At 39.2% G+C, this 115,343-nt stretch carries 119 protein-coding genes, 5 tRNA genes and 1 riboswitch (2 of these 125 running past the window's edge); of the genes, 103 read left to right on the top strand and 21 right to left on the bottom strand.

Annotation, left to right across the window (positions count from 1 at the left end):
- Both ispG and MKX72_RS22840 read right to left on the bottom strand, forming a co-directional pair.
- Positions 1-228 carry the start of a flavodoxin-dependent (E)-4-hydroxy-3-methylbut-2-enyl-diphosphate synthase gene (ispG, locus tag MKX72_RS22845; RefSeq protein ID WP_201763664.1) on the bottom strand. Its footprint begins 876 nt before the window's first position, so only the first 228 of its 1,104 coding nucleotides appear in the window; it begins with the start codon at positions 226-228; its stop codon lies off the left edge, out of view.
- Positions 229-379: 151 nt separating this feature from the next.
- Positions 380-712: a hypothetical protein gene (locus tag MKX72_RS22840; protein ID WP_028411630.1), complete on the bottom strand. Its 333-nt coding sequence runs from the start codon at positions 710-712 to the stop codon at positions 380-382.
- Between the two features lie 76 nt (positions 713-788).
- On the opposite strand from MKX72_RS22840, the gene MKX72_RS22835 reads away from it, so the two are divergent.
- A complete protein-coding gene (locus MKX72_RS22835) occupies positions 789-2,000 on the top strand; it encodes an MFS transporter (RefSeq protein ID WP_028411629.1) in 1,212 nt (403 codons plus the stop codon).
- A 151-nt stretch (positions 2,001-2,151) separates the two neighbouring features.
- Here the strand turns inward: MKX72_RS22835 and MKX72_RS22830 are convergent, their stop codons facing one another.
- Positions 2,152-2,934 carry a DUF1189 domain-containing protein gene (locus MKX72_RS22830; protein WP_049166207.1) on the bottom strand — a complete coding sequence of 261 codons (783 nt, stop codon included), beginning with the start codon at positions 2,932-2,934 and terminating at the stop codon, positions 2,152-2,154.
- 343 nt (positions 2,935-3,277) lie between these two features.
- Here MKX72_RS22830 and MKX72_RS22825 point away from each other — a divergent pair, with 343 nt between their 5' ends.
- The 22 genes from MKX72_RS22825 to MKX72_RS22720 all read left to right on the top strand — a co-directional run bounded on the left by MKX72_RS22825 (position 3,278) and on the right by MKX72_RS22720 (position 22,474).
- Positions 3,278-3,763: a DUF456 domain-containing protein gene (locus MKX72_RS22825; protein WP_028411626.1), complete on the top strand. Its 486-nt coding sequence runs from the start codon at positions 3,278-3,280 to the stop codon at positions 3,761-3,763.
- 62 nt (positions 3,764-3,825) lie between these two features.
- A tRNA-Asn gene (locus MKX72_RS22820) sits at positions 3,826-3,900 on the top strand.
- Position 3,901: 1 nt separating this feature from the next.
- Positions 3,902-3,975 (top strand) — tRNA-Met (locus tag MKX72_RS22815).
- Between the two features lie 40 nt (positions 3,976-4,015).
- Positions 4,016-4,090 (top strand) — tRNA-Asn (locus MKX72_RS22810).
- Between the two features lie 3 nt (positions 4,091-4,093).
- A tRNA-Ile gene (locus MKX72_RS22805) sits at positions 4,094-4,170 on the top strand.
- A gap of 11 nt (positions 4,171-4,181) precedes the next feature.
- Positions 4,182-4,274 (top strand) — tRNA-Ser (locus MKX72_RS22800).
- Positions 4,275-4,471: 197 nt separating this feature from the next.
- A complete protein-coding gene (sodA, locus tag MKX72_RS22795) occupies positions 4,472-5,080 on the top strand; it encodes a superoxide dismutase SodA (RefSeq protein ID WP_155007641.1) in 609 nt (202 codons plus the stop codon).
- A gap of 129 nt (positions 5,081-5,209) precedes the next feature.
- Entirely contained in the window at positions 5,210-6,487 is a 1,278-nt protein-coding gene (locus tag MKX72_RS22790; protein ID WP_155007642.1) for an MFS transporter, read from the top strand.
- 161 nt (positions 6,488-6,648) lie between these two features.
- On the top strand, positions 6,649-8,826 hold the full coding sequence (locus tag MKX72_RS22785; protein ID WP_155007643.1) for a peptidoglycan D,D-transpeptidase FtsI family protein: 2,178 nt from the start codon (positions 6,649-6,651) through the stop codon (positions 8,824-8,826).
- A 646-nt stretch (positions 8,827-9,472) separates the two neighbouring features.
- Positions 9,473-10,270 (top strand): phosphate ABC transporter ATP-binding protein PstB, encoded by a 798-nt coding sequence (gene pstB / locus MKX72_RS22780; RefSeq protein WP_370506071.1) that lies wholly within the window; start codon positions 9,473-9,475, stop codon positions 10,268-10,270.
- A gap of 22 nt (positions 10,271-10,292) precedes the next feature.
- The gene (phoU, locus tag MKX72_RS22775) at positions 10,293-10,952 is read left to right on the top strand and encodes a phosphate signaling complex protein PhoU (RefSeq protein ID WP_013059193.1); all 660 of its coding nucleotides are present in this window, start codon (positions 10,293-10,295) and stop codon (positions 10,950-10,952) included.
- 393 nt (positions 10,953-11,345) lie between these two features.
- Positions 11,346-11,840 (top strand): DUF4912 domain-containing protein, encoded by a 495-nt coding sequence (locus MKX72_RS22770; protein WP_034271122.1) that lies wholly within the window; start codon positions 11,346-11,348, stop codon positions 11,838-11,840.
- Positions 11,833-14,151 carry a glycosyltransferase gene (locus tag MKX72_RS22765; protein ID WP_155007644.1) on the top strand — a complete coding sequence of 773 codons (2,319 nt, stop codon included), beginning with the start codon at positions 11,833-11,835 and terminating at the stop codon, positions 14,149-14,151. Before MKX72_RS22770 ends, MKX72_RS22765 begins: the two co-directional genes overlap by 8 nt.
- Positions 14,148-16,427: a sugar phosphate nucleotidyltransferase gene (locus MKX72_RS22760; protein WP_049166203.1), complete on the top strand. Its 2,280-nt coding sequence runs from the start codon at positions 14,148-14,150 to the stop codon at positions 16,425-16,427. Before MKX72_RS22765 ends, MKX72_RS22760 begins: the two co-directional genes overlap by 4 nt.
- Before the next feature lie 242 nt (positions 16,428-16,669).
- Positions 16,670-16,819, top strand: a complete 150-nt coding sequence (gene rpmG, locus MKX72_RS22755; protein WP_013059189.1) for a 50S ribosomal protein L33 — start codon at positions 16,670-16,672, stop codon at positions 16,817-16,819.
- Positions 16,820-16,867: 48 nt separating this feature from the next.
- A complete protein-coding gene (locus MKX72_RS22750) occupies positions 16,868-17,434 on the top strand; it encodes a 5-formyltetrahydrofolate cyclo-ligase (RefSeq protein ID WP_049166202.1) in 567 nt (188 codons plus the stop codon).
- On the top strand, positions 17,421-18,218 hold the full coding sequence (locus MKX72_RS22745) for a DUF92 domain-containing protein (protein ID WP_047749836.1): 798 nt from the start codon (positions 17,421-17,423) through the stop codon (positions 18,216-18,218). The genes MKX72_RS22750 and MKX72_RS22745 overlap by 14 nt, the downstream gene beginning before the upstream one ends.
- A 51-nt stretch (positions 18,219-18,269) precedes the next feature.
- The gene (locus MKX72_RS22740; RefSeq protein WP_013059186.1) at positions 18,270-18,446 is read left to right on the top strand and encodes a hypothetical protein; all 177 of its coding nucleotides are present in this window, start codon (positions 18,270-18,272) and stop codon (positions 18,444-18,446) included.
- 134 nt (positions 18,447-18,580) lie between these two features.
- The gene (locus MKX72_RS22735) at positions 18,581-20,101 is read left to right on the top strand and encodes a rhomboid family protein (RefSeq protein ID WP_155007645.1); all 1,521 of its coding nucleotides are present in this window, start codon (positions 18,581-18,583) and stop codon (positions 20,099-20,101) included.
- Between the two features lie 181 nt (positions 20,102-20,282).
- On the top strand, positions 20,283-20,489 hold the full coding sequence (locus MKX72_RS22730) for a YqgQ family protein (RefSeq protein ID WP_028411617.1): 207 nt from the start codon (positions 20,283-20,285) through the stop codon (positions 20,487-20,489).
- Between the two features lie 2 nt (positions 20,490-20,491).
- Positions 20,492-21,460: an ROK family glucokinase gene (locus tag MKX72_RS22725; protein ID WP_013059183.1), complete on the top strand. Its 969-nt coding sequence runs from the start codon at positions 20,492-20,494 to the stop codon at positions 21,458-21,460.
- A gap of 111 nt (positions 21,461-21,571) precedes the next feature.
- The gene (locus MKX72_RS22720) at positions 21,572-22,474 is read left to right on the top strand and encodes a M14 family metallopeptidase (RefSeq protein ID WP_028411615.1); all 903 of its coding nucleotides are present in this window, start codon (positions 21,572-21,574) and stop codon (positions 22,472-22,474) included.
- A gap of 35 nt (positions 22,475-22,509) precedes the next feature.
- Here the strand turns inward: MKX72_RS22720 and MKX72_RS22715 are convergent, their stop codons facing one another.
- Positions 22,510-22,686 (bottom strand): DUF2759 domain-containing protein, encoded by a 177-nt coding sequence (locus tag MKX72_RS22715; protein ID WP_028411614.1) that lies wholly within the window; start codon positions 22,684-22,686, stop codon positions 22,510-22,512.
- 209 nt (positions 22,687-22,895) lie between these two features.
- Between MKX72_RS22715 and MKX72_RS22710 the strand changes: the two genes are divergently transcribed.
- Entirely contained in the window at positions 22,896-23,528 is a 633-nt protein-coding gene (locus tag MKX72_RS22710; RefSeq protein WP_028411613.1) for an MBL fold metallo-hydrolase, read from the top strand.
- A 37-nt stretch (positions 23,529-23,565) separates the two neighbouring features.
- Here MKX72_RS22710 and MKX72_RS22705 read toward each other — a convergent pair whose 3' ends face one another.
- A complete protein-coding gene (locus MKX72_RS22705) occupies positions 23,566-23,802 on the bottom strand; it encodes a DUF2626 domain-containing protein (RefSeq protein ID WP_013059179.1) in 237 nt (78 codons plus the stop codon).
- Positions 23,803-24,063: 261 nt separating this feature from the next.
- On the opposite strand from MKX72_RS22705, the gene MKX72_RS22700 reads away from it, so the two are divergent.
- The 9 genes from MKX72_RS22700 to MKX72_RS22660 all read left to right on the top strand — a co-directional run bounded on the left by MKX72_RS22700 (position 24,064) and on the right by MKX72_RS22660 (position 28,904).
- Positions 24,064-24,447, top strand: a complete 384-nt coding sequence (locus MKX72_RS22700) for a Spx/MgsR family RNA polymerase-binding regulatory protein (protein ID WP_028411612.1) — start codon at positions 24,064-24,066, stop codon at positions 24,445-24,447.
- A gap of 268 nt (positions 24,448-24,715) precedes the next feature.
- Positions 24,716-25,768, top strand: a complete 1,053-nt coding sequence (comGA, locus tag MKX72_RS22695; RefSeq protein WP_028411611.1) for a competence type IV pilus ATPase ComGA — start codon at positions 24,716-24,718, stop codon at positions 25,766-25,768.
- A complete protein-coding gene (gene comGB, locus MKX72_RS22690) occupies positions 25,759-26,805 on the top strand; it encodes a competence type IV pilus assembly protein ComGB (RefSeq protein WP_033579696.1) in 1,047 nt (348 codons plus the stop codon). The genes comGA and comGB overlap by 10 nt, the downstream gene beginning before the upstream one ends.
- Before the next feature lie 14 nt (positions 26,806-26,819).
- Positions 26,820-27,131 (top strand): competence type IV pilus major pilin ComGC, encoded by a 312-nt coding sequence (gene comGC / locus MKX72_RS22685; protein ID WP_016765560.1) that lies wholly within the window; start codon positions 26,820-26,822, stop codon positions 27,129-27,131.
- Complete coding sequence (comGD, locus tag MKX72_RS22680; RefSeq protein WP_016765559.1) at positions 27,118-27,555, top strand: competence type IV pilus minor pilin ComGD; 438 nt, start codon at positions 27,118-27,120, stop codon at positions 27,553-27,555. The genes comGC and comGD overlap by 14 nt, the downstream gene beginning before the upstream one ends.
- A complete protein-coding gene (locus MKX72_RS22675) occupies positions 27,539-27,877 on the top strand; it encodes a type II secretion system protein (RefSeq protein ID WP_033579698.1) in 339 nt (112 codons plus the stop codon). Before comGD ends, MKX72_RS22675 begins: the two co-directional genes overlap by 17 nt.
- Entirely contained in the window at positions 27,874-28,311 is a 438-nt protein-coding gene (gene comGF / locus MKX72_RS22670; protein ID WP_033579699.1) for a competence type IV pilus minor pilin ComGF, read from the top strand. The genes MKX72_RS22675 and comGF overlap by 4 nt, the downstream gene beginning before the upstream one ends.
- Positions 28,301-28,675 carry a competence type IV pilus minor pilin ComGG gene (gene comGG / locus MKX72_RS22665; RefSeq protein ID WP_033579700.1) on the top strand — a complete coding sequence of 125 codons (375 nt, stop codon included), beginning with the start codon at positions 28,301-28,303 and terminating at the stop codon, positions 28,673-28,675. The genes comGF and comGG overlap by 11 nt, the downstream gene beginning before the upstream one ends.
- Before the next feature lie 43 nt (positions 28,676-28,718).
- Positions 28,719-28,904 (top strand): YqzE family protein, encoded by a 186-nt coding sequence (locus MKX72_RS22660; RefSeq protein WP_013059170.1) that lies wholly within the window; start codon positions 28,719-28,721, stop codon positions 28,902-28,904.
- A gap of 23 nt (positions 28,905-28,927) precedes the next feature.
- On the opposite strand, the gene MKX72_RS22655 is transcribed toward MKX72_RS22660, so the two are convergent.
- Together MKX72_RS22655 and MKX72_RS22650 are read right to left on the bottom strand one after the other, a co-directional pair.
- A complete protein-coding gene (locus MKX72_RS22655) occupies positions 28,928-29,752 on the bottom strand; it encodes a YqhG family protein (RefSeq protein WP_034271046.1) in 825 nt (274 codons plus the stop codon).
- Positions 29,739-31,412, bottom strand: a complete 1,674-nt coding sequence (locus tag MKX72_RS22650) for a DEAD/DEAH box helicase (RefSeq protein ID WP_034271042.1) — start codon at positions 31,410-31,412, stop codon at positions 29,739-29,741. The genes MKX72_RS22655 and MKX72_RS22650 overlap by 14 nt, the downstream gene beginning before the upstream one ends.
- Before the next feature lie 180 nt (positions 31,413-31,592).
- Positions 31,593-31,685, top strand: a riboswitch (glycine riboswitch).
- A gap of 212 nt (positions 31,686-31,897) precedes the next feature.
- Between MKX72_RS22650 and gcvT the strand changes: the two genes are divergently transcribed.
- From gcvT to gcvPB, 3 genes are read left to right on the top strand one after another with little or no spacing between them, the layout of a single operon-like run.
- Positions 31,898-32,998: a glycine cleavage system aminomethyltransferase GcvT gene (gcvT, locus tag MKX72_RS22645; protein WP_098626961.1), complete on the top strand. Its 1,101-nt coding sequence runs from the start codon at positions 31,898-31,900 to the stop codon at positions 32,996-32,998.
- A 20-nt stretch (positions 32,999-33,018) separates the two neighbouring features.
- Positions 33,019-34,365, top strand: coding sequence for an aminomethyl-transferring glycine dehydrogenase subunit GcvPA (gcvPA, locus tag MKX72_RS22640; protein WP_033579704.1), 1,347 nt, complete (start codon positions 33,019-33,021; stop codon positions 34,363-34,365).
- Complete coding sequence (gcvPB, locus tag MKX72_RS22635; protein ID WP_028411605.1) at positions 34,358-35,836, top strand: aminomethyl-transferring glycine dehydrogenase subunit GcvPB; 1,479 nt, start codon at positions 34,358-34,360, stop codon at positions 35,834-35,836. Before gcvPA ends, gcvPB begins: the two co-directional genes overlap by 8 nt.
- Before the next feature lie 44 nt (positions 35,837-35,880).
- Here gcvPB and MKX72_RS22630 read toward each other — a convergent pair whose 3' ends face one another.
- Entirely contained in the window at positions 35,881-36,264 is a 384-nt protein-coding gene (locus MKX72_RS22630; protein ID WP_014458235.1) for a rhodanese-like domain-containing protein, read from the bottom strand.
- A gap of 229 nt (positions 36,265-36,493) precedes the next feature.
- Here MKX72_RS22630 and MKX72_RS22625 point away from each other — a divergent pair, with 229 nt between their 5' ends.
- From MKX72_RS22625 to MKX72_RS22610, 4 genes are all read left to right on the top strand, one after another.
- Positions 36,494-37,327 (top strand): lipoate--protein ligase family protein, encoded by an 834-nt coding sequence (locus MKX72_RS22625; RefSeq protein WP_013085005.1) that lies wholly within the window; start codon positions 36,494-36,496, stop codon positions 37,325-37,327.
- Positions 37,328-37,639: 312 nt separating this feature from the next.
- Entirely contained in the window at positions 37,640-40,198 is a 2,559-nt protein-coding gene (locus tag MKX72_RS22620) for a vitamin B12-dependent ribonucleotide reductase (protein WP_034271024.1), read from the top strand.
- 285 nt (positions 40,199-40,483) lie between these two features.
- Positions 40,484-40,915, top strand: a complete 432-nt coding sequence (gene mntR, locus MKX72_RS22615; protein ID WP_013085004.1) for a transcriptional regulator MntR — start codon at positions 40,484-40,486, stop codon at positions 40,913-40,915.
- Positions 40,916-41,017: 102 nt separating this feature from the next.
- Positions 41,018-41,899 (top strand): patatin-like phospholipase family protein, encoded by an 882-nt coding sequence (locus MKX72_RS22610; RefSeq protein WP_028411603.1) that lies wholly within the window; start codon positions 41,018-41,020, stop codon positions 41,897-41,899.
- 30 nt (positions 41,900-41,929) lie between these two features.
- Here the strand turns inward: MKX72_RS22610 and MKX72_RS22605 are convergent, their stop codons facing one another.
- Both MKX72_RS22605 and MKX72_RS22600 read right to left on the bottom strand, forming a co-directional pair.
- The gene (locus MKX72_RS22605; protein WP_013059160.1) at positions 41,930-42,328 is read right to left on the bottom strand and encodes an SA1362 family protein; all 399 of its coding nucleotides are present in this window, start codon (positions 42,326-42,328) and stop codon (positions 41,930-41,932) included.
- A 48-nt stretch (positions 42,329-42,376) separates the two neighbouring features.
- Positions 42,377-43,333 (bottom strand): DUF1385 domain-containing protein, encoded by a 957-nt coding sequence (locus MKX72_RS22600; protein ID WP_028410652.1) that lies wholly within the window; start codon positions 43,331-43,333, stop codon positions 42,377-42,379.
- Positions 43,334-43,646: 313 nt separating this feature from the next.
- On the opposite strand from MKX72_RS22600, the gene MKX72_RS22595 reads away from it, so the two are divergent.
- The 26 genes from MKX72_RS22595 to spo0A all read left to right on the top strand — a co-directional run bounded on the left by MKX72_RS22595 (position 43,647) and on the right by spo0A (position 65,820).
- A complete protein-coding gene (locus MKX72_RS22595) occupies positions 43,647-44,183 on the top strand; it encodes a YqhR family membrane protein (RefSeq protein ID WP_033579707.1) in 537 nt (178 codons plus the stop codon).
- Between the two features lie 121 nt (positions 44,184-44,304).
- A complete protein-coding gene (gene aroQ / locus MKX72_RS22590) occupies positions 44,305-44,742 on the top strand; it encodes a type II 3-dehydroquinate dehydratase (RefSeq protein WP_013059157.1) in 438 nt (145 codons plus the stop codon).
- 1 nt (position 44,743) lies between these two features.
- Positions 44,744-45,802 carry a M24 family metallopeptidase gene (locus MKX72_RS22585; protein WP_033579709.1) on the top strand — a complete coding sequence of 353 codons (1,059 nt, stop codon included), beginning with the start codon at positions 44,744-44,746 and terminating at the stop codon, positions 45,800-45,802.
- 19 nt (positions 45,803-45,821) lie between these two features.
- Complete coding sequence (gene efp, locus MKX72_RS22580; protein ID WP_013059155.1) at positions 45,822-46,379, top strand: elongation factor P; 558 nt, start codon at positions 45,822-45,824, stop codon at positions 46,377-46,379.
- A gap of 138 nt (positions 46,380-46,517) precedes the next feature.
- Complete coding sequence (locus MKX72_RS22575; protein ID WP_028411599.1) at positions 46,518-46,799, top strand: YqhV family protein; 282 nt, start codon at positions 46,518-46,520, stop codon at positions 46,797-46,799.
- Between the two features lie 65 nt (positions 46,800-46,864).
- Entirely contained in the window at positions 46,865-47,812 is a 948-nt protein-coding gene (gene spoIIIAA, locus MKX72_RS22570; protein WP_047749845.1) for a stage III sporulation protein AA, read from the top strand.
- A 6-nt stretch (positions 47,813-47,818) separates the two neighbouring features.
- Positions 47,819-48,331 (top strand): stage III sporulation protein SpoIIIAB, encoded by a 513-nt coding sequence (gene spoIIIAB / locus MKX72_RS22565; RefSeq protein ID WP_028411597.1) that lies wholly within the window; start codon positions 47,819-47,821, stop codon positions 48,329-48,331.
- A 19-nt stretch (positions 48,332-48,350) separates the two neighbouring features.
- Positions 48,351-48,557, top strand: coding sequence for a stage III sporulation protein AC (spoIIIAC, locus tag MKX72_RS22560; RefSeq protein ID WP_013059151.1), 207 nt, complete (start codon positions 48,351-48,353; stop codon positions 48,555-48,557).
- A 20-nt stretch (positions 48,558-48,577) separates the two neighbouring features.
- Complete coding sequence (gene spoIIIAD, locus MKX72_RS22555) at positions 48,578-48,961, top strand: stage III sporulation protein AD (protein WP_013059150.1); 384 nt, start codon at positions 48,578-48,580, stop codon at positions 48,959-48,961.
- 24 nt (positions 48,962-48,985) lie between these two features.
- Positions 48,986-50,170, top strand: a complete 1,185-nt coding sequence (gene spoIIIAE / locus MKX72_RS22550) for a stage III sporulation protein AE (protein ID WP_013059149.1) — start codon at positions 48,986-48,988, stop codon at positions 50,168-50,170.
- Complete coding sequence (gene spoIIIAF, locus MKX72_RS22545) at positions 50,167-50,796, top strand: stage III sporulation protein AF (RefSeq protein WP_224980536.1); 630 nt, start codon at positions 50,167-50,169, stop codon at positions 50,794-50,796. Before spoIIIAE ends, spoIIIAF begins: the two co-directional genes overlap by 4 nt.
- Positions 50,793-51,455 carry a stage III sporulation protein AG gene (gene spoIIIAG, locus MKX72_RS22540; RefSeq protein ID WP_013084996.1) on the top strand — a complete coding sequence of 221 codons (663 nt, stop codon included), beginning with the start codon at positions 50,793-50,795 and terminating at the stop codon, positions 51,453-51,455. The genes spoIIIAF and spoIIIAG overlap by 4 nt, the downstream gene beginning before the upstream one ends.
- Before the next feature lie 7 nt (positions 51,456-51,462).
- Entirely contained in the window at positions 51,463-52,113 is a 651-nt protein-coding gene (locus MKX72_RS22535; RefSeq protein ID WP_223268967.1) for a SpoIIIAH-like family protein, read from the top strand.
- Between the two features lie 352 nt (positions 52,114-52,465).
- Entirely contained in the window at positions 52,466-52,972 is a 507-nt protein-coding gene (gene accB / locus MKX72_RS22530; protein ID WP_098112938.1) for an acetyl-CoA carboxylase biotin carboxyl carrier protein, read from the top strand.
- Between the two features lie 12 nt (positions 52,973-52,984).
- Positions 52,985-54,337 carry an acetyl-CoA carboxylase biotin carboxylase subunit gene (gene accC, locus MKX72_RS22525; protein ID WP_028411593.1) on the top strand — a complete coding sequence of 451 codons (1,353 nt, stop codon included), beginning with the start codon at positions 52,985-52,987 and terminating at the stop codon, positions 54,335-54,337.
- A 29-nt stretch (positions 54,338-54,366) separates the two neighbouring features.
- On the top strand, positions 54,367-54,768 hold the full coding sequence (locus MKX72_RS22520) for an Asp23/Gls24 family envelope stress response protein (protein ID WP_013059143.1): 402 nt from the start codon (positions 54,367-54,369) through the stop codon (positions 54,766-54,768).
- A gap of 221 nt (positions 54,769-54,989) precedes the next feature.
- Positions 54,990-55,382: a transcription antitermination factor NusB gene (gene nusB, locus MKX72_RS22515; protein ID WP_013059142.1), complete on the top strand. Its 393-nt coding sequence runs from the start codon at positions 54,990-54,992 to the stop codon at positions 55,380-55,382.
- Between the two features lie 84 nt (positions 55,383-55,466).
- On the top strand, positions 55,467-56,807 hold the full coding sequence (xseA, locus tag MKX72_RS22510; RefSeq protein WP_034271010.1) for an exodeoxyribonuclease VII large subunit: 1,341 nt from the start codon (positions 55,467-55,469) through the stop codon (positions 56,805-56,807).
- 3 nt (positions 56,808-56,810) lie between these two features.
- Entirely contained in the window at positions 56,811-57,044 is a 234-nt protein-coding gene (locus MKX72_RS22505; RefSeq protein ID WP_013059140.1) for an exodeoxyribonuclease VII small subunit, read from the top strand.
- The gene (locus tag MKX72_RS22500) at positions 57,044-57,940 is read left to right on the top strand and encodes a polyprenyl synthetase family protein (RefSeq protein ID WP_033579711.1); all 897 of its coding nucleotides are present in this window, start codon (positions 57,044-57,046) and stop codon (positions 57,938-57,940) included. Before MKX72_RS22505 ends, MKX72_RS22500 begins: the two co-directional genes overlap by 1 nt.
- A 320-nt stretch (positions 57,941-58,260) precedes the next feature.
- Positions 58,261-60,162: a 1-deoxy-D-xylulose-5-phosphate synthase gene (gene dxs / locus MKX72_RS22495; protein WP_033579712.1), complete on the top strand. Its 1,902-nt coding sequence runs from the start codon at positions 58,261-58,263 to the stop codon at positions 60,160-60,162.
- Complete coding sequence (locus MKX72_RS22490; RefSeq protein WP_028411589.1) at positions 60,159-60,986, top strand: TlyA family RNA methyltransferase; 828 nt, start codon at positions 60,159-60,161, stop codon at positions 60,984-60,986. The genes dxs and MKX72_RS22490 overlap by 4 nt, the downstream gene beginning before the upstream one ends.
- Before the next feature lie 161 nt (positions 60,987-61,147).
- Positions 61,148-61,597, top strand: a complete 450-nt coding sequence (gene ahrC, locus MKX72_RS22485; RefSeq protein ID WP_013059136.1) for a transcriptional regulator AhrC/ArgR — start codon at positions 61,148-61,150, stop codon at positions 61,595-61,597.
- A gap of 16 nt (positions 61,598-61,613) precedes the next feature.
- Complete coding sequence (gene recN, locus MKX72_RS22480; RefSeq protein ID WP_028411588.1) at positions 61,614-63,341, top strand: DNA repair protein RecN; 1,728 nt, start codon at positions 61,614-61,616, stop codon at positions 63,339-63,341.
- 182 nt (positions 63,342-63,523) lie between these two features.
- The gene (gene spoIVB, locus MKX72_RS22475; protein ID WP_028411587.1) at positions 63,524-64,804 is read left to right on the top strand and encodes a SpoIVB peptidase; all 1,281 of its coding nucleotides are present in this window, start codon (positions 63,524-63,526) and stop codon (positions 64,802-64,804) included.
- A 227-nt stretch (positions 64,805-65,031) separates the two neighbouring features.
- Complete coding sequence (gene spo0A / locus MKX72_RS22470; protein ID WP_013084985.1) at positions 65,032-65,820, top strand: sporulation transcription factor Spo0A; 789 nt, start codon at positions 65,032-65,034, stop codon at positions 65,818-65,820.
- A gap of 370 nt (positions 65,821-66,190) precedes the next feature.
- Here the strand turns inward: spo0A and MKX72_RS22465 are convergent, their stop codons facing one another.
- On the bottom strand, positions 66,191-67,522 hold the full coding sequence (locus tag MKX72_RS22465) for a peptide MFS transporter (RefSeq protein WP_033579713.1): 1,332 nt from the start codon (positions 67,520-67,522) through the stop codon (positions 66,191-66,193).
- Between the two features lie 313 nt (positions 67,523-67,835).
- The gene (locus tag MKX72_RS22460; RefSeq protein ID WP_064504589.1) at positions 67,836-67,988 is read right to left on the bottom strand and encodes a YycC family protein; all 153 of its coding nucleotides are present in this window, start codon (positions 67,986-67,988) and stop codon (positions 67,836-67,838) included.
- A 124-nt stretch (positions 67,989-68,112) separates the two neighbouring features.
- On the opposite strand from MKX72_RS22460, the gene MKX72_RS22455 reads away from it, so the two are divergent.
- Positions 68,113-68,841 (top strand): glycerophosphodiester phosphodiesterase, encoded by a 729-nt coding sequence (locus MKX72_RS22455; protein ID WP_155007646.1) that lies wholly within the window; start codon positions 68,113-68,115, stop codon positions 68,839-68,841.
- Positions 68,842-68,853: 12 nt separating this feature from the next.
- Here MKX72_RS22455 and MKX72_RS22450 read toward each other — a convergent pair whose 3' ends face one another.
- Positions 68,854-69,105 carry a DUF2627 domain-containing protein gene (locus MKX72_RS22450; protein WP_028411584.1) on the bottom strand — a complete coding sequence of 84 codons (252 nt, stop codon included), beginning with the start codon at positions 69,103-69,105 and terminating at the stop codon, positions 68,854-68,856.
- Between the two features lie 175 nt (positions 69,106-69,280).
- Between MKX72_RS22450 and MKX72_RS22445 the strand changes: the two genes are divergently transcribed.
- The 17 genes from MKX72_RS22445 (at position 69,281) to MKX72_RS22365 (ending at position 89,731) form a co-directional block, all read left to right on the top strand.
- A complete protein-coding gene (locus tag MKX72_RS22445; protein WP_034271001.1) occupies positions 69,281-71,350 on the top strand; it encodes a sigma-54 interaction domain-containing protein in 2,070 nt (689 codons plus the stop codon).
- Between the two features lie 238 nt (positions 71,351-71,588).
- Positions 71,589-72,500, top strand: a complete 912-nt coding sequence (gene yqiS / locus MKX72_RS22440; RefSeq protein WP_028411582.1) for a phosphate butyryltransferase — start codon at positions 71,589-71,591, stop codon at positions 72,498-72,500.
- A 12-nt stretch (positions 72,501-72,512) separates the two neighbouring features.
- Complete coding sequence (gene bcd, locus MKX72_RS22435; RefSeq protein ID WP_013059125.1) at positions 72,513-73,616, top strand: branched-chain amino acid dehydrogenase; 1,104 nt, start codon at positions 72,513-72,515, stop codon at positions 73,614-73,616.
- 96 nt (positions 73,617-73,712) lie between these two features.
- Positions 73,713-74,792: a butyrate kinase gene (gene buk / locus MKX72_RS22430; RefSeq protein ID WP_372492011.1), complete on the top strand. Its 1,080-nt coding sequence runs from the start codon at positions 73,713-73,715 to the stop codon at positions 74,790-74,792.
- A gap of 28 nt (positions 74,793-74,820) precedes the next feature.
- A complete protein-coding gene (lpdA, locus tag MKX72_RS22425; RefSeq protein ID WP_028411580.1) occupies positions 74,821-76,242 on the top strand; it encodes a dihydrolipoyl dehydrogenase in 1,422 nt (473 codons plus the stop codon).
- Between the two features lie 20 nt (positions 76,243-76,262).
- Positions 76,263-77,255 carry a thiamine pyrophosphate-dependent dehydrogenase E1 component subunit alpha gene (locus MKX72_RS22420; protein WP_013084976.1) on the top strand — a complete coding sequence of 331 codons (993 nt, stop codon included), beginning with the start codon at positions 76,263-76,265 and terminating at the stop codon, positions 77,253-77,255.
- A 12-nt stretch (positions 77,256-77,267) separates the two neighbouring features.
- Positions 77,268-78,251, top strand: a complete 984-nt coding sequence (locus MKX72_RS22415) for an alpha-ketoacid dehydrogenase subunit beta (protein ID WP_013084975.1) — start codon at positions 77,268-77,270, stop codon at positions 78,249-78,251.
- A 15-nt stretch (positions 78,252-78,266) separates the two neighbouring features.
- Complete coding sequence (locus MKX72_RS22410; RefSeq protein ID WP_033579716.1) at positions 78,267-79,526, top strand: dihydrolipoamide acetyltransferase family protein; 1,260 nt, start codon at positions 78,267-78,269, stop codon at positions 79,524-79,526.
- Between the two features lie 157 nt (positions 79,527-79,683).
- Complete coding sequence (locus tag MKX72_RS22405; RefSeq protein ID WP_155007647.1) at positions 79,684-81,720, top strand: methylmalonyl-CoA mutase family protein; 2,037 nt, start codon at positions 79,684-79,686, stop codon at positions 81,718-81,720.
- Positions 81,713-83,863 (top strand): methylmalonyl-CoA mutase, encoded by a 2,151-nt coding sequence (gene scpA / locus MKX72_RS22400; RefSeq protein ID WP_155007648.1) that lies wholly within the window; start codon positions 81,713-81,715, stop codon positions 83,861-83,863. Before MKX72_RS22405 ends, scpA begins: the two co-directional genes overlap by 8 nt.
- A 16-nt stretch (positions 83,864-83,879) precedes the next feature.
- The gene (meaB, locus tag MKX72_RS22395) at positions 83,880-84,875 is read left to right on the top strand and encodes a methylmalonyl Co-A mutase-associated GTPase MeaB (RefSeq protein ID WP_033579718.1); all 996 of its coding nucleotides are present in this window, start codon (positions 83,880-83,882) and stop codon (positions 84,873-84,875) included.
- A gap of 193 nt (positions 84,876-85,068) precedes the next feature.
- Entirely contained in the window at positions 85,069-85,506 is a 438-nt protein-coding gene (locus tag MKX72_RS22390) for a BrxA/BrxB family bacilliredoxin (protein WP_028411575.1), read from the top strand.
- A 281-nt stretch (positions 85,507-85,787) separates the two neighbouring features.
- Positions 85,788-86,591 carry a transporter substrate-binding domain-containing protein gene (locus MKX72_RS22385; protein WP_026106695.1) on the top strand — a complete coding sequence of 268 codons (804 nt, stop codon included), beginning with the start codon at positions 85,788-85,790 and terminating at the stop codon, positions 86,589-86,591.
- Positions 86,592-86,622: 31 nt separating this feature from the next.
- Complete coding sequence (locus MKX72_RS22380) at positions 86,623-87,282, top strand: amino acid ABC transporter permease (protein WP_013059114.1); 660 nt, start codon at positions 86,623-86,625, stop codon at positions 87,280-87,282.
- Positions 87,275-87,997, top strand: a complete 723-nt coding sequence (locus tag MKX72_RS22375; RefSeq protein ID WP_028411574.1) for an amino acid ABC transporter ATP-binding protein — start codon at positions 87,275-87,277, stop codon at positions 87,995-87,997. Before MKX72_RS22380 ends, MKX72_RS22375 begins: the two co-directional genes overlap by 8 nt.
- A gap of 160 nt (positions 87,998-88,157) precedes the next feature.
- Positions 88,158-89,108 (top strand): aromatic acid exporter family protein, encoded by a 951-nt coding sequence (locus MKX72_RS22370; RefSeq protein ID WP_013059112.1) that lies wholly within the window; start codon positions 88,158-88,160, stop codon positions 89,106-89,108.
- A gap of 98 nt (positions 89,109-89,206) precedes the next feature.
- The gene (locus MKX72_RS22365; protein WP_014458269.1) at positions 89,207-89,731 is read left to right on the top strand and encodes a L,D-transpeptidase; all 525 of its coding nucleotides are present in this window, start codon (positions 89,207-89,209) and stop codon (positions 89,729-89,731) included.
- Positions 89,732-89,806: 75 nt separating this feature from the next.
- Here MKX72_RS22365 and prli42 read toward each other — a convergent pair whose 3' ends face one another.
- Complete coding sequence (prli42, locus tag MKX72_RS22360) at positions 89,807-89,902, bottom strand: stressosome-associated protein Prli42 (protein WP_149917156.1); 96 nt, start codon at positions 89,900-89,902, stop codon at positions 89,807-89,809.
- Between the two features lie 149 nt (positions 89,903-90,051).
- Here prli42 and mce point away from each other — a divergent pair, with 149 nt between their 5' ends.
- From mce to rnz, 12 genes are all read left to right on the top strand, one after another.
- Positions 90,052-90,477, top strand: a complete 426-nt coding sequence (gene mce, locus MKX72_RS22355; protein WP_080754463.1) for a methylmalonyl-CoA epimerase — start codon at positions 90,052-90,054, stop codon at positions 90,475-90,477.
- Positions 90,470-92,020, top strand: coding sequence for an acyl-CoA carboxylase subunit beta (locus tag MKX72_RS22350; protein WP_033579719.1), 1,551 nt, complete (start codon positions 90,470-90,472; stop codon positions 92,018-92,020). The genes mce and MKX72_RS22350 overlap by 8 nt, the downstream gene beginning before the upstream one ends.
- Positions 92,021-92,045: 25 nt before the next feature.
- Positions 92,046-93,164, top strand: coding sequence for a tripeptidase T (locus MKX72_RS22345; RefSeq protein WP_013084962.1), 1,119 nt, complete (start codon positions 92,046-92,048; stop codon positions 93,162-93,164).
- A gap of 225 nt (positions 93,165-93,389) precedes the next feature.
- Complete coding sequence (locus MKX72_RS22340) at positions 93,390-94,751, top strand: NAD(P)-dependent oxidoreductase (protein WP_155007649.1); 1,362 nt, start codon at positions 93,390-93,392, stop codon at positions 94,749-94,751.
- 21 nt (positions 94,752-94,772) lie between these two features.
- Complete coding sequence (gene preA, locus MKX72_RS22335; RefSeq protein WP_028411570.1) at positions 94,773-96,053, top strand: NAD-dependent dihydropyrimidine dehydrogenase subunit PreA; 1,281 nt, start codon at positions 94,773-94,775, stop codon at positions 96,051-96,053.
- Positions 96,054-96,072: 19 nt separating this feature from the next.
- On the top strand, positions 96,073-97,491 hold the full coding sequence (hydA, locus tag MKX72_RS22330; protein WP_033579723.1) for a dihydropyrimidinase: 1,419 nt from the start codon (positions 96,073-96,075) through the stop codon (positions 97,489-97,491).
- A 33-nt stretch (positions 97,492-97,524) separates the two neighbouring features.
- Positions 97,525-97,737 carry a hypothetical protein gene (locus tag MKX72_RS22325; protein WP_049166188.1) on the top strand — a complete coding sequence of 71 codons (213 nt, stop codon included), beginning with the start codon at positions 97,525-97,527 and terminating at the stop codon, positions 97,735-97,737.
- A 395-nt stretch (positions 97,738-98,132) separates the two neighbouring features.
- Positions 98,133-98,324, top strand: a complete 192-nt coding sequence (locus MKX72_RS22320; protein ID WP_013059103.1) for a hypothetical protein — start codon at positions 98,133-98,135, stop codon at positions 98,322-98,324.
- A 139-nt stretch (positions 98,325-98,463) separates the two neighbouring features.
- Positions 98,464-100,095 carry a PucR family transcriptional regulator gene (locus tag MKX72_RS22315; protein WP_033579724.1) on the top strand — a complete coding sequence of 544 codons (1,632 nt, stop codon included), beginning with the start codon at positions 98,464-98,466 and terminating at the stop codon, positions 100,093-100,095.
- 207 nt (positions 100,096-100,302) lie between these two features.
- The gene (locus tag MKX72_RS22310; protein WP_028411566.1) at positions 100,303-101,772 is read left to right on the top strand and encodes a CoA-acylating methylmalonate-semialdehyde dehydrogenase; all 1,470 of its coding nucleotides are present in this window, start codon (positions 100,303-100,305) and stop codon (positions 101,770-101,772) included.
- Between the two features lie 93 nt (positions 101,773-101,865).
- Positions 101,866-103,224 (top strand): aspartate aminotransferase family protein, encoded by a 1,359-nt coding sequence (locus tag MKX72_RS22305; protein ID WP_028411565.1) that lies wholly within the window; start codon positions 101,866-101,868, stop codon positions 103,222-103,224.
- A 68-nt stretch (positions 103,225-103,292) separates the two neighbouring features.
- A complete protein-coding gene (gene rnz, locus MKX72_RS22300) occupies positions 103,293-104,222 on the top strand; it encodes a ribonuclease Z (protein WP_155007650.1) in 930 nt (309 codons plus the stop codon).
- Positions 104,223-104,250: 28 nt separating this feature from the next.
- Here rnz and namA read toward each other — a convergent pair whose 3' ends face one another.
- Together namA and proI are read right to left on the bottom strand one after the other, a co-directional pair.
- Positions 104,251-105,267 carry an NADPH dehydrogenase NamA gene (gene namA, locus MKX72_RS22295; RefSeq protein ID WP_028411563.1) on the bottom strand — a complete coding sequence of 339 codons (1,017 nt, stop codon included), beginning with the start codon at positions 105,265-105,267 and terminating at the stop codon, positions 104,251-104,253.
- 137 nt (positions 105,268-105,404) lie between these two features.
- Entirely contained in the window at positions 105,405-106,253 is an 849-nt protein-coding gene (proI, locus tag MKX72_RS22290; protein ID WP_155007651.1) for a pyrroline-5-carboxylate reductase ProI, read from the bottom strand.
- 268 nt (positions 106,254-106,521) lie between these two features.
- Here proI and MKX72_RS22285 point away from each other — a divergent pair, with 268 nt between their 5' ends.
- Positions 106,522-107,478, top strand: a complete 957-nt coding sequence (locus MKX72_RS22285) for an MBL fold metallo-hydrolase (RefSeq protein WP_028411561.1) — start codon at positions 106,522-106,524, stop codon at positions 107,476-107,478.
- 23 nt (positions 107,479-107,501) lie between these two features.
- Positions 107,502-108,296 carry an SDR family NAD(P)-dependent oxidoreductase gene (locus MKX72_RS22280; RefSeq protein ID WP_155007652.1) on the top strand — a complete coding sequence of 265 codons (795 nt, stop codon included), beginning with the start codon at positions 107,502-107,504 and terminating at the stop codon, positions 108,294-108,296.
- A 72-nt stretch (positions 108,297-108,368) separates the two neighbouring features.
- Here MKX72_RS22280 and MKX72_RS22275 read toward each other — a convergent pair whose 3' ends face one another.
- Positions 108,369-108,584, bottom strand: coding sequence for a CDGSH iron-sulfur domain-containing protein (locus tag MKX72_RS22275; RefSeq protein WP_028410691.1), 216 nt, complete (start codon positions 108,582-108,584; stop codon positions 108,369-108,371).
- A gap of 130 nt (positions 108,585-108,714) precedes the next feature.
- On the opposite strand from MKX72_RS22275, the gene MKX72_RS22270 reads away from it, so the two are divergent.
- Positions 108,715-109,053, top strand: a complete 339-nt coding sequence (locus MKX72_RS22270) for an iron-sulfur cluster biosynthesis family protein (RefSeq protein ID WP_028411559.1) — start codon at positions 108,715-108,717, stop codon at positions 109,051-109,053.
- Here MKX72_RS22270 and MKX72_RS22265 read toward each other — a convergent pair.
- Together MKX72_RS22265 and MKX72_RS22260 are read right to left on the bottom strand one after the other, a co-directional pair.
- The gene (locus MKX72_RS22265) at positions 109,050-109,961 is read right to left on the bottom strand and encodes an alpha/beta hydrolase (RefSeq protein ID WP_033579727.1); all 912 of its coding nucleotides are present in this window, start codon (positions 109,959-109,961) and stop codon (positions 109,050-109,052) included. The genes MKX72_RS22270 and MKX72_RS22265 overlap by 4 nt on opposite strands.
- Positions 109,962-110,029: 68 nt before the next feature.
- Positions 110,030-110,926 (bottom strand): hydroxymethylglutaryl-CoA lyase, encoded by an 897-nt coding sequence (locus MKX72_RS22260; protein WP_028411557.1) that lies wholly within the window; start codon positions 110,924-110,926, stop codon positions 110,030-110,032.
- Between the two features lie 177 nt (positions 110,927-111,103).
- On the opposite strand from MKX72_RS22260, the gene MKX72_RS22255 reads away from it, so the two are divergent.
- The 4 genes from MKX72_RS22255 to MKX72_RS22240 all read left to right on the top strand — a co-directional run bounded on the left by MKX72_RS22255 (position 111,104) and on the right by MKX72_RS22240 (position 114,221).
- On the top strand, positions 111,104-112,291 hold the full coding sequence (locus MKX72_RS22255) for an acetyl-CoA C-acetyltransferase (RefSeq protein ID WP_028411556.1): 1,188 nt from the start codon (positions 111,104-111,106) through the stop codon (positions 112,289-112,291).
- A 238-nt stretch (positions 112,292-112,529) separates the two neighbouring features.
- Positions 112,530-113,219 carry a CoA transferase subunit A gene (locus tag MKX72_RS22250; RefSeq protein WP_028411555.1) on the top strand — a complete coding sequence of 230 codons (690 nt, stop codon included), beginning with the start codon at positions 112,530-112,532 and terminating at the stop codon, positions 113,217-113,219.
- Between the two features lie 20 nt (positions 113,220-113,239).
- Positions 113,240-113,908 carry a CoA transferase subunit B gene (locus MKX72_RS22245; protein WP_028411554.1) on the top strand — a complete coding sequence of 223 codons (669 nt, stop codon included), beginning with the start codon at positions 113,240-113,242 and terminating at the stop codon, positions 113,906-113,908.
- A gap of 64 nt (positions 113,909-113,972) precedes the next feature.
- Positions 113,973-114,221, top strand: coding sequence for a YqkE family protein (locus MKX72_RS22240; protein WP_033579729.1), 249 nt, complete (start codon positions 113,973-113,975; stop codon positions 114,219-114,221).
- 27 nt (positions 114,222-114,248) lie between these two features.
- Here MKX72_RS22240 and MKX72_RS22235 read toward each other — a convergent pair whose 3' ends face one another.
- Positions 114,249-115,166 (bottom strand): aldo/keto reductase, encoded by a 918-nt coding sequence (locus tag MKX72_RS22235; RefSeq protein WP_028411552.1) that lies wholly within the window; start codon positions 115,164-115,166, stop codon positions 114,249-114,251.
- Positions 115,167-115,259: 93 nt separating this feature from the next.
- Positions 115,260-115,343, bottom strand: partial view of a Z-ring formation inhibitor MciZ gene (gene mciZ / locus MKX72_RS22230; RefSeq protein ID WP_033579730.1) — the end only. Its footprint extends 84 nt past the window's final position; 84 of the gene's 168 nt are visible here — the last part of the coding sequence; its start codon lies beyond the right edge, outside the window — the gene reads right to left on this strand; the stop codon is at positions 115,260-115,262.

Raw genomic sequence — 115,343 nt, 5'->3', positions numbered from 1 at the left:
AATGTTAATGCGTTTTTTAATTTCAGGGATTGCATCTGCTGCGCGCTCATCTGGACAAGCAACACGAACAACTTGGCATCCTGCTTCTTCTAAACGTTTAATTTCTGCAACCGTTGCTTCAACATCATGTGTTTTAGTGGTTGTCATACTTTGAATAACTAATTCGTTACTGCCCCCAATTGTTAAATCTCCAACTTTAACGGGGCGTGTTTTTGTACGATGTATAATTTCACTCACGTGATAATCTCTCCTTCAAAATGAAATCAAGAATTTGAATTCATTAATAGAATAACTCTTTATGAACAAAATAACTAGTAGAAAGTACTACCTTAGCTATTTTAACAATGACTATCCCATCTTGACAAGAAGAATGCTGTCATTACTTGTAAATAGGGAACTTATACGTTTTTCCAATTTGAATATCTTCAGGCGCTGTACCGTTATTTAACTTCTTAAAGTCTTTAATCATTTGGTTCATAGAAACCGGTATCGATTTTTTTGTAAGCTCTTCAATGACGGACAAAACTGTATCGCCTGGCTTAATTTTTATTTTTGTATAGGTGGAAGAAGAGCTGGCGGCTTTTGTTTCTGCAGGCTGCGCTTTGCTGACTTGAACTGCTTCAGTCGCAGTAGGAATGGTCCCGTATTTAATGTCGTAGTGACAAATATATCCGATAAAAGCGAAAGCGGCTAATGCACATAGCTTTTTCATTATGCTCCTCCTTCATTCTTTTGCTTATGTGTAAAGCCTATGCTTGTCTTACTTAAATATGATTGGAGAACGAAAATTGAAAGAAAAATTAATGATTGTTTCATTAGGCTTATTGCCTTTAATCATGGTGCTGGGAAATTCCATGCTCATTCCTCTGCTGCCAAGCATTCAAAAGTCACTTCACTTAAGTGGAGTCCAAACCAGTTTGATACTGAGTGTATTTTCGATTCCGGCTGCATTGTGTATTCCTGCGGTAGGAATTCTATCAGATCGATATGGACGTAAAAAATTAATTATGTATTCCCTCATCGTGATGATAATCGGTAGCCTTGTCGCTGCTAGTAGCGCTTTGGTCTCTTCTGGAAGCTTTGCTGTGTTGATGGCTGGAAGAGTGATTCAAGGGATTGGCGCTGCTGGTACTACAACGTTGGCAATGGCATTAACTGGAGATGTATTTACAGGGGAAAAAAGAGCAAAAGTCCTTGGGATTTTAGAAGTATATAATGGAGCTGGAAAAGTGGTTGCACCTATAATTGGAGCAACGGCGGCACTCGTTGTATGGTATGCCGCATTTTTTGTGTATCCTTTAGCTGCAGGTGCTGCTTTAGTAGGTATAGCCATGTATGTGAGAGAAGCGAAAACAGGTTCAGATTCAGTATCTGTTGGAGAGTATTTAAAGAGAGCCATTGGGATCGTCTATGATAAAAGAAAATCGCTTTTTCCTTTATTCTTTGTCGGGGGACTGGGGTTGTTTTTATTATTTGGCATTTTATATTACTTATCTTTTTTAATAGAGGAAACGTATCATATAGACGGTTTTTTCAAAGGAACCGCTTTTTTATTTCCTCTTGGCGCGATGACGCTCGTTTCTTATTGGACCGGTCAGCGAATCAAAACAGATGTAGTGCTCATGAAAAAATTGATGATAGTAGGAATGATTCTTTTATTCGTAATGTTTGGAGTATTAACGGTGATTTATACGCTTCCTGTGCTGATGTTTTGTTTGACAGTCGCCTTTGGCGGCTTAGGATTTGTTCTTCCTTGTATTAATATGATGATTACTTCAGCGGCTTCAGACGAAGAAAGAGGATTTATTGTATCCATTTATGGAACGGTGAGATTTTTAGGAGTAGCGTTGGGACCCGTTGTTTTTGAAGTGTGGATGCATACTGAAAGGCTGATGTTTATTTATAGCTTTAGTTTGCTCGCAGCAGGAGGTTTGTGGGTTTTGTATCAGTTGAAAATTTTTTCTTCTGCAATGGGGAGAAGAAAAGTTGTACAGAAATAAAGAGGCTGGGACAAAAGTATGTTAGTTGAAGAAGCTCCGAACAAATTTGATTCTTGATCAAGAATTAAATTCGTTCGGAGCTTTTCATTGGCAGGGTAAACATAGATTTTATGTATGTAGGTGCTTCTAGCCGTTGATTGGATTCATTTCGTTATGTTTCAATCGCTTTATTAGGTTTTACCTTTTTTCTCATAGGAACCCTTGTGACGAGCAATAAGTAAATGAAGAACGTTCCTATCCAGTAAAGAGAGCTATGTGTTGCTAGAGACAAAGAAAAAGCTTCAAAAAGCGTATAAAGCAGCGTGAAGGCTACCGTACTATAAGCGCTCAGTGCCCATAGCTGTTTGAAAGGAAGCTGCTTCTTAGTGATGAGTCCAATCAGTTTTCCAAGATAAGCAAGGCAGGTAATAGAAAGGAAGTTTAGTCCAGATGTTAATACGTACAGTAAAAGCATAGCGATAGGGACAAGTATGTATAAAGAAAATTTTTGTTCGTGCAGCAAGTTTAACAGTTCATTTTTATCTTTATGATGCCAGTTTAGCAACTCATATGAATACGTTTGTGTTTGTGAATTAGTCGTGATATAAATTCCATCCTTTAAAAAACCAATTGCATGAGCAGGGGAATGAAACCGTTCAATAGACTGTGAGGGGTCTAAGATAAAAGCGGTACCGTTTACTTTTTTTGTGAAAGGTTGGCTTGACGTAAGCTGTGAATTTGAAATAGAAAAAGAAGAAACAGATTTCGGGAGATCTGTAGTCGCGGTATGATAGCCGTTTACAATCGTCAAAGTCATAAAGAAAAATGTAGGCAGCAAAGAAATGAATGTTAAAAACAGCACAAAGCCAATTGTTTTATTCGTATGCTCAAAGCGAAGCGACCTTATTTTTTGAAAGGAAGTAAAACTCCATGCTATCTTTTTCAGCATGCTCATTGTAAAGCCTCCTATTATTGAAAATTCTGATTATACCTTATTTTATAGCGGAAATTTAAGGTTTACAATAGATTTTAGAAAACGTTACCAATTACAATGGTGCGATGGAGCGTTTTGTCAAAAGCATTTCTTTATATGTACAGATTTTGCTGTCATTGTTTTTGGGGGTTATTACGGGCAGTTTGAGGACTGTGCTGTTAATAGTGCAGTGGTACACTCGAAAATCGTTATCTGAAGATATATTCGAAAGTAAAATAAAGGAAGGTCTCGTGGTGCAAGGTCTTTCTTTATAGGAGTGGTTATTGTATGATAAATAGTAATAATAAAAAGGATAGGTGCGGGCATGGCTATTTTATGTTGGGCATTAGTTATCATTAGCTTTGTTGTATCGTTTGTTGGGTTGGTTTATCCCATCATCCCAAGCGTGCTATTTGTAGCGCTAGGATTTGTCATATACGGTTTATTTTATGATTTTAGCTCCTATAGCTGGTTATTTTGGGTGATACAAGGATTGTTAGTTGTCGCACTTTTTTTAGCAGACTATATCGCTAATATTATTGGTGTGAAAAAATTCGGAGGCACTAAAGCAGGCGTTTGGGGAAGTACAGTTGGATTGCTTGTGGGTCCGTTTGTTATTCCGGGATTTGGAATTATTTTAGGGCCGTTTATCGGAGCGATTGTAGGAGAACTGATTGTTCATCGGACCACAATTAGCAACGCAGTAAAAATTGGAGTAGGTTCGGTTATTGGCTTTTTTAGTGGCGCTATCTCGAAAGGATTTATTCAACTGTTGATGATTGCCTATTTTTTATACGCTGTTTTAAAATAATATATTGACTTTAGGCCAGAAACATGTTAAATTTTTAATGTCGCTAGTAAATGTTATATTGTTCCACAGTAGCTCAGTGGTAGAGCTATCGGCTGTTAACCGATCGGTCGTAGGTTCGAGTCCTACCTGTGGAGCCATGGCGGTGTAGCTCAGCTGGCTAGAGCGTACGGTTCATACCCGTGAGGTCGGGGGTTCGATCCCCTCCGCCGCTATTTTCCAATTTACGTTTGTGACATACATAATTCATATTGTTCCACAGTAGCTCAGTGGTAGAGCTATCGGCTGTTAACCGATCGGTCGTAGGTTCGAGTCCTACCTGTGGAGCCACGTGGACCCTTAGCTCAGCTGGTTAGAGCAGACGGCTCATAACCGTCCGGTCGCAGGTTCGAGTCCTGCAGGGTCCACCATTTATAGGGTTGGAGGAATACCCAAGTCCGGCTGAAGGGATCGGTCTTGAAAACCGACAGGGGTGTTAAAGCCCGCGGGGGTTCGAATCCCTCTTCCTCCGCCATACTATTGTCTATTCAAAGCTTCTTTTGAGAAAAAGAAGCTTTTTTTATGTTTAAAAGAATAGCGAATGGGAATTAGGTAAATATAAATCATGGATTAGGTACTTTTTATTTGAAAGAGTAGGGTAAATTTGCTAATCTAAACGTATATGGTGCTTTTGCGCCAAAATGCTTACATATTTTGAAGGAGGAATTATTCATGGCTTACAAATTACCAGAACTACCTTATGCATACGATGCACTGGAACCACATATCGACAAAGAAACAATGAATATTCACCACACAAAACATCACAACACATATGTTACAAACCTAAACGCTGCTGTTGAAGGCAAAGCGGATTTAGAAAGCAAAAGTATTGAAGAGTTAATTTCAAACTTAGATGCTGTTCCTGAAGATATCCGTACAGCAGTACGCAATAACGGTGGCGGTCATGCGAACCACTCATTATTTTGGACAATCCTTTGCCCTAACGGCGGCGGTGCTCCAACTGGTGAATTAGCAGACGCTATCGCTAGCAAATTCGGCAGCTTTGATCAATTCAAAGAAGAATTTGCAAATGCAGCTAAAACTCGCTTCGGTTCTGGCTGGGCTTGGTTAGTTGTAAACAACGGCAAATTAGAAGTAACAAGCACACCAAATCAAGATAGCCCATTAATGGAAGGCAAAACGCCAATTCTTGGTCTAGACGTTTGGGAGCACGCTTACTACTTAAATTATCAAAACCGCCGTCCAGATTACATTTCAGCATTCTTTAATGTTGTAAAATGGGACGAAGTTGCTAAGCGTTACGACGCTGCAAAATAAGCTGAAGACGTATTTAAGAGCCAGTAAAGTAATTATTACCTTTACTGGCTTTTTTGTTTTCCAATTCTTTTACATATCTCCTTTTCTTTTTCACACACTAGGTGTAGAAGAGAAAAGGAGTTTTTTGATATGCCTTTATTAAAAAAAGTAGTTGGAGATGTAGAAGTTAGTAAAGATTTACTTTTGCTTTTAATTATAGGCGGTCTTTATGCCTTGGCTATTTCAATTTCCAATTCGTTTGTTAACATTTATCTGTGGAAACAATCAGGCGAATTTTCGGATCTCGCTATTTATAATTTAGCGGTAGTGGTGCTTCAGCCCCTTACGTTTATTTTAGCAGGTAAATGGGCCAAACGAATTGACCGGGTTGTGGTTTTAAGGTTAGGCGTATCTTTTTTAGCTGTTTTTTATATCGCTGTATTGGTCAGTGGAGCTAACGCAGCCGAGTATTTAGTATTGCTTGGTGGACTGCTGGGTATAGGATATGGCTTTTATTGGCTAGCTTTTAATGTGCTAACTTTTGAAATTACAGAACCTGATACAAGAGACTTTTTTAACGGATTTTTAGGGATCTTAAACTCTTTTGCAGGGATGATTGGTCCTTTAGGAGCGGGCTTTGTTATTTCCGCTTTGTATGAATCACTTGGATATAAAATTGTGTTTGGTGTATCTCTGCTATTGTTTGTCGGTGCCGTTGTGCTTAGTTTTTTTATTACAAGACGCGCAGCTGAAGGAGTATACAAATTTAAAGAAGTGTGGGCTGAACGAAAAGTCAACAAAGACTGGAATCGAATATTACAGGCTCATTTCTTTCAAGGATTGCGTGAAGGTACGTTCATTTTTGTCGTATCCGTCATGGTATTTATTACGACGGGAAGTGAATTAGCTTTAGGAACTTATGGACTGGTGAATTCAGCGGTGGCGTTTGTAGGATACTATGTAGCCTCAAGATTTATTAAGCAAAAAAATCGCCTTCGATTTATTTTCACCGGGGGCCTCCTTCTCTATGGAGCAGTCTTTTTGCTTATCTTTAACTTATCGTATCCAAAGTTAATTATATATGCTGTTTGTATTGCCATTGCCTATCCTATTTTGTTGGTTCCATTCATTTCTCTAACGTACGATGTGATTGGACGAGCAAAGGACGTTGTTTCAAAAAGAATCGAATACATTGTTGTCAGAGAAGTATTTCTGAATATTGGGCGCGTTGTTTCCATATCTTTATTTTTAATAGCCGTACTATTTTTTGATGAAGCAAAAAGTATTCCCGTTTTATTAGCTATTGTTGGAGCAGGGCATACGATCATTTATTTTTGTGTAAGACATATCTCACAGCCTCTGCACAAAAAAGAAACGACTGTTGCTCCTCCAGTATTAAATGAAGGAGACGGAGAGTCTCCAGCTTAGAGTATTATCAGCTCCTTCATTTGTACTATGGAAAATGCCTCGCTTTTCTTTTAGAATAAATACGTTGTGTAAATAGGCACCTGCCAGGTGTCTATTTATTTGCTAAATGTCTGATTTTATGGTGTTATGGTATATATGTTTTATAAAGTGTAGGTGTTGGTATGAAAAAGAAAAAAAGAAGAAAAAGTCACGTGCCTTTTCGTGTGAACTTACTTTTCTTGACCGTATTTGCCCTATTTTCCGTATTAATTTTGCGGTTGGGACTTGTTCAAATTGTGTACGGTGAGAATTACGAACGAGAAGTCGAAAAAACACAGGACGTTACAGTCAGTACGCCTGTTCCTCGAGGGAAAATGTACGATCGGTATAACCGCGTAATTGTAGATAATACCTCTTTAAATACGATTACATATACTCGTTTTCAAGGAAATACAGCTGAAGAAAGGCTGCGCATCGCTAAAAAGTTAGCCACTATGATCGATGTTCCTTACACCACAAATGTGATTGATATTCCAGAAAATAGAAAGAATAAAGATGCTAAAAACGTGGTAAAAATTACAGAACGCGACATGAAGGATTATTGGATTATGCTTCACCCTAAAGAAGCGGAGCAGAAAATTACGAAAGCTGATCGTAAAAAAGTTCAAGATGGTGAAATGACTGATGACGAACTGTATCAACGTCAGTTAGACCGCATTTCTAAAAAAGATTTAGAAAGTTTAAAGAGTGATTTAGAAGTTCTAGCTATTAAGCGCCAAATGGAGGCAGGTTATTCTAACACCCCGCAAATTGTTAAAAGCGGTGTGACAAATGAAGAGTATGCCGTTGTAAGTGAGCATTTAGATGAACTTCCGGGTGTTGATACAACAACGTATTGGGATCGCTCATACCCAGAAAACAGCACTCTCCGTACTTTGCTTGGAAATGTATCCTCTGCCAACGAGGGTCTGCCCAAAGATAAAGTACAGTATTACTTATCAAGAGGCTATAGTCGAAATGACCAAGTTGGGACGAGCTATTTAGAGAAGCAATACGAAGCTCAGCTCAGCGGTCAAAAAGAAAAAGTCCAGTATGTAACAGATGATAAAGGAAATCTCCTTGATACAATTCAAGTGTCGAAAGGCGAACGCGGCAGTGATTTAGTTTTAACTATTGATATGGAGCTTCAAAAAGCGGTAGAAAAACAAATTACGGACCAGCTTTTAGCCAAAAAGAAAATGAAAGGAACGCAGTTTTTAGACCGTGCTTTTGTGATTATGATGGATCCTCACACAGGAGAAATCTTAACAATGGCAGGTAAAAAATACACCATTGATAAGAAGACTGGGGTACCTAAAATAGAAGATTTTGCATTAGGGAATATTTCAACATCTTATACAATGGGCTCTGTTGTAAAAGGGGCAACGGTTCTAGCTGGCTTAGATTCAGGAGCTATTAAGCCAAACACAGTGTTCGTTGATGAACCGTTAAAAATTAAAGGAACACCAATTAAGAAATCAGCTGAGGCTGAGGGGTTAGGACCCTTAACGTATTCATCCGCGTTAAAATATTCATCCAACGTATTTATGTTTAAAACGGTAATGGCGATGGCTGGATTAAAGTACCACAAGAACATGACTTTACCGATTAAACCTGACACATTCAGCGAACTGCGTTCGTACTACAGTCAGTTCGGCTTAGGCGTATCAACAGGCATAAACCTCGATAACGAATCAACAGGTGTACAAGGCGGAAGCAATGTTCCAGGTACAGCGCTTGATTTAGGAATTGGCCAGTATGATACGTACACGCCGCTGCAGCTTGTTCAATATACTTCTGCAATAGCTAATGGAGGGTATCGCATCAAGCCGCAGCTAGTAAAAGAAATCCGAAAGCCAACGATAAAAACCGATGAAATTGGCGGTACGCAGCATTCATTTGAACCTGATGTGTTAAATCGTATCACGATGAAAGAAGAATACATTAAAGATGTTCAAAATGGCTTTAAGCGGGTTACGCAGGAACAAGGCGGTACAGGGTACGCAGCTTTCCATACAGCGAACTATAATCCTGCTGGTAAATCTGGAACGGCACAAGCCTATGAGAAAAACCCAAGCGGAGGGGATCCAATTAAAGTTAATAATTCAAACTTTGTGGCCTTTGCTCCGGCAAATGATCCTGAAATTGCAGTAGCTGTCGTGGTACCATCGGCATTTGTGCCAAGTGCACCAAATACCATTACAAAAGAGCTTGCTCGTTCTGCGCTCGATACGTATTTTGATTTAAAGAAAAAAGGTGAACAAGAAGTAAAAGATCAAGAAGAGAATCAACAGGCTGTCATTGCAAACGACGCCAATTAAAGAGGCTGGGAAAAAGCATATTAGTTGAAGTAAGATCCGAACGACGTTGATTAAGAATTAACGCTGTTCGGATTTTTTTATTGAGAGGGTGAACGTAGATTTCATGTAAGTAGGTGCTTTAAGCGGTTGATTGGAGGGCAGGGCGAAGACTTCTGCCGGAAAAGCGGAAGAAGTGAGACCCCGCAGGAGCGGAAGCGACAACGAGGCTCACCGGCCGCCTGCTTGCACGGAAATCAACAGTGGTGTCAGAAGAAGTGATTCGTACTGGCTTATTTATCTAATTTACTTATCTTTATATCAAATTAATTTAGTTATGTCTCAACCTCTTCTTTTTTGTTAGAAATCTTTACATATATGGTTTTTTATTGAATTTAAGGGTCGTAAGAACTAGTTTTTTACCTAAAAAACACGCAGATAGGCCTTCATTTACAAAAGCTTTACATTGAGTTAAAACACAATTAATAGTCGGCTATTATTCTGTAAGTGTAAGGATTAATAGAAATGATCAAAATAAGGGGAAGCGTTCGGCTTCTCGTATGTATTTACACTAATAGTAAACAATAGATATTAAATAGACATAGAGAGACTTTTATTGTGCTCAAAACGGTTAAAGACGATGAAGGAGGATTATCCAATGGCAATAACAATGGAATTGACTAACAAAGAAAAAGTAAATACTCCGCAAACAAAAGAAATTGTATATAAAACAAAAGGTTTGAATTTATGGTATGGCAACACACATGCCTTAAAAAATATTGATTTAGACATTCATGCTAACGAAGTTACCGCGATCATCGGTCCATCGGGCTGCGGAAAATCAACATATATTAAAACGTTAAATCGTATGGTAGAAATGACGCCAATTGTCCGTACATCAGGTGAAATTGAGTATAGAGGAAAAAATATTTTTGATAAATCGTACCATGTGGAAGAGCTGCGCACGCAAGTAGGAATGGTTTTCCAAAAACCAAATCCGTTCCCAAAATCTATTTATGATAATATCGCGTACGGTCCAAGAATTCATGGCGTTCGCAACAAGAAAAAACTAGATGAAATTGTTGAAAAAAGTTTACGAGGAGCAGCTATTTGGGACGAAGTTAAAGATCGTTTGAATCAAAATGCGAATGGGTTGTCAGGTGGACAACAGCAGCGTATCTGTATTGCGCGCTGTTTGGCTATTGAACCCGACGTTATTTTAATGGATGAGCCTACTTCTGCACTCGATCCAATTTCGACATTAAAAGTAGAAGAGTTAGTACAAGAATTAAAGAAAGACTTCAGCATTATTATTGTTACACATAATATGCAGCAAGCGGCACGTATTTCAGATAAAACAGCATTTTTCTTAAATGGAGAAGTGGTAGAGTACGCAGAAACAGATAAAATCTTCTCAATGCCATCTGATAAACGCACAGAAGATTATATTACAGGTCGTTTCGGTTAAGACATACAAGGAGATGGGATGAGTGGTTGTACGCGAAAAGTTTCATGGTGATTTAAAGATATTACGTGAAAAATTATTAGAAATAGGGCGCTTAACGCATGAGGCGTTATCAAAATCAATTGAAGCGTTGCAAACAAGTAACGTTGAGCTGGCGCTAGAAATTATCGACGGTGATTCATACGTGGATGACTTAGAAGAAGAAATTAATGACCTAGCTATCCTACTGATTGCAAAGCAGCAGCCCGTGGCTATTGATTTAAGACGTATTATTGTGGCAATTAAAATTGCTTCGGATGTTGAGCGTATGGCAGATTTTGCCGTTAATGTAGCAAAATCAGCTATACGAATTGGAAACGAAGAATTAATTAAGCCGTTAGAACATGTAAAGAAAATGCACGATATTTCGATTGAAATGCTGAGCCTTTCGTTAAAAGCTTATCACGAAGAAGATCTTGTGTTGGCTAAAAAAGTAGCGGAAATGGACGATCAAGTGGATGAGCTTTACGGAATAACAATTAAAGAACTTTTAAGTCTTGCTAAAGAAAAGCAGGAGGCTATGAACCAAATTACACAGCTTTTATTTGTAGCCCGTTATTTAGAGCGTATGGCTGATCATACCACTAACGTAGCAGAAAGCGTATTTTACCTTGTAAAAGGCAAACGCTACGATTTAAATGAATAGTGGAAAAAGAGGCTGGGACAAAAGTGTTTTAGTTGAAGGAAGATCCGAACGATGAATCGTTCGGATTTTTTTCATTGTATCGAGAAACGTAGGTTTAATGTAGCTGCTTCTAGCTGTTAATGAGAGGGAAGGGCAAAGACTCCTGCAGGAAAAGCGGAAGCGACGAGGAGGCTCATCGCCGCCCTCGGAAAGCGACATTTTGCACGGAAATCAACAGCGGTGTAACAAACGATTCATACGGGCCCATGCATCCAATTTGCTGGCCTGGATTTTTTAACACAAATCGACAAATTGCGTTTATTGTGGCAACTTTTTCTGAATGGTAAGATGTTAATAAGTTTATACGGCATTTATATGTAGAAAAAACAATCTAAGAAACGAAGTGATAAAACAGTGGCTCCTAATCTTATTCAAAACTTAAATGTGTGTATAGCTACTCAGCTTGACTCATCTCGTATTTATGTTCACTGGTCGTTTTCAGAGCATATTCGAGAAATGGTAGAAAGTATGTTTTCGACACGATGGGAAGAATTGAATCTAGCTATGTGTACGTATGATATAACAGGCCTTCATTTTAACGGCCATGAATCAAACCGCTATTATATGAAGGGTCTTACTCCTAAGCAAGACTTCATATTTATGAATAGCTTGGAAAGTGAGCGCACGTATGTAATAGATATTGGTATTCAAGATAAAGAAGGAAGTTTTTTTTCCCTTCTTCGTTCGAATCCGGTTTATTTGATGAAAGAACAGCATGAACAAGTGAATGTAACGTCGTTGAGCTGGATGTACGAACCTGTAAAAGTTCACCAGGGTGTTCAAAATGAATTTAGCACATATTCCTTATATTCAAATGACTTGGAGCAGGTGAAGAAGCAATATGAATAGTGATGACTGTATTCTTTTAACTTATATGCATTATCCGTTGCTACATGTACTTCAAGCAGAGAGTGAGTATCCGCTGTTTGAACAAGTAACGAACGAATTCATCCCTTTTTTAGATCAAATTGAGTCTGAAAAATTGATAGGTGCAACAGCTGTGATGTCTTGTGTATTTTTGAACGTATTAAACGACGAGGAGTTTAATACTCGTTACGCTCAGTATTTACACCAGTTTTCAAGCCGGCAGCATCAGAGAGCACTCACTTTTTTAAAAAAGTGGGACGGGAGCTTGTTCTCAGCCTGCAAATATTTCTTTCAGCATGACATGCTGGAATGTATTCCTACTACCGTAACGAACGCGTTCGTTTCCATCCTTAAAACAGAACAAACATTAAATCTCCAAATTACAGAAGCAATACGTGTTTTTCAACAGTTTTTTGAAAAAAAGCCCGTCGGTTTTTTTATACAGCAAGGAGAGTATACTCATCAAGTAGATATGCTCCTGAAATCTCATGAAATGCGCTACACCTTTGTGAAGTCATCAACAGATGAACTAAAAAAGTCCCCTGCTGGTATTATCTTGTTTCCATATCCTAAGCAAGGAAAACAAGTTGAGGAAGGAACAATGAATAAAGCGAGCGCTGTTTTGGATTTGAAAGCGAAGGACACGCTTGGCTTTCAGCGAATGCAAGCAGCAAGCGGTACATTTCAATATCCTTTAGATTACGCGAGGGATATACAGTTTCATCAAAACGAAACTCTTGCACTCTACGGTGCAACAAAAAGCGCCGAATTTGTCAGTGAGAACAATCAATTGTTTATTTCAACCGTACAGAAGTCAGAGGCGATGCTAGGTGTGATCGATTTTAAACATCCTAGCGTGGTGAATGCCATCTACCGACAGTGGCTCCTTTTAAGTAGCAGCGATTGGCTTTATACTTTTGAAAAAGTCAGAGGTGAATACGAAAGGCAAATAAAGCTGTTTGATTTTCTCTGTCACGAAGAGAATCCAAGGATGGATAGTGAAAACAGTTTTCTTTCAGGAAGTTCTTTTTTATACCCTGTAAAAGAGATAGAGCCGTCGGCTTTATCAGTAAATCAATATAAAGGCGGTCTCTCCATTTTAATGCTTGCATGGGAATTCCCTCCTCTAGTTATCGGAGGACTTGCACGACATGTATTTGATTTATCCAGAGCGTTAGCTAGAGCGGGCCATCACGTTAGTGTATTAACGACCTATGTAGAGGGGCTGCCGGAATATGAACGTTTATACGGTGTTCACGTTTACAGAGTTAAAAGCCTGCAGCCTCATCATCCGGATTTTTTGACATGGGTAAACAGTTTGAACGTGGCTATGGCTCTTAGAGGACTGCAGTTAGGCTACAAGCTGTCTTTTGACGTTATTCATGCTCATGACTGGCTTGTTGCATCCGCAGCAAAATGTTTAGCAGATAAAACGGATAGGCCGCTAATTACGACCATTCATGCGACAGAACATGGGCGCAATAATGGTATTCATAATGACATGCAGCAGAAAATTCACTTGCAAGAAGAGGAGCTGATTCGACAATCAAACTCAATCATTGTCTGCAGCGACTATATGAAGAAAGAATTAATCACTTTATTTCACGTAGAACAGGATAAAATTGCTATATTTCCAAATGGAATTGACAAGCAGCTGGTAGTCGACGCAGTAAATGAGCGGTTAAAAGAAAGTTTACAAAAGAAATATAATTTTAGAAAGGCCCCTATTATTTTTTCAATTGGACGAATTGTATATGAAAAAGGATTTCAGCTATTTATTGAAGCAGCGGAACTATTTAAGAAAAAACAAATAGATGTTCAATTTGTTGTGGCGGGAAAAGGGCCTTTACTTCATGAGTTTCGAACACAGGTAAGTGAAAAGCAATTAGACAAATACGTGTATTTTATTGGATACATTACCGATAACGAACGAAATCAGCTTCTTCAAGCTTGTAAAATGGTTGTTTTTCCAAGTCTATATGAACCTTTTGGAATTGTGGCTTTAGAGGGGATGGTAGCCAAGAAGCCAACCATCGTTGCGGATACAGGAGGTCTAAGCGATATTGTTTCACATTTCGACACGGGCCTGACGTTTGCCAGAGGAGATACGCTCGAATTAATCAACTGTATTGAATTTTTGTTAAAAAATGAAAAAATAGCTGCGAAAATCAGCGAAAATGGGTATAGAAAAGCAACAACGATGTTTAGCTGGGAGAAAATCGCTATTGATACAAGTAAGCTGTTTCAACATCACATTTGCCAGGATAAAAAAAGGAGGGAGGCAAAAAATTGAAAGCCATTATACTTGCTGGCGGTAAAGGAACAAGACTGCAGCCCTTGACCTATACGATTCCAAAGCCTATGCTGCCGCTTTACGATAAACCTGTGATGGAATATAGCATTGAACTGCTTAAGAAACATGGAATTACAGAGATTGGGATTACGCTGCAGTATAGGCATGAACAAATTATTGAATACTTTGGGGATGGCTCTCAGTGGGGAGTGACGCTTACTTATTTTATCGAAAAAGAGCCTCTTGGAACAGCGGGCGGAATTAAGCGAGCAGAGGCCTTTATTGAGGAAGACTGTATTATTATTAGTGGAGATGCCTTAACAGAAATTAATCTTCAAGACGTTATTCATTTTCATTATGAACAAAAAAGCGAAATGACCATTGTTACAAAAGAAGTAAACGACGTGCGGGGTTATGGAGTGGTGACGATAGATGAAGGGAATCGAGTCACGGGATTTGTAGAGAAACCGACCTACGAACAGGCCAATAGCCGATTGATTAATACGGGAGTGTATGTGATCAAAAAATCCGTTCTTGATTACGTGAATTCTTATGGTCCTACAGATTTTAGCTTTGACATTATCCCGCTTCTTTTGGAATATAATCATACTGTGTGCAGTTTTGTAACAGAGGATTATTGGATTGATATTGGGCAAATCCACCATTATCGTCAAGCACACTATGATCTGTGGAGCAAGTGGTTTGGCGATAGACAGGAAAGTATTGTCTCAGATGACGCGCTTATAGAAGAAGGGGTGACTGTTTACGATCCGGTTTACGTAGGAGAAAATGTGGTGATTAGAAAAGGTGCTTCAATTGGTCCTTACACGATTATCGGAACCAATAGTATCATAGAAGCACATGCTGCAATCGATAAAACGATTTTGCTTCAAAACGTAACGGTGGGGGCAGAATCGTTTTTATACAACGCTACGATAGGTCCGTATGTAAATGTTCAAGCAATGACTACGTATGTCCAAGATACAGTAGCTGAAAATCAAGTGCTACCTCAACTTTCTGTAAAGCCAGATGTTTCTATCTTCAAAAACGGTCGCCTGTATGTACATTCATCTGTTGATCGAGAAAGACTATACAATGCGTTATTACTTGTATGCAAACATCAAGGATCGTTCTGTCTAGCAAGCGATGATGAAGGAGAAGCCACTCAACTTCGCAAAGAATGCTTTTCTTTTTTACGGAGTAATCATTCAGCTGTGTATGATATTAAAAAAGAAGCTCTTCCGGTATTTCGATATTACATGATGACTTCACAAGCGAGCATTGGTATTTATATTGGTGTGGATAGCAAAAACAGCGGTCTGTTTTTAGAAATATATGATAATAAAGGACAATTAGTTAATCAGCTTATTGAAAAAAAGATTGAGCGGATGTATCTTCAAGCTAAAAAAGCAAACATAACGACTTCTGTTTCACTTAAAGAAACAAGCATAGGAAATATCAGGGAAGAATATTGTGATGCTTTAGTAAAATCAATTAATCAGCATGTTTTATTAGAAGACAGTACGCGGATTGGTGTGATTTGTTCACCGTTTATACAGGAAGTTGTCGAATTATTATGTAAGCGTCTTCGTATCCATGTGTTATTTTTAAACAAGTGGGAGAAAACAGAAGAAACCAAACGAATAATTAAACGAAATAAGCTGTCTTTTTGTATTCAGATTAAAGAAGATGGAGAAACATTTGCTCTATATGATGAAAAAGGCTGCAGCGTAAATGACTCAGAAATTATGTCGCTTTATATTTATAGCGTATACATGACAAAAAAAGTAGCATTCGTTCCTATTCCTATACACTATTCATCCACATTAGAAACATTTGCTCAATCTCTCAATCAATCATTTATGAGGACAAAAGCAAAAAAACGTGATTTGCTTAGTCTTTTGGGGCCTGTTCAATTTCAGTTAGATGCCATGTACGCTTTATGTCAGCTGATCGAATTAATTATGGTGCAGCAGCGGAAAATTTCTGAAATGATTCAATATGTCCCCCACGCTTATATGAACTGGCGCTATATTTCATGTCCGCTAGAAATTCAAGAACAAGTGATGAAGAAGTTATTAGAAGAAGCAATCGGTAAACAAGTGTATGTCATTGATGGTTTAAAAATTTACCATGATCCTCATGAATGGACGCTTATTTTGCCCGATGGTCACTTGCCTGTATTAAATATTTATTCAGAGGCGTTAAATACTCAGACTGCCAAGAAGCTGTCGGCATATTTTGTAGAAAAAATACAAGAATATCAAAGAGTGTAAATAATGGATTTTATTTAAAAGAAAGGAAGTACGCCTCTCATAAAAAGAGTTCCGCCTATTTTAAGAAACTTCATCTATATATAAGGCGTAGCAGAGAAGGAGCTCAGGACTCTAAGAGGAAAGAAAAAGTGAAGAAATGAAATTAAATGACTTTCTTCAAAAAAACAGACTGGCATTTCCTTTCGAAAAATGATATTATATTAAAGTCTGATTTATGTTTATAATGTTTGGAGGGAAAATAGATGCGCGTAAACGTTACATTAGCTTGCACTGAAACTGGTGACCGTAATTACATTACAACTAAAAACAAGCGTAATAACCCAGATCGTCTTGAGTTAAAAAAATACAGCCCAAGACTTAAAAAAGTTACACTTCATCGTGAAACAAAGTAAGCAGTAGGAGTACAATCCTGCTGTTTTTTTTTATAGGGGGGAATTAAAATGAAATCTCATCTGCGCAAAGAGATGAAGCGCGTTCTTAATTTAATTTCTGAAGAGCAGCACGAGGCACATTCAACGAGCATAGCAAATGCACTGTATGAAACTTGTTTATGGAAAGAGGCTAGAGTCATTGCAGCTACGGTTTCAAGAAATAAAGAAGTTAATACGAAAGCCATCATTGAACGGGCTTGGAAAGATGGAAAGAAAGTAGCTGTTCCAAAATGCAACCCCACAACATCTCAAATGGTTTTCTACGAGATTACGAATTTTTCACAGCTTGAAACAGTGTACTACGGGTTAGCCGAACCAATTGTTGAAGAAACGGTTCCCATTTCAAAATCTTCAATTGATTTACTCCTTGTGCCTGGCGTGGTATATAGCAAGAATGGATATCGTATCGGCTATGGAGGCGGCTATTACGATCGTTATTTAACAGATTATACCGGACAGAAGCTAAGCCTTGCGTTTGATTGTCAAGTCGTTTCAGAGGTTCCATATGAATCTCATGATATTCCCGTTGAATATATTTTGACAGAGAAGGAGCTTATTTGCTGTGAATCCGTTTGATGCTGTCATGATAATCGTGATATTACTCATGGCAGGAGCGGGCTACATAGCAAAAGCACTGACAGTATCGGGAGCCTGCATGTCTTTCATCGTAGGAGCGAGCGTTTATATCGGTTTTTCGCTTCAAGGTTTTTTACTCTTACTCTTATTTTTTAGCACTTCTACGTTGTGTAGTAAGTATAAAAAAGAAAAAAAACGCGCATTAGAAGAAAAGCTAGAGAAGCACGACAGGCGAGATTACATTCAAGTCCTTGCTAATGGAGGTGTAGCTGCTGCTTGCGGTTTGTTATATGCTGCAACAGCTTTGCCTGTTTACATGTGGATGTTTATGATTAGTATCTCAGCTGCTAATGCTGACACATGGGCATCTGAAATAGGGTCTCTTAGTAAGAAGCCGCCGTTTTACATTTGGACGTTAAAGAGAGTAGAAGCGGGTACTTCAGGAGCCGTTTCACTTTTAGGTACAGCAGCCGGAGCAGCCGGAGCTTTTCTTATTGCTGCCGCTTGTTATTTTGCTTTTCCATCCGTATCGCTGAGTAGTATATTGCTAGTTGGGTGCTTTGGTTTTATTGGAAACGCTATAGACACTCTTCTTGGAGCAAGTGTGCAAGTTCGCTTTCGCTGTCAAAGCTGCGGTATTGAAACGGAACGGAAAGATCATTGCGGCAAGCCAACCGTAAAAGAAAAAGGAATAACGTTCTTTAACAATGATGTTGTGAACCTTGCCGCTATTTTGCTTGCTGCTTTTACAGGCGGAATCCTTATCCTGCTTTTACCTATATAAGAGCATAAAATGTTCGTCACAGGAGCAAAGTAAACGTAAGGAGGCTTGAAAATGAGACATATTGTATTAGTACTTACGCTTTTAGTTGTTGGAACGCTGGGCTACCAAATGAGATACCGTGTTTTAAATTCGCTGTTTGGAAATTCATTTATCCGCAGTCTAGCTGTTCGTTCATTTTTTAATTTGCCGTTTGTTCGGGATCGTTTAATGAAGCAGGTCTTCCGCTAAGAGCGAAAGATACATAAAAAACACCTTACAGACATGTAAGGTGTTTTTTCGTAGAAAAAGAAAAAGGGAAAATCGTTGCTTTTTTCCTGGCTTTCTGCCATCTTTACATATAGAGAGTGTGAGGAGGTGACTATTTGTCTAGGCAAGATTTTTATTATTTGCAGGTGGCACAGCAATTGCTTGGCCATTCTTCATATGAGCTGATTTCGATGAAAGCTGATGCTTCAGAGCTATGGTTTCAATCTCACTATCGCAAAGATAAGTCAATAATCCGCATAGTCCGCCGTAATTTCAAATCAGTCGTTGAGCAGCAAAAAGATGTATTGTATGCATTACAAAGAGCTGAGAATGTGCGAAAGCAGAGCGGTAAATCAACGCTTACTCTTAACACAATTTACTTTGCTGATTTTGATCCTTTTTATACAGAGCAGTCCTTAGAAAGTGCGCCGAGTCCCTCTAAAGTGAATAGTTATGTTGAACAACTAACGGCAGAGAAAGCAAGCGCTTATGAACCTCTATTCGAACGGCTGGGTCTTACATTAGAAAGCGCAGACAATTTCTCTTCCGAAGAAGAAGCTCAGCGGATAGAACAGTGGAAACATAAAATTGTGCTTTTTGTGCAGAAAAAACAAAGCGAAGAACAGCAAATAGCTGGATACGGAAAGCCTATTTTTACATATATATTTTTAGCGATGCAAATCTTAATGTTTCTATTTCTGGAGTGGAAAAGCAGTACGCAAAATACGCTCACTCTGATTCAATACGGAGCTAAATATAACCCCTTAATTATAGAAGGCGAATGGTGGCGTTTTTTTACACCTATAATTTTGCATATAGGACTTCTGCATTTGCTTATGAATAGTGTAGCCCTGTATTATTTAGGAACGCTTGTAGAGAGGATATATGGCAGCGGGCGTTTTGTCTTTATTTATATATTTGCCGGGTTTGCAGGATCTCTAGGAAGTTTTATATGGAATACGTCTATTTCCGCAGGAGCCTCAGGGGCCATTTTCGGTTGCTTTGGAGCTTTACTGTTTTTAGCAAGAACAAATCCACGCTTCTTTTTTCGAACAATGGGATCGAGTTTCATTATCATCATTGTGATTAACTTGATTTTTGGATTTGTTGCGCCGAACGTCGATAATGCAGGGCATATTGGCGGTTTGGTTGGCGGATTTTTAGCTGCAAGCATCGTCAGTTTACCGAAACAAAAAAAGCTGTATATTCAGATTCCGGCTTTCATTTGCACGCTTTTATTAGTAGGAAGTCTGCTTTTTTATGGATATCATGAGCGTTCTGTTTATCAAGATGAGCCATATGCACTCAGCGTAGCGGCTACGTATCTTCAGCAGAAGCAGTATGAAGAAGCAAAAGACGCCATCAAGCTTTTTATTGAAAAAGGGACAAGCAATAGTGACATATATTTTATCAGTGCTAGCGCAGAACTTTATCTTGAAAATTATAAAGAAGCTAAACAGCAATTGAATCAGGCTGTAAAGTATGATTCAACTTTTCATGAGGCGTATTACAATTTAGCTTTGGTGAATATAAAACTGAACGATATTTCAGCGGCCACACAAAATATCGACAAAGCAATTGCGCTTGAACCACAAAGTAAAAAATATGAAAAGCTGAAGCAACAGCTAGAAAATTAAAACTGTTGAATGACGAATTTAATATTTTATACTTTACTATTGTGAGAACGTTTACTAGAATATTAATATGTAGACCTAGCAGTGGGCGTTAAATACGGCCGCTGTTTATGACTGAATGACTGTTGAGTTATCTCAAAATAAATGAATCATATCACCTAGAAAATAGGATAAAGGTGACAGAATGAATACGTTATATGATGTACAACAATTATTAAAGTCCTTCGGCATTTTTATATACGTAGGCGATCGTACTGCTGATTTAGAGCTGATGGAAGCGGAAGTAAAAGAATTATATCAGTCTAATTTGATTGATGTACGTGATTACCAAATGGCAATTCTTTTGCTTCGTCGAGAGTTAAAACAACAAAAAGAGAAAAAGGATGAATGAACATGGATGACAAATGGTTAGTTGGAGTTGATTTAGGCGGTACAACAATAAAAATGGCCTTTATTAATCATTATGGAGAAATCATTCACAAGTGGGAAATTAATACGGATGTGAGCGAGCAAGGCCGTAAAATTCCAACAGATATTGCAAAAGCAATTGATAAAAAGTTAAACGATCTTGGAGAAGTAAAGTCAAGGTTGGTGGGAATTGGTATTGGTGCACCGGGGCCTGTCAACTTTGCAAACGGTTCGATTGAAGTAGCTGTCAATTTAGGTTGGGAAAAATTCCCTATCAAAGATATCTTGGAAGTAGAAACTTCTCTTCCTGTTGTAGTAGACAATGATGCAAATATTGCAGCCATTGGAGAAATGTGGAAAGGTGCTGGAGACGGAGCAAAAGATTTGCTGTGCGTTACGCTTGGTACAGGTGTTGGCGGCGGTGTCATTGCCAACGGTGAAATTGTACAAGGCGTAAATGGAGCAGCTGGTGAGATTGGCCACATCACATCTATTCCTGAAGGCGGGGCACCGTGTAACTGCGGCAAAACCGGCTGTTTAGAAACAATTGCTTCAGCAACTGGGATTGTACGTTTAACGATGGAAGAGTTAACGGAAACGGACAAACCAAGTGAGCTTCGCACAGTGTTAGAACAAAACGGACAAGTTACATCTAAAGATGTATTTGATGCAGCTCGTTCAAAAGACGAGTTAGCTATGCATGTTGTAGATAAAGTTGCCTTTCATTTAGGCCTAGCACTAGCAAACTCTGCTAATGCATTAAACCCTGAGAAAATCGTTCTAGGTGGCGGTGTGTCTCGTGCAGGCGAGGTATTACTTGCACCGGTAAGAGATTATTTCAAACGTTTTGCATTTCCTCGCGTAGCGCAAGGTGCTGAGCTAGCAATCGCTACTTTAGGAAACGATGCGGGAATTATTGGAGGAGCTTGGTTAGTTAAATCTTATTTTGAATAATAAGCATGAATCTAACTGAGATAAAAAAGCGCTTTGACTAAATGTCAAAGCGCTTTTTTATCATGCATCTTTTCAATCTTTACATATACATAGTGTAAAGGAGTGAAGATTATGCGAATTATAGATATCCAAAAGCCTTACGATTACAAGCGAACCATAAAAGACATACAAACACTTTTGACTTATTATCCCTATGGTTCTCTTGAATGGATAGGGTGCAGCGTGCTTGGAAAGCCGATTCCTCATATTTTAATTGGAAACGGAAAGAGAAAGGTTCATATCAATGCGTCGTTTCATGCTAATGAATGGATTACGACAAATGTTCTTCTACAGTTTATGGAAGATTATTTAGCTGCTCTTCATTATGATCAGGCGTTGAACGGGCAAGATTCAAGAGCTCTTTTTAATCAAATTACGCTTTCTGCAGTTCCAATTGTTAACCCAGACGGAGTAGATCTGGTCTTAAAAGGTCCTGGTGTAGGCGAACCTTATGCGTCTTTTCTTTCTAAAATAGGGAGAGATTTTCCGGATTTTCAAAGCTGGAAAGCAAATATCCGAGGGGTGGACTTAAACAATCAGTTTCCGGCTTATTGGGAAATCGAAAAAAAGCGTAAAGAACCTAAAGCGCCGCATTATCGAGATTTTCCAGGCTATGAATCTCTCTCTGAACCTGAAGCTCAGGCAATGGTAAAACTCGTTGAGCGTCATGATTTTGATTGTGTGATTGCTTTACATACCCAAGGAGAAGAATTTTATTGGGGGTATATGAATGAAGAGCCTGAGGAAGCAGAGGAAATAGCAAGCTATTTTGAAAGGGTAAGCGGTTATAAAGCTGTCAAAACGATTGATAGTCACGCGGGATTTAAGGATTGGTTTATTTTAGAAAAGAAAAAGCTGGGGTTCACCCTAGAATTGGGAAAAGGGATTAATCCGCTGCCTTTATCTCAAATATCGCGCGTATATAATCCGACTAAAGCTATTTTAGTTGCGGCAATGGATTATCTGTCTATTTAAAAAGCCATGCAAAGCATATGCTTTGCATGGCTTTTTTAATGATGTACCGCCGGATAGCCGTGATGTATGATTGTCATCACGGTAAACCATCCGAATACACCGAATGTTAGTACCGAAAAACCAATGCCTAATATGTTTTTATTTCTCAAAGATGAAATAGCTGCAAATACGCCTAGCAATGTTGTTAGTGCAAAAATAATCATAAGACCCACTCGAAGAAACCTCCTTTAGGTAACTTAAAATTAAAGCGCTATCATTAGCTTATCCCTTCAATTGTAAAACTTTTCTAACCGTTTGTCGAGATGAAAACCAATCTTTCTTTTGCTTCTTTGGCTTAGAAAGGTCCTTACTTTCATTTATAAGATGATGTGTGTATGATAATGCATATAACGGAAATAAATTTACACAAGGAGGACACATTATGAACTATCATCGTATACCGCTAGGACCTATTCAAACGAATTGTTATGTCGTTGCTAACGAAAAAAAAGAATGTTTAATTTTTGATCCGGGAGCTCAGGGAAAACAGCTCGTTGAATTTCTCGAAAAACAAACGTATAAACCATTAGCTATTTTGCTGACACACGCTCATTTCGATCACATTGGAGGAGTAGATGAGGTGATGAATCACTACTCTATCCCGCTTTATGTACATAAAAACGAAAAAGAATGGCTTCATAATAGTGACTTAAACGGGTCGAAATTTTTTGACCTAGGAGAAATTACAGCTCCAGATGCAACCGATATTATTTCATCAGAAGGCAATTTAACAATCGGTTCATTCCAATTTGAGGTGTATGAAACGCCTGGTCATTCTCCTGGCAGCGTTTCATATTATTTCAAACCGGGTAACTTTGTAGTATCTGGTGACGCGCTTTTTGCAGGCGGCATCGGGCGCACAGATTTACCTGGAGGTAATCAAGCTCAGCTGTTAGAAAGCATCGAATCGAAATTGCTGTCCCTTCCAGAAGATACGCTTGTACTAAGCGGTCACGGACCTGAAACAACTGTGGGACACGAAATGGATCAAAATCCTTTTCTAAATGGGTTTTAAGAATACAAAAAGCGATGGAAGCCCATCGCTTTTCTCTTTACTGTCCTGGTGTCATCATAAAAGTTGACCAGTACGTGAACCCCACAAAAAAGACGGTCAAATATGCTCCAAAAACGTAAATGTACATTCTTTCAGACAGCTTTAAATAACTAAGAATTACAAAAAAGCCTGTTTGAGCTAAAAAGAGTAAAGAAGTCTTATGCATGTGACCGAGGTAAAACATTACAGTGAAAATTGCTGTCCAGAACCCCATTACACGGTACATTCGTTCCACGTCCATTTCCTCCTTTATCAAACTTAGTTAGTGTCATGATGAATGTCATCGCTGTGTAAGCACTAGAAAGCACTTATGAAACTATATCGATACTTTTCCATTATAATACATCCTTTCTTTCCTGAAAACGCTATCTTTTCCTTGAAATACGACAGAAGAAAAAAAGTTATACAAAACGTATGCAAAATACTGTACAAAGGTTATACAAAACGTGTACAATGTATATAAACAATCTATAACTAAAAAACGGGAGGGTTTCATATGGAAGAAATTAAATTTTATACGTACCCGAGCTGTACATCATGTCGTAAAACGAAAAAGTGGCTAGTGAAGGAAGATGTAAATTTTAAAGAGCGTCATTTATTTAGAGAAACACCTACTCATAAAGAAATGCTTGAACTTCTTTCTATGACAACAGAAGGGATGGATGAACTTCTTGCTAAAAGAAGTCAGGAATATAAAAAGTTAAATGTTGATGTGGACAGCATGACGTTATCACAAGTAGTCAATCTATTAATTGAACATCCTCGTTTGCTTCGCCGCCCCATTTTAACGGATGGCAAAAAGCTTGTAGTAGGTTATAACGAATCTGCACTTAAAAATTTGGTCAAGAAAAAAACAAGTCTTGCGTCTCTAGTTGTGTAAGCATACATGATGAAGAAGCTCAATTCAGTAAATAACGAATAAAACGACAGCGTAGAGTTTTACATCACGTTGTCTTTTTTTATGTAATCGTTTAGAGGTGTACAGAAGTTGTACATCGTGTACAAGGACTGAAGCGAAGAAAAGAAGCGTATACGAAAAAAATTATAAAAATGAAAAAAGAAGGAGGAAAATCTCGAAAAAGGTCGAAATTACTGTTTCTAGGTGTTTTAAGAATCATCTTCATTACAAATAAAGGAGTGATGATCGTTTGACCGAAATTGAACAGTTTGCTACTTACGTTATACGAGATGCATGTGAGTGTCGAAGTTCTGATGTGCATATTGTGCCCCGAAAGAAAGATGCTGTGATTCAGCTGCGAATTGACCAGGAGCTTATTTTAAAGAGGGTTATTTCAAAGGAAATGTCTGAACGGCTCATTTCGCATTTTAAATTTTTAGGGGGAATGGATATTGGGGAGCGCAGAAAACCTCAAAATGGTGCATTGACCACTTCCGTTGATCACTATCAAGTAAATTTGCGTTTATCAACTCTTCCTACTTCTCATGATGAAAGTCTTGTTATTCGGCTTTTGCCTCATCAACAATCTACCTCTCTCAAACATTTATCTCTTTTTCCTGAACATACTAAAAAGCTTATTTCTCTCTTGAAATTCTCTCATGGATTAATTATTTTTACCGGTCCTACAGGATCAGGTAAAACCACTACTCTATATACTCTTTTACACGAAGTAAAGCACCTTTTTAATCGAAATGTTATTACACTAGAAGATCCTATTGAAAAACCGAGTGAAACCGTGCTTCAAGTGCAGGTAAATGAACGCGCAGGGATTACGTATACGACTGGTTTAAAAGCTATATTGCGCCATGATCCAGACATTATCATGGTGGGAGAAATAAGAGATAGTGAGACCGCCAAAATTGCTGTGAGAGCAGCGCTTACCGGACACTTGGTTTTGACAACGATGCATACTAAAGATACAAAAGGATCTTTGTACAGGCTGCTTGAGTTTGGCGTTAGCTTTCAAGAAATGGAGCAGACTCTTGTAGCAGTAGCTGCACAGCGTCTTGTAGAAATTCGCTGTCCGCTGTGTTCGGGAAAATGCCACCCTGCTTGTAAAAAAATGAGGAAGCATCGTCAGTCCAGCATATACGAATTGCTTTATGGCAAGGAGCTTAGCGCAGTGATGAGAGAAGTGAAAGGAGAAAATGCGGATTATGATTATAAGACGCTCCGAGATGTTATTCTAAAAGGAATCGCGCTAGGCTATTTATATCCGCATTCGCTAGACGGATGGGGGTAAAGACAAATAGACAAAAAAGGTGGTCTCTAGCTCAGCAAGCAAAAATTCTTAAGCAGGTCTCCAAGCTCTTAGAAAAAGGCTACACTCTTTCTCAAGCTCTTTCATTTTTGACGTTTCAAGTATCTAACAAAGAAAAAACGGATATTGAAAAATGTCTTGAGCAGTTAAAACGAGGAGAATCTTTGCACGATGCTTTTGTTAAACTTCAGTTTCACCGTGATATTTTAAGCTATTTATATTTTGCGGAACAGCATGGAAACCTTCAATTTGCTTTAAAAGAAAGTAGCTCAATGATTGAAGAAAAAGTAAGGCATCGTAAAAAATTTCAAAAGCTTGTTCAATATCCCGTATTGCTACTTCTGTTTATTCTTTCCATTTTATTTGTTTTAAGTACGGTTTTACTTCCGCAGTTTGAAGCTCTGTACTTATCCTTTGGAAACAAGCAGTCTTCGTTTATCCTCTTATTTATGCAGGCGATGTCGTTCTTTCCTTTTGTGTTACCTGCAGTCATCAGTATGCCAATCATCCTTTATTTGTTTTATGTAATTTACATTAAAAAATTGCCTCCAGTAGTTCAAATGCAGCTTTTTATGAGAGTTCCCGTTATCCGAACGTTCACACGACTATTTAACTCCTACTTTTTTTCTGTTCATATGAGCAATTTATTAAACGGTGGTTTATCTATTTATGAATGTTTTGCTCTTTTTCAAAAGCAGGAGCATCATCCGTTCTTTCAAGTGGAAGCTTTTGCTTTTACAGATCAACTTTCCTCAGGAATGCGATTAGATCATATCGTTTCAGCTAAATCTCATTATGAAAAAGACTTGGCTCATGTTATTGTGCATGGCCAGCAGAACGGTGAGCTTTCTCAAGAGCTGTATGATTACAGTCTATTTATGATGGAAAGAATGGAACAATTTATTTTTCGTATTTTAAAATATGTACAGCCGCTTACATTTTTGTTCATCGGAATGGTCATTCTGCTTATGTATATGTCCGTTATGCTTCCGATGTTAGAAGTGATGTCGAGCTTGTAGAAGGGTGAAAGAATATGATTCTAAAAGGTAATAAAGGGTTTACCCTTATTGAAATGTTAATCGTTATGCTCGTTATTACCGTGCTTTTGCTCATTATGATTCCAAATGTATTAAAGCATAATACGGTTATTAACAACAAAGGCTGCTCAGCTCTTGTCAAAACCGTAGAGGCTGAGGTACAAGTATATGAGCTTGAAAACGGCGAAAAACCAAGTCTAGAAGAGCTTGAAGCAGGAGGCTACTTAAAAGAAGGCACCGTGTGTCCAAATGGTCAAGCTATTCAAATTGACGGTACCGGAAAGGTTACGGCTAGTGGTTCTTCTTAAGCAAAAAGGATTTACCCTCATTGAGATGCTGATGGTTTTATTTATTGTGCAAGTGATGATGTTTTCCATTATCGTAACCATTCGGCCGCTTGTGGAATATTACAAAATCACATTATTCTTGCGACAGCTGCAAAGCGACACGTTTTATGTGCAGCAGACAGCCATGAACCGAGAATCTCCAATTAAAATTAACTTCGCACCGAAGGGAACAGAATATATTGTTTCTGATTCTCGTGCCGTTCTTTATAAGCGCGCCTATGATTCCACCATTCATATCACGTTTGGAAGCGGCAATTCCACGATACAATACAACAAAAACGGCAATATTTCTCAAGCAAAGACCATTTTTATCAGCAGTCAAAAGTTTAAATACAAAGTTACTTTTCAAATAGGTAGAGGGCGTTTTTATGTGGACAAGATGTAAGGGTCAGCAGGGCTATACCTTGTTAGAAATGCTTGTTTCATTTAGCATGCTTTTACTCCTAACCGGTACAATTATTCCTTTGTATGTTCAGATGAAGGAAGAAGAAAAGAAGCAATATGTTTCGTATCAAGCTGATGCTATCTTACACGAAGAACTATTGAAATATAAATATGAAACAGGATATAAACGGCGAGAAAAAATCGTAAAAGAAAACGTTGTGTTTTATCTGAAGTGGAACGGAGAAAGTGCTCAAAAGCTTTGTGTAGAATGGACAGATTCGGCTGATAAAATGAAAAAGAAGTGTGATGTGATGTTGAAGTGAAAAGTGAAAAAGGCTTTACGCTTGTAGAGATGTTAGTCAGTTTTGCTCTTTTTTTGATCATTGTTTCATTTTTCCCCATTATCATTCCGCTAGCTAAGCAAACATATAATCCAGACTTTAGTATGAATGAAATGGAGTGGGAAATTTTTGTGAATCAACTTGCTATGGAATATCGAGAAGCAAAAGAAGTGAGAATTCATGCGACTACGCTTACGTTGAAAATGGAAAATAATCAGATCATCACTTATGAACGATACGAAGACAAGATAAGAAGACGAGTGGATGAAAGCGGTCATGAAGTTGTGCTGCAGCATATTAAGAATATCATGTATGAACAGCAAAAAGAAAGGCTGCTGATTCGTTCAACAGACGGTGTTAACAAAGTTAGAGAAGAAACCATTACGACGTTTTTGATGCTTGCTTATGAAACATAATGAGCAAGGGTTTATTCTCCCGGTTGTGTTGGCATTTTGTGCGCTTTTTCTTCTGTTAGTAGCTCAGCAAACTACTTATTTTGTGACGAAAAGTTCATTTTATCAAGAAGTAGAGCAGAAAAATCGTCTGCAGCATCTTTTAGAAAACGCGGTTGTACATGTAAAAAAAGAAATAAAAGAACATAATAAATCTCCATCTGCACCCTTAGTGTTAGAAACGGGTACGGTTTCATACGACGTAGTAAGTGAAGATGAACAGATGATTATCCTAAAAATAAAGTGTCAAACACTGCAAGGAAGAGCATTGACAGAAACCGCATATATTCAAAAAAAGGATCAGCACATTGTGAAGTGGACGGATTAAGTCTCTTTCTCTCCGGATATAATAGTGCTGAGGAGATGATTATATGAAAACGAATGATTATGTAAAATATATGACTCAGCAATTTGTACAATATATGGATCAGCCAAAAGAAGAGAGGAAAACGAAAAAGATTCAAAAAAAAGAAGAGCGAGCACCTTTTGCGAACAGATGGTTTGGAATGATTCCGCTGTCGTTTATGCTGTGGTACCGAAAGAAAAAAGAAAGATGAGCATATCATATGCTCATCTTTTTTTAACCGACTTGTGTTTTATTAAATTGACGTGACATCGTTTCGGGCGATATGTAAAATAAGCCACCGTTTATAAACTTAAATAAGATGGTCGGTTCGTACAGCTCTTGAAGCGCTGTTTTTTCGGTCATATATATTTCTGGCAGCTCTTCTGCTGTTTCGTAAAAATGATCAAGCAGTGCTAAGTCTTCGTACCATCTTTCCTGCGCTTTTTCTGCCCATTCAGTCGGTTGAGTTTTAACGTAGTCAGTCACGTATGATGTGAGTCGTGCAATCGCACTTTTCGGCTTAATAAAAGGTGAAAGAGTAAAGCAATAGTCCGAGATTTTAGATGATAAATTTTGATTAATGATTGATTCATGAAATGATTCAACGATTTGTCCGTTAATTAAATTAATGCCAAGCGACAAGAGCTCATCCTTTTTACGGTCGCATTTGTATGAGACTTTAATATTTAACGCAAGCCAAGGGTGTAAAGGCTGATTTGTTGGTTGAGCTGATGAAACTTGTTCATACAGATGAATAAACCCGCCTAGCTTTTGAGTAGAAGCGAAAATTTGATGCAGCCTAGGTGAGCCAAAATGAATTCGTTCTCCTTGAACAGAATCGTCTTCAAACGCGGGATCTGTAATGAAAGTGAGTGAAGCAGGATTTGCTTCTCCGCCTGTCTTTTCAACATAATGCCAATAAAATGGACGATTCATCAACTCTTTGTCAAGTTCGATTGTTAATTGAACCTTTAGATAAGATGGTGTTTCTGTGACAATAGAACAATTATTAGCTAGAAAGTAACGCTTTAAAAATTGATGAATATCAGTTTGCTGCATGCTGATCCTCCTCGCTGTCTTCGTATTGAATAATAGACGTCAAGTTCTCCATTTTGATTTTTATTTCTCCTTCACTCCGTGAATGAAATAAAATATCTTGAATATGCTCTTCGATATTTTTTAAATCAAGCTTTGTTAAAATATCATCTAACTCTCCAACAACTCGTTCAAAAAGGTTTATTTTTTCGTATAACAATTTTAAAATATGTTCTTCGACCGTATGTTGAATCGCTAAATTGTAAATGTGAACATCATGTTTTTGACCTAAACGATGTACCCTTCCAATTCGCTGTTCTAGACGCATTGGATTCCACGGTAGATCATAGTTAATAATATGATGACAAAACTGAAGGTTGATTCCTTCTCCGCCCGCTTCAGTGGCAATAAATACTTGCGCGTGGCTTTCAAAAAGCTGCTTCATCCAGTCTTTTTTACCTCGCTTAAATCCTCCTCTAAACGGTACAGAGGTAATTCCATGCTGTTTTAAATACCACTGTAAGTACAGTTGAGTTGCTCTGTACTCAGTGAAAATAATAACTTTGTCATCAATTTTTTGAACGAGTTCCAGAACTTTTTCTGCTTTTGCATTTTGCGGCACTTGCTGAAGTAGTTGCATTAACGGAGTAATCATATGTTCCGTTAATGCGCTGTTTTGATCTTCCTGACGTTCCAGCATGTTTTTTAATGTCATATACACCGCTTCACGGCTGCTGCAGGCCTCTCGCTGCAGGGTTAAAATTGAAAAAGCACTTGAAGGGTGCAGTCCGTTTCCTTTAAAAGACGTAATCGCATCGTATAGCTCGCGTTCTTTCGGTGAAAATTCAACAGGAATGGTTTGAACAATTCGCTTCGTCCATTCGATACCAGTATCATGGCGGCGATTTCGAATCATAACTTTGTTAACAAGCTCTTTTAAGTGCTCATCGTTTTGCAAAGATCGTTTTTTAGCAGAAAATAATTCTTCGAAATAGTCTTTATTGCCGAGATGGCCAGGCTTTAAAAGAGAGACTAAGTTGAAAATTTCTTCAATTCGATTTTGAATCGGTGTTGCGGTTAGCAACAGACAAAATTTCTTTTTCAGGCTTTGAACAAATTCATAGTTTTTTGTTTTGTTGTTTTTAAGTTTATGAGCTTCATCAATGATGATGAGGTCGTAGTCTTGTTCTAGCACAATTTCTCGATGAGGGGAACGTTTTGCTGTATCAATTGAAGATACAACGATGTCACACTGATCCCACACATATGATTTTCTTTGAGGGACCGCGGGAATATAAAATTTTTGATTCAATTCCATAGCCCACTGTGAAACAAGCGAAGCTGGAACTAAAATGAGAACTTTTTTAACAAGCCCGCGAATCATATATTCCTTCAAAATTAACCCTGCTTCAATCGTTTTCCCTAGTCCTACTTCATCTGCTAAAATGGCTTTCCCATTCATTGTTTCGACTACTTGTTTGGCTACTTCGAGCTGATGAGGAAGCGGCGTTAAATCGGCTAGATGTGTTGGGCTTTGTAGCCCTTCAAATTCTGAGATAAGCGTTTGGTCTTCTATTTCATAGGCAAGTTTATACAAATCCCATGCAGACCAAGGGCCGTCTTGCTCCAATTTAGTTGAGAAGGCTGCTTCCCATGTTTCATCGATGTTTAATTTCACTTTCATGATAAAAATGCTCCTTTGTAAAAAATTTTTATTGAACAAATGATAAGAATCAGGTAGGATAAAAATATATTTAGAAAATTTGAAAAAGAAAATAGATTAGCACTTTACAAATGATTGTGTGAATAAAGATAGATACATCTTTCAGTAGTATGCCCAACTTTACCAACTTTATAGAAGCGAATGACGACACGGGGAGAGACTACTTGAATGTAGCGCCGAAGGAGCAAGCAATAAAATTGTGAATCTCTCAGGCAAAAAGACTCTTGTTTGACGCAGCTCTGGAGAGTGTCTATGCGTTTATAGACCACCCACGAGGCAAACCTATTCGTTTATAGGTAAACTTTCAGGTGAAAAGGACAGAGACTTCCTACTAAATACAGTAGGGGGTTTTCTGTCCTTTTTTGTTTGGATACATAGTGATCCCCACACTATTTGAAAACTCCCCGTTATGAAAAGTTTCACGTGAAAAAGAGGAGGACATAAATATGACAACAGAATTACACAAAACGCCGCTTTATGATACCTATCAAAGATATGGTGCCAAAACAATTGATTTTGGAGGATGGGCTCTTCCCGTTCAATTTTCTTCTATTAAAGAAGAGCATGAAGCTGTACGTACAAAGGCAGGTCTTTTTGATGTCTCTCATATGGGAGAAATTCTTGTGACAGGAGCTGATAGCTTAGCTTTTCTTCAGCATACGATGACAAATGACGTTTCTACCCTTGTAGATGGAAAAGCGCAGTATACGGCTATGTGTTATGAAGACGGAGGCACGGTAGATGATTTGCTGATTTACAAAAAAGCAGATCAAGAGTATTTGCTGGTCGTAAACGCTGCTAATATTCAAAAAGACTATGAGTGGCTTGTGTCTCACAAGCAAAAAGATGTAACGCTCGTTAATCAATCTGATGAAACTGCGCAGCTAGCATTACAAGGTCCTTTAGCAGAAAAAGTTTTACAAACGTTAACGAATGAAAATTTAGCTTCATTAAAGCCATTTACATTTGCTGATGATGTAGAAGTAGCGAATGTAAATGCTCTCGTTTCACGTACTGGATATACCGGAGAAGATGGTTTTGAAATTTATTGTTCTTCAGCTGACGCCTCTCACTTGTGGACGGCTATTTTAGAAGCAGGAAGTGAGGACGGTGTGTTGCCTTGCGGACTAGGAGCTCGCGATACGCTTCGTTTTGAAGCTACTTTGGCTTTATATGGCCAAGAGCTTTCAAAAGATATTACGCCCATTGAAGCTCGAATTGGATTTGCAGTAAAGACGAACAAAGACAGCTTTATTGGAAAAGAAGTGTTAAAAGAACAGCGTGAAAGCGGGGCACCTCGTAAGCTGGTAGGAATTGAAATGATTGATAAAGGTATACCAAGACACGGTTACGAAGTATTTGCAGATGAAGAACAAATTGGATTTGTGACAACAGGTACACAGTCACCGACATTAAAGAAAAACATCGGTTTAGCGCTATTATCAGCAGAGTATACAGAGCTTGGTCAAGAAGTGGAAGTGCAGGTTCGGAAAAAACGCTTAAAAGCAAAAGTGGTTTCAACACCTTTTTATAAACGTTCAAAGTAAGCTTTGGGGAGGAATTTAACATGTTACATCGCTATTTACCAATGACAGAACAAGATCAGCAGCAAATGTTAGCAGCAATTGGTGTTTCATCCGTTGATGATTTATTTTCAGATATTCCGCAGCGCGTTCGTTTTCAAGGAGAATACAATATTAAAAAAGCGGCTTCAGAGCCTCAGCTGTTAAAAGAATTAAATAATATGGCTGCAAAAAATGCTCATTTGAAAGAATATTCTTCTTTTTTAGGAGCGGGAGTTTATGATCATTACATGCCGGTTATTGTTGACCATGTTATTTCTCGTTCGGAATTTTATACTGCCTATACTCCGTATCAGCCAGAAATTTCTCAAGGAGAACTTCAGGCCATCTTTGAATTTCAAACAATGATTTGTGAGTTAACGGGGATGGACGTGGCCAATTCTTCTATGTATGACGGAGGAACTGCTTTAGCAGAAGCCGCTATGCTCAGTGCGGGTCAAACGAAAAAGAAAAAAGTACTTGTCTCTGCGGCCGTTCACCCTGAGTCAAAAGATGTGTTAAAAACGTATGCGAAGGGTCAATATATTGAAGTGGTAGAAATCCCTGCAGCAGACGGCGTAACAGATATGATTGCATTAGAAAAAGAGATGGGAAGTGACGTGGCAGCTGTTATTGTCCAGTATCCAAATTTCTACGGACAAATCGAGCCGTTAAAAGAAATTGAAGAAATTACTCATCAAGAAAAATGTATGTTTGTGGTTTCAAGCAATCCTTTATCATTAGGTTTACTTACGCCTCCTGGAGAATTTGGAGCTGATATTGTCATTGGAGATGCACAGCCATTTGGTATTCCAAGTCAATTTGGAGGCCCGCACTGCGGATACTTTGCAACTACGTCTAAGCTTATGCGGAAAATTCCAGGACGATTAGTAGGGCAAACGGTGGATGAAAACGGTAAGCGAGGGTTTGTTTTAACCCTTCAAGCTCGTGAGCAGCATATACGCCGTGATAAAGCGACGTCTAACATTTGTTCAAATCAAGCGTTAAATGCTTTAGCGGCATCAGTTGCCATGACAGCTTTAGGCAAGCAAGGTGTAAAAGAAATGGCGCTGCAAAACTTATCAAAAACGCATTATGCATATGAAGCGTTAAAGGCAAAAGGAGTAAATGTAGCATTTGAAGGACCGTTTTTTAACGAATTAGTCGTGAAGCTTCCTGTTTCGGTAACAGAAGCAAACAATCATTTATTAGCATCAAAAATAATTGGCGGTTATGATCTTAGCCGTGATAACCAAGCGCTTGAAAATCACATGCTGCTTGCTTTTACAGAACTCCGTACAAAAGAGGAAATTGACCAACTTGTAAATGAATTGGGGGATCTTCATGCTTAATCAAAATCAATCACTTATTTTTGAAAGCAGTAAAGAAGGGCGAATCGGCTATTCATTGCCGGAGTTAGATGTTCCGCAAGTAAATGCTGAAGAGCTGCTTGGAAAAGCGTATGTCCGTACCGAAGCTCCTGAGCTTCCTGAAGTATCAGAACTCGATATTATGCGTCATTACACCGCGCTTTCAAAACGAAATCACGGAGTGGACTCAGGGTTTTATCCGCTTGGTTCATGTACGATGAAATATAATCCAAAAGTGAATGAACAAGCAGCACGCATTGCTGGGTTAGCGCATATTCATCCGCTTCAAGATGAGCAAACGGTTCAAGGTGCTCTCGAACTTTTATATGATTTACAAGAGCATTTAACAGAAATTACGGGAATGGATGAAGTAACACTTCAGCCAGCAGCGGGTGCTCATGGCGAGTGGACCGGGCTTATGATGATTCGTGCCTATCATGAAGCAAATGGTGAGACGCAGCGAACAAAAGTCATTGTTCCAGACTCAGCTCACGGAACGAACCCTGCTTCGGCAACAGTTGCGGGATTTGAAACGGTAACGGTAAAATCAAATGAACATGGTTTAGTGGACTTAGAGGATTTACGCCGCGTAGTGGGAGAAGATACAGCCGCTTTAATGTTAACAAACCCAAATACGCTAGGGTTATTTGAAGAAGATATTTTAGAAATGGCTGAAATTGTTCACGCAGCAGGTGGAAAACTTTATTATGATGGTGCAAATTTAAACGCAGTATTAAGCAAAGCTCGTCCTGGAGATATGGGATTTGACGTTGTTCATTTAAATCTTCATAAAACCTTTACAGGTCCTCATGGAGGCGGCGGTCCTGGTTCTGGTCCGGTAGGGGTAAAAGCAGATTTAATTCCGTATCTGCCTAAACCAGTGCTTGTGAAAACAGAACAAGGCTATCACTTTGACTATAACCGTCCTCAGTCAATTGGACGCGTAAAGCCGTTTTACGGCAACTTCGGTATCAACGTTCGCGCTTATACGTATATTCGTTCAATGGGTCCAGACGGCTTAAAAGCCGTAACGGAAAACGCTGTGCTAAATGCCAACTATATGATGCGTCGTTTAGCAGAACACTATGAGCTGCCGTTTGACCGTCACTGTAAGCACGAATTTGTTTTATCAGGAAAACGTCAGAAAAAGCTTGGCGTGCGCACATTGGATATCGCGAAACGACTGCTTGATTTTGGCTATCATCCGCCGACTATCTACTTTCCTCTTATCGTAGAAGAGTGCATGATGATCGAACCAACGGAAACGGAGTCGAAAGAAACGCTAGATGCGTTTATCGATGCGATGATTCAAATTGCAAAAGAAGCAGAAGAGACGCCTGAACTCGTACAGGAAGCTCCGCATACAACGGTTGTGAAGCGCCTTGACGAAACGCTGGCAGCGAGAAAACCAGTTCTTCGCTATCAGAAAGAACAGGCTGTTCAAAACGTCTAACAAAAAACCTCGCCCAAAGGCGAGGTTTTTCTATATACATACCATTATTTTTTCTTTTTCACTTTACCGTTCCACATTTTGAAGCCGCCTTTTAAATCATAGATTTCTTTAACACCGTGGCGACGAAGCATTTGTGCTGCGCGTCCTGTGCGCATTCCGCTTTGACAATAGATGTAGACAGGCTGATCTGAACGAAATTCTTTAATGCGCATACGGAACTGTGACAGAGGAATATTTCGTGCGCCTAAAATATGTCCGTTTTCGAATTCATTCGGTTCACGAATATCAACTAGCTGTGCCTTGCGGTAGCCGCTGCGGAATTCTTCTTCAGTTAACGTTTTCATAATGCGACGTTGGACAAAGAACATAACGACAGAGTATATGATGATTACTCCAAGTAAAATGAGTACTGCTGTAATTGCTGACATGCTGATTCTTCCTTTCTTCGACAAAATCCATACTCTTATTATATAAGTGAATGAAATTAGAAGTAAAGCGATTTTGCCTTGAATCTAGCGGATTTCTTCCCGAAAATGAAAAAACTACCACATTTGAATTCGCAGTTTTATGTTGCTCTTTGCTTTTCCTTAGCTCAATCTTTTGGTAGACTAAAAAACGGATTTATTTTTATATTACATATAGCTGAGGATGAGGTAGATGAAAGCAAAGTGGAGATTTATTGATTCCAACAACCGTTCGCCTTATTACAATATGGCGTTAGATGAAGCGTTATTAGAATGGCATAGTAAAGGGGAAATTCCACCTACGATTCGTTTTTACGGATGGAACCCTCCAACGCTGTCGATCGGTTATTTTCAAAAAGCTGAAAAAGAAATTAACTTTGATAAAGTAAAAGAATTAGGATTAGGCTTTGTGAGACGTCCAACGGGCGGCAGGGGCGTGCTTCATGATGAAGAGCTTACTTACAGCGTCATTGTATCTGAAGAGTATCCTAATATGCCTAAGACAGTTACAGAGGCATATCGCGTCATCTCTGAAGGTTTACTGGAAGGATTTCGTTCGTTAGGGCTCGAGGCTTATTTTGCTATTCCTCGTTCAGAAGAAGAAAAAAATAGCTTAAAAAACCCTCGTTCGTCCGTGTGCTTTGATGCTCCTTCTTGGTATGAACTTGTTGTAGAGGGCCGCAAAATTGCTGGAAGTGCCCAAACTAGACAAAAAGGAGTTATTCTACAGCACGGCTCTATTCTGTTAGAGATTGATGAAGATAAATTATTCAGCGTGTTTAATTATCCAAATGACCGCGTGAAAGAAAGAATGCAGCGCGCATTTCGTTCTAAAGCGGTAGCGATCAATGCAATTGCGGGCCGCAAAATTTCTATCGAAGAAGCAAAAGAAGCGTTTTATAAAGGATTTGCTTCTGCTCTTGATATCGATTTAGAACCGTATACACTGTCTGAAGAAGAGGAAGCATATGTAGAAGAACTAGCGCGCACAAAGTACGGATCGGATGAATGGAACTTTAAGCGCTAAACGAATGCGGATGGTAAATAGATAAAAGTGCAACTTCTTATAAGTTGCACTTTTTATTGGGATTTTTAGAAACAATGCTTGGCTAATAGAATACATAGGGAAGAAAAGTCAAACACTTTTTTTACGAAAAAAAAAATATTTCACTTGACACCCTTCTATATGTAGATGTTTGGAGAAGTGTCAAATACTATATATTGAATTCGTCCAAGCCGTGTGGTAAGTTATTGATAGTTGATTGAAAAACTCTATTTCCTTTAAAAGGAAATAGAGTTAATAAATTTATAGATGTTCGATAGGTAAGGAGTTGTGAGAATGACTGTTTTGTTAAATCAAAAAGTGAATATGAATGTTGAAAAGCTCAATTCAGATATTGAACGCTTTCCGCAAGTACATCCGATTACACCGGATATGAAGTTAACTCATAAAGGTGTTTCAAGATTGGTAATGTTAGACCGCTATGCGTTTAAAGATACGGAAAAATTAACGTTATCAGAAGGAGATTTTGTTGTTCTAACTGTAAAGGAAGACCCAAAATTTCCAGCACGAGGACTTGGCTATGTGGAAAGCATTAATTTTGAGCAAAAGACCGCTGTTGTCAAGGTAGAAGATGAGTTTAGAGGTGCTTTATCGCCTGAAGAAGCAGAAAACGGGTTAATTACTCGTTCGCTAGATGTCATTGAAAAGCCTCTAGAAGTCTTCTACGAGCAAATTGCAAAACGTAATGCAACAGGCTTAGCTTCTGTGGAAAAAACAGAAGAAAAGCGCAAAGAGTGGTTTGAAAAGTTCTATCAAGAGCTTGTTCAGCTAAACTTTGTACCCGCTGGTCGCGTTCTTTACGGTGCAGGTGCTGACACGGACGTAACTTACTTTAACTGTTACGTAATGCCTTATGTGAAAGATTCACGTGAAGGTATTTCAGAACACCGCAAACAAGTAATGGAAATCATGAGCCGTGGAGGCGGTGTTGGAACGAATGGTTCAACTCTTCGCCCGCGCAACACGCTGGCTCGCGGTGTAAACGGCAAATCATCTGGTTCGGTTTCATGGTTAGATGATATTGCTAAACTGACGCATCTTGTTGAGCAAGGTGGGTCACGTCGTGGGGCTCAAATGATCATGCTTGCCGACTGGCATCCTGACATTGTAGAGTTTATTATTTCTAAAATGCAAAACCCTCGCATTTTACGTTTCTTAATTGAAAACACAAATGACGAAATGATTAAAAAGCACGCGCAAGATAAATTGAAGTTCACGCCGCTAACAGAGTCTGAAGAAGCAATGTACCAAGGAATCATTAACTATAAACAAATTCCTGGTCTTGGTGGATTTAATGAAAAAATCATTAAAGATGCAGAAGAAAAGCTGCAAACTGGCGGAACGTACAGCGTTCATAACTCAGAGTTTTTAACAGGAGCAAACATTTCTGTATGCTTAACAAAAGATTTTATGGATGCTGTTGAAAACGACGGTGAATACGAACTTCGCTTCCCAGACGTAGAAAGCTATTCAAAAGAAGAAATGGCTAACTACAATGAAAACTGGCACGAAGTAGGCGACGTGCGCGAGTGGGCAAAACAAGGAAACAAAGTTCGTACGTACCGTACTATCCGTGCAAAAGAGCTATGGAACTTAATTAATATTTGTGCAACGTACTCAGCTGAACCAGGCATTTTCTTCTTCGACAATGCCAATGACATGACAAATGCTCAAGCATATGGTCAGCACGTTGTTGCAACGAATCCATGTGGTGAACAACCACTTGCACCATTCTCTGTTTGTAACTTAGCTGCTGTTAACTTAGCGCAAATGGCAGATAAAGAAACAAAAACAGTTAACTTTGAAAAGCTACGTCAAACGGTTGAAACGGGCGTTAGAATGCAAGATAACGTTATTGATGCAACTCCTTATTTCTTAGAAGAAAACCAAAAGCAAGCGCTTGGCGAACGCCGCGTTGGTCTTGGTGTAATGGGTCTTCACGATCTTCTTATTTATTGTGAAACAGAATACGGCTCTGACAAAGGCAATGAGTTAGTAGATAAAGTGTTTGAAACAATTGCCACGACGGCTTACCGCGCGTCTGTAGAGCTTGGAAAAGAAAAAGGAAGCTTCCCGTTCTTAGTGGGCGAAACAGATGCTGAAACGGCTTCTTTACGTGAAGCATTCACAAATACAGGCTTCATGAAAAAAATGCCTGAAGATATTCGTGAAAACATTAAAGAGCACGGTATCCGAAACTCTCATTTATTAACAGTAGCGCCAACAGGCAGTACTGGAACGATGGTTGGAGTATCAACGGGTCTTGAACCTTATTTCTCATTCTCATACTTCCGAAGCGGTCGTTTAGGTAAGTTTATTGAAGTGAAAGCTGATATCGTTCAAGAGTATTTAGATCAGCATCCAGAAGCAGATCCAAACAATCTTCCTGAATGGTTCATTTCAGCTATGGAACTTGCACCACAAGCTCACGCGGACGTGCAATGTGTGATTCAGCGCTGGATTGATAGCTCAATTAGTAAAACAGTAAACGCTCCTCGTGGTTACACGGTAGAGCAAGTTCAAAAAGTGTACGAGCGTCTGTATAAAGGCGGAGCAAAAGGCGGTACGGTGTACGTAGACGGAAGCCGTGATGCACAAGTCTTAACGCTAAAAGCAGAAGAAAATACATTTGATGAAGAAATTGAAGCGCCAAAAGAAGAAACAAAACCACACGTTGTGTTAGTTGATACAATTAATGAAATTCGTTCAACTGATGTAACAATCGGTTCTGAAGTAGGTAATACGTGTCCGGTTTGCCGTCAAGGAACGGTAGAGGAAATGGGCGGATGCAACACATGTACAAACTGTGGTGCACAGCTGAAATGCGGCCTTTAATTTTTAATCATGATTGACTAGTAAAAGCTGACTCAAGTGAGTCGGCTTTTATTATGTATGAAAATGGGGCATAAATAAGAAGCGAGAGAGAACGGTTCTTGTATTTGAATAAGCATTGTAGTATGATTTTAATTGAATGTCTTTTATCCAGTTTTATCTTATGACATCGCTTTATTTACACGTTTTTTTCACATAGATTATCAAACATGAACACGATATCACTATAAGAAACAGACATTTATGACTTATTATTAGCAATACATAATATTAATTGGGGGAGATTTCATGCCTACACCGAGTATGGAAGATTATATTGAACAAATATATATGCTAATTGAAGATAAAGGATACGCTCGAGTGTCTGATATTGCTGATGCATTGGCGGTTCACCCCTCATCTGTAACAAAGATGGTTCAAAAACTAGACAAAGATGAGTACTTAATTTATGAAAAATATCGAGGCCTTGTTTTAACAGCTAAGGGACAGAAGATTGGAAAACGTCTTGTTTATCGCCACGAGCTCTTAGAGCAGCTATTGCGAATCATTGGCGTGGATGAGAAGAATATTTATGATGACGTAGAAGGAATTGAACATCATTTAAGCTGGAATTCCATTGATCGAATTGGGGACTTAGTTCAATACTTTGAAGAAAATCATAACCGTATTCAAGATCTTCGCAATGTACAAAAACGAAATGAAGAAGAGCAAAAATTATAAGGAAAAAGCAGCGGCCAATAGCGTCACTGCTTTTTTTCTTTTTATCATAACTTGTTGCTGAGTCGACTACAAATGTAGAGTAGGTAGTTTGGAGGAGAGGCTGTGTACGTCGACGGAGTATTTTCAGGTGGCGGTATTAAAGGGCTTGCACTGATTGGTGCGTTACAAGCTCTAGAAGAAAAAGGCTTTATTTTTCGGCGGTTAGCGGGAACGAGTGCGGGTTCCATTATTTGTGCATTTGTAGCAGCTGGTTATACAAGTGAAGAAATTGTTGAAATGATGAATGAAATTGAGTTATCTTCTTTCCTAGATCAAAGAATGTCCTTTTTACCATCGAGCTTGACAAAATGGCTGTTTTTATATTGGAAAATGGGATTATATAAAGGAGAAAGGCTTGAAAAGTGGATTGCTGAGAAGTTGCGGAGCAGAGGAATTCGTACATTTGCTGATTTGCCTGATCAGTCGCTGCGTATTATTGCGTCAGATTTGACCAACAGTACGATGCTTGTTCTTCCAGATGATTTGCCTAAATATCACATTGATCCGAATCGTTTTTCTGTAGCAAGAGCCGTTCGGATGAGCTGCAGCATTCCATATTTTTTTGAGCCGGTTAAATTAAAATCTACTCCAAGCAGTTTAATAGTCGACGGGGGAGTGTTAAGCAACTTTCCAATTTTTTTATTTGATGATGATAAAAGTTTGAAGAAACGACCGGTAATTGGTGTGAAGCTGAGTCCGAAGGACGAAGAGAGAGAACGGAATAAAATTAAAAATGCCGTTGGTTTATTCAGTGCGCTTTTTGAGACGATGAAAGATGCGCACGATGCAAGACATATTTCAAAACGTCACGAAAAAAATATTATCTTTTTACCTGTTAATCAAGTTTTTGCGACAGAATTTACCCTCACAGAAGAACGGAAGGAAGAGCTGATTGCGTTTGGCAAAAAGCGTACAAGGGCATTTTTGAAAAAATGGTGCTATTAAAAAAACAAGGAGGCTTTTCTCCTTGTTTTTTTAAAAGAATGCTCTATTTTTCTTTTTTCCTTTTTTACCTTCGATGACGGTCAAGTGTGAGTTGTTTTTCTTTTTCTTTAGCGGTTTCGTTGATTTGGATACCGGGCGCTTATTTGAGCTTCGGTACGTATGCATATCAACTTTGTTGCTTCCTCGCTCTTTTTCTTTTTGACGCAGTTTCGATTGCTTTACTGCGCGCACATAGCCTCTATCTTGACCTTTTGTCTGAGAAGGGCGGAGAATAAACCGATAAACTAAGTAAAACAAAATGATAAACAGAAAAATATAACCTGCTTGACGTAATAAAACAGCTGGATCTGTAATCAACGTAAATGCAAAGCCAATGACTCCTAACCCGATTAGACCATATACAAGTGGTTTCACGAATGGACGTCTCATTTTGTTCACCTCCTAAAATAGTAAAAAAAGAAAGCAAAACGGTGTGGATTAGACAACTTGTTCGTCAGTGGTAGAAGAAAGTTCATTTTCAACGCGTAAAAGTTCTTTAAATGAAGCAATCGCAACTTCAACTTGATCATCTTTTGGTTCTTTGGTTGTTAAAAGCTGAAGCCATAAACCGGGATAACCTAAAAAGCGAAGAAGAGGGACATGACGAACTTTATTGGTTAACTGTAACACTTCAAATGATAAACCAAGGACAACTGGAATTAATGCAAGGCGATCCACAATTCGTAACCAAAGAGGATCCGTTGGAACTAGTAGGTAGACAAACATTCCTACAACTACGGTAAAGAGGATAAAGCTACTTCCGCAGCGATAATGAAGTCGAGATTGTGCTTGAACGGCTTCTACCGTAAGTTCAGCATTGTTTTCATATGCATTAATGACCTTGTGTTCTGCTCCATGATATTGAAACACCCGTTTAATAAGTGGCGTTTGTGAAATCACATAAATATAGCCAAGGAGCAATAATAGTTTAAATACTCCTTCAATAAAAACTTGAGCTACACTTGAAGTGAAAACAGGACGTGTCAATTGTGCTAAAAACACAGGAATCAATGTAAATAGTACTTTCCCGAAAAGAAAGGATATTACACCAATAGTTGCAACGCCAAATATTAAAGATAGTTTTGATTCTTTTTTCTCTTTTTGTTGTTCTGCTGCTACTTGAGCATCATCTTCTGGATTCACGTCATAGCGTTCAGAGGAAAAGTTCAAGTGCTGCGTACCGTTTGCACTGGCTTCAACAATAGCAGCAATTCCTCGTAAAAAAGGAATTTTTTTAAAAGCAGTGAGTACGGAATTTGATTTTCTTTTTGAATGAAAATAATCAATAGATTGATCTTTGCGGCGAATAGCCGTCACCATCATACGTTTGCCACCGAACATGACACCTTCTATAACGGCTTGACCACCATACGCAGGTTTTTGTAATTTAGACATTTCAGGCACCAACCTAACTTAACTAGACTAGACTTCTTAGTATTTTATATTCTACAGCAAAATCAAATAAACCTCTAGGCGGATGCATGTTATCTAGTTTAGCCAATATTTTTCATCTCCACACCCTTCATATGAATTTTTTTCCTTTCATTTATAAAATTTGTTTATGAAACTCTGTGCGAAGTAGTTTTAAAATGTCTCTGCGATATCAGGCGCCCTTCTTGCGTATAGGAAGAGTAATAAACGTAAAAACTTAGAAATGAGTCGGTAGGAAATGAGAAAAAAGTTCATACTACATCAAGAGGTGATTAATATGTCAGAACCTAAAGAACAGCATGAAAAAAAACAGGATAACCAACCTACGCATAAACAGGAAATATCTTTTTTATTTAAAGCCATCTTTATTTCCTTTTTTGGAGGGGTTTTCTGGAGCTTTATTGGCTATTTAAATTATCTGTTTAGCTTTAGTGTTATCAATCCAAATATGCTTTTAGATCCATGGGCATTAGGTAATTGGAAGGATAAAGGAATAGGTGTTATCGTCAGTATTTTTCTCATAGGGGTATTATCTATTGTTGTCGGGTTGTTATACTACGTCCTATTAAAGAAGTTTAAAACAATTTGGATAGGTTTTGCTTACGGCTTATTATGGTGGGCAATCGTATTCGTTGTTTTGAATCCGCTCTTTCCTAACTTGAAAACAATTGGAGAGCTTCCAGCTAACACAATTATTTCATCCCTCTGTATTTATATTTTATATGGTGTATTCATCGGATATTCCATTTCTTTTGAAGCGGCAGAGCTTCAAACAAAAGATGAATCTACAGATTTTCAAACGGCGAATAAGTAGTGTGAATGTTCCAACGTATGCTAATATATTCTATATAATGATTTAAAAAGAAAAATAAAGTGTAAATTCACACAAGTGAGCTGCATAAAGGGTTCGTAGTAGGGGAGAGTGTTGAAATAAGATGAATAAGATTTTAGTAATAAACGGTCCTAATTTAAACCGTTTAGGCGTACGCGAACCAGCGGTATATGGGACAGATAATCTTCAAAATCTTGAAGAGAAGCTTCAGCGAGCAGGCAGAGACCATGGGGTAGAAGTTGAGTGCGTACAGTCTAATCACGAAGGTGTAATTATCGACTGGATTCACGAAGCGGATGAGAAGTTTGATGGGATTATGATCAATCCTGGTGCTTTTACTCACTACAGTTATGCCATTCGAGATGCGATTGCCAGTATATCTGTTCCTGTTATTGAAGTGCATATTTCGAACGTACATAAGCGTGAAGAGTTTCGCCACCATTCGGTGACGGCACCTGTTACGCATGGTCAAATTGTCGGGTTAGGTTTATACGGATACGAGCTTGCTCTGCAGGCACTTTTACAATTAAGGGGGAAATAAAATGAAAATCGAAAAACTACGCGAACAGTTTTCAAAGTTGAATGTAGACGGTGTTGTCGTTACAAGTGAATATAACAGACGCTATATGACCAATTTTACAGGATCTGCTGGTGTCGTTATCATTTCTGAAGACAAAGCGGCATTTGTAACAGATTTTCGTTATGTTGAACAAGCAACTAGTCAAACAGAAGGTTTTGATATCGTTCAGCACAAGGGTCCTATTGTAGAAGAAGTAGCGAATGTAGTGAAACAATTTGGAATTAAAAAGCTTGGTTTTGAACAGAATTATGTTACATATGGACAGCATCAATTATTTGATAAGCATATCGGCGCGGAACTTGTTCCAATCTCGCACGCAATCGAAAACTTACGCTTGATAAAGAGTGACTCAGAGATTAAGATATTAAAGGAAGCTGCAAAAATAGCAGATGCAGCATATGAACATATTTTAACCTTTGTTCGTCCTGGTTTAACAGAGCTTCAAGTATCGAATGAACTGGAGTTCTTTATGAGAAAACAAGGCGCAACATCTTCATCTTTTGATACAATTGTTGCTTCAGGGCATCGCGGGGCTTTACCGCATGGTGTTGCTTCTGACAAAGTAATTGAAAAAGGCGAACTTGTAACGCTTGATTTTGGCGCATACTATAATGGTTACTGTTCAGATATCACACGAACATTTGCCGTCGGTGAAGTAAGTGATAAGCTAAAAGAAATTTATAATGTCGTACTGCAAGCAGAGCTTAACGGAATGAACGGTATCAAAGCAGGTATGACGGGTAAAGAAGCAGATGCGCTAACGCGTGATTATATTACAGAACACGGATACGGCCAGTATTTTGGACATTCGACCGGTCACGGCGTAGGGTTAGAAGTACACGAAGGCCCATCGCTTTCTGTGAAATCTACAGATGTACTGCAGCCAGGTATGATTGTAACCGTTGAACCAGGTATTTACATACCAGACTTAGGGGGCGTTCGTATTGAAGATGATACGGTCGTCACAGCAGAAGGTAATGAGGCATTATCGCACTCATCAAAAGAGTTCATTATTTTATAAAATGTAGGAGGATTTCTTCATGATTTCAGTAAATGATTTTCGTACAGGTTTGACAGTAGAAGTAGACGGGGGTATTTGGCGTGTAATGGATTTCCAACACGTAAAGCCTGGTAAAGGCGCTGCATTCGTTCGCTCAAAACTACGTAACCTTCGTACAGGAGCTGTGCAAGAAAAAACGTTCCGTGCAGGTGAAAAGGTAGGAAAAGCTCAAATTGATAATCGTAAAATGCAATATCTATATGCAAGCGGCGATCAGCACGTATTCATGGACAACCAGTCTTATGAGCAATTAGAGCTTCCGGCGAGTGCAATTGAATATGAGCTAAAATTCTTAAAAGAAAATATGGAAGTCGCAATTATGATGTATCAAGGTGAGACATTAGGTGTTGAACTTCCAAACACAGTTGAGCTTAAAGTAACAGAAACTGAACCTGGTATTAAAGGTGACACAGCTTCTGGCGGTACAAAACCAGCAACTGTTGAAACTGGTTTAACAGTAAACGTTCCTTTCTTCGTAAATGAAGGCGACGTATTAATTATTAACACAACAGACAGCAGCTACGTATCACGCGCGTAATTCGGTCGTGTAAGCAAGCTGCAAACACACGAAAAAGGCAGAGAATGATTCTCTGCCTTTTTTGTGTGTTTTTTTGTGCTAACCCTTCCTTATTTTGCATAGGTTGTACTAAACAACGCAGAGATATAGGAGGGGCTTATGAAGCAGTGGTTGGATCATTTAAACGGTACGGTATTAACGATGGCGTGCCTTCGATTTATTTCTTCATTTATTGAGTTTATTGCCGCTATTTTAATTGTCACAAACAATGATGTGAAAAAAGCGTTAATGATTAATGGAATGCTAGCGCTTGTTGGTCCGATTGTAATGGTGAGTTCTTTCACCATTGGTTTAGTGTCCGTAGCAGATCAATTATCTTTTGGAAAATTAATCATGATTGTAATAGGAGTGCTCTTCATTTTAATCGGTGTTTTTAAATAAAAGGTAGGCATAAAATGGTCAAGCTCATAATACATTGAAGTGAGTTCAAATATGAGGGGATGAATATGTTAAACGAAATACTTGCAATTTTTCCGCCTAATTTAAAAAAGACTGTTGAATTTTATGTCACAAACCATTCTCATGTGCTAGAAGAAATTCGAGTGCGCATAGGAAGACCTGTCGAATTTACAATCAACAATCAGCCTTATTTCGAATCGTATCTTCCAAGTGCAGAAGATGCTTTATTTATCTTAAATAAACTAAGCCAGTTTTCGATTTATATGATTGAAGAAGAATTAAAAAAAGGATATGTCACCATTGAAGGCGGACACCGGGTTGGACTAGCGGGAAAAGTTGTAACGGAAAATGGACAGGTTCGTGTGATTCGTGATGTATCATCCTTTAATATCCGGATTGCTAAACAAAAGATTGGCATTTCGAATCAGCTTATTCCTTTTTTATACAATCGCTATTGGCAAAGTACGGTCATTATAGGACCTCCTCAAACAGGAAAAACAACCATGATTCGTGATTTAGCCAGAGTAATAAGCACTGGCATAGAGCGCTCTAAGATTCCTCCGTTTAAAGTAGGGATTGTAGATGAACGATCAGAAATTGCTGGGGCTGTTAAAGGGGTTCCTCAGCATACATTCGGATCTAGAATGGATTTATTAGATAGCTGTCCGAAAGCTGAAGGCATGATGATGATGATTCGCTCCATGAGTCCCGATGTACTGATCGTGGATGAAGTTGGAAGTGAAGAAGATTGTAAGGCCGTACTTGAAGCCGTTAATGCTGGTGTTCGTGTCATTATGACTGTTCATGGGTATGACATTGACGATTTAATGAAGCGTCCCACTTTGAAAGCTTTAATGAAACTTCACGTATTTAAAAGGTATGTTGTGCTATCGAACAGCCGAGGTCCTGGAACACTTCAGGCTATCTATGATGAGCATTATAACTCCATGAAATTGACCGCTGAAAAGTCGCTTATTGAAAATAGTAAAGGGTGATGGTGTATGAAACTGTTTGGTGCCATCTTTATCTTATTTGCTTCCACTTACACAGGATTTGAGTTTGCAAAGCAGCTTAGCGAAAGACCTAGGCAGCTCAGGCAATTAAAAACGGCTCTTCGGTCGTTAGAAGCGGAAATTATGTATAGCAACCGGCCTCTTCAAGAAGTTGCTCATTTGTTATCTCTACAGCTTCCTAACCCTTTAGCTTCTTTATTTAGTGAGTTTTCAATGAAATTAAAAGAAGGTACTGAAAGTGTCAAGGAAGCTTGGGAAAAGACGTTGGACCAATTTTGGAAACAAACCGCACTTAAAACAGGAGAACTGGAAATCTTAAAACAATTTGGTGAAACGCTTGGTCAGCATGATCGTTATTCGCAGCAAAAGCATATTTTGCTGACGCTGAACCATCTCGAACGCGAAGAACAAGATGCAGTTGATAAGCAGAATCGCTATGAAAAAATGGTTAAAAGTTTAGGCTTTCTATCTGGATTGCTACTGGTCATCCTATTGATGTAGCGATGGAGGAGGATTGAATGTGGGAATTGATATGAACACCATTTTTCAGATTGCTGGGATTGGTATCGTCGTAGCTTTTTTAGTCACCGTACTCGAACAGATGGGAAAAAAAGATTACGCGAATTGGGTTACCCTCATCGGTTTTATTTATATTTTATTTATGGTTGCTTCGATTGTGGAGGACTTATTTCAAAAAATCAAATCGGTTTTTTTATTTCAAGGGTAGAGGGGTGATTTGCCATTGAAATGCTTCAAATTGTGGGCTTAGGATTAGTAGCGACATTTTTGGCACTCATTTTAAAAGAACATAAATCACCTATTGCTTTTTTACTTGTCGTATTCGTGGGATCCGTGATCTTTCTTTTTTTAATTGATCAAATCTACGAGATTATTAAGATGGTCGAGCGGCTGTCGATCAATGCTCACGTTAACATGATTTATGTGGAAACCATTTTGAAAATCATTGGTATTGCCTATATCGCCGAATTTGGTGCTCAAATTACGAAAGATGCAGGACAAGGTGCCATTGCTTCTAAAATTGAATTAGGTGGAAAAGTGCTGATTCTCTCCATGGCAATTCCTATTTTGACGGTCATTATTGAAACGATTATTTCAATGCTGCCCAATTAATTTTACTTAATATGAGGTGACGAAATGAAGCGGTGGACGTTTAAAGTGAATATACTCGCTCTTCTTTTGTTCCTCTTTTTTTTCTTTCCAGAAAATGTACAAGCTTCCGAACCCCCGAAGCAGCAAGAACTTGTCAATGAACAAATTGATAAGCTCGGTATCGATGAAGTCAAACAGTTTTGGGACGATATTATTACCCAATACGGCGGCTTTTTACCCGAGAGTCAGAAGGGAAGTTTAGTCGATTTTTTAAAAGGAGAAAAAGAGTTCTCTCTTAAAGAATGGCTAGGAGGTCTTGTAAAGTTTTTATTTCACGAAGTATTAGCGAATGGAAAGCTCCTCGGTACACTCATTATGCTAACGGTTTTTAGCGTGTTTTTGCAAACGCTCCAAAGTGCGTTTAATCAGCAAACCGTAAGTAAAGTAGCGTATGCGCTTGTATATATGGTTTTGATCATCATTGCTCTTAATAGTTTTCAAATTGCTATTTCTTATGCAACAGGAGCGATCGAGACCATGACCAAATTCATTTTAGCTCTGGTGCCGCTGCTGCTTGCCTTAATGGCATCATCAGGAGGAGTTGTATCGGCAGCCTTTTTTCATCCGATGATTTTGTTTTTAATGAACACCAGCGGTTTGCTTATTCAATACGTAGTGATGCCGCTGCTTTTTCTTTCAGCACTGCTTAGCATTGTGAGTACGATTTCAGATGAGCATAAGGTTACACAGCTTGCTCAGCTGTTGAGAAATATAAGCATTGGCGTGCTTGGAATATTCCTAACTGTTTTTTTAGGTGTGCTATCCGTCCAAGGTGCCACATCAGCTGTTGCTGACGGTATTACGATTCGAACGGCAAAGTTCGTCACAGGGAACTTTATACCTGTTGTAGGACGTGTGTTCACAGATGCGGCTGATACAGTCATCAGTGCCTCGCTTCTATTAAAGAATTCAGTAGGGATTGCTGGAGTAGCAGTCTTACTGTTAATCGTCGCATTTCCGGCTATTAAAGTGTTAACGCTCGCTTTTATCTATAAGCTAGCAGCAGCTCTTCTTCAACCCATTGGAGGAGGACCGGTTATTTCCTGCTTGAGCATTATCAGCAAAAGCGTCATCTATATTTTTGCGGCGCTTGCTGTTGTCTCGCTTATGTTTTTCTTATGTTTAACGGTCATCATTACAGCGAGCAACGTCACAATGATGGTGAGGTGAAGAAATTGCAGGCCTTAACGACGTGGATTACGAATATCGTTCTTTTTATCTTATTAGCTACCATTATTAATTTACTGTTGCCCAATTCTAGTTTTCAAAAGTATACGAAGCTGGTGGTTGGACTTCTTTTGATGCTGATTATTATTACACCCGTTTTTCAAATTTTTAAAGTGGATGTTAATCAAATGCTGAAATCACTTAGCTTATCATCTATTCGATCCGATCAACAGGTAGAAAATTCAATAGAAAATCAGAAAAAAGAAATACAAGCTTCACAACGTGCATATATTTTAGAACAAATGGCTGTCCAAATGGAGGCAGATGTAAAAGAGGAGTTGATGGATCAGTATGGTGTAGCAATTGATCGAATTCACATTGAAACAAAAAAGCCGAACGACGAACCTACCGCTGATAATATTAAATCCATTTCAGTTGCCGTAAGTAAAAAAGCATCGGGTGATTCCGAGGTTGTTTCAGCTGTGAAAGTTATTTCTATTGATACCTCCACACCGATCGAAACAAACAAACCAACAGAATCCAAGAAATTATCCAACTATTTAGCAGCAAAATGGGATGTAAAACAAGGCCAAGTTGTTGTGAATATGGAGGAGGGAGACACGAAATGAGTCAAAAGCCAGAAAAAGGTGACCCATCATTTTTTCAGCGGTTCTTTTCACTTAAACAGTCATCAACTACGAAGAAACCTTCAAAGTTAATGTATATAGGTATTTTACTAGCTGCAGGCGTTATCTTTATGGTATTTAGCAACTCACTCACAACATCTATGAATTCAGGCGGATTATTAAAGAGTGCAAGCAAAGAAACCAGCGCACCACCCGTATCACAGGATGTTCCCGCTTTTAGCTCCAAAAAGACAACAACGATGACAGGTTATGAAGAGCGGTATGAGGAAGAATTGAAAGATATTTTAGATCAAGTTAGAGGCGTAAGTAAGGTAAAAGTAATTGTGAACCTAGATGCAACAGAATCCAAAATATATGAAAAAAATAGCGTGACAAAATCGCAAACGACCAACGAGACGGACCGTGAAGGAGGGACTCGTAAAGTTGAAGATTCCTCAACAGATGAACAGCTGGTCATTGTAAGAAGTGGAGAACAAGAAAAGCCTGTTGTAGTCAAAACCGAAAAGCCAAAAGTCAGAGGTGTGTTAGTTGTCGCTAAAGGAGCTGATAATATCGAGGTAAAGAAATCTATTATTGAAGCCGTGACAAGAGCGCTCGATATACCAAGTCATAGAGTAGCAGTATTAGCGAAAAAAGGATGAGGGGGAAATGAATATGTTATTAAAAAAGCAAACGGTTTGGTTATTAACAATGTTAAGTTTAGTTGTTGTGTTATCGGTGTACTATATGACAACGCCAGAAAATCCTCAGAGTAATGTTGCGCTAGTAGACAATGAAAAACAAAGCGAAAAACAGGCTGATGACAAGGCTCCTGCAGAAGATACAAAACAACAGGCAGATGAGAAATCAGGAACAAAAGAAGATTCAAAAACCGAAGGCTCAGCAGAAGATGTAAAAAAGGAAACGGCTAAAAATGCAAAAGAATCAGCGGTTGTATCAAGCACAGATAGCGACGAGCTATTTACGGCGCTCCGCTTGGAATTAAATGATGAAAGAAGTCAGCTGAAAGAAGAGTATCAGGAAGTAGCGGCATCAAAAAATGTAACGCCTGCAGAAGTAAGCAAAGCGATGGATAAAATCGATGAATTATCAAAGCTCGGGGAAAAAGAAGCAACGCTGGAAACATTAATTAAAGCAAAAGGATACAGCGACGCGCTAGTAAGAGCAGATGGAAAACAAGTGCAAATTACCGTTAAGACAGAAAAACACTCAAAAACAAAAGCCAATCAAATCATTCAGCTAGTCAAAAAAGAAATGGGTCCAAAAGAAGTAGCGGTAGAGTTTCAGCCAACTAAATAAAGGGAATAAAAGAAGTGTAAAACAGCCGCAAATTGGGGTTGTTTACACTTCTTTTTTTATGAAATGACTAAAATCTAAGCGAGACGGGAAAAATTTTAACATGGCTTTCTTTTTTTACTTCGGTTATAATAGGTTTCATAATCTTATATTAGTACTAGGTGACAAATGTTTTCATAAGTATTGTCATCTGTAAAGCTATGTTTCCATTTATAAAACAATAACGCTAAAAAGTTATTATAGAGTAAGTGGAACTTCTTTTTAATGTTTGCCAAACGAATTGAATGGCTGTAGCCATTTATCGTATTATTAACATTGTAGAGAATTCTATTTTCATGAGGTAGGAGTGTTCAATATGTTAAAAATTCAAGAGATCCGTGAGATCATTAAACTAGTTGATCAATCATCAATCGAGGAGTTCACCTATGAGCACGAAGGCTCCAAAATCAAGATGAAGAAAAAAGACGCAATTGTTTCCAAACAAGCGCAGCAAGTAGTGGTTTCGGCACCTGAACAAGCAGCAGCACCTGCACCGCAGGCAGCAGCGGCTCCAGCGCCAGCCCCGGCAGCACAGTCTGCACAGCCAAAAGAAGAACAAGCGGCCCCAGCGGTTGATGAAAGCTTACATAAAATTACATCTCCGATGGTAGGGACATTCTATGCGTCATCATCGCCAGAAACAGATGTATACGTAACGCCTGGAGATAAAGTACAAAAAGATTCGGTTGTATGTATCGTAGAAGCAATGAAATTATTTAATGAAATCGAAGCAGAAGTTAAAGGTGAAATCGTTGACGTATTAGTTGAAAATGGACAACTTGTAGAATACGGTCAACCTCTTTTCTTAGTAAAGCCTGAATAAGGAGCGGTAAATATGATTAAAAAGCTATTAATTGCGAATCGAGGAGAAATTGCGGTTCGAATTATTCGAGCGTGTAAAGAGTTAGGTGTAGAATCAGTAGCTGTTCATTCTCAAGCTGATCGCGATTCTTTGCATGTACAATTAGCAGACGAAGCGTATTGTATTGGACCAACGTCATCTAAAGACAGCTATTTAAACTTTACAAACATTATGAGTGTTGCGATGCTAACGGGCTGTGACGCTATTCACCCTGGATACGGCTTTTTAGCTGAAAACGCTGATTTTGCAGAGCTATGCAGAGAGTGTAACGTTACATTTGTAGGACCAAGTCCTGAAGCCATTAACAAAATGGGAACAAAAGACGTAGCGAGAGAAACGATGCGTGAAGCCGGTGTCCCAATTGTTCCTGGTTCTACTGGAATTGTAGAGTCAGTGGAAGACGGTATGTCAATCGCTAATGATATTGGCTATCCTGTTATTATTAAAGCAACGGCAGGAGGCGGAGGAAAAGGAATCCGCGTTGCGAAAAATGAACAAGAGCTTATTAAAGGTATTACAATTACGCAGCAAGAAGCTGCTACAGCTTTCGGTAACCCTGGTGTGTACATTGAAAAGTTCATTGAGGATTTCCGTCACGTTGAGATCCAAGTGTTGGCTGATTCTCATGGAAATACTGTACATTTAGGAGAGCGTGATTGCTCGATTCAACGCCGTCTTCAAAAATTAATTGAAGAAACGCCTTCTCCAGCGTTGGACGAAAAAACGCGTGAATTAATGGGCGACGCTGCTGTTAAAGCCGCTCAAGCCGTTAATTACACAGGAGCCGGAACCGTGGAATTCATTTATGATTATCGTGAAAACAAATTTTACTTCATGGAAATGAATACGCGTATCCAAGTAGAACATCCTGTTACAGAGATGGTGACAGGAGTTGACTTAATTAAAGAACAAATCAACGTGGCAAATGGTGAAACTTTACCGTTTACGCAAGAAGAAGTGACGTTTAACGGATGGGCAATTGAGTGCCGAATCAACGCAGAAAACCCAGAGAAAAACTTTATGCCATCACCAGGTACGATTCAAATGTACTTGCCGCCAGGTGGCTACGGAGTGCGCGTAGACTCTGCTGCATACCCGGGCTATGCAATCCCACCTTACTATGATTCAATGGTGGCTAAATTGATTGTTCATGCGCCAACTCGTGAGGAAGCTATTGAACGAATGAAGCGCGCGTTAGATGAATTTGTTATCGATGGCGTTGCGACCACTATTCCTTTTCACCAAAAGCTATTAAATCATGAAAAATTTGTTAGCGGTGAATTCAACACGAAGTTTCTTGAGCTATATGACGTAATGAATTCTTAGTATAATATAAACTATAGGAGGTGCTGTACATGAATGAAAATCATGTATTAGAAATGGAAGAACACCCAAATTCTCTTGGCAAAGTAGAAATTGCTCCTGAGGTTATTGAAGTCATTGCGGGTATTGCTGCTTCTGAAGTAGAAGGCGTTTCTGCAATGAGAGGAAATTTTGCAGCTGGCGTTGTGGAGAAACTAGGAAAGAAAAACCACGGTAAAGGTGTAAAAGTGGACTTAACAGAAAACGGGATAAAAGTAGACGTGTTTTGTATGATGAAGTTTGGTGTGTCTATTCCAAACGTAGCGCAGCAAGTACAAGATAACATTCGTCAAGCCCTTAAAAATATGACAGCTATTGATCTCGATGAAGTAAACATTCATATCGTAGGGATTCAGTTTGATACGCAAAAAACTGATATTGAAGAAGTTGAATAAAACAAACGTTTACCTAACGGCTGTTGCTAAAATGGAATAACGTATGATTACTTGTTCCTTTTCAACACAAGCTATGGTAAAGTGAAAAAGACTGTCTCGTCATAAAGACGGTCTTTTTCGTGTTCTACAAACTTCGTATAAGAACAATCAAGTATCGTTTCATAAACTATGCTATTATCTAGGTATACTAGTTGAAGAAGATAAATAAAGGAGCAAAAATAATGAAAAGACATACAGCACGCCAAAAAGCATTACAAGCACTATTTCAGCATGATTTAGGGCAAACCGAGCCAATGGAGGCAATCGGAAATGTTGTACAAAACGAAAAGTCTGATCAATTTTTAGAAAGTCTTGTGCTAGGTGTAGTTGAGCATCAGCAAGAAATTGATGAACTTTTACGCAATCATTTAGAAAAATGGACGTTAGACCGCGTAGCTACTGTAGACCGCGTAATCCTGCGTATTGCCGTATACGAAATGAAGTATGAAGAAGAAATTCCTACGAGCGTTACGTTAAATGAAGCGATTGAATTAGCAAAAACATTTGGCGATGATCAATCAAGCAAGTTTATCAACGGCGTATTGTCTAAAGTGTTAACAACTTTATCTAAATAAACGTTCATCTTGCCAAATCAAGTGACTAAAATGCTTCTCTCCTTTATATAAAGGGGAGAGGGTGACTGCAAAGGAGGCAAAATGATGAGTGAAGTGCGTTATCTAACCGTTACGGCTCTTACACGATACATCAAGCGCAAGTTTGACGTAGACCCTCACATGCAAGATGTATGGATTAAAGGAGAAATTTCTAACTTTAAACGTCATAGTCGAGGACATATGTATTTCACCTTAAAAGATCAAAATGCTCGCATCGCAGCCGTTATGTTTGCTGGGCATAACCGTCAGCTTAATTTTCAGCCTGAAGAAGGAATGAATGTACTGATTCGAGCTGAAATTTCGGTTTATGAACCAAGCGGAAATTATCAAATGTACGTAAAAGAAATGCAGCCTGACGGCGTTGGAAACTTATACTTGGCCTACGAACAGCTGAAAAAAAAGCTGGAAAAAGAAGGCTTGTTTGATCATGCTAGAAAACGAAAACTTCCGAAGTATCCAACAACAATAGGTGTGATTACATCTCCTACTGGAGCCGCCGTACGTGATATTATTACGACATTAAAGCGCAGATATAACGCGAACATTATTGTTATGCCCGCTCTTGTTCAAGGAGTGAATGCGGCACCGTCTATCATCAAGGCAATTGAAGAAGCAAACCGTCGTAAAGAAGCAGACGTATTAATTGTCGGCCGCGGCGGCGGGTCAATTGAAGAGCTTTGGGCGTTTAACGAAGAAAGCGTAGCTCGTGCAATTTTCACTTCTACTATTCCCGTTATTTCAGCGGTTGGACATGAAACCGATTTTACAATTGCAGACTTTGTAGCAGATTTGCGAGCCCCTACTCCAACGGGTGCTGCGGAGCTGGCCGTACCTCATATCAGTGAAATTACAGAAAGATTGACTCAGCGAAATATCCGTCTTCTTCGTTCGATGAAAGAGATGCTTCAGTCTAGTAGCCGCAGGCTTGAACGATCTCAGAAATCATATGCTTTTCGTTACCCTCAAAAGTTGGTCGAGCAAAAAGAGCAGCAGTTAGATCAGCTGATGGAGCGTTTTTATCGTGAAGGTAGAAGGTACATTGAGCATAAACGGACGAACTACGAGCAGCTAACAGCCGCTTTGTTGCGCAATCACCCCGAGCATCAGTTAACGAAAGCGGCAGACCGTCAACAGCAGCTGACGAAAATGCTGACAAAAGAGATGCAGCAGCTGCTAAAGCAAAAACAGCTTTTATTTGCCACGGCAACGTCAAAATTACATACGCTTAGTCCATTAAAAACAATGGAAAGAGGCTACAGCTTAGTATACGATAAAGAAAAAGAGTTAATTAAATCAACCAAACAAGTATCCAAAGGTGATGTGGTAAACGTTCGTTTGACCGATGGACAGTTGCAGTGTGAAGTTTCGAAAATAGAGGAGCGATGAAAAATGGCGACAAATAAAGAGTATACGTTTGAAGAGGCGATGGAGCAGTTAGAAACCATCGTAAACAAGCTAGAAGAAGGCGACGTGCCTTTAGAAGAAGCAATTCAACAATTCCAAGAAGGAATGACTCTTTCAAAATTCTGTCACGATCGTCTTCAGCATATTGAAAAGCAAATGGAAACTATTTTACGTGAAGACGGAACGCTTGAGCCATTCTCGGTACAGGAGGAAGAGTGATGGTGAATGAAATGAATTTAAAAGAGTATATTTCTTTTACAAAAGATCGAGTAGAAACACGCTTGCCTGAAGTGGTAAAGGCATTACATGCTCCGGTTAACTTAAAGGAATCCATGCTTTACTCGCTTACGGCAGGAGGAAAGCGACTTCGCCCAGTGCTGTTGTTTGCAACGCTACATGCATTTGGAAAAGACGAGAGCATGGGATTAGAAACAGCCTGTGCAGTGGAAATGATTCATACATATTCGCTCATTCATGATGATTTACCTAGTATGGATGATGACGACTTAAGAAGAGGTAAACCGACAAATCACAAGGTGTACGGCGAAGCAACGGCTATATTAGCTGGAGATGCTCTTTTAACAAATAGCTTTCAGCTCATTTCTGAAGCGGTACATCCTGAAATTACATCACATATGAAACTTCAGCTCATTACAGAACTGGTAAAAGCAAGCGGAACAGAAGGTATGATCAGCGGACAGGTTGCAGATATGGAAGGTGAAAAAAAGCAGCTCACGCTAGATGAGCTTGAATATATTCATCTTCATAAAACGGGGAAGCTGCTAGGATTCTGTGTAAAAGCAGGAGCAATTCTTGCAAAAGCTACGCCTCTACAGCAAGAATTATTAGAAGAATTCAGTAAGCATGTAGGGTTAGCGTTTCAAATTCAAGATGATATCTTGGATGTGGAAGGGTCTGAAGAAAAGTTAGGAAAGCCAATTGGCAGTGATACAGAAAATGAAAAAACGACATATCCTTCTTTATTAGGTATGGAAGCGGCCAAAGAAAAGTTACAGTATCATGTTGAACAAGCACTTCTCTCGTTACGTCAAGCTCAAATTAAGCACGGATTACTAGAAGAAATTTGTTTATATATAGCAAAACGTGATAGTTAATGACGATTTCTGTCAGGTTTTTTGAGTGATACAGTAAAATAAGATTGAGTCCCAATAGGGGCTATGCTATAATGATTTTACTACTGTATAAAAGCGTAGTGCATAGGTTTGAAAGACATATACAATATCTTGGTGGCCGTTATCACATTTGTGTTAGCGGCTATTTTTTCACTATTTTCCTTTGAATATCACTGGTTTACTGATAGAATATCAAAGGTATTGTAAGTAATAAGGAAATACTAAAAATTGACTATACGTATAAAACAATAGACAATGTATTAAGGTAACTTTATAACAAGTACGAAAGTGAGTGATCCACCTTGGATCTTACAACGATAAAAAATCCTGAGTTTTTAAAGAAAATGTCAGTAACACAATTAGAAGAACTAAGTGAAGAGATTCGTCGTTTTTTAATTACAAAGCTTTCTGCAACTGGTGGTCATATAGGGCCAAATTTAGGGGTTGTTGAGTTAACGCTTGCACTCCATAAAGTGTTCGACAGTCCAAAAGATAAATTTTTATGGGACGTCGGGCATCAGTCGTATGTCCATAAAATTTTAACAGGACGAGCGGGAGAGTTTGATACAATCCGTCAATATAAAGGATTATGCGGTTTTCCAAAGCGAGATGAAAGTGAGCATGATGTATGGGAAACGGGACATAGTTCTACATCTCTTTCAGCCGCAATGGGAATGGCTGCTGCAAGAGATTTGCAAAAAACAAAAGCTCACATTGTTCCTATCATTGGTGACGGAGCTTTAACAGGTGGTATGGCTCTTGAAGCGCTTAACCACATCGGGCACGAGCAAACGGATATGACCGTTATTTTAAATGACAATGAAATGTCTATCGCTCCTAACGTCGGGGCTGTACACAGCATTCTGGGGCGTTTGCGCACGGCGGGCAAATACAACTGGGTAAAAGATGAGCTTGAAGTTCTACTGAAAAAAGTGCCTGCGGTAGGCGGTAAGCTCGCGGCAACGGCAGAACGTGTAAAAGATGGCCTAAAGTACATGGTTGTGTCAGGCATGTTCTTTGAAGATCTTGGCTTTACGTATTTAGGACCGGTTGACGGCCATAGCTATGACGATTTATTGGAAACGTTACAATATGCAAAGAAAACAAAAGGACCGGTACTTATTCATGTGATTACGAAAAAAGGGAAAGGGTACTTGCCAGCGGAAAGCGATAAAAGCGGAGCGTGGCATGGTACAGGCCCTTACAAAATTGAGTCCGGTGACTTTATTAAAGACAAAAATGTTCCGATTGCTTGGAGTAAATTAGTAAGTGATACGGTATTGAAAATGGCTAGAGAAGATGAGCGTATCGTAGCAGTAACGCCAGCAATGCCTGTAGGTTCAAAACTTGAAGCGTTTCAAAAAGAGTTTCCGCATCGCATGTTTGATGTTGGGATTGCAGAGCAGCATGCAACAACAATGGCCGCTGGTCTTGCAACTCAAAATATGAAGCCCTTTTTAGCTATTTATTCGACGTTTTTACAGCGTGCATACGATCAAGTGGTTCATGATATTTGCCGTCAGAAGCTAAATGTATTTATTGGGATTGATCGAGCTGGACTAGTAGGTGCTGATGGTGAAACGCACCAAGGTGTATTTGACATTGCGTTTTTACGTCATTTGCCTAACCTTGTTATTATGATGCCAAAAGACGAGAATGAAGGTCAGCACATGGTTCACACTGCTTTGACTTATGAAGAAGGTCCGATTGCGATGCGCTATGCGAGAGGAAACGGATTAGGTGTTGAACTAGATTCAGAACTGAAAAACATTCCGATCGGTACATGGGACGTATTAAAAGAAGGTTCGGATACAACCATTTTAACGTTTGGTACAACGATTTCAATGGCGATGGATGCAGCAGCAGAACTTGAGAAGCAAGGAATCAGCGTCAAAGTGGTCAATGCTCGTTTTATTAAACCGCTGGATGAAAAAATGCTTCACGAGATTTTCCAAACGAATAAGCCTGTGATTACGGTGGAAGAAGCGGTACTTCAAGGCGGTTTTGGAAGTGCGGTGTTAGAGTTTGCATCAGAGCACGGCTATTATGATACTCGCGTTGAACGTATGGGTATTCCAGATCGCTTTATCGAGCACGGCAGCGTAACAAAACTTTTAGAAGAAATTGGCTTAACCAAAGAAGAGATTATAAATCGAGTTAAAAAACTCGTAACACCAACACAAAAGAGGCTTGAAGTTAAGTGACAAAAAAAGAACGAGTAGATGTATTATTAGTAGAACGAGGTTTGATTGAAACAAGAGAAAAAGCAAAGCGTACAGTGATGGCAGGACTTGTTTATGCGAATGAAGTTCGTTTGGATAAGCCGGGAGAGAAAATTGAACGCGATACGCCGCTGACAATTAAAGGTGCAGTGATGCCTTACGTCAGCAGAGGCGGCTTTAAGCTTGAAAAAGCGATTAAAGAATTTAATGTCCATGTAGCGGATAAAATCATGATTGATATTGGTTCTTCTACTGGAGGCTTTACCGATTGTGCGCTTCAAAATGGAGCGAAGATGTCCTATGCGCTAGACGTAGGCTATAATCAGCTAGCTTGGAAGCTTCGTCAAGATGAGCGAGTAGAAGTAATGGAACGAACAAATTTCCGTTATGTGACACCAGCTGATTTATCAAGAGGCTTGCCTGAATTCGCTTCTATTGATGTATCGTTTATTTCCTTAAGACTCATTCTCCCTGTGTTAAAAACACTTCTTGTTCCATACAGCGATGTTGTTGCACTTGTTAAGCCACAGTTTGAGGCTGGAAGAGAGCAAGTTGGGAAAAAAGGAATCGTGCGTGACTCAAAAGTGCATGAAGAAGTCCTTCAAGGAATGGTGGATTTCTCCCTTCGTCAAGGATACGATGTATATAACATGTCGTATTCACCGATAACAGGAGGAGATGGAAATATCGAATTTCTTCTTCATCTGAGCTGGAAAGGCGAGCGTGAACTTGGTGAAAATCAAGCTCCGCTTACTGTGCGTGAAGTGGTCGAAGAAGCACATAAGACGTTAAAAGAGAAAAAGTAATAATGGCCAATGTTAAGCAAAAACTTAGCATTGGCGATTTGATTATGACTCTTTATACAAAAGGTGCATAATCAAGTTGAACACATTATGATACTTAATTAGTGAAAGACTTATAAACAACAAAACAAAAAGAAGATTACATATTAATGTGAGGTGCCAACATGAATAAAGGGCAAAGACATATTAAAATTCGTGACATTATCACGAATAATGATATTGAAACACAGGATGAATTGGTAGATATTTTAAAAAACCAAGGTTTTAATGTAACACAGGCAACAATCTCTCGTGATATTAAAGAACTGCACTTAGTCAAAGTGCCTTTGATGGATGGACGATACAAATACAGCTTGCCTGCAGATCAGCGTTTTAATCCCTTACAAAAGTTAAAGCGCTCTCTTATGGACGCATTTGTAAAAATTGATTCAGCCGGGCATATGCTGGTGATGAAAACATTGCCGGGAAACGCAAATGCGATTGGCGCATTAATTGATCATTTGGACTGGGATGAAATATTAGGAACAATTTGTGGAGACGATACATGTTTGATTATTTGCCGTACTCCTGAAGATACGCAAATTATATCAGACCGATTCTTAGAAATGTTATAAAGGTGAGTGAAGCAGGTTGTTAGCTGAATTATCCATTAAAAACTTTGCGATTATTGATGAACTTTCTGTTTCATTTGAAAAAGGCTTAACGGTATTAACAGGCGAAACAGGAGCGGGAAAGTCGATTATTATTGATGCCATTTCATTGTTAGTAGGTGGAAGAGGCTCTTCGGAGTTTGTCCGCCATGGAACAGACAGAGCCGAAATTGAAGGGCTTTTCTTATTTGATGAAGAACAGCATCCGAGTCACGAAAAAGCCAAACAAGTCGGTTTGGAAGTGGAAGATGGAATGATTGTGCTTCGCCGAGATATCACTACAAATGGGAAAAGTATTTGCCGTATCAATGGGAAGCTCGTAACGTTAGCTATCCTACGTGAAGTCGGACAGACGTTAATTGATATACATGGACAGCACGAGCACCAAGATTTAATGAATCAAGATCGTCACTTAACTCTTCTTGATCAATATGGAGGAGAAAAAGTAGAAGAGGCTTTGACGGAGTATCGAGAGGTATTTTCGAGGTATACGTCGCTAAAAAAGCAGTTGGATCAATTAACTGAAAATGAGCAGCAGATGGCACATCGCCTCGATCTTATTCAATTTCAATTAGATGAAATCAAAGCCGCAAATTTGCAGCTCAATGAAGACGAGGAACTAAATGAAGAGCGTTTGAAGATTTCCAACTTTGAAAAGATCTATACGTCGCTAAACGATGCGTACAATGCGCTGCACGGTGAACATCAAGGTCTGGATTGGGTAGGCGTAGCAATGAATCATACGGAGGATATTTCGTCACTGGAAAAAAACTATGCCGAAATTTCGGAGATTATTTCATCGAGCTTCTATCAGTTAGAAGACGCATCTTATAAAATTCGTCAGCAGCTAGATTTATTAGAATTTGATCCGAAACGCTTAGACTTTATTGAAGCGCGTTTAAATGAAATTAATCATTTAAAGCGTAAATACGGTCAAAGTGTAGATGAAATTCTAGAATATGCAGCGCAAATTGAAGATGAAATTGATCGTATTGAAAATCGAGATACGCACGTGAGCAAGATCAAAGAACAGTTAAACAGCGTAGCACAGGATTTATTAGTAGAAGCTAACAACGTTTCAGCTATTCGAAAAAAACTTGCTCAGGAGTTAACGGACAGCATCCATCATGAGCTTCAAGAACTCTATATGGCTAAAACCGTATTTCAAATTAAATTCTCTGTCGTAAATGCAGGTAAAAATGACGTTGAAGTAAATGGCGAAAGAATAAAATTCACCAAAGACGGCATTGACAACGTAGAGTTTTATATTTCTACCAACCCTGGTGAACCGTTAAAGCCTCTTGCGAAAGTAGCATCAGGCGGAGAACTGTCAAGGATCATGCTGGCGTTAAAGAGCATCTTCTCTAAGCATCAAGGCGTGACGTCCATTATCTTTGATGAAGTTGATACAGGCGTAAGTGGAAGAGTAGCTCAATCGATCGGTGAAAAAATACATGCCATTTCCGTTGATTCGCAGGTTCTTTGCATATCTCATTTGCCGCAGGTAGCAGCTATGGCAGATACTCATCTCTTTATTGCTAAAGAGATAAAAGGTGATCGTACAACGACATCTGTTCTTCCATTAACTCTTGATGAAAAAGTAAAAGAAATTGGTCGAATGATTGCAGGAGCTGAAATTACAAGCTTAACGAAGGAGCATGCCAAAGAGCTTTTAGATTTAGCGGATAAGATGAAGCAGACCATTTAACAAAACACCTTTTAACACGTAACAGTATGTGTTAAAGGTGTTTTTTTATACAAAATGGAGGAACTGAAAATGTTTCCTTGCACTTCTTTTCATTTTTCTCTGAACTTCTGTTATAAATGCGCTCTAAGAAGGCTAAATTAAATGTGTAGCCATTTAGGCGAGGAAGCGAGGAGAGTGAAAACATGCAAAATCGATACAGACATATAATTGGTGCGATTCTCCTTGTTTCGTTCATTTTTGTAGGATTTATTCCAGTTGTGCAACAATATATACACATTCCAAAACAAATCGTCTTATTTGAACAGCAAAAAGAAAAAATTAATACGACATTACCGCTTAGCGTAGAAGCTTCATCACCTGTTTACGATGTAACAAGTAACAAGGCGAAGCTGACCGTAGCAGGCAAACAGGTAGGCAAAGAAGAGTTGATGCTTCATTTGGCCGGTATTCCTGTAAAGCGTGTAGACGTGCAGGTATTATCTGATTTTAAAGTCATTCCTGGTGGACAATCAATCGGTGTGAAATTAAATTCAAAAGGTGTTCTTGTTGTAGGCTATCATCAGGTAGATACAGCAAAAGGTAAAAAATCTCCTGGCGAAATTGCGGGTATTCAAGTTGGAGATATGATTACGAAGATTAATGGTAAAACCATTGAAAAAATGAGTGATATTACACCGTTTATTCAGCAGGCAGGGAAAACGGGTGAACCATTAAATCTGCATATTTTAAGAGAAAAAAAGCAGTTTGACACGAAGCTGTATCCGTTAAAAGATAAGCAAGATTATGCGTACAGAATCGGTTTATACATCCGTGATTCAGCTGCAGGAATTGGCACAATGACTTTTTATGATCCAAAATCTAAAAAATACGGCGCTTTAGGCCATGTTATTTCGGATATGGATACAAAAAAGCCAATCGTAGTAGAAGATGGACAAATTGTCCGTTCGACCGTTACATCAATTGAGAAAGGTTCGAACGGCGTTCCCGGCGAAAAGCTAGCGAGGTTTTCTGAAGATAGACAAATCATTGGGAATATTACACGAAATAGTCCTTTCGGTATTTTTGGAAAATTGTCTTCAACGATGGAAAACGGAATAATGGATAAAGCAATGCCAATTGCTCTATCTCATCAAGTAAAAGAAGGACCTGCTAAAATTCTAACGGTAGTAGATGATGATCAAGTGGAAGAATTTGATATTGAAATTATGAGTACTATACCTCAAAAGTTTCCGGCTACTAAAGGAATGGTTATTAAAATTACAGATCCTAAATTGTTAAAGAAAACAGGTGGAATTGTTCAAGGAATGAGCGGGAGTCCGATTATTCAAAACGGTAAAGTCGTTGGAGCGGTTACCCATGTTTTTGTAAATGATCCTACCTCCGGTTACGGTGTCCATATTGAATGGATGCTTAACGAAGCAGGAATCGATATTTATAAAAATAATCGAAAAAAAGCGAGCTAATGTTGTCATTAGTTCGCTTTTTTTGATAAAAATTATTGTCGTAAATGTACGAGAAAAACGTCGAAAAACAAAGAAAATAAGAGAAAATCGAATAAATTCCATTTAAAAGACTTTTTTCTAAAAAAATAAAGGAAATAATGTTGCATTGTCGAATTTGTCCTTTAGAATAAAGAATAGAGACACGTAGGAAACGACGTATAACATAAAGGACTGAGGAGGAAGCTGCATTGAAAAAAATTAAAGTATGCTTGGTTGATGATAATCGGGAACTAATTGGTTTGCTTGAAGATTATATTTCAGAGCAAGAAGACATGGAAGTAATCGGAGTAGCTTACAATGGACAAGAGTGTTTATCCATTTTAAAAGATAAAGATCCGGATGTTCTTGTATTAGACATTATTATGCCGCATCTAGATGGATTAGCAGTTTTAGGTCAGTTAAAAGAAATGAAAAAAGAAAATTATCCAAATGTCATCATGCTAACAGCATTTGGGCAAGAAGACGTAACGAAAAAAGCGGTTGATTTAGGAGCTGCTTATTTTATTCTAAAGCCGTTTGATATGGAAAACTTAGTGAATCATATTCGTCAAGTTAGCGGACAAACATCTTCATTTATGCAACGTTCATCTTCTTCCATGCGTTCGCATCGCGACAGCAAACCAGCAAATTTAGATGCAAGCATTACGAGCATCATTCACGAAATTGGTGTACCTGCTCATATTAAAGGCTATTTATATTTGAGAGAAGCCATTTCAATGGTATATAAGGATATTGAGCTGCTTGGGTCGATTACAAAAGTGCTGTATCCTGACATTGCAAAAAAATACAATACAACAGCAAGCCGCGTTGAGCGCGCCATTCGTCATGCCATTGAAGTAGCATGGAGCCGAGGGAACATTGATTCTATTTCTTCATTATTCGGATATACTGTCAGCATGTCAAAAGCAAAGCCGACAAATAGTGAATTTATCGCCATGGTTGCGGATAAATTACGCCTTGAACATAAAGCGAGTTGAAAGGGATAGGACTGCTGGAATTACGGGGTTTTGAGTGAGCTGATACCTTTTGTAATACAGAGTACATGCCGATAAACTTTTGGAATTTACACTAGATAGCAAACTGAAAATCAATAAACTTTTTACTGCAGGGCCGATGAATTTTAATCATTCATGGGTCCTTTCATTTTGTTTTAAGAGTTGGAAATAGGGAGGTTAAGGGAATGTACATCTTGTGATCCATAGTAGTGTATTTTATTGAAATAATTTATTTAATTGTTATGAGGGCTTTGTGTTTGAAAGAAGATTTAGAAGATGTGTTAAAAAATTCATCTACATATATGGATAAGTAAATGATAAAAAAAGCAGCCTTCAGAAAAGGCTGCTTTTTTTAATCCATTAATTTAGCAATCGGTTTTGAAAGGAACAAAACAATAATTCCAAGTACAATTGTTACAGCTCCGATTAAGCTGAAGATGTCGAAATAACCTAACGACTGTGTATAAGATGCAAGAACACCCGCTAGCTTATTAGCAACAGCAGAGCTTGCCATCCATACGCCCATTAAAAGAGAAGCAAGCTTTAATGGAGCCAGTCTACTTACCATAGACAACCCTACTGGCGAAATCATAAGCTCAGCCAGCGTGTGCAGGAAGTAAGTGAAAATCATGAACAGGATATTTACTTTTAAAGCTGGGTCATTACCAGTATACATAACGGCTGGAATTAAAATTAAGAATCCTAATCCGACTGTTACAAGTCCCATACCCATTTTTGTTGGTGTTTTAAAATCACCGCGTTTTGAATTTCCTAGCTTGTACCAAACAAGTGACATAATTGGTGCTAAAATCATGATAAACAGTGGATTCAATGATTGGAACCACTCTGTTGGAACCGTAAAACTACCGATTTGACGATCAATTTGATCTTGAGCATATAGCGTTAAAGAACTTCCAGCCTGTTCAAAAGCTGTCCAGAAAGCAATAACAACGAAAGCTAGAATAACGATAGCAACCGTTCTTTTCTTTTCTCGTGCTGTCAGCGGAGCAGTTGATGTTTGAGATGCTGCTGCATGAACTTTTCCTGTAGGCTCTTTCCCAATATCACCTAAATAGCGATTAGCCAGTAGGTTAAATAAAATTTGTCCAACAACCATTCCGATAGCTGCTGTTAAAAATCCGTATTTATAACTCATTAATCCAACAACTAATGGGGCAAAAAATGCACCAAAATTAATACCCATATAAAAAATGGTAAAAGCACCGTCACGGCGAGGATCATTTTCTGCATAAAGATCTCCGACCAATGTGGAGATATTTGGTTTGAAAAATCCGTTTCCGATAATTAATAAAGCAAGTCCGATATACAAAGCGGCTACGCTTTGATGAATGAAGATGGAAAAATTCCCGAGTGCCATAATCACACCACCGATTGTGATGGCTAGCCTTCTTCCGAGGAAGCGGTCTGTTAAATATCCGCCAATCATCGGCGTAATGTAAACAGCACTAGTGAATGTTCCATATAAGCTCAGTGCAGTTGCTTTATCTACCCCGAGTCCACCTTGAGCAGCGGTAGCAGTTAAATAAAGAACAAGAATGGCTCTCATTCCATAATAACTAAATCTTTCCCATGCCTCAGTCGCGAATAATAAGTACAGTCCAGGAGGGTGTTTTTTCCTAGACTCATTTGGCTGCTGATTTTCGTGTTGTACAGCTGCTTGCATAATGAAGTCCCCCTAAAATTTCTCTCATACTATTTAATTCTTTTATTTGAATTGATCAAAAAATCAGAATATAAGTACTGGAATAAATATAATGTATTTTTATTTTAGTAGAAAAACAATAATTTCGTCAATGAAATTATATGGAAAAATCAAAAAATAATTAAATATACACAAAAAAGTATTAAATTACTTATTTAAAAGCATTTTTAAAAATACATTTATATTATTAAATATTCTAATATATGTTATGGAAAATGAAGTAAGAAAGTAATACTATTTTTGGAAACGAAAATTCGAAAGAAAAAAGGATCTGTTATTCAGATCCTTTTTTATCTTCGCCCGCATTTAATTCAGCAAGCTTCTGCAGCAAAATATGCTGAGGCATATGCATCAATTGCTCGAGGGGGATATTTAATTGTTCTGCTAATTTTACGGCTGTATCCGGAGAAATTTGCAGTGGTCTCATACACAACGACCTCCTTTTGCATATAAAGTAATGAAAGTGAAGAAGTATAAACAGTAAATTCGTGCTTTCACTATTAAGTAATGCTAAAGTTAATAATAAGTGATAATAGAGGAGTTGAGCAAGTATGTTTGTAATAGGTCATCGCGGCGCAGCTGGAACGTTTCCTGAAAATACGATGATTTCCTTCAAAGAAGCAGCGAGAGTCGGAGCACACGGAATTGAACTTGATGTGCATATGACAAAGGATGGAGAACTTGCTGTAATTCATGATGAAAAATTAGATCGAACAACGAATGGAAAAGGGTATGTAAAAGATTTTACGTATCAAGATTTACAAAAATTAGATGCGAGCTATAAGTTCAAAAAAAAGTACGGGGTATGTAAAATTCCCATGTTAAATGAAGTAATGGAGTGGGCTTCAAGTGAAGGAATTAGTGTAAATATTGAGTTGAAAAACAATATATTTGACTATCCATACTTAGAAATGAAAGTCTTGGATTTAATTTATTTATACAAGATGAAGGATCGAACGATGATTTCATCTTTTAATCATAACAGCTTAGCCCGAATTGGTTCTTTGGATTCTACGATTGAAACAGCTATTTTGTATTCTTATCCGATGTATGAGCCTTGGGTATATGCGCAGCATCTTGGCGCAAAAGCTCTTCACCCTAATCAGCGTACCGTGAATGAAGTAAATGTAGCCGCTTCAAAAGATTGTCAAATTCCAGTGCGACCTTACACAGTAAATGATGTAAAAGTAGCTGAGCAGCTTCGGAAATATGGATGTGAATCCATTATTACTGATTATCCTGAAAAAATGGTGAAGCAATTTGGGGGACGCTTTTCGTAAAAAAACATCGCATTAATGCGATGTTTTTTTATCTTTTTGAAATCTGTTTTGAACTTTGTTTCGCTTGCGGTCTCTGTGCAGAATAAAGCCAGCAACAAATCCAAGGCCGATTACAAATAACAGAAGGCCGACTGAAAATTGCAAAAATAAAGAAGGGAACGGGGATTGCAGGATGCCAAAAATCATATCTCTCATAAGTTTAATGCCATATCCAGCGAGTATACCAGGAATAAGTAAGATTAGCAGGGCAATAATTCGAACCATAGCTTCTCCTTTCGCTTCTCTTTTTTAAAATGAATGCGTTTACATTATAAAACCGTTATACTTGAATCATAAAAGAACTAAATAAATTGTCAAGAGCGTTTCTTTTTTTATATGATAGGTATATGCAATATTTTGCACGGAACATGTACATATTAAGTAGAAAAGGTGAAAAAATATGCAAAATGTGTTGATCGTTGGAGGAGGAAAAGGCGGATTAGCTATTCTGAAAATCTTGTTGGAAACCGAATTTATGAAAGTGATTGGTGTAGTAGACGTACGAGCTGACGCGCCGGCTGTTTTGCATGCGAAAGAACAAGATATTTCAACCGGAATGAATTGGGAGCCTTATATGACAAAGCAGCTCGATGTCATTGTTGAAACAACAGGTAAACAAGGTGTTTTTCAACAATTGCAGAGAAGCAAACCTGCTGATGCACTGGTAGTTCCGGGATTGGTTGCTGAAATTATGGCCAATCTGATGGAGGAAAAAGAAGAGTTAATTCAGCGGTTAAAGCAAGAATCGTATAAATATGATCTTATTTTTAACGCGGCTCATGATGCGATGGTCGTGATTGATAGGAATGGATATATTACGCTATTTAATCAAAGTGCCGAGCGTTTGACGAACTTTTCACACAGAGATGTAATTGGTAAGCATCTTCATGAAGTTATTCCAAATAGTAAACTTGTTGATGTTCTTCATACAAAAACGATTGATCAAAATAGTGAATTTGTGTTAGATAGCGGACGGAAGGTCATTACGACTAGAATACCAATACTCGACGAGAATAGAGAGCTGTTTGGTGCCTTTTCGATTTTTAAAGATATTACGGACGTTGTCGGATTGGCAGAAGAAGTTACGAACTTAAAAGAAGTACAAACTATGCTTCAAGCTATTATTCAATCTTCTGAAGAAGCTATTTCGGTTGTCGATGAAGAAGGAAGAGGGATTTTAATTAATCCTGCTTATACGAGAATTACGGGTTTAAAAAAGACGGATATTATTGGTCAGCCCGCGACTGCCGATATCTCTGAAGGAGACAGTATGCACATGAAGGTGCTGCAAACAAGACGTCCTGTTCGAGGTGTAAGAATGAGGCTTGGTCCGAGTAAAAGAGACGTAGTTGTGAATGTTGCCCCTGTTATTGTCGATGGAAAATTAAAAGGCAGCGTTGGCGTTATTCATGATATGTCTGAAATTCAAGAGCTTACAAATGAACTCAAAAGAGCGCGTCAAATTATCCGAACGCTTGAAGCGAAATATTCATTTGCTGATATCATTGGTCAGTCTGAAGAATTTCAGTTAGCAATTGAGCAGGCTAGACTTGCTGCTAAAACACCAGCTACTGTTTTGCTTAGAGGTGAATCTGGGACGGGTAAGGAGCTGTTTGCACATGCGATTCATAATGCGAGCAGCCGAAAGTTTAATAAATTTGTTCGGATCAACTGTGCTGCACTTTCTGAGTCTTTGCTTGAAAGTGAACTTTTTGGGTATGAAGAAGGAGCTTTTTCCGGGGCAAAACGAGGCGGAAAACGAGGTGTTTTTGAAGAAGCCAATAACGGTAGCATCTTTTTGGATGAAATCGGGGAGCTTTCAGCTCATATGCAGGCTAAGCTGCTTCGAGTGCTTCAAGAAAAAGAGCTTATTCGCGTTGGAGGCACGACCCCCATTCCGGTGAATGTTCGCGTGATTGCAGCTACGAATGTGAATTTAGAAAAAGGAATGGCTGATGGAAGCATCAGACAGGACTTGTATTATCGGCTAAACAAAATTCCGATTCACATACCTCCTCTTCGGAAGAGAAAAGAGGATATTGGAGCGCTTGTTACACACTTAATTACAAAAATTAATCAAGATTACGGCCGACATGTTGAAGGGGTAACAGATCGGGCCTTACAATCATTGAGATCATACGACTGGCCAGGAAACGTCAGAGAGCTTGAAAACATATTAGGAAGAGCTATTATTTATATGCACTATACGGAAACAATGATTGATTCTGTTCATCTCCCTTCACTTGAAGGCAAGGGCAAAAAAGAAAAAAATCAGGCGAATGAAGAGGTAGTATTCGAAGGGAAGACTTTAGCGCACATGATGGAAAATTATGAAGCTGAACTTATTCAAAAAGTGCTGATTGCAAACAAGTATAACCGAACGAAAACAGCAAAACAGCTCAATATTTCCCTGCGTTCTCTGTATTATAAGTTGGAAAAATACAATCTTGCAAATAACAGCATGCAATAAAATGCATGGTGTGCAAGTTATTGCATATAAATAGAGAGGTATTCTTTTTTTCTGTTTGTCGTTAGAATCAATAAAAAAATTTTTTTGTGCGTAGAAACGGATACAAGCAGCTATATTATGTAATATATGCAGAGTGTGGCACAAATCTTGCATATATTTTAAGTGACTGCATAAACGCGCAGTATGCTCTTTAAAAAGGGGCAAAAGAAAGAATGAAAAAGGAGAGGTCGAACATTCCATGACTCTTGCTACCATCTTATCTCGGGTTGCTAAGCAGTCTTCTTTGACTGTTGCTGTTGCTGCAGCTGAAGACTTAGAAACAATTGAGGCAGTGTATGAAGCTGTGTCAAGGGAAGTTTCTGAATTTATTTTGTTTGGCAACGAAACAACAATTAATGAATTATTCAGGCAGTACCGCCCATCCTTACTCACTCATAAGGCTGTGACGGTCGTACATACGGAGTCCGTTTTAGAAGCGGCTCAATTGGCTGTGCGTTCAGTTCAGCAAGGTCAAGCTCATATCGTAATGAAAGGGAATTTATCCACATCGCTTATTTTAAAAGCTGTGTTAAATAAAGAGCATGGTTTGCGTACGGGAAATGTTTTATCACACGTAGCTGTGTTTGATGTTCCTCACTATGACCGCCCTATTCTTGTAACAGATGCAGCTATGAATATTACGCCATCTCTGGAAGAGAAAGTTCAAATCATTCAAAACGCGGTGAACGTTGCTCACTCGATTGGGATAGAGGTGCCAAAGGTAGCTCCTGTTGCAGCGGTTGAAGTTGTGAACCCTTTGATGCCTGCCACAGTAGAGGCTGCACTTCTTACACAGATGAACCGCAGAGGACAAATTAAAGGCTGCGTTATTGATGGACCTTTAGCACTCGACAATGCCATTAACATAGAAGCAGCCAAGCAAAAAGGCATTCAAAGTGAAGTTGCCGGTCAAGCAGATATATTACTCGTTCCAGCAATTGAAACAGGGAACGTCTTATATAAATCCCTTATTTATTTTGCTAAAGCAAAAGTTGGAGCTATTCTAGCGGGGGCAAAAGCTCCGGTCGTCTTAACATCCAGAGCAGATTCATCAGAAAGTAAATTATACTCACTGGCGCTTGCTATCAGCGTCGCTCAACAGAATTCTTAGGAGGCACTAACAATGAAAATTTTTGACTATATGGAAACATACGATTATGAGCAGTTATTATTTTGCCAAGATAAAGATTCAGGCTTAAAAGCCATTATTGCGATTCATGATACAACAATTGGACCAGCTCTAGGCGGTACGAGAATGTGGACATATGAATCAGAAGAGGCTGCAATTGAAGATGCGCTTCGTTTATCACGCGGAATGACTTATAAAAATGCAGCAGCAGGCTTGAATTTAGGAGGAGGAAAAACGGTTATTATCGGAGATCCTCGCAAAGACAAAAATGAAGCGATGTTCCGTGCATTTGGCCGCTTTATTCAAGGGTTAAATGGTCGATATATTACAGCAGAAGATGTGGGCACAACGGTAGAGGATATGGATATTGTATATGAGGAAACGGATTATGTAACGGGTGTATCTCCTGCCTTCGGTTCATCAGGCAATCCATCACCAGTCACAGCCTACGGCGTATACCGAGGAATTAAAGCAGCAGCAAAAGAAGCATTTGGAACAGATATGCTTGAAGGAAAAGTAGTAGCTGTCCAAGGTGTAGGAAACGTAGCATATAATTTATGCCGCCACCTTCACGAAGAAGGGGCAAAACTTATTGTAACGGATATTAATAAAGAAGCTGTTCAGCGTGCGGTAGAAGAATTTGGTGCGCAAGCAGTAGACCCAAATGATATTTATGGTGTAGAATGTGATATCTATGCTCCTTGTGCACTCGGAGCAACGATTAACGATGAAACGATCCCTCAAATAAAAGCAAAAGTTATTGCAGGGGCAGCTAATAATCAATTGAAAGAAACGCGTCATGGTGATTTAATTCATGAATTAGGCATTGTATATGCACCGGACTATGTTATTAATGCAGGAGGCGTTATTAACGTAGCTGATGAGCTAGTTGGATATAACCGTGAGCGTGCGCTGAAAAAAGTTGAAGGTATTTATGATAATATTGAAAAGGTAGTTGAAATCTCAAAGCGAGATGGCATTCCAACCTATCTAGCAGCAGATCGCTTAGCTGAAGAAAGAATTGAAAAGCTGCGTCGTTCACGCAGTCAATTTTTACAAAATGGACAGCATATTTTAAGTAGACGTCATACGCGCTAATGTTTGAGCTGAAGGCTAGGCAAAAGGAATAAATGAAATCCTTTCGACCTAGCCTTCGTTTATGAGAATGATAAGGTAGGAGGACATGTGTTGGATATGCACGAATATCGAATGCTGATAATAAATCCGGGTTCAACGTCCACAAAAATTGGCGTGTTTCACAACGATAAACCAATTTTTGATCGAACAATCCGCTACGATTCACAGCAAATGAATCAGTTTGAGACGATATATGCACAGTATGAGTTCCGTAAAAACTCGATTTTAGAGGCACTTGATGAAGAAGGGATTAATTTATCTAAATTAAGTGCAGTATGTGGAAGAGGAGGGCTTTTACGCCCGATTGAAGGCGGCACATACGAAGTAAATCAAGCCATGCTCAAAGATTTAAAAGACGGTTATGCCGGCCATCATGCTTCAAATTTAGGCGGGATTTTAGCGTTTGAGATTGCATCTGGATTAAATATTCCAGCATACATTGTTGATCCAGTGGTGGTAGATGAGCTAAGTGACATCGCTCGTATCTCAGGAACTCCTTTTATGGAAAGGAAAAGCATCTTTCATGCGCTGAATCAAAAATCGGTGGCTCGAAAAGTGGCCAAAGAAATGAATAGCACATACGAACAAATGAACGTTATTGTTACCCATATGGGCGGGGGCATTACGGTTGGAGTTCACAAGTGCGGAAAAGTAATTGATGTGAACAATGGCCTGCACGGCGACGGTCCTTTTAGTCCAGAGCGCGCTGGCGGTGTACCGGTTGGTGAATTAGTTCGTCTTTGCTTTTCAGGTCAGTATTATCGCGAGGAGATTATGAAAATGCTTGTAGGAAAAGGCGGACTTGTCGGTTATTTGGGCACATCTGACGTGCAGAAAGTCGAAGCGCTAGTGAAAAATGGAAACGAAAAAGCTAAGCTTATCTACGAAGCAATGGCTTATCAAATTTCGAAGGAAATTGGAGCTGCCAGTACGGTATTGCATGGAAAAGTAGATGCCATTATTCTAACGGGAGGCATTGCTTATTCAAAAGCGTTTGTTGAGCTGATTATTAATCATGTAAAGTGGATTGCAGATGTCATTGTTTATCCTGGAGAAAATGAGCTTCAAGCGCTAGCTGAAGGGGCTCTCCGAGTGCTTACAGGTGAAGAAGAAGTAAAGGAATATAAAGGCGCTTAATAGCGTTTGCAGAAAGGTGTGAAGCAGTGTGGCAAAAGAATATGATTTGGTCATTCTCGGCGGTGGAACCGGAGGGTACGTAGCAGCTATTCGTGCCTCTCAGTTAGGTCTATCGGTAGCGGTTGTGGAAAAAAATAAGTTAGGCGGCACATGCCTGCACGCAGGGTGTATCCCAAGCAAAGCTTTACTAAGAAGTGCAGAAGTCTATCAAACGGCTAAGAAAAGCAGTGAATTTGGCGTAGAAACGTCCAATGTACTATTGAACTATGCTCGTGTACAAGAACGAAAGTCAGAAATTGTTTCACAGTTACATAATGGTGTCAAACAGCTAATGAAAAAAGGTAAAATTGACGTATATGAAGGAATTGGACGTATTTTAGGACCTTCTATTTTTTCTCCTATGCCAGGAACCATCTCCGTTGAATTAAAAAGCGGTGAAGAAAACGAAATGCTTATTCCAAAGAATGTAATTGTCGCAACAGGGTCTCGCCCTAGAACATTACCTGGTTTAACAATCGATGGAGAGAAAGTAATCACTTCAGATGAAGCATTAAAGATGGAAACACTTCCTGCTTCTATTATTATTGTGGGAGGCGGCGTCATTGGAATTGAATGGGCGTCAATGCTCACAGATTTTGATGTTGATGTAACGGTTGTTGAATACAGCGATCGAATTTTACCAACAGAAGATCAAGATATCTCCCGTGAAATGACGAAGCTTTTAAAAGCAAAAGGAGTTACCATTATTACTTCTGCTAAAGTAATGGCTGATACACTGTCTGTTGGTGGTCAGGTGAAAATTTCTGCTCAAGTAGGAGACGATATGCAAGAATATGAAGCAGAAAAGCTGCTTGTATCTGTAGGGCGTCAAGCGAATGTCGAAGGAATTGGTCTCGAGAATACCGATATTGTAGTAGAAAACGGTGTGATTGCCACAAATGATTTTTATCAAACGAAAGAATCTCATATCTACGCAATTGGAGATGTAATTGGCGGACTGCAGCTTGCACATGTAGCTTCTCACGAAGGAATCGTAGCTGTTGAGCATTTACACGGTGACAAGCCTTTGAAGATTGATTACACAACAATTTCTAAATGCGTATACAGCAGCCCGGAGGCAGCAAGTGTAGGATTAACAGAACAAGAAGCAAAACAGCAAGGATTTCAGCTGAAGGTTGGAAAGTTTCCGTTTAAGGCCGTTGGAAAAGCTCTTGTATATGGAGAGGCAGAGGGATTTGTTAAAATTATTGCCGATGCCGACACAAATGATGTTCTTGGTGTGCATATGATTGGACCTCACGTGACGGATATGATTTCTGAAGCGGGTCTTGCAAAGGTATTGGATGCTACACCATGGGAAATTGCTCATACCATTCATCCTCATCCTAGCCTTTCAGAAGCGATGGGAGAAGCTTCATTAGCTGTAGATGGAAAAGCGATTCATTTTTGATGATTAAAGGAGGTTTAAACATGACAAAAAACCGTCATGAATCATTAGGATTAACTGATGAACAAGTACTTGAAATGTACCGCACTATGCTGCTTGCACGAAAAATTGATGAGCGTATGTGGCTATTAAACCGTGCAGGGAAGGTGCCTTTTGTTATTTCATGTCAAGGTCAAGAAGCCGCTCAAGTTGGCGCAGCTTTTGCCTTAAACAGAGAGAATGATTACATATTACCTTATTACCGCGATCTGGGTGTTGTGCTGGCATTTGGAATGACTGCGCGCGATTTAATGCTTTCTGGGTTTGCTAAAGCAGAAGATCCAAACTCAGGAGGTCGTCAAATGCCAGGTCACTTTGGCCATAAGGAAAAGCGAATTGTAACAGGATCTTCTCCAGTTACAACACAGGTGCCTCATGCAGTAGGAATCGCTTTAGCAGGACGATTGGAGAAAAAAGACTTAGTCACGTTTGTTACGTTTGGAGAAGGATCTTCTAACCAAGGAGACTTCCACGAAGGCGCGAACTTTGCAGGTGTTCATAAGCTTCCTGTTATCTTTATGTGTGAAAATAACAAGTATGCGATTTCTGTTCCGGTTGAAAAGCAGCTAGGGTGCGCAAAAGTATCTGATCGTGCGATTGGATACGGTATGCCAGGCTACACAATTGATGGAAACGATGTCCTTGAAGTATATCGAGTGGTAAAAGAAGCAAGAGATCGTGCATCCAGAGGAGAAGGGCCTACTCTTATTGAAACTGTTTCAGAGCGTTTGACTGCCCATTCAAGTGATGACGATGATCGTGCATATCGCGGCGCAGAAGAATTGTCTGAAGCTAAAAAGAGTGATCCGCTTGCGTACTTTGCGACTTATTTAAAAGAGGTTAACGTGTTAACCGATGAACGAGAAAAACAAATGCTTGATGATATTATGAACATCGTTAATGATGCAACAGATTATGCTGAAAACGCTCCTTATGCAGAAGCGGAATCGGCTTTAAAATACGTGTACGGTGAGTAAGGAGGAGAACATATGCCGGTTATTTCATATATTGATGCAGTAACAATGGCCATTCGTGAAGAAATGGAAAGAGATTCCCGCGTGTTTGTATTAGGAGAAGACGTAGGAAAAAAAGGCGGCGTATTTAAAGCAACCAACGGACTGTACGAACAGTTCGGGGAAGAAAGAGTTATTGACACACCTCTTGCAGAATCTGCTATTGCAGGCGTAGGAATCGGAGCGGCAATGTACGGCATGCGTCCGATTGCGGAAATGCAATTTGCTGATTTTATTATGCCTGCAGTCAATCAAATCGTGTCAGAAGCAGCGAAAATTCGCTATCGTTCTAATAATGATTGGAGTTGTCCAATTACAATTCGAGCTCCGTACGGCGGTGGAGTTCACGGTGCTCTTTATCATTCTCAATCTGTTGAAGCACTGTTTGCCAATACGCCAGGGTTAAAGATTGTGATGCCTTCTACGCCTTATGACGTAAAAGGATTATTAAAAGCAGCTATTCGTGATGATGATCCAGTTCTTTTCTTTGAGCATAAGCGTGCGTACCGTTTGATTAAAGGAGAAGTCCCTGAAGATGATTATGTACTTCCGATTGGCAAAGCAGATGTAAAGAGAGAAGGAGACGACATCACGGTTATTACATATGGTCTTTGTGTACACTTTGCTCTTCAAGCTGCTGAAAAGCTAGAAGCAGACGGTATTTCAGCACACATCTTAGATTTAAGAACGGTCTATCCACTTGATAAAGAAGCTATTATAGAAGCAGCCTCTAAAACAGGTAAGGTCCTGCTTTTAACGGAAGACAACAAAGAAGGCAGCATTATGAGCGAAGTAGCAGCTATTATTGCTGAACACTGCTTATTCGATTTAGATGCGCCAATTCAGCGCCTTGCTGGCCCCGATGTTCCAGCTATGCCGTATGCACCAACAATGGAAAAATATTTTATGGTGAATCCAGATAAAGTAGAAAAAGCAATGAGAGAATTAGCTCAATTTTAAAAGGAGTTGTATCAATTGGCTATTGAAAAAATTACGATGCCGCAGCTCGGTGAAAGTGTAACAGAAGGTACAATTAGCAAATGGCTCGTTTCTGTTGGAGATCACGTAAATAAGTACGACCCGTTAGCTGAAGTCATGACGGATAAAGTAAATGCTGAAGTGCCTTCTTCTTTTAGTGGAACAATTAAAGAGTTAATTGCAGGTGAAGATGATACTTTACCCGTGGGAGAAGTGATTTGTTTAATTGAAGTAGAAGGAACTGTACCTCAAAAAGAACAGAAAACGTCTGATAAGACTGTAGAAGAATCAGCGCCAAAAACAGCGGACAGTCAATCCAATAAAAGCCGATACTCTCCAGCTGTTATGCGTCTGTCACAAGAACATAATATTAATTTAGATACCGTGACAGGAACAGGAGCGGGCGGCCGCATTACGAGAAAAGATATTTTAGCTGTTATCGAAAAAGGCGGAGCTGCTGAAGTGAAAGAAACACCTGCATCAACAGTTCAGCCAGAAGCACCCGTAGCGGCAGCTGCTCCAAAAACGAAGCAACCCGCGCCGGTTGTGTCTGCAGCCGGAGATCAAGAAATCCCTGTTTCAGGCGTGCGTAAAGCTATTGCAGCAAATATGCTTCGCAGTAAACACGAAATTCCGCATGCATGGACAATGGTTGAAGTTGATGTAACGAACTTAGTTTCTTATCGTGATGCATTAAAGACGGAGTTCAAACAAAAAGAAGGTTTTAACTTAACTTATTTTGCGTTCTTCGTAAAAGCAGTGGCTCAGGCTTTAAAAGAATTCCCTCAAATGAATTCAATGTGGGCAGGAGACCGTATTGTTCAGAAAAAAGATATTAATGTATCTATTGCTGTTGCAACAGACGATGCTTTATTTGTGCCGGTTATTAAACAAGCCGATGAAAAGACAATCAAAGGCATTGCGCGTGAAATTACAGAGCTTGCGCAAAAAGTTCGTACGGGTTCATTGAAGTCTGAAGACATGCAGGGCGGAACGTTTACTGTTAACAACACAGGCTCATTTGGTTCCGTGCAATCAATGGGGATTATTAATTACCCGCAAGCGGCTATTTTACAAGTAGAATCTATTGTAAAACGTCCGGTTATTATTGATAACATGATTGCTGTTCGAGATATGGTTAACTTATGTTTATCACTTGATCACCGCGTGTTGGACGGCTTGGTGTGCGGCAGGTTCTTGGCAAGAGTTAAAGAGATTTTAGAATCTACGTCTAAAGAGAATACGTCCGTCTATTAAAAAAAGCAAATGGAGCTTTCTCCATTTGCTTTTTTATTTTGAAGCAATGATTGAACAATTTGTAAAAGATGTATTAAAATAAAAGAAGAATCATCAAACTTCAAAGTGTAATCATCTAGGTCTAGCAGGCAGCTATTAACTGTAAAGGGGCATGGAAATGAAAACAAATACATTATCATTTCATGAATTTACACGTACACCTAAAGAAGATTGGGCACAGGAAGTTAGCAAAAACACCGCGCTCCGCTCAAAAGAAACGTTAGAAAACATCTTTTTGAAACCGCTTTATTTTGAAAGTGATACGGCACATTTAGACTACTTGCAGCAGAGTCCGGCGGGAATAGATTGTTTAAGAGGAGCCGGTAAAGAATCATACATACTAGGGGAATGGGAAATCACCCAAAAAATCGACTTACCTTCTATTAAAGAAAGCAATAAACTTCTTTTACACAGTTTGAGAAATGGACAAAATACGGCCGCTTTTACGTGCAGTGAAGCAATGAGGCAAGGAAAAGACGTTGATGAAGCAACTGAAGCTGAAGTAGCCTCAGGCGCTACAATTTCTACTTTAGAGGATGTTGCTCATTTGTTTCAGCATGTAGCTCTTGAAGCTGTGCCTTTATTTTTAAATACGGGATGTACATCCGTTCCACTTCTTTCGTTTCTAAAAGCATACTGTGTTGATCATAACTTTGATATGAGACAGCTAACAGGTACGGTTGGAATGGATCCGCTCGGCACTCTTGCTGAATACGGGAGAGTTCCACTTTCTACTCGAGATTTATACGATCATTTAGCTTACGCAACGCGTTTGGCTCACAGTAATGTTCCAGAGCTCAAAACGATCATTGTATCAAGCATTCCTTACCATAACAGCGGTGCAAACGCTGTTCAAGAACTAGCTTATATGCTTGCTACAGGAGTGCAGTATATTGATGAATGCATGAAACGCGGTCTGTCCTTACATCAAGTTTTACCTCACATGACCTTTTCTTTTTCAGTTAGCTCACATTTATTTATGGAAATATCAAAACTTCGTGCTTTTCGCATGCTTTGGGCAAATGTGGTTCGTGCTTTTGATGACACGGCCGTTTCAGTGCCGTTTATTCATACGGAAACGTCACGTCTTACACAGTCTAAAGAAGATATGTATACAAATGCATTAAGGAGCACGGTTCAAGCGTTTGCTTCTATTGTAGGAGGAGCGGATAGTCTGCATATTGAACCATATGATTCCGTTACATCCTCATCTTCTCAGTTCGCTCATCGCCTTTCCCGTAATACTCACTTAATTTTGCAGCACGAAACACATATATCAAAAGTAATGGATCCTGCCGGAGGCTCTTGGTACGTTGAAGCTTACACACATGAATTAATGACAAAAGCTTGGGAGTTATTTGGCAACATTGAAGGCCACGGCGGAATGGAAGAAGCTTTAAAACAAGGGCGAATTCAAGATGAAGTTGAACAAATGAGAGTAAAAAGACAAGGAGATATAGAGTGCCGAATTGAGCGCTTGATCGGAGTCACACACTATGCTCCTAAGCAACACGCTGCATCTGAAGAGATAAAAAGCACTCTGTCTAAAAAAGAAGAAAGAAAAATGAATAAATACAGTGACCAGAACACTTCGGAATTTTTATCAAATCTTTCGCTAGAGGACTATACAAAGCTAGCATCTAAAGGGGTAACAGCAGGGTGGATGCTAAAACAAATGGCGAAGCAGTCACAGCCAGACAGTGTTGTGCCGCTCACTAAGTGGAGAGCAGCAGAGAAGTTTGAAAAAATACGGGTTTATACAAAGGGAATGAGCATTGGCATTATGGAGCTCGCCGATCCTAGCAGCCATAAAAAAGCTGAGATTGCCCGGTCTTTATTTGAAAGCGCAGGCTTTGCGTGTGAAACAATTAAAAACATAGATTCCTACGTCGAGATAGCAGATTGGATGAATGAACAAAAGCACGAAGCATATGTAATCTGTGGAAGTGATGAACTCGTGGAAAAGCTCTTAACAAAAGCGATGACTTATTTTGAGGAAGATTCCGTTTATGTGTACGTAGTAGGGGAAGAACACGTATCACGCAAAACGCAGTGGCAGCAAAAAGGTGTAATGAGCGTCATACATCCTAAGACAAATGTTATTCAATGCGTTAAGAAGTTATTATGTGCTTTGGAGGTAGAAGTTCATGTATAAAAAGCCTTCTTTTTCTAATATTCCATTATCATTTTCAAAGCAGCAAAGGGAAGATGACGTGACTCAAAGTACATTCACTGCTTTTCAAACAAATGAACAAATTGAATTAAAATCATTATATACAAAAAAAGACAGAGATGACCTCGACTTTATTCACTTTGCACCTGGTATTCCACCGTTTGTGAGAGGACCGTATGCAACGATGTATGTGAATCGGCCTTGGACGATTAGACAGTATGCAGGATACTCAACGGCGGAGGAAAGCAATGCCTTTTACCGCCGAAACCTAGCTGCTGGACAGAAAGGGCTGTCTGTTGCTTTTGACCTAGCTACCCACCGCGGCTATGACTCTGATCATCCAAGAGTTGTTGGAGATGTAGGGAAAGCAGGAGTGGCAATTGATTCAATGATTGATATGAAGCAGCTGTTTGAAGGGATTCCGCTTGATCAAATGTCCGTGTCGATGACGATGAACGGGGCGGTTCTTCCTATTTTAGCTTTCTACATCGTAACAGCTGAAGAACAAGGAGTAAAAAAAGAAAAGCTGGCTGGAACGATTCAAAACGATATTTTAAAAGAATATATGGTGCGCAATACGTATATTTATCCTCCTGAAATGTCCATGCGAATCATTGCGGATATTTTTAAATATACAGCGGAGCATATGCCGAAATTTAACAGTATTAGTATATCAGGCTATCATATGCAAGAAGCAGGCGCTCCAGCAGACTTAGAGCTTGCTTATACGCTTGCAGATGGACTTGAATATGTACGAACCGGCTTGAAAGCAGGAATTTCAATTGACGCGTTTGCACCGAGACTATCCTTTTTCTGGGCAATTGGAATGAACTACTTTATGGAAGTAGCGAAAATGAGAGCGGGGAGGCTGCTGTGGGCAAAACTCATGAAACAGTTTGAGCCGGACAACCCTAAATCACTCGCTCTTAGAACGCATTCTCAAACGTCCGGATGGAGCTTAACCGAGCAGGATCCATTTAATAATGTTATTAGAACATGCGTCGAAGCTCTGGCTGCAGTGTCAGGACATACGCAATCGCTTCATACAAACGCACTGGATGAAGCGATTGCTCTTCCGACTGATTTTTCAGCTAGAATTGCTCGAAATACGCAGCTTTATTTGCAAAATGAAACGGAGATTTGTTCCGTCATTGACCCTTGGGGAGGCTCTTATTATGTGGAATCATTAACGAATGAATTAATGATAAAAGCGTGGAAGCACCTTGAAGAAATAGAACAGCTCGGCGGAATGACAAAAGCAATAGAAGCAGGCGTACCTAAAATGAAGATAGAAGAAGCTGCTGCGCGCAGACAAGCAAGAATAGACTCGCAGGTAGAAATTATTGTAGGTGTGAATCAGTTTCAGCCGGAGCAAGAAGAACCGCTTGATATTCTTGATATTGATAACACAGCAGTTCGAATGAAGCAGCTGGAAAAGCTAAAGAAAATACGCAGTGAACGTAACGAACAAGCGGTACTTGAAGCGCTTAATCGACTGACCACTTGTGCCAAAACAGGCGAAGGGAATCTCCTTGCTTTTGCGGTTGAAGCTGCAAGAGCTAGAGCTACACTAGGTGAAATTTCAGAAGCGATTGAGAAAGTGGCTGGAAGACATCAGGCTACTTCTAAGTCAGTCAGCGGGGTATACAGTGCGGAGTTTGCGCATCGAGATCAAATCGAAGAAGTTCGAAAGCTCACGGCTGAATTTTTAGAGGAAGAAGGAAGACGCCCAAGGATTTTAGTGGCGAAAATGGGGCAAGACGGTCATGACAGAGGATCAAAAGTGATTTCAACAGCCTTTGCTGACCTTGGATTTGATGTGGATATTGGCCCTTTATTTCAAACGCCTGAAGAGACAGCAAGGCAAGCTGTAGAAAACGACGTACATGTGATTGGGATAAGCTCTTTGGCAGCCGGACATAAAACGTCACTGCCGCAGCTTGTTGATGAGTTAAAGAAATTAGAGCGCGACGATATCGTTGTTATTGTCGGAGGCGTTATTCCTAAACAAGACTACTCATTTCTTTTAGAGCACGGCGCTTCTGCAATCTTTGGACCTGGAACAGTAATCCCAAAAGCGGCCGTTTCCGTCTTACATGAAATAAAGAAACGGTTAGAAGAATAGTTGGTGAAGACAATTGGTGAAATTAAAAACGGTACAAGATTATAAACAAGGGCTGCTTGAAGGGAAAAGAACAGCGTTAGCTCAAGCCATTACTTTAATTGAAAGTAAAGCGCCGAAGCATAAAGCAATAGCACAACAGCTGATTAAAGAAATCTATCCCCATACGGGGCATTCAGTGCGCATTGGTTTTACTGGCGTACCAGGAGCAGGAAAAAGTACGCTGATTGACAAATTTGGATCGTATCTATGCAAAAATGGCCATTCCGTTGCAGTTTTAGCAGTCGATCCAAGCAGTACCTTGTCTGGAGGAAGTATTTTAGGAGATAAAACCAGAATGGAGCTGCTTGCCAAACAAGAGAACGCTTTTGTCCGTCCTTCACCTTCTCAAGGAACGCTTGGAGGTGTTCATCTTAAAACGAGAGAAGCCATTTTTCTTTGTGAAGCGGCTGGGTATAACATCATATTTGTCGAAACGATGGGTGTTGGCCAAGGTGAAATGATTGTAAAAGAGATGGTAGACTTCTTTGTTTTGCTTGCTTTAACCGGAGCAGGAGATGATTTGCAAGGAATTAAAAAAGGGCTGCTTGAATGGGTTAATTTAATTTGTGTAAATAAAGCAGACGGGGATAACCGGCTAAAAGCAGAAGTGACTGCAAAAGAATACAAAAGTGTCATTGGTTTTCTTCACGGTCATTCCGGAGGGTGGAAACCACAGGTCATCACAACTTCTGCTTATGAAGAAGCGTCGTTTCAACATTTATGGCAGATAATTTGTGACTATAAGGAATGGATGAATAAAAAAGATCTGTTTTATGCAGTAAGACAAAAGCAAATGAAGGCATGGTTACAAGCAAGTGTTAACGAATATTTACAAGAATCATTTTATGAACATCCTTTAGTTAAGCAAACATTAGGGGATGTTGAAAAACAAATGATGACCGGAGATGCCACAATGGCTGAAGCTCTCCAACACTTGATTAAAATCTATCAGCAGGCGATGAAAGAAATGTAAAAAAGGATCCTGCATTTTATGCGGATCCTTCTACACTAGGGAGTTAAGAGTATGTTTTTCTAGCTGTAAAAACAGTATCACCATTTCTTTTCTTGTTTAATCTTGATTACCAAGAAAAAATGAGTCAAAGCAATCGCCTTTTTAGTTTTCGTTTGCTATGATAAAGGATAGATAGCAAAAGGGAGGTATGAAAATGAATATCGATTTTAACTTGTTTATGAACGACGTTGTTCGTCAGGCCCGTAAAGAAATTACAGCTGCTGGTTATACAGAATTAACGACGGCTGAAGCGGTAGATGAAACGTTTAAACAGCCTGGCACAACGCTTGTAATGGTGAATTCAGTTTGCGGTTGTGCAGGAGGTATTGCAAGACCTGCTGCAGCGCACGCTGTACATTATGATAAACGTCCAACAAACTTGGTTACAGTATTTGCTGGGCAAGATAAAGAAGCAACTGCGCGTGCACGCGAATACTTTGAAGGTTATCCGCCTTCATCTCCATCTTTCGCTTTATTAAAAGACGGAAAAATTATCACAATGGTAGAGCGTCACGAAATTGAAGGCCATGAGCCAATGTCAGTTGTGATGAAGCTGCAAGAAGCGTTCGAACAGAACTGTGAAGAAGTGTAAGAGAGAAGCCGTTTTGAACGGCTTCTTTTTTTATGCATTTTTTTATCCGTCTGTATGCAGGCTTTCTAATGAGTGGAAAATGTTGAGAAAAGGTATTTTCAAATAGTGAAACTTATATTTAAAAAAGATATTGCATATTTATAATGTTGTGTTAAAATACATTTATATGAATATATATTTAAATTTCGACATTTACTTGCAATAGTAAAAAACTTATTTCATAATATTATTAATTTTTAAAAAATAATGTAAGGAATAAACTAGGGGGAACGAAGATGAAATTGAAAAAGTGGTTATCGGTAACGGCAATTGGTCTCTTAACAGCAGGCGTTTTAGCTGCATGCGGAGCAGGAGAAGGAACGTCTAATGGCGGAGCAAGCAGCGACGACAAAGATAAAAAAGTACTTGTAATGGGAACATCAGCAGATTACCCACCCTTTGAATATATTGATACGGCAAAAGGTGATAGTGAAGCAATCGGATTTGACGTAGATTTAGCAAAAACAATCGGTAAAAAGTTAGGCTATGACGTGCAGGTAAAGGATATGGAATTTGGCGGATTAATTCCAGCTTTACAATCTAATAAAGTCGATTTAGTTTTAGCCGGTATGACGCCAACTGAAAAGCGTAAAAAGAACGTGGACTTCTCAGACGTATACTATGAAGCAAAAAACATGATTGTATCGAAGAAAGATGCGCCAATTAAAAACGCAGAAGAACTAAAAGGAAAAACAGTCGGTGTACAAACTTCTTCTATTCAAGCAGACGAAGCAAAAGAAATTGCAAAAGAAGTTGACGGAGTAAATGTAACAACGCGTGACCGTATTCCAGAACTAATTCAAGAAATGAAATCAAATCGTATCGATGCAGCGATTATTGAAGATACAGTAGCTAAAGGGTATGTGAACAAAGACAAAAGCTTGCAAATGTCTGATACAGGACGTCCCGATTCAAGTAAAGGATCAGCAATCGCATTTCCTAAAGACAGCAAGCTAACGAATGACTTTAACCGTGAATTAAAGAAAATGAAAGAAAACGGTGAATTGGATAAATTAATCGTTAAGTGGTTTGACGACCAAAAATAAGAATGATAGTTAGAGAGGAATGGAACTAGGCATGAATTTGGATTTTTCGCAAATCGTGCCTTCTATGCCTTATATTTTAAAAGGGATAGGGGTAACGATACAGATAGTCCTAGCTTCAGCAATTTTAGGGTTTGTGCTGGGAGTTATTTTATCTTTATGTAAAATCAGCCGCAATAAACCTCTTCAATGGTTTGCGGATGCATATACGTCCGTGTTTCGCGGAACACCGCTTGTACTGCAATTATTATTAATATACTTTGGATTACCTCAGCTGCTCGGGTTTGATATTGCCCCGTTTCCAGCGGCCGTTGCTGCGTTCGGGCTAAACTCTGCAGCATATATATCTGAAATTATTCGCGCTGGTATTTTAGCTGTTGATAAAGGACAGCGTGAAGCGGCATTAGCGTTAGGAATTCCTTATCGCCGCATGATGGGACAAATTATTTTGCCACAGGCACTTAAAAATATTTTACCTGCTTTAATGAATGAGTTCATTACATTAACAAAGGAATCAGCTATCGTTACAGTTATTGGAGCACTCGACATTATGCGCCGTGCTTACATTGTAGGGGGAGAAAAATTCGCCTACCTTGAACCGTTAATTTTTGCAGGGTTGATTTATTATGTAATGGTAATGGGCTTAACGCTCCTTGGTAAAGCAGTCGAGAGGAGAATGAGAAAAGGTGATTAACGTTGAAAATTTACACAAATCATTTGGTAAGAATGACGTTTTAAAAGGTATTTCAACTACGATTAAGGAAAAAGAAGTCGTAGCTGTTATTGGCCCTTCTGGTTCTGGTAAATCTACTTTTTTACGCTGTATGAACCTGCTTGAAGAACCGACGAGCGGATTAGTTTCCATTAACGGTCAAGTGATTACAGATAAAAAAACAAACATTATGCGTGTGCGTGAAAATGTAGGAATGGTATTTCAGCATTTTCACTTGTTTCCACATATGACAGTGCTTGAAAATTTGACGTATGCTCCGATGACGGTAAAAGGCGTGTCAAGAGAAACGGCTGTTGCTAAAGGCAAAGAATTACTCCAAAAAGTTGGACTTGCTCAAAAAGCCAACGAGTTTCCAAGTCGCTTATCGGGCGGTCAAAAGCAGCGTGTAGCTATTGCAAGAGCATTGGCAATGGAGCCGAAAGTAATGCTGTTTGACGAACCAACATCAGCATTGGATCCAGAGATGGTAAAAGAAGTGCTAGATGTAATGAAGTCGCTAACAGAAACAGGAATGACGATGGTCATTGTAACGCATGAAATGGGATTTGCACGAGAAGTAGCGGATCGTGTGCTGTTTTTAGACGGCGGTGTGCTTGTTGAAGATGCGCCTCCGGCCGAATTTTTCTCAGCCCCTAAAAGCAAGCGTGCTAAAGATTTCTTAGAAAAGATTTTATAATAAAAAAAGTGCAGGAAGAGTACGATCTTTTCTGCACTTTTTTTATTGAAATTTATAAAGTACAGCAAGATTTAAGGTTGTGTTATTTTTCTATTCGTGTTAATAAAGAATAGAGTATTTTATCACACTAAAAAGAAACCAACATGTAGGAGTCTAGAAAATGAAATTTAAAATTGGGTACCGGACAATTAAAACAGCCGTCGGTACATCACTGGCTATTATTATAGCTCAGTTCTTTCACCTCGAGTTTTTTGTATCAGCTGGAATTATCACCATTTTGTGCATTCAAAATTCAAAGAAAAAATCGCTGCGAAGCGCAAGCGATCGTTTTATTGCTTGTTCTTTATCCATTCTGTTTTCGTTTATATTCTTTGAAGGGATTGCTTATCATCCACTTGTTATAGGACTGATGCTGCTTTTGTTTATTCCGGTTACGGTTATATTCAAAGTTAATGCAGGCATTGTTACAAGCTCCGTTATTTTGCTTCATATTTACTCCAAAGGCAATATGACGTGGGGAATCGTCTTTAATGAACTTGGCTTAATTGTAATTGGGATAGGGGTTGCCCTGCTTGTGAATTTATATATGCCAAGTTTAGATCAAGAGCTTCGCACGTATCAGCAAGAAATTGAAGAAAATTTCCGATCGATGTTAAAGGAAATTGCCCTGTATCTCAGAACCAATGACAGCAGCTGGGACGGTAAGGAAATTGCAGATACGGTAAAAATTTTAGAAAAAGCAAAAAGCCTTGCGTTTCGTGATGTAGAAAATCATTTTGTACGTGGGGAAAATTATTATTACCGCTATTTTAAAATTCGTGAAAAACAGCTTGAAATTATTGAGCGTACGCTTCCTCTCATTACCGCTATTGATTTGGTGGTAGAACAGCGCTACATGATTGCCGATTTCATTGAAGAATTAAGTCTATCCATCCACCCCGGTAATACAGCAAAATTATTTTTAGCCAAACTTCAGCATTTACGAGAAGCGTTTGCAGAGATGCCGCTTCCCAAAACGCGGGAAGAGTTTGAAGCGCGTGCCGATTTACTGCACGTAGTCAAAGAAATTGAACAATATTTGGTTATTAAACAAACCTTAAAAATAAGTTAAACAGCATGCATGTTGTGTATCTTGCTTACGAACACTAAATAAGACAAGAGATGTCTCTCTTGTCTTTTACTTAGGACTAACGTAAGGTGGTGGATTACGTGCATGTGTTTGCTTTTATCCTTTTACTACTATCTCCGGTTTGGCCATTAGGAGAAAATCCGTTGCCAAATGATCCTTATATTATTATTAATAAACAAAGCAATGAGCTTGCTTACATTCAAAATAAAGAAATTAAACAAATTATTAAAGTAGCAACGGGGAAAACAGTTAATCTGACGCCCGAAGGGGAGTTCACGGTAACAGTAAAAGCTGTTAATCCTTATTATCGGAGAAGTAACATTGAAGGAGGCGCTCCTCAAAATCCTCTAGGTGTAAGGTGGATTGGGTTTGATGCAAGAGAGACTGACGGACGTATTTATGGCATTCACGGTACAAATCAGCCGGATTCCATCGGTAAATATGTATCGAATGGCTGTATTCGCGTAGAAAATCGTGAAGTAAGCCATTTATACGATCAAGTCCCGTTAGGTACAAAAGTATGGATTGTATCTACAGATCAATCTTTTGAAGAGTTAGCCGCTCAAAAAGGCATTGTGAATATACAGCAAAAGACTGGTGACTAGTCACCAGTCTTTTTTATATGTTTGCATTGCACAAAGAAACAGCAGTGCATCTATGTTTTTAGTCATCAGTCTCGATTAAAACCACATCGCAAGTCCCGCTAGAAGCGTAGATATTAACATGACAAGAAGCATTAAAAACACAATGGTTTTTTGGATTTTCTTATTAGACATACAACCAAAGTCCTCCTACACGTTTTTTTCTTATTTTACATGTCTTCCGCTGCTTAGACAAGCAACTTTCTGTACATACGCGAGCAGGAGATTTCTTTTGTTTTCAAGAATATGTGTAAATGAAAACGCTTTTTTAAAGAGGTGAGAAAGTGATAAAAGGAATTGATCACATAGGAGTAGCTGTAAAATCAATTGAAGGCAGCCTCCCTTTTTACGAAAAGGTATTAGGACTGTCTCTATTAAAAGTAGAAAAAGTAGAAGAACAAGGAGTAAAAGTGGCTTTTATTCAGTGCGGCAACGTAAAAATTGAATTATTAGAGCCGCTCTTTGAAGACAGTGCAGTCGGTGCGTTCATCAAAAAGAGAGGTGAAGGTCTTCACCATGTTGCTTTAGGTGTACGTACGATTGAAGAACGGATTAACGAGTTAAAAGAAAAAGGTGTACAAATGATTGACGATGTTCCGCGAAAAGGCGCAGGGGAAGCATCCATTGCTTTTTTGCATCCTAAGTCAGCAAACGGTGTTCTTTATGAGCTCTGTGAAAAAACACTAGAGGAGGAGAAGAAGCATGGTTGACATTTATGATAAATTAAATGAATTGTACGATAAGCGCCGGAAAATCGAGTTAGGCGGTGGAGACGAAAAAATTGAAAAACAGCACCATAAAGGGAAGCTAACGGCACGTGAACGAATCGAAATTCTTTTGGATGAACATACATTTGTCGAGTTAAATCCGTTTATTGAGCATCGGTGTGCTGACTTCAGTATGAATAATCAAGTAGGACCAGGAGACGGGGTAGTAACAGGCTACGGCAAGATAAACGGTCGCTCAGTCTATTTGTTTTCGCAAGATTTTACGGTATTTGGAGGCGCGTTAGGTGAGATGCATGCTAAAAAAATTGCGCACGTAATGGATTTAGCGGCTAAAACAGGCGTGCCGTTTATTGGTTTAAATGACTCAGGCGGGGCTCGTATTCAAGAGGGCGTCATGTCTCTTGATGGATACGGTCATATTTTTTATCGAAACGCCATTTATTCAGGTGTTATGCCTCAAATATCTGTTATTATGGGTCCTTGTGCAGGCGGAGCCGTGTACTCACCGGCGATTACGGACTTTGTTTTTATGGTAGAAGAAACAAGTCAAATGTTCATTACCGGACCAAAAGTAATTGAAACCGTAACGGGGGAAAGCATTTCCTCTGAAAATCTTGGAGGAGCAGCTGTTCATAACGAAATTAGCGGTAACGCCCATTTCAGAGGTTCAACAGAACAAGAGGTACTAGAACAAGTACGAACGCTCTTAAGCTATCTTCCGCAGTCTAGTCAAGAGCAGCCTCCTTTAGCTTCAGAGGCACAGAGTGATCATTACCGTCCGGATTTATTAGACGTTGTCCCGTTTGATGCCGTGCGTCCTTACGATGTGCGTCAAGTCATTCACCAAGTAGTGGACGAGCACTCCTTTTTTGAAGTGCAAAAAGACTTTGCCAGAAATATTGTCATTGGTTTTGCCCGCATAGATGGAAAAGTTGTCGGACTTGTGTGTAACCAGCCTAAAGTAATGGCAGGCAGTTTAGATATTAACTCCTCAGATAAAGCAGCAAGGTTTATTCGGTTTTGCGATTCATTTAATATCCCACTTATTACATTTGAAGATGTTACAGGTTTTTTCCCAGGTATCAAGCAGGAACATGGCGGAATTATACGACATGGTGCTAAAATTTTATATGCATACTCCGAAGCTACCGTTCCGAAAATCACGGTGATCTTGCGAAAGGCGTACGGAGGTGCGTATGTAGCTTTAAATAGTAAATCGATTGGAGCCGACCTTGTGTATTCGTGGCCGAATGCAGAAATTGCTGTTATGGGTCCTCAAGGTGCTGCAAATATTATCTTTGCAAACGACATTCGAGGTAGCGAAAACCCAGATGAAACAAGACACGAAAAAATTGAGCAGTATCGCGAGAAATTTGCTAATCCTTACGTAGCGGCAAGCGCTGGAATGGTCGATGATGTGATTGATCCTCGGGAAACACGAATAAAATTAATACAAGCGCTTGAAATGTTGCACAATAAAAAGGAAGAGCGTCCAGCAAAGAAACATGGTAACATACCATTGTAGGTTATTTTTGGAGGGATTACATATTATGATTAATGAACAACGAATCGTTGATTTATTTATTGAATTAGTACAAGTAGACTCAGAAACAAAGCATGAAGAAAAAATCGCTGTTGTACTAAAAGAAAAATTTACCGCATTAGGCGTCGAAGTAGTAGAAGATGATGCCAAAGAAAAAACAGGCCACGGAGCCAACAACTTAATCTGCACACTGCCAGCTACAAAAGAAGGCGTAGACACAATCTACTTTACTTCTCATATGGATACAGTCGTACCTGGAAATGGTATTAAACCATCTATTGAAGATGGCTATATTAAAAGTGACGGCACGACAATTCTTGGAGCGGATGATAAAGCAGGCTTAGCAGCAATGCTAGAAGCAATCACCGTATTAAAAGAAGAAAACATCGCGCACGGCAAAATTGAATTTATTATTACAGTAGGAGAAGAATCTGGCTTAGTGGGTGCTAAAGCTCTTGATTCTAGTCTCGTAACGGCAAAATTCGGCTATGCTTTAGATAGCGATGGCAAAGTGGGAGACATTATTGTTGCTGCGCCGACGCAAGCAAAAGTAAATGCAACAATTTATGGAAAAACAGCTCATGCGGGTGTAGCTCCTGAACGAGGCGTTTCTGCTATTACGATTGCTTCAAGAGCCATTTCTAAAATGCCGCTTGGACGTATTGATGAAGAGACTACAGCGAATATTGGACGTTTTGAAGGTGGAACGCAAACGAATATCGTGTGTGACCGCGTCGATATTTTAGCAGAAGCTCGTTCATTAATTCCAGAAAAAATGGAAGCACAAGTAGCGAAAATGAAAGAAGCGTTTGAAACAGCTGCACAAGAAATGGGCGGACGTGCAGAAGTTGATATTAAAGTGATGTATCCAGGCTTTAAATTTGGCGATGGAGATCATGTTGTCGAAGTTGCTAAAAAAGCCGTGGCTAATATCGATCGTCCTTCACGCCTGCTTCAAAGCGGAGGCGGAAGCGATGCAAATGTAATCGCAGGCTTTGATATCCCAACAGTAAATTTAGCAGTTGGTTATGAAGACATTCATACAACCAATGAAAAAATTCCGGTAGAAGAACTGGTGAAGACATCTGAACTAGTAGTGTCGATTATTAAAGAAGTAGCAAAATAATAGTTGAAGCCTTGCTTTTATATAAAAGCAAGGCTTTTTACATAGTGAATAGTAAATAGTCTGAATTTTTTAACATAATGTATAATGAAGAAAAGACGGTCGTTTTGTACAATAAAGTTAGTAATACATTTTACAAAGTAGAAGTTGAAAATAACGTATATAAAAAAATATGTAAGCGCTTTCAATTTAAGTTTTATCAACAGATATTCTTGGGAGGTTGATGCAATGCGATCACCGGAAAGTTTGCAGTCCATCATTCAAAACTTTAATGAAGTAGAAAAAGGGTTGTCCAATAGAGAAGCAGTCGAAGAATCTAATCGATGTTTGTACTGTTATGATGCACCCTGTATTCAGGCATGCCCTACAGGAATTGACATCCCGACGTTTATTAAAAAAATTGCATCGGGCAATTTAAAGGGCTCTGCCGAAACGATTATGTCTTCGAATCCAGTAGGAGCAAGCTGTTCGAGAGTCTGTCCAACCGATGAACTATGTGAAGGAGCGTGTGTGCTAAACCATTCAACCAAACCAATTATGATTGGAGATTTGCAGCGCTACGCAACGGATTGGGCTATTCAAAATGAACAGGTGCTGTTTGAGAAAGGAAAAGCCAACGGCAAAAAGGTAGCGATTGTTGGGGGAGGTCCGGCTGGTCTCTCTGCAGCAAGAGAACTGGCCCGATTCGGGTACGACGTAACCATTTTTGAAGCGGAAAAACAAGCAGGAGGGTTAAATACATATGGAATCGTGTCGTTCCGTCTTCCTCAAGCGATTTCATTCTGGGAAGTTGAACAAGTAAAAAGCTTAGATGTAAAAATTAAAACAAATGTAAGAATTGGAGAAGATATTCTTCCAAGCGAATTACTGCAGTCATATGACGCGGTTGTATTAGCTATTGGTATGAGTAAGGTGCCTTCTCTACATGTTGAAGGTGAAGAGCTAGACGGTGTGTATGATGCGATTGATTTTGTGAAAAAAACGAAGTCAAAAGCGCTATCAACAGAATTTGTTGGTAAGCGTGTAGCCGTCATTGGAGCGGGAAATACTGCGATTGATGGTGCTACGTGTTCCGTGCGCTTGGGGGCTGAAAATGTTCAAATTTTATACCGTCGTACACGAGAAGAAATGACGGCTTATGATTTTGAATTTGAATTTGCGAAACAAGATGGTGTTGAATTCCGCTGGTTAACGGCTCCTATACGAATTATTGGAGATGAAAATGGTAAGGTGAGCAGGATTGAATGTGTAAAAATGACCCTAACAGATCCAGATGCAGACGGCCGCAGGAAGCCTGTTCCTGTTGAAGGTTCAACGTTTACGATTCCAGTCGATGCTGTTGTTAAAGCAATTGGTCAAGAACGTTACCTGTCTTTGATTCAACAATTCCAGCTGAACCATGAAGACGGAGTTGTCTTAATCAATCAAGAGACGTTCCAAACATCAAATCCAAAAGTATTTGCTTGTGGAGACGTTATTTTTGGTAAAGGACAAGGAGAAGCAATGGTTGTGACCGCTGCTCAGCAAGGAAAACAAACGGCGTTAAATATTCATATGCAGTTAACAAAAGAAACAATGGAAACAGCTTAAAATCAGGAGGAGGAGAAATCTATGGCAGATTTAACAACAAATTTAGCAGGTATTCAATCACCAAATCCGTTTTGGCTGGCATCCGCACCGCCAACCAATTCAGGTTATCAAGTGCAGCGTGCATTTGAAGCAGGATGGGGAGGCGCAGTTTGGAAAACGCTTGGTGATCCGATTTTAAATGTTTCCTCTCGATTTGCTGCCGTTGGCTTCAACGGTCAGCGCGTAGCCGGCTTTAACAATATTGAGCTAATCACCGATCGTCCGCTTGAAGTTAATTTGAAGGAAATCTATGAAACGAAAAAGAAGTTTCCTAACCACGCAATTATTGCCTCTCTTATGGTAGAGCCTCAGCAAGAAAAATGGCATGAGATTGTCAAAAAAGTAGAAGATGTAGGAGTAGATGGATTAGAGCTGAACTTTGGCTGTCCGCATGGAATGGCGGAACGAGGGATGGGTGCTGCCTCTGGGCAAGTCCCTGATTTAGTTGAAAAACAAACGTATTGGGCTAAAGAAGTAGCCCAAACGCCGGTCATTGTTAAGCTAACCCCAAATATCACAGATATTACCGTTACAGCAGAAGCAGCGGTTCGAGGTGGTGCCGACGCTGTTAGTATGATTAACACCATTAATAGTTTAGCAGGAGTAGACATTCATTCATGGAATACAATTCCACACGTAGCGGGAAAAGGCGCTCACGGAGGCTATTGCGGCCCGGCTGTTAAGCCGATTGCATTAAACATGGTTGCTGAATGTGCAAGAAGTCCGTTTATTAACGTTCCAATATCTGGTATGGGAGGCGTTTCGAACTGGCAAGAAGCAGTGGAATTTATGCTCATGGGTGCTACAGGTGTGCAAGTATGTACAGCTGCTATGCATCACGGATTCCGCATTGTAGAGGATATGATTCAAGGTCTCAACTATTACTTGGATGAAAGAGGAATCGAAAAAGTAAGCGATATTGTAGGGAAAGCCGTTTCAAAATATTCCGACTGGGGCAACTTAGATCTCAATTATAAAGTAGTGGCTCGCATCGACCCTGATACGTGTATTAACTGCAATAAGTGTCATATTTCTTGTGAAGATACTTCTCACCAATGTATTGATATGTTGAAAGATCCTTCAGGGAAACCTTATTTAAAAGTACGAGAAGAAGATTGTGTAGGCTGTAATTTATGTTCGATTGTATGTCCTGTGGACGGAGCTATATCTATGGTTGAATTACCAAATGAACAACCGCCAATGACGTGGAATGAACGCCAAGCTGCTTTACAAGCGACGGCTGCACAGCGATTGGACGTATAAATACAAAGGGGATGAAGAAATGAAGAAAATCGTTAAAAATGGTGTCATAGTCACAGCAACAGATACGTATAAAGCCGATATTTTAATTGAAAATGGAGTGATTTCGGCAATTGGCTCAGCTTTTGAAGAACAGGGATGCGAAGTGATTGATGCAAAAGGCAACTATGTATTCCCAGGAGGCATCGATCCCCATACTCATTTGGATATGCCGTTTGGAGGGACCGTTACAAAAGACGACTTTGAAACAGGTACAAGAGCAGCAGCTTTTGGAGGTACGACAACTGTTATTGATTTTTGCTTAACCAATAAAGGCGAACCGCTCCAAAAAGCGATCGGCACATGGCATGAAAAATCAAAAGGAAAAGCGGCTATCGATTACAGCTTTCATCTAATGATTGGAGAAATCACGGAAGATGTATTAAATGAGCTTCCTACGATTATTGAAAAAGAAGGAATTACTTCTTTTAAAGTGTTCATGGCCTATAAAAATGTTTTTCAAGCAGACGATGCTACCCTTTACCAAACGCTAGTGCAAGCTAAAAAACTAGGGGCGCTTGTGATGGTACATGCTGAAAATGGAGATGTTATTGAGTATTTAACGGCAAAAGCGCTGGAGCAAGGACAAACTGATCCTATCTATCATGCCCTCACTCGTCCTCCGGAAATAGAAGGAGAAGCTACGGGAAGAGCCGCAGTGCTAACCGAGCTTGCTGACTCACAGCTCTATGTTGTTCACGTATCTTGCGCTGAAGCAGTTAAAAAGATTGCTGAAGCAAGGGAAAAAGGCGTAAATATCTGGGGCGAAACGTGTCCGCAGTATTTGACGCTTGACCAAACCTATTTAGAGAAACCGGATTTTGAAGGAGCAAAATACGTATGGTCGCCGCCTTTACGTGAAAAATGGAACCAAGATGTTTTGTGGAATGCCCTGCGTAATGGCGACTTGCAAACGATTGGATCAGATCAGTGCTCGTTTGATTTTAACGGTCAAAAAGATCTAGGAAAAGGAGATTTTACAAAGATTCCAAACGGAGGACCTATTATCGAGGATCGCATGAGCCTTTTATTTTCAGAAGGAGTAGTGAAAAACCGAATTAATATCAATCAGTTTGTGGATATAACGTCAACAAAAATCGCGAAGCTGTTCGGACTGTATCCGAAAAAAGGAACGATAGCAGTTGGTGCAGACGCGGATCTGCTTATATTTGACCCTTCTGTTGAACGTGCGATTTCAGCTAAAACGCATCATATGGCAGTTGATTATAGCGCATTTGAGGGAATGAAAGTTACAGGTGAGCCGGTTTCAGTGCTTTGCCGAGGAGAATTTGTCGTAAAAGATAAGCAGTTTGTCGGTCAAAAAGGCTATGGACAGTATACAAAAAGAGCAAAGTTTAATGAGTTAAACACGGCTAACGAAGCTGAAAAATTAACGTTATAAAAACAGATGCCAAAATAGATTGGAGGCAGGGGAATGTCAAGTTACCATGAATATATGGCAGAGCGGGAAAAGATTGATTTTTTGCTGCAAAAAGGATTTAAAATAACGGCTGTAACAGAGAATCTAAGCGGGGCGTTTGTGACGTTTGAACACATCGAAAAGAATCAAACCGAACAAGAAACGCTTCATATATTGACGGCGGATGCTAGAAAGTATTTTTCATCCTTACTGATTCAACAAGTATAAAAACGAAGGCTGAGACAAAATTATTTTAGCTGAAGGAAGATCCGAACGATGAATCGTTCGGATTTTTTTATTGGTAGGGTGAACGTAGGTTTCACGTATGCAGGAGCTCCTAGATGTTGATGGAAGTAATTTAGTTATGTCTCAATCCCTTTCTTTGTTTACTAAGACCTATAAGTTTTTTACTATATTGGCTGACAAAAGTGATCCGTTTTTGTGTTTTTTTCGTTTTGGATGTGAAACAAAATAACTAGATATTATCCATTGACTGTATTACAGTTGTTACATTTCGTTTACATCGAAAGAGAAAAGGTTTAGTTATCTAGTAAATTGTAGTAAATATTATAGTAGAACGTTTTCACAATAAATCTATTAAATATAAAAAGGGTGTGACACGGATGGATCAAGCTACGCAGTGTATGACACAAGAAGAAACAAAAATTATTGATAAATTAAAAATGGAAATGTTAAATGCAGTGTCACTACAAGATTTGCGTTTTTATAAAAAAGAAATTCACCGAATTAAAGAACAAGCGGTTAAGCGCCACGGTTTTTTTAATAAATTACAGCAAACGGCTCAGAAGCTGTAACGATCCATTATCGTTACAGCTTTTTTCGTTTCTTTTATTAAATATTTTATTTCTTCTAAATATTTAATATAATGTAAGAAGATATAGCTTTTGTTCTACACATATGCGAAATACGCGTTAATGATCCAGGAGACATGATGTGAAATTCGCTAGGGGCGGTGTTGACTTGAAATCATATTTAACAGTAACAGAGATTTTAACAAGGAAACATTTTGTAAACTGTGAAGTAATAGCTGGAGAGAAAGGGCTTACTAATTCTGTGAAGTGGGTGCACGTGATGGAAGTGACGCGCATTAATGAGCTGCTAAAAGGAAACGAGCTCATTTTATCAACAGGGGTAGGCTGGGGAGAAGATCCTCAATCTTGTTTATCATTTCTTCAGCAATTAATTTCTTGTAAGGCATCAGGACTGTGTATTGAACTTGGCACTTATACTTCTAAGATTCCGCAAATTGTCATTGATAAAGCGAACGAATGTGATTTTCCGATTATTTTATTTCACGAAGAAGTTCCGTTCGTTGAAATTACGCAAGATGTTCACTCACTTTTAATTAATCAGCATTATCAAATGATTTCCGATTTAGAACAGTATTCTCATCGGCTAAATCAGCTGCTGTTAACAGTTAATGACCCGGCCGTTATCTTACAGTGTTTATATGAATCTACAGGGCTTCTTGTCGGCCTTAAAGTTTCAAATGAATTATTTACCTTTGCTCCGGAGATGGACTTACTCAAACAGCAGCTTCTACTTCATTATATAAGCAGGGAAAATGAGAGTCCGCATTTTACTGAGCAGCCTATTCATTTATTAGGACAAGATTATGCTCAGCTGTATGTCGCCTCTATAAATGAAGCGTTAACAGAACTTGAAGTGCTCACCGTTGACCGGACGGCAACTGCACTTGCTCAGCATTTTTTGAAGGACTTGTATGTCGAAGAGAAAAAAAGAGTAGATGAAACTGAATGGATGACGAAATGGATGAACGGAGAGCTAACTCTTGAACAAATAAAAGATTCTATGCACGAGGTGTGTTCAGATTCTCCTATTCGCGGGGGTATCGTTGTTTGCTGTAAGTGGCAAAGACGGGAAAAGTTTGATCGAACGTATTTTAAGCTGATCTTACGAAGCATCTTTGAACAAGAAGGCTTTCACTTATTAGTCTCCGAGCGAAATCGCGAAGTGTTATTTATTCTTTTGAACAAACGAATGGTTAGCACGTGGAGAGAGAGATTAGAAAGCAGCCTTCACCGCTGGATGAATCAATACGAATCGGATGAAAACTCAAAGCGGAACGCTATTAGCTTTATCGGAATTGGCCAATACTGTGAACAGCTTGACTGTATGCATAAAAGCTATGAAACGGCTAAAGAAACAATTTCGATTCAAGAAATGCTGCAAAAACAAACCATTATTCATTTTTATGATGATTTGCATATGTACCGAATTATTTCGCTTTTACATCAGCATGAAGACTTACAGGAAGTGGTGTTTGAATATCTGCAGCCCGTTATTACATATGATGAAACGTACAATGCAAAACTCATGGAAACATTAAAAATTTATTTAGCATGCAACGGATCTAAACAAGAGACGGCTAAGCGTTTATACATTGTGCGGCAAACGCTGTATCACCGCATTGAAAAACTAGAAAAGCTGCTGGGTGAAGATTTTATGGAGCCGGAAAAACGATTGGCGATTGAATTTATGATTATGGCATATGAATATTTGTTTATGATGAAAAAGTCGCGTGCGGAATTTATAAACGGATAAGTAAGCAGCTGGAAACAGCTGTTTTTTTATGTTGAGGATGATTTTACTATATGTTCATTTTAGTTCATGCTTTCTCCGAGTTCACTGCGCAAAATGTGAAACGAGAATCTAGAGTTGTTTCACATTTTGTCTAATGCAACCACCATTTATTTATTCAATAATAAAGGTAGATTTGTCATTTCTTATTTTTTGAGGAGGCCAAGCGATATGTCAGTTGTGAATAATGATACGCAAGTTTTAAAAAATTACGTGGGCGGAAAATGGGTTGATACGGCAGGGCAAAAATTTGGAGAGGTAATTAATCCATCGACGGGCGAAGTAATTGCAAAAGTACCGCTTTCTACAAAAGAAGACGTAGCCAATGCGGTGGAAACAGCGCAAAAAACATTTGAAACATGGCGTAACGTTCCTGCTCCAAAACGAGCAAGATTAATGTTTGCGTTTCAGCATTTACTAGTTAAGCATCACGAAGAGTTAGCGAAATTAGTTGTACAAGAAAACGGCAAGGCTTTTAAAGAAGCTTACGGTGAAGTACAGCGCGGTATTGAATGCGTGGAGTTTGCTGCGGGTGCTCCTACTTTATTAATGGGAGAATCATTAAATAACATAGCGGAAGAAATTGATTCTGAAATGTTCCGTTTCCCACTTGGTGTTGTCGGAGGCATCACACCTTTTAATTTTCCAATGATGGTACCGCTGTGGATGTTCCCGCTTGCCATTGTATGTGGAAATACGTTTGTATTAAAACCGTCTGAGCGAACGCCGCTTTTAGCAACGCGACTTGCTGAACTTTTTACAGAAGCAGGAGCACCGGATGGATTATTAAATATTGTACACGGGGCACATGATGTCGTGAATGGATTAATAGAGCACGAAAAAGTTAAAGCGATTTCATTCGTCGGATCGCAGCCGGTAGCAAAGTATGTTTATGAACAAGCTGCAGCTCAAGGGAAACGAGTTCAGGCTTTATCCGGAGCTAAAAATCATCATGTTGTGATGCCAGACTGCGATATGGATAAAGCGGTATCCCATATTATCAGCTCGGCTTATGGAAGTGCCGGCCAGCGATGCATGGCTTGCAGCGCCGTGGTCGTAGTTGGTGAAAAAGGAGATGAATTCGTCGCAAAATTAAAGCAAAAAGCAGATGAATTAATTATGGGAAGCGGATTTGATGATGAAGTGCTTCTAACGCCCGTGATTCGAAAAGAGCACCGTGATAAGGTGCTGGATTATATTGAACTTGGCATGAAAGAAGGGGCGGAACTCATTCGTGACGGACGTAAAGAAATGGATGAACATGCAGAAGGAAATTTCTTAGGAGCAACCATTTTTGACCGCGTAACTCCTGATATGACCATTGCTAAAGAAGAGATTTTTGCACCTGTACTAAGCTTGCTTCGCGCTGACACATTAGATGAAGCACTTCGCTATATGGAAAAATCTCGTTTTGGAAATGGAGCAACGATTTATACAAAAGATGCAAAAGCGGTGCGTCAATTTAGAGAAGAAGCAGATGCGGGTATGCTCGGCATTAACGTAGGAGTACCTGCTACGATGGCCTTCTTCCCATTCTCCGGCTGGAAAGACTCTTTTTACGGAGATTTGCATGTAAACGGCAAAGACGGTTTGAACTTCTTTACACGTAAAAAGATGGTTACATCACGCTTTGACTTTTAACATATAGATGAATATAGCAAGTGGCTTCGGCATTTTGTCGAAGTCTTTTCATACAGAAAAAAATACCGCGCTAGCGATTTGGGAGTGGATAAGATGGTACAGGTCAGTCAAAATGAAAAAGATCTGCGTGCAAAAGATGAGCAGTATGTATGGCATGGAATGAAACCATACAGTCCGGATGCAACGATGGTAGCTACAAAAGCAAAAGGTGCTTGGATTACAGATGAACAAGGAAATCGCTATTTAGATGCAATGGCAGGGCTTTGGTGTGTAAATACCGGGTATGGACGGGATGAGTTAGCGCTCGCAGCCTATGAGCAGCTAAAAGAACTGGCTTATTTTCCGCTCACTCAATCTCACGTACCTGCTATCAAACTAGCAGAGAAGCTAAATGAAATGCTAGGTGATGATTATGTTATCTTCTTTTCAAATAGCGGATCTGAAGCAAATGAAACGGCTTTTAAAATTGTGCGTCAATACCATCAGCAAAAAGGAGAGCATTCTCGCTACAAATTTATTTCGCGTTACCGAGGGTATCACGGAAATTCAATGGGCGCACTAGCAGCAACGGGCCAAGCTCAGCGTAAATATAAATATGAACCGCTTGCTCCTGGCTTTATTCACGTTGCGCCGCCTGATTCATACCGAGGGCAAGATGACTACCATGCGCCAAAAGAAGAGCTTCAATCTGTAAAAGATATTGACAATGTCATGACGTGGGAGCTAAGCGAAACGATTGCCGCTGTTATTATGGAGCCAATTATTACAGGTGGAGGAATTCTTTTACCGCCTCAAAATTATATGAAAGGCGTAAAAGAAACGTGTGAAAAACACGGTGCACTTCTAATTGTAGATGAAGTTATTTGCGGCTTTGGACGTACAGGAGAAGCCTTTGGTTTTATGAACTATGATGTAAAACCAGATATCATTACCATGGCAAAAGGAATTACAAGCGCATATCTTCCGCTCTCGGCAACTGCTGTTAAAAAAGAAATCTATGAAGCGTTCAAAGATAGCGATCAGTACGAGTATTTTCGCCACGTTAATACATTTGGAGGAAGCCCGGCTGCGTGTGCACTGGCATTAAAGAATTTAGAAATTATGGAAAGAGAAAATCTGTTTGATCGTTCTAAACAGCTCGGGGCTTACGTATTAAGTGAGCTAACGCCGCTTATTGATAGCCACCCATACGTTGGAGATGTAAGAGGTAAAGGGCTTTTAATCGGAATTGAACTTGTAGCTGATAAGCAAACGAAGGAACCGCTAGACGTTAATCTTGTAAATGAAGTGATTGCTAAATGTAAAAGCAAAGGAGTCATTATTGGGAAAAATGGAGCAACGGTAGCCGGCTATAATAATGTTCTCACGCTCTCGCCGCCGCTCAACATTGAGGAAAGTGATATTGAGCTGTTATTAGCTACTATTACGTATGCGCTTGACAGCATCAAATAGGTAAGTTTGCAAAAAGCCTGTATAATATACTTACAGGCTTTTTGTGCGTGTGAAGGAGGAAGTAGAAAATGGAATTGTTATTTTTAGGAACGGGTGCAGGAGTACCAGCAAAACAGCGGAATGTTTCATCTCTTGCGCTCGAACTTTTGCAAGAAAGAGGGGCGGTGTGGCTTTTTGATTGCGGAGAAGCAACGCAGCATCAAATTTTACATACAACCGTTAAACCGAGACGAATTGAGAAAATTTTTATTACGCACCTTCACGGTGATCATATTTATGGCTTACCTGGACTCCTTGGAAGCCGTTCGTTTCAAGGCGGAGAATCGCTGCTTACTGTATACGGGCCAAAAGGAATTAAAGAATTTATTGAAGTCACGCTTGCTGTAAGTCAAACTCATCTGCAATATCCTCTAGAGGTTGTTGAAATAGAAGAGGAAAGTGAAAGTGGAACGATTTTTGAAGATGAAACTTTTTCAGTGGAGTTTGGCAAACTTGAACATGGCATTTTATCTTATGGATATCGCGTTGTCGAAAAAGATTTGCCAGGGTCACTGGACGTTCAGCGTTTAAGAGAAATGAATATTCCCCCAGGGCCTCATTATCAGCAGTTAAAAGAAGGGAAAGAAGTAGTATTAAAAGATGGGCGTCTAATCAATGGACAAGAGTTTGTAGGAGAACCTAAAAAAGGGAAGGTCATCACGGTTTTAGGAGATACAAGAAGGTGCACGCAAAGTGTTCAGCTTGCTATGCATGCGAATGTGTTAATCCATGAAGCTACGTTTGCAGCGGGAGACGAGGAGCTTGCTTACAACTATTTTCATTCTACTGCAAAAGAAGCCGCTGAAACTGCTAAAACAGCATCGGCCGAGCGTCTTATTTTATCTCATATCAGTTCGCGTTACCAAGGAGACGCAGTCAGCCAGTTAGCAGAAGGAGCAAAAGAAATTTTTCCGAATACCGATATAGCAGAAGACTTAAAAAGGTTTACGATTTCATAAAAAAAGACGAGGATATCCTCGTCTTTTTTTACCATCCGCGTTCGTACTGAACGGGTGCTGAAAGTGTTTCATTTAATTCTTTTGCCGCCGTGCGCGGGAAGTACGGATCGCGCAGAAGTTCGCGCGCAACAAAAATTAAATCAGCGCGTTCGCTTTGTAAAACCTCTTCAGCTTGTCGTCCAGTTGTAATTAATCCAACTGCGCCTGTATCAATATTTGCCTGCTGCTTAATTTTATCTGCAAACGGAACTTGATAGCCAGGGTATACGTTAATTGGAGCATGTACAAGAGCACCGGAACTAACGTCAATTAAGTCGACGCCTTGTTCTTTCATCCATTTTGCAAATACAACGTGATCATCGACTGTTAATCCGCCTTCTGTATAGTCAGAAGCAGAAACACGGACAAATAAAGGACCGTCCCACTCTGTTTTCACAGCGTCAATAATTTCCTTTAAGAAACGATAGCGGTTTTCTGCGCTGCCGCCATATTCGTCGCTGCGTTTATTGCTTAGCGGTGATAGGAATTGATGTACTAAATAACCGTGTGCCGCGTGAAGCTCGATAATATCAAATCCAGCTTCCTTTGAGCGTCGAGCGCTTTCTTTAAAGGCAGAAATCGTTTCATGAATTTGTTCTGTGGTCATTTCCACAGGTTTTTTACTTTTATCATCAAAAGCAATCGCAGAAGGAGCATAAATATCGCCTTCAACAGTTGCTTTACGTCCTGCGTGTGCAAGTTGAATGGCCGTTTTTGCACCGTTTTCTTTTAGCTGTGTCACAAGTTTTGTTAATCCATCTCTTTGCTCATCATTCCAAATCCCTAAGTCTTGAGCTGAAATACGACCTTGTGGGACGACAGCTGAGGCTTCAACCATAATGAGACCTACTTGTCCAACCGCGCGAGTTGTGTAGTGAACCATATGAAAGTCGGTTACTACTCCGTCTTCTTTTTCGCATGAATACATGCACATTGGTGACATTACAATTCGGTTTTTTAATGTTACGTCTTTCACTGTATAAGGTGAAAATAGTTTTGTTGTCATTCGGTTTAACCTCCAATTATTTCGATACTCTAAACAAAAGTTATTATATCACCGCATTGAAATATCTTTCACATAATCTGCTTATCCATTTTTAATCATAAAAAAACCTCTTTCTTTTTTTAGAAAGAGGTGAACCTTTACGAACGTTTACTCGAGATTTTTTCGTCAATCGTATCTCCTAAATATTTAGAGCGAATGGTAGCTTGTTCAATACACTGCATCATCGCTTCTTGGAAGTTATGAGAAATAAGCTGTTCGATTCCTGCTTCTGTTGTACCGCCAGGACTCATAACTTCTTTTCGAAGTACGGCCGGTGTTTTAGGTGACTGTTTCAGCATTTCTGCAGCACCGATAAGCGTTTGAAGAATTAGTTCATTTGACACTGACGTATCCAAGCCTTGTTTTTCAGCTGCTTTTTCCATTGCTTCTACTAGATAATAGACATACGCTGGGCCGCTTCCAGATAGTCCTGTTACAGCGTGAAGCTGCTCTTCATCTACAGTTGTAACCGTACCAATCGTTTCAAATAAAGCAGTAGTAACGTTCATATGCTCCGCTGTAGCAAACTTCCCGGGTGCAATGGCTGTAGCCGATAATCCAATAGAAGCAGATGTATTTGGCATAGCTCTTACAACCGTTACTTCTTGGTCAAACAAGTTTACAATTGTGGCAGTCGATACACCCGCTAAAACAGAGAGAACGAGGTGATGGGGACGAATATAGGACTTAATCGTATTGATGCTTTCGGCTACGTCTTTTGGTTTAATAGCAAGCACGACGATATCGCTTTTTTCTATTAACAAGGCATGATTACGCGTAATGTTAATTCCATAGGCGTTTCGAAGTTCGTGAAGTCTTTTATCATTGCTATGATTTGTTACGGTGATTTGATTGGGGCGAAGCTTTTTATCTGACAGCAGCCCTGAGATCATGGCTTCAGCCATTGATCCAGCTCCAATAAAGGCGATGTTTAAATCCGTTTTCATTAAAATTTCCTCCAGTCATTTGCTATCCAATGAAAACAGATACTGAAATTTCAGTATCTGTTAAAGGTTTGTGTTTGTGTATCTCTTCTTTATAAAATGCATAGTTATCTAAAGATATGAATAAAACTTCACTATATTTCTGTCATTATGCAATGAAAAAGAGAGGGATGTCAATGTAATTTTCAGAAAACGAAAGCAATTGTATAAATAAGGGGAAAAATCGTGTAAACTTAAAAGAAAATGCGATGGTAAAGGAGCAAAAATACAGATGAATGAGCAATTGTATAAAATTGTGCTGCCTACTCCTTTTGCGGTAGGAGATGTGAATGTTTTTGTTATAAAAGGTCAGACCGTTACGCTAATCGATGCTGGTATTAAAACGGAGGCAGCGTGGTCTGTATTTAAAGAAAAGCTTAATGAAATAGGATTAAAACCAGATGATATTAAACAAGTTGTCCTAACTCATCACCATCCTGATCACGTAGGAATGCTTGATTTTTTTGATAAAGATATCGCCATAGTCGGTCATGCGAAAAATCAGCCTTGGATCTCTCAGAATCCGGATTTTTTTGAGTGGTACGATGCGTTTTTTGAAGATCACTTTATGAAAGCGGGCGTAGATGAAAGATTTCGCCCCTATTTAAAACGTTTAAAAGCATCAATGAAGTATTCATGTCACCGTTCTCTTACGACTTCTGTGCAGGAAGGAGATTACATTCCGGGCCTAGAGAGTTGGAAAGTGCTTGAAGTGCCCGGTCATGCTCAAAGCCATATTGCATTATACAATGAAAAAACAGCGGTTATGATTGGAGGAGATTTGCTGTTAAAGCATATTTCATCTAATCCGCTTATTGAACCTCCTATGAAACCAAGCGGCGAGCGGCCTAAAACGCTTCTTCAATATAATCATTCGTTAAGACGTCTGCTTGACTTAGAGATAAGCTGTATCTATACAGGTCATGGAGATGAAGTATTACATGTCCGTGAACTTGTACAAGAGAGGTTACAAAAGCAAAGCGACCGAGCGGATAAAGTGCTTAGCATGATAAAAGAACGCCCTCAAACAGCGTTTGATATTTGCAAACAGCTATTTCCTACTATTTATGAAAAAGAACTAGGGCTAACTCTTTCTGAAACAATTGGTCAGCTCGATTTTTTAGAAGATGCAAATAAAATCAGTACACATGAAAAGGAAAGTACGCTTATTTATTCTGTGTGCTCTTAACTTACAAAAAAGGTGTGTTATATTTGAAATCCTCGTTAAAGAACCAACATGTCGTGATTACAGGCGCTTCAGGAGGTCTTGGAGAACATTTAGCTTATGAAGTGGCCAAAAGAGGGGGCTTCCCCGTTTTACTTGCACGTACAGAAGAAAAGCTGCAGCGAGTAGCTGAGCAAATTAATCAAAAGTATGGGATTACCTCTTACATATATAAAGCTGACGTAGCGAACGTAGAGGAAGTCAGAAGTGTTGTTCAGAAAATGATAAGTGAAATTAAGCGTGTTGATGTGCTGATTAATAATGCAGGCTTTGGTGTATTTGAAGAAGTGAAAGAAGCATCCATTTCGACAATTGCATCAATGTTTCAAGTCAATGTTATTGGATTAATTGCATGTACACAAGAAATTTTAGCTTATATGCTAAAAGAAAACAAAGGACATATTATTAACATTGCTTCTCAAGCAGGCAAACTGGCAACGCCTAAATCCAGTGGCTATTCAGCTTCTAAACATGCCGTGCTAGGGTTTACCAACAGCCTGCGAATGGAATTAGCAAAAACGGATATCTATGTAACCGCAGTGAATCCAGGTCCTATTCAAACCAACTTTTTTTCAATAGCGGATCAGTCAGGAAACTATGAAAAAAGTGTAGAAAAGTTTATGTTAACACCTCAATACGTAGCTGAAAAAACGGTCAATATTATTGGGAAACCAAAACGAGAAGTCAACTTGCCTAAGTGGATGAACATGGGTTCGAAGGTGTATCAGCTTGCCCCGGGGCTCGTAGAAAAATTGGCAGGGGATGCGTTTAATAGAAAATAACCTGTGCTTTAATCACAGGTTATCAATGTTTTCGTTAATGCTTTCGTTCAGTAAAGCTGTATTTCTATGAATCTACTGCTCGTCTAAAACTTTTGCAGCGCGCACACAAGAGTCGAATTTTCCTTTATGATTTCCGTCGCAAAAGGGCATCTTTTGCGACTGGCCACATCGGCATAGTGAAAATGTCGGCTTTGTTTCAAATTTATTGCCGTCTGCATCAATTAATTCAACGTCTCCAGTGACACGGAAAGAACCGTTATCCATTACTTTAATTTGTACTTTTGACATAGAAAAACCTCCTTTTTGTACACACCTATATGAAGCGCCAGAGTTTAATGAAAGCAAGATGTGTATTATACTCATTATATAAGCAATTTTCGTTTGTTTATACAATTAGTTTAAAAGGAGTTAAAGGAAAATGAATATTACCTTTACAGATAAAGCAATAACAAAAATACAAGAAAAGTACGGAAAAGATTCTTCACTATATTTAAAATTGAAATACGATACGGATGGATGCGGCTGTGTGGTGAGCGGTGTAACGACGCTATGGATTGTTGATGAAAAAGAGAGCGATGATGTGACCATCGAGACGAATTTTGTTCCCGTTCTTGTCGAAAAAACAAAGCAAGTATTTCTAGATGATAATATGACGGTTGACTACAATGAAAGTGCATATGCGTTTATGCTAAAATGTCCTTCTCAAATTTTAAATCCGCGCATGTCATTCATCGATAAAACAAAAGAAGCGCTTTAATGCGCTTCTTTTTGTATTTTTTCTAAAAATGATTCAATAACTTGTTCATATTCCCCTGGATTATCAGCATACGAGCGGGCATGAGTGCCTACAGGTGCCAAATACATCCGTTTTGCACCCATTTTTTTGGCATGCAGCTGCTCCGTCATTTTAGGAAGAATATAGTCATCTTCTTTACTATGGATAAACAGAACAGGATGTTTTATTTGATCTACGACTGAAATGGGGGATACGTCTTTAAATGAATAGCCTTCTCGCCATTTTAAAATAATATTGGCTGCTGGCATCACAAGCTGTTTGGGCAGATGGAAATCTTGTTTTAAGCGATAGGCAAGAAGTTCTTCCAAGTCTGAAAAAGGGCAGTCGACAATATAAAAATCAGCTCCGTCTTCCATTCCAGCATACAAAAGAGTGGTCGCAGCTCCCATAGACTCCCCGTGAATCCCAAGGGAAATAGTTGAACCGAATTGTTCTTTTACCCAGTGAACAACAGATTGAAGGTCCAGCTTTTCATAATAGCCGTAGCTCGTTGTTTTCCCTTCAGACTTGCCGTGACGGCGATGATCATAAAGAACGACGTTCCATCCAAGCTTCAGAAAAAGCCGAGCATATTTCATAGAATTCAGTGAATGAACTGTGACTCCATGCGAAAGAATCATAAATCGGTTGTGATCGTGTTGTTTAATAACGGTCCCAGCTATGTTATAGCCTAGAGAAGAAGGAAGTACAAATGCTTCTTTAGGAAGAGTGCTATAGACTTTCTCATCATAAAAGCCATCTTCCGTATCGCGGTCAATAATAACTTTGTCGGTCTTTTTACGGATGTACATCATTTGATTTGTAAAAAAGATGCCAAGAGCGGCAAATGCTCCGAGAACGCTTCCTACTAATAATAGCCATTTTTTCATGATTAGCGGCTCCTTTTGTTAATATAGCTATTAGTTATTATAGCATCGCTCTCATAAAAACCTAATTTTTAACGCTGTGCAAATAAAGAGTATTGCTTGCTTTCAATCGGTCTTGAAATGTAAGGAGCGATAAAATCGACCGCTTCGAGCAGCTTTTCTTCATTAATAGAAGTGGAAATACCCATTTCATGAAGCATAAAGACAAGATCTTCGGTAGCTACGTTTCCCGTTGCTCCCTTAGCAAATGGACATCCTCCTAGCCCGCCAGCGGATGAATCGAACCTGTTAATACCGGCTTGCAGAGCTGCATAGATATTTGCAATAGCCAATCCTCTCGTATCGTGAAAGTGCGCAGCAAGTAGCGTGTGGGAAAAACTTTGTTTTAATTTCGAGAAAAGTGAAAATACATCTTTAGGATTTGCCATGCCAATTGTATCGGCAACGCTTAGCTCATCTACTCCAGCTTCCACAAAGCTTTCGCAAAGGCTCAGCACGTCACGTTCATTTATTTTTCCTTCATATGGGCAATAAAAGGCGGTGGAAATGCAGGTGCGAATAAAACATTCTTGCTGCTTAAGCTGCTGAATGAGAGGAAGCAGCGTTTGGACAGCTTCTTCGGTGTTTTTGTTAATATTTTTTTGATTAAAAGTATCGCTTACGCCAATAAAAAGCGCAACCGAGCGGCAATCAGCTTGCAGTGCCTTTTCCAAGCCTTTTTGATTCGGCACCAGTACAATGTTTCGGCATGTATCAGGCTGGAATATAGGTGCGATAGTAGAAGCATCTTTCATTTGAGGAACCCATTTTGGAGAAACAAAGGATGTAATTTCGATTTCAGATAGTCCAGCTTCTTTTAATTTTTTGATAAAATTAATTTTTTTATCAGTTGGAACAAAATTTTTTTCATTTTGAAGTCCATCTCGTGGACCAACTTCTATAATTGTTACTTTTTCAGGAAATCCCATAAACCGCTCTCCTCCCACGATGTAAACGCTTACTAATATTTATTTTAATTCTAAAAAATTAAAATTCAATAAAAATTATAAATTTTTACAAAAAAAGAGGAATTTCGCAAGCGATGTCGAAATTAATACAAGTGACAGTTAATCACAGTAATCAAACAGTAAGGAGAGGTTTTCGACATGGGTCAAACAGAAGTAGTCATTGTAAGCGCTGTACGTACAGCAATCGGCAGCTTTGGGGGAAGCTTACAAAATGTATCCGCAACAACTTTAGGTGGTACTGTAATCAAAGAAGCTTTAAACAAAGCAGGGGTATCAGCAAACGAAGTAGATGAAGTTATTATGGGAAATGTCTTACAAGCAGGTTTAGGACAAAATCCAGCACGACAAGCAACTTTAGCAGCAGGGTTACCTGAAACTGTTTCAGCATTAACCATCAATAAAGTATGCGGATCAGGACTAAAAGCAGTACATCTCGCTACACAGGCGATTCTTGCTGGGGATGCTGATGTGATTGTTGCTGGTGGAATGGAAAACATGAGCCAAGCACCATACCTATTAAAAAATGCACGCAACGGGTTTAAAATGGGCGATCAAAAAGTAGTCGACAGCATGATCCAAGATGGATTATGGTGTGCATTTAACGACTACCATATGGGCGTTACAGCTGAAAACCTGTGTGATAAATATGAAATTACTCGCGACGAACAAGATGCATTTGCAGCTTCAAGTCAGCAAAAAGCAGAAGCAGCTATTCAATCTGGCCGTTTCGCAGATGAAATTGTGCCAGTAGAAGTGCCTGGAAGAAAAGGCCAAGTAACAATTTTTGAACAAGATGAGTTCCCACGCGCAGGCACAACGGCTGAAAGTCTAGGAAAGCTACGTCCAGCTTTCAAAAAAGACGGTTCAGTAACAGCTGGTAATGCATCTGGTATCAATGACGGTGCAGCTGCAGTAGTGGTAATGAGCCGTAAAAAAGCAGACGAGTTAGGCCTAACACCATTAGTGTCTATTAAAGCTAATGCAACTGCTGGAGTAGACCCAAGCATTATGGGAATCGGTCCTGTAAGCGCAGTGAAAAAGGCGCTTGAAAGAGCTGCTGTTTCATTAGAAGACGTTCAACTAGTAGAAGCAAACGAAGCATTCGCTGCACAGTCAATCGCTGTGGATCGTGAACTTCAATTTAACCATGATATTTTAAATGTAAACGGTGGAGCAATTGCGCTTGGACATCCTATTGGTGCAAGTGGTACACGTGTCCTGGTTTCACTTATTCATGAAATGCAAAAACGCGACGCAAAACTTGGTTTAGCAACGTTATGTATTGGCGGAGGCCAAGGTGTTGCAACAATCGTTGAACGTCCTTAATTTTTGATATAGCTTTAACAAACATTAAAGCTATATCACAACGCCACAGATTCCAAACATACTGCTTTGGAACTCGTGGCGTTTTTGTTTTTCTTTGAATTTTGTCTACTAATATAACTTTTTTGACAAAAAAATGATTAAATTATAATTTTTAGTTATATATATATTTAAAAAGAAATAAAAATCTTTTATAATAGATTAGAAAGCGTTTTCAAAAATAACGAAGGGGTGGTTATGTATGAAACAAGTACATACGTCGTTTAAAGAAGCGGTGAAAGATATTCACGACGGTGCTACGATGATGGTCGGTGGTTTTGGTTTATGTGGAATTCCGGAGAATTTGATTTTAGCGTTAGTTGAAACAGGGGTAAAAGATTTAACCGTAATTTCAAATAACTGCGGCGTAGACGACTGGGGACTTGGACTGCTTCTGAAAAACAAACAAATTAAAAAGATGATTGGCTCTTACGTGGGAGAAAATAAAGAGTTTGAAAGACAAGTATTGTCAGGAGAAATTGAAGTAGAATTGCTACCTCAAGGCACGCTAGCTGAAAAGATTCGCGCCGGCGGAGCGGGCATACCTGCATTTTATACACCAGCGGGAGTGGGAACACCCATTGCTGAAGGAAAAGAAGTTCGTGTGTTTGATGGGAAAGAATATTTACTAGAAGAGGCGTTAAAAGCTGATTTTAGTTTGGTTAGAGCTTGGAAAGCCGATCATATGGGGAATTTAGTGTATAACAAGACAGCGCGCAATTTCAGCCCAATGATTGCAGCAGCAGGAAAAGTGACGATAGCAGAAGTAGAGGAACTTCATCCAACAGGTTCACTTGATCCAAATATTATCCACACACCTAGTGTATATGTTCAATCGTTAATTATTGGTGAACAAGAAAAACGTATTGAGCGTTTAACCGTTCAAAAATAACAAAAGGGGAGAGATTTTTCATGATTGAAAACGGCGTGAACGTGAGAGAGCGAATTGCAAAACGTGCTGAAAAAGAAATTTTGGACGGATTTTATGTAAACCTTGGAATTGGTATTCCAACGCTTGTGGCTAATCATATCTCAGATAATAAAACGGTTGTGCTTCAGTCCGAAAACGGTCTGTTAGGCATTGGACCATATCCGAAAGAAGGAGAAGTAGATCCTGATTTAATTAATGCAGGCAAAGAAACCGTAACGGCGACAAAAGGGGCTTCTTACTTCGACAGTGCTGAATCGTTTGGCATGATTCGCGGAGGGCATATTAATATTGCGATTTTAGGAGGCATGGAAGTCTCAAAAACTGGTGACTTAGCTAACTGGATGATTCCTGGAAAAATGATTAAAGGAATGGGCGGTGCAATGGATTTAGTTCATGGAGCGCAGCGCATCATTGTTATTATGGAACATGTGACGAGAAAAGACCAACCTAAAATCTTAAATGAGTGCACCCTCCCTCTGACAGGAAAAGGGGTAGTAGATCGTATTATTACAGATCGAGCGGTCATTGACATTACGGCAGAAGGCCTAAAACTTGTCGAAGTAGCGAAAGGCTATACGGTAGAAGATATTCAACAGTCTACAGAGCCAACTTTAATCATTGATGAACATGTAAAACTAGATGCATTTTGATTTTTGGTAACAAAAGCAAGAATATGATACAATATCTCTCAATTAAAGTAGCGGGGGAATTGTGATGGCTAAAAAAAAGCAAAAACAATCAGCACAAAAACAAAATGATCAGCTTAGTATCAAAGATCAGCTAAATGATAGCTTATTAAAACAGCTTCAGGCTAAAAAACAGGCGCTTTCTTTAAAAGAAGAAGAGCAGAAAGAAACAGAACGTAAAGAAGCTGCTCGAATTCGAAAAGAAAAAGAAAAAAATAAATCGTTTGAAGAACTGTTAAATGAAAGTGATATGAACTGGTCCGAATTTAAAAAATAAAAGCGCCGATAAAGGCGCTTTTATTTTTTAACGATGAGCTTCATATTGATTTGCTTTAAAAATCGAGTGCAGTTTGTTAACTTCAGTAGGCTGTAGGGGGGAGGTCTCGACAGCCTTTACGTTTTCACGAAGCTGTGAAGAAGAGCTTGCTCCTGCTACAACTGAGGCTACCGTAGGATTAGCTAAACAGTATTGAAGTGCAGTTGAATTCAGAGAGTGATTTGGTCGTACGTGACGAAATGCTTCAATCGTTTTTGATAATTCCGTACCGCTATAGTCTAAGTATCCCTTACCTTCGAATGCAGCAAGCTTTTGCTCTCCTTTTTCGGTTAGCAGCCCTTTGGCTACTGGACCTCTGGCTACAACGCTAATGCCGTTATCGTGCAAAAGGGGAAGTGCACTTTCTTCAGGACGTCTGTCTAACAAGCTATATTGCATCATGACACTGACAATAGAAGAGTTTTGCACATACTCTCGAATCACATTCGGCCGGATAGATGAAATACCATAGTAGCGAATGACGCCTTCTTGTTTTAATTCTTCAAATGCTTCAATCGTTTCTTCAATATTGTCTTCAACAGTCCCTCCGTGCAGTTGATATAAATCGATGTAATCTGTTTGAAGCCGGCGCAGGCTTTCTTTTACTTCATCTTTTATGTAAGCTTTAGACGGATCCCACGTCCAGCTGTCTTTTGCATCATTCCAGCGATTTCCTACTTTTGTGGCTAAAACAATATCATGTCTGCGGTTTTTTAAAGCTTGTCCCACAAACTCCTCGTTTAAGCCAAAGTCATATAAATCTGCTGTATCAAAATAATTAATGCCATATTCCAGAGCTTCATCAATCATATTGACAGCGTGTTTCTGTTCCGTGCCAAGAGACATGCATCCTAAACCTAATGTACTGACCAGCAAATCTGAAGTACCTAAGCGTCTTTTTTCCATATATGCCACTCCTTATTTTTTACTTGTTTCTATCTATTGTAGCGCTATGATAGAGAGAAACTCAAATAAGAAGATTAAAAAACTGCAGCACAATTAGTGTCTGCAGTCTGCTTGTTGTTTGTAAGAATTAAAATTTTGAGAGATAGCGTTCGTCCACTCATCAACATACTGAAATTG

This window comes from Priestia sp. FSL R5-0597, from assembly GCF_038006305.1.
GTDB lineage: Bacteria > Bacillota > Bacilli > Bacillales > Bacillaceae_H > Priestia > Priestia zanthoxyli.
Note: the sequence above shows the minus strand (reverse complement) of the source record. Positions and strands in the feature narration are given on the sequence as shown.

Excerpts from the sequence above, each read along its gene's own strand:
- MKX72_RS22840 (WP_028411630.1), bottom strand. The coding sequence starts at position 712 with ATGAAAAAGCTATGTGCATTAGCCGCTTTCGCTTTTATCGGATATATT.
- MKX72_RS22830 (WP_049166207.1), bottom strand. The coding sequence starts at position 2,934 with ATGAGCATGCTGAAAAAGATAGCATGGAGTTTTACTTCCTTTCAAAAA.
- MKX72_RS22825 (WP_028411626.1), top strand. The coding sequence starts at position 3,278 with ATGGCTATTTTATGTTGGGCATTAGTTATCATTAGCTTTGTTGTATCG.
- sodA (WP_155007641.1), top strand. The coding sequence starts at position 4,472 with ATGGCTTACAAATTACCAGAACTACCTTATGCATACGATGCACTGGAA.
- MKX72_RS22790 (WP_155007642.1), top strand. The coding sequence starts at position 5,210 with ATGCCTTTATTAAAAAAAGTAGTTGGAGATGTAGAAGTTAGTAAAGAT.
- MKX72_RS22785 (WP_155007643.1), top strand. The coding sequence starts at position 6,649 with ATGAAAAAGAAAAAAAGAAGAAAAAGTCACGTGCCTTTTCGTGTGAAC.
- pstB (WP_370506071.1), top strand. The coding sequence starts at position 9,473 with ATGGAATTGACTAACAAAGAAAAAGTAAATACTCCGCAAACAAAAGAA.
- MKX72_RS22765 (WP_155007644.1), top strand. The coding sequence starts at position 11,833 with ATGAATAGTGATGACTGTATTCTTTTAACTTATATGCATTATCCGTTG.
- rpmG (WP_013059189.1), top strand. The coding sequence starts at position 16,670 with ATGCGCGTAAACGTTACATTAGCTTGCACTGAAACTGGTGACCGTAAT.
- MKX72_RS22750 (WP_049166202.1), top strand. The coding sequence starts at position 16,868 with ATGAAATCTCATCTGCGCAAAGAGATGAAGCGCGTTCTTAATTTAATT.
- MKX72_RS22740 (WP_013059186.1), top strand. The coding sequence starts at position 18,270 with ATGAGACATATTGTATTAGTACTTACGCTTTTAGTTGTTGGAACGCTG.
- MKX72_RS22730 (WP_028411617.1), top strand. The coding sequence starts at position 20,283 with ATGAATACGTTATATGATGTACAACAATTATTAAAGTCCTTCGGCATT.
- MKX72_RS22725 (WP_013059183.1), top strand. The coding sequence starts at position 20,492 with ATGGATGACAAATGGTTAGTTGGAGTTGATTTAGGCGGTACAACAATA.
- MKX72_RS22720 (WP_028411615.1), top strand. The coding sequence starts at position 21,572 with ATGCGAATTATAGATATCCAAAAGCCTTACGATTACAAGCGAACCATA.
- MKX72_RS22710 (WP_028411613.1), top strand. The coding sequence starts at position 22,896 with ATGAACTATCATCGTATACCGCTAGGACCTATTCAAACGAATTGTTAT.
- MKX72_RS22700 (WP_028411612.1), top strand. The coding sequence starts at position 24,064 with ATGGAAGAAATTAAATTTTATACGTACCCGAGCTGTACATCATGTCGT.
- comGB (WP_033579696.1), top strand. The coding sequence starts at position 25,759 with ATGGGGGTAAAGACAAATAGACAAAAAAGGTGGTCTCTAGCTCAGCAA.
- comGC (WP_016765560.1), top strand. The coding sequence starts at position 26,820 with ATGATTCTAAAAGGTAATAAAGGGTTTACCCTTATTGAAATGTTAATC.
- MKX72_RS22675 (WP_033579698.1), top strand. The coding sequence starts at position 27,539 with ATGTGGACAAGATGTAAGGGTCAGCAGGGCTATACCTTGTTAGAAATG.
- comGG (WP_033579700.1), top strand. The coding sequence starts at position 28,301 with ATGAAACATAATGAGCAAGGGTTTATTCTCCCGGTTGTGTTGGCATTT.
- MKX72_RS22660 (WP_013059170.1), top strand. The coding sequence starts at position 28,719 with ATGAAAACGAATGATTATGTAAAATATATGACTCAGCAATTTGTACAA.
- MKX72_RS22655 (WP_034271046.1), bottom strand. The coding sequence starts at position 29,752 with ATGCAGCAAACTGATATTCATCAATTTTTAAAGCGTTACTTTCTAGCT.
- MKX72_RS22650 (WP_034271042.1), bottom strand. The coding sequence starts at position 31,412 with ATGAAAGTGAAATTAAACATCGATGAAACATGGGAAGCAGCCTTCTCA.
- gcvT (WP_098626961.1), top strand. The coding sequence starts at position 31,898 with ATGACAACAGAATTACACAAAACGCCGCTTTATGATACCTATCAAAGA.
- gcvPA (WP_033579704.1), top strand. The coding sequence starts at position 33,019 with ATGTTACATCGCTATTTACCAATGACAGAACAAGATCAGCAGCAAATG.
- gcvPB (WP_028411605.1), top strand. The coding sequence starts at position 34,358 with ATGCTTAATCAAAATCAATCACTTATTTTTGAAAGCAGTAAAGAAGGG.
- MKX72_RS22630 (WP_014458235.1), bottom strand. The coding sequence starts at position 36,264 with ATGTCAGCAATTACAGCAGTACTCATTTTACTTGGAGTAATCATCATA.
- MKX72_RS22625 (WP_013085005.1), top strand. The coding sequence starts at position 36,494 with ATGAAAGCAAAGTGGAGATTTATTGATTCCAACAACCGTTCGCCTTAT.
- MKX72_RS22620 (WP_034271024.1), top strand. The coding sequence starts at position 37,640 with ATGACTGTTTTGTTAAATCAAAAAGTGAATATGAATGTTGAAAAGCTC.
- mntR (WP_013085004.1), top strand. The coding sequence starts at position 40,484 with ATGCCTACACCGAGTATGGAAGATTATATTGAACAAATATATATGCTA.
- MKX72_RS22605 (WP_013059160.1), bottom strand. The coding sequence starts at position 42,328 with ATGAGACGTCCATTCGTGAAACCACTTGTATATGGTCTAATCGGGTTA.
- MKX72_RS22600 (WP_028410652.1), bottom strand. The coding sequence starts at position 43,333 with ATGTCTAAATTACAAAAACCTGCGTATGGTGGTCAAGCCGTTATAGAA.
- MKX72_RS22595 (WP_033579707.1), top strand. The coding sequence starts at position 43,647 with ATGTCAGAACCTAAAGAACAGCATGAAAAAAAACAGGATAACCAACCT.
- aroQ (WP_013059157.1), top strand. The coding sequence starts at position 44,305 with ATGAATAAGATTTTAGTAATAAACGGTCCTAATTTAAACCGTTTAGGC.
- MKX72_RS22585 (WP_033579709.1), top strand. The coding sequence starts at position 44,744 with ATGAAAATCGAAAAACTACGCGAACAGTTTTCAAAGTTGAATGTAGAC.
- efp (WP_013059155.1), top strand. The coding sequence starts at position 45,822 with ATGATTTCAGTAAATGATTTTCGTACAGGTTTGACAGTAGAAGTAGAC.
- MKX72_RS22575 (WP_028411599.1), top strand. The coding sequence starts at position 46,518 with ATGAAGCAGTGGTTGGATCATTTAAACGGTACGGTATTAACGATGGCG.
- spoIIIAA (WP_047749845.1), top strand. The coding sequence starts at position 46,865 with ATGTTAAACGAAATACTTGCAATTTTTCCGCCTAATTTAAAAAAGACT.
- spoIIIAB (WP_028411597.1), top strand. The coding sequence starts at position 47,819 with ATGAAACTGTTTGGTGCCATCTTTATCTTATTTGCTTCCACTTACACA.
- spoIIIAD (WP_013059150.1), top strand. The coding sequence starts at position 48,578 with ATGCTTCAAATTGTGGGCTTAGGATTAGTAGCGACATTTTTGGCACTC.
- spoIIIAE (WP_013059149.1), top strand. The coding sequence starts at position 48,986 with ATGAAGCGGTGGACGTTTAAAGTGAATATACTCGCTCTTCTTTTGTTC.
- spoIIIAG (WP_013084996.1), top strand. The coding sequence starts at position 50,793 with ATGAGTCAAAAGCCAGAAAAAGGTGACCCATCATTTTTTCAGCGGTTC.
- MKX72_RS22535 (WP_223268967.1), top strand. The coding sequence starts at position 51,463 with ATGAATATGTTATTAAAAAAGCAAACGGTTTGGTTATTAACAATGTTA.
- accB (WP_098112938.1), top strand. The coding sequence starts at position 52,466 with ATGTTAAAAATTCAAGAGATCCGTGAGATCATTAAACTAGTTGATCAA.
- accC (WP_028411593.1), top strand. The coding sequence starts at position 52,985 with ATGATTAAAAAGCTATTAATTGCGAATCGAGGAGAAATTGCGGTTCGA.
- MKX72_RS22520 (WP_013059143.1), top strand. The coding sequence starts at position 54,367 with ATGAATGAAAATCATGTATTAGAAATGGAAGAACACCCAAATTCTCTT.
- nusB (WP_013059142.1), top strand. The coding sequence starts at position 54,990 with ATGAAAAGACATACAGCACGCCAAAAAGCATTACAAGCACTATTTCAG.
- xseA (WP_034271010.1), top strand. The coding sequence starts at position 55,467 with ATGAGTGAAGTGCGTTATCTAACCGTTACGGCTCTTACACGATACATC.
- MKX72_RS22505 (WP_013059140.1), top strand. The coding sequence starts at position 56,811 with ATGGCGACAAATAAAGAGTATACGTTTGAAGAGGCGATGGAGCAGTTA.
- MKX72_RS22500 (WP_033579711.1), top strand. The coding sequence starts at position 57,044 with ATGGTGAATGAAATGAATTTAAAAGAGTATATTTCTTTTACAAAAGAT.
- ahrC (WP_013059136.1), top strand. The coding sequence starts at position 61,148 with ATGAATAAAGGGCAAAGACATATTAAAATTCGTGACATTATCACGAAT.
- spoIVB (WP_028411587.1), top strand. The coding sequence starts at position 63,524 with ATGCAAAATCGATACAGACATATAATTGGTGCGATTCTCCTTGTTTCG.
- MKX72_RS22465 (WP_033579713.1), bottom strand. The coding sequence starts at position 67,522 with ATGCAAGCAGCTGTACAACACGAAAATCAGCAGCCAAATGAGTCTAGG.
- MKX72_RS22460 (WP_064504589.1), bottom strand. The coding sequence starts at position 67,988 with ATGAGACCACTGCAAATTTCTCCGGATACAGCCGTAAAATTAGCAGAA.
- MKX72_RS22455 (WP_155007646.1), top strand. The coding sequence starts at position 68,113 with ATGTTTGTAATAGGTCATCGCGGCGCAGCTGGAACGTTTCCTGAAAAT.
- MKX72_RS22450 (WP_028411584.1), bottom strand. The coding sequence starts at position 69,105 with ATGGTTCGAATTATTGCCCTGCTAATCTTACTTATTCCTGGTATACTC.
- MKX72_RS22445 (WP_034271001.1), top strand. The coding sequence starts at position 69,281 with ATGCAAAATGTGTTGATCGTTGGAGGAGGAAAAGGCGGATTAGCTATT.
- yqiS (WP_028411582.1), top strand. The coding sequence starts at position 71,589 with ATGACTCTTGCTACCATCTTATCTCGGGTTGCTAAGCAGTCTTCTTTG.
- bcd (WP_013059125.1), top strand. The coding sequence starts at position 72,513 with ATGAAAATTTTTGACTATATGGAAACATACGATTATGAGCAGTTATTA.
- buk (WP_372492011.1), top strand. The coding sequence starts at position 73,713 with ATGCACGAATATCGAATGCTGATAATAAATCCGGGTTCAACGTCCACA.
- MKX72_RS22420 (WP_013084976.1), top strand. The coding sequence starts at position 76,263 with ATGACAAAAAACCGTCATGAATCATTAGGATTAACTGATGAACAAGTA.
- MKX72_RS22415 (WP_013084975.1), top strand. The coding sequence starts at position 77,268 with ATGCCGGTTATTTCATATATTGATGCAGTAACAATGGCCATTCGTGAA.
- MKX72_RS22405 (WP_155007647.1), top strand. The coding sequence starts at position 79,684 with ATGAAAACAAATACATTATCATTTCATGAATTTACACGTACACCTAAA.
- scpA (WP_155007648.1), top strand. The coding sequence starts at position 81,713 with ATGTATAAAAAGCCTTCTTTTTCTAATATTCCATTATCATTTTCAAAG.
- MKX72_RS22390 (WP_028411575.1), top strand. The coding sequence starts at position 85,069 with ATGAATATCGATTTTAACTTGTTTATGAACGACGTTGTTCGTCAGGCC.
- MKX72_RS22380 (WP_013059114.1), top strand. The coding sequence starts at position 86,623 with ATGAATTTGGATTTTTCGCAAATCGTGCCTTCTATGCCTTATATTTTA.
- MKX72_RS22370 (WP_013059112.1), top strand. The coding sequence starts at position 88,158 with ATGAAATTTAAAATTGGGTACCGGACAATTAAAACAGCCGTCGGTACA.
- prli42 (WP_149917156.1), bottom strand. The coding sequence starts at position 89,902 with ATGTCTAATAAGAAAATCCAAAAAACCATTGTGTTTTTAATGCTTCTT.
- MKX72_RS22350 (WP_033579719.1), top strand. The coding sequence starts at position 90,470 with ATGGTTGACATTTATGATAAATTAAATGAATTGTACGATAAGCGCCGG.
- MKX72_RS22345 (WP_013084962.1), top strand. The coding sequence starts at position 92,046 with ATGATTAATGAACAACGAATCGTTGATTTATTTATTGAATTAGTACAA.
- MKX72_RS22340 (WP_155007649.1), top strand. The coding sequence starts at position 93,390 with ATGCGATCACCGGAAAGTTTGCAGTCCATCATTCAAAACTTTAATGAA.
- preA (WP_028411570.1), top strand. The coding sequence starts at position 94,773 with ATGGCAGATTTAACAACAAATTTAGCAGGTATTCAATCACCAAATCCG.
- hydA (WP_033579723.1), top strand. The coding sequence starts at position 96,073 with ATGAAGAAAATCGTTAAAAATGGTGTCATAGTCACAGCAACAGATACG.
- MKX72_RS22325 (WP_049166188.1), top strand. The coding sequence starts at position 97,525 with ATGTCAAGTTACCATGAATATATGGCAGAGCGGGAAAAGATTGATTTT.
- MKX72_RS22320 (WP_013059103.1), top strand. The coding sequence starts at position 98,133 with ATGGATCAAGCTACGCAGTGTATGACACAAGAAGAAACAAAAATTATT.
- MKX72_RS22310 (WP_028411566.1), top strand. The coding sequence starts at position 100,303 with ATGTCAGTTGTGAATAATGATACGCAAGTTTTAAAAAATTACGTGGGC.
- MKX72_RS22305 (WP_028411565.1), top strand. The coding sequence starts at position 101,866 with ATGGTACAGGTCAGTCAAAATGAAAAAGATCTGCGTGCAAAAGATGAG.
- rnz (WP_155007650.1), top strand. The coding sequence starts at position 103,293 with ATGGAATTGTTATTTTTAGGAACGGGTGCAGGAGTACCAGCAAAACAG.
- namA (WP_028411563.1), bottom strand. The coding sequence starts at position 105,267 with ATGACAACAAAACTATTTTCACCTTATACAGTGAAAGACGTAACATTA.
- proI (WP_155007651.1), bottom strand. The coding sequence starts at position 106,253 with ATGAAAACGGATTTAAACATCGCCTTTATTGGAGCTGGATCAATGGCT.
- MKX72_RS22285 (WP_028411561.1), top strand. The coding sequence starts at position 106,522 with ATGAATGAGCAATTGTATAAAATTGTGCTGCCTACTCCTTTTGCGGTA.
- MKX72_RS22275 (WP_028410691.1), bottom strand. The coding sequence starts at position 108,584 with ATGTCAAAAGTACAAATTAAAGTAATGGATAACGGTTCTTTCCGTGTC.
- MKX72_RS22270 (WP_028411559.1), top strand. The coding sequence starts at position 108,715 with ATGAATATTACCTTTACAGATAAAGCAATAACAAAAATACAAGAAAAG.
- MKX72_RS22265 (WP_033579727.1), bottom strand. The coding sequence starts at position 109,961 with ATGAAAAAATGGCTATTATTAGTAGGAAGCGTTCTCGGAGCATTTGCC.
- MKX72_RS22260 (WP_028411557.1), bottom strand. The coding sequence starts at position 110,926 with ATGGGATTTCCTGAAAAAGTAACAATTATAGAAGTTGGTCCACGAGAT.
- MKX72_RS22255 (WP_028411556.1), top strand. The coding sequence starts at position 111,104 with ATGGGTCAAACAGAAGTAGTCATTGTAAGCGCTGTACGTACAGCAATC.
- MKX72_RS22250 (WP_028411555.1), top strand. The coding sequence starts at position 112,530 with ATGAAACAAGTACATACGTCGTTTAAAGAAGCGGTGAAAGATATTCAC.
- MKX72_RS22245 (WP_028411554.1), top strand. The coding sequence starts at position 113,240 with ATGATTGAAAACGGCGTGAACGTGAGAGAGCGAATTGCAAAACGTGCT.
- MKX72_RS22240 (WP_033579729.1), top strand. The coding sequence starts at position 113,973 with ATGGCTAAAAAAAAGCAAAAACAATCAGCACAAAAACAAAATGATCAG.
- MKX72_RS22235 (WP_028411552.1), bottom strand. The coding sequence starts at position 115,166 with ATGGAAAAAAGACGCTTAGGTACTTCAGATTTGCTGGTCAGTACATTA.